This window comes from Nissabacter sp. SGAir0207, assembly GCF_005491205.1.
GTDB lineage: Bacteria > Pseudomonadota > Gammaproteobacteria > Enterobacterales > Enterobacteriaceae > Chimaeribacter.
Window position 1 is genome coordinate 230687 of the sequence record NZ_CP028035.1, and the last position, 110390, is coordinate 341076.

The 110390-nt window shown below is 58.0% G+C and carries 124 protein-coding genes, 2 tRNA genes and 3 rRNA genes (2 of these 129 running past the window's edge); 79 read left to right on the top strand and 50 right to left on the bottom strand.

Annotated features, from left to right (window positions below; all coding sequences use genetic code 11):
* From C1N62_RS00960 to greB, 15 genes are all read right to left on the bottom strand, one after another.
* Positions 1-179, bottom strand: the beginning of a protein-coding gene (locus C1N62_RS00960) for an ABC transporter ATP-binding protein (RefSeq protein ID WP_137761883.1). The gene continues 913 nt to the left of window position 1, outside the view; only the first 179 of its 1092 coding nucleotides appear in the window; it begins with the start codon at positions 177-179; the stop codon falls past the left edge of the window.
* Between the two features lie 2 nt (positions 180-181).
* Entirely contained in the window at positions 182-886 is a 705-nt protein-coding gene (gene pgmB, locus C1N62_RS00965; protein WP_137761884.1) for a beta-phosphoglucomutase, read from the bottom strand.
* Between the two features lie 9 nt (positions 887-895).
* Positions 896-3145 (bottom strand): glycoside hydrolase family 65 protein, encoded by a 2250-nt coding sequence (locus C1N62_RS00970; RefSeq protein ID WP_137761885.1) that lies wholly within the window; start codon positions 3143-3145, stop codon positions 896-898.
* Positions 3142-4197, bottom strand: coding sequence for a Gfo/Idh/MocA family protein (locus C1N62_RS00975; protein ID WP_206057772.1), 1056 nt, complete (start codon positions 4195-4197; stop codon positions 3142-3144). The genes C1N62_RS00970 and C1N62_RS00975 overlap by 4 nt, the downstream gene beginning before the upstream one ends.
* A gap of 20 nt (positions 4198-4217) precedes the next feature.
* Complete coding sequence (locus C1N62_RS00980) at positions 4218-5009, bottom strand: sugar phosphate isomerase/epimerase (RefSeq protein WP_137761887.1); 792 nt, start codon at positions 5007-5009, stop codon at positions 4218-4220.
* 27 nt (positions 5010-5036) lie between these two features.
* Complete coding sequence (locus C1N62_RS00985) at positions 5037-6089, bottom strand: zinc-binding alcohol dehydrogenase (RefSeq protein ID WP_137761888.1); 1053 nt, start codon at positions 6087-6089, stop codon at positions 5037-5039.
* A 28-nt stretch (positions 6090-6117) separates the two neighbouring features.
* On the bottom strand, positions 6118-6963 hold the full coding sequence (locus C1N62_RS00990) for a carbohydrate ABC transporter permease (protein WP_137761889.1): 846 nt from the start codon (positions 6961-6963) through the stop codon (positions 6118-6120).
* Positions 6950-7768, bottom strand: coding sequence for a carbohydrate ABC transporter permease (locus tag C1N62_RS00995; RefSeq protein WP_240775795.1), 819 nt, complete (start codon positions 7766-7768; stop codon positions 6950-6952). The genes C1N62_RS00990 and C1N62_RS00995 overlap by 14 nt, the downstream gene beginning before the upstream one ends.
* Positions 7769-7884: 116 nt before the next feature.
* A complete protein-coding gene (locus C1N62_RS01000) occupies positions 7885-9177 on the bottom strand; it encodes an ABC transporter substrate-binding protein (protein WP_137764865.1) in 1293 nt (430 codons plus the stop codon).
* A gap of 24 nt (positions 9178-9201) precedes the next feature.
* Positions 9202-10881: an alpha-amylase family glycosyl hydrolase gene (locus C1N62_RS01005; RefSeq protein WP_137761891.1), complete on the bottom strand. Its 1680-nt coding sequence runs from the start codon at positions 10879-10881 to the stop codon at positions 9202-9204.
* A 209-nt stretch (positions 10882-11090) separates the two neighbouring features.
* Positions 11091-11330, bottom strand: a complete 240-nt coding sequence (locus C1N62_RS01010) for a FeoC-like transcriptional regulator (RefSeq protein WP_137761892.1) — start codon at positions 11328-11330, stop codon at positions 11091-11093.
* Positions 11317-13602 carry a Fe(2+) transporter permease subunit FeoB gene (feoB, locus tag C1N62_RS01015; protein ID WP_137761893.1) on the bottom strand — a complete coding sequence of 762 codons (2286 nt, stop codon included), beginning with the start codon at positions 13600-13602 and terminating at the stop codon, positions 11317-11319. Before feoB ends, C1N62_RS01010 begins: the two co-directional genes overlap by 14 nt.
* A gap of 29 nt (positions 13603-13631) precedes the next feature.
* A complete protein-coding gene (gene feoA, locus C1N62_RS01020) occupies positions 13632-13856 on the bottom strand; it encodes a ferrous iron transporter A (RefSeq protein ID WP_137761894.1) in 225 nt (74 codons plus the stop codon).
* A gap of 237 nt (positions 13857-14093) precedes the next feature.
* Entirely contained in the window at positions 14094-16418 is a 2325-nt protein-coding gene (locus C1N62_RS01025) for a Tex family protein (protein WP_137764866.1), read from the bottom strand.
* Positions 16419-16540: 122 nt separating this feature from the next.
* On the bottom strand, positions 16541-17053 hold the full coding sequence (gene greB, locus C1N62_RS01030) for a transcription elongation factor GreB (RefSeq protein ID WP_240775796.1): 513 nt from the start codon (positions 17051-17053) through the stop codon (positions 16541-16543).
* 404 nt (positions 17054-17457) lie between these two features.
* Here greB and ompR point away from each other — a divergent pair, with 404 nt between their 5' ends.
* The gene (ompR, locus tag C1N62_RS01035; protein WP_009635740.1) at positions 17458-18177 is read left to right on the top strand and encodes a two-component system response regulator OmpR; all 720 of its coding nucleotides are present in this window, start codon (positions 17458-17460) and stop codon (positions 18175-18177) included.
* The gene (gene envZ, locus C1N62_RS01040) at positions 18174-19577 is read left to right on the top strand and encodes a two-component system sensor histidine kinase EnvZ (protein WP_137761896.1); all 1404 of its coding nucleotides are present in this window, start codon (positions 18174-18176) and stop codon (positions 19575-19577) included. The genes ompR and envZ overlap by 4 nt, the downstream gene beginning before the upstream one ends.
* A gap of 66 nt (positions 19578-19643) precedes the next feature.
* Here envZ and C1N62_RS01045 read toward each other — a convergent pair whose 3' ends face one another.
* From C1N62_RS01045 to C1N62_RS01075, 7 genes are all read right to left on the bottom strand, one after another.
* Positions 19644-20120 (bottom strand): type II toxin-antitoxin system VapC family toxin, encoded by a 477-nt coding sequence (locus tag C1N62_RS01045; protein WP_137764867.1) that lies wholly within the window; start codon positions 20118-20120, stop codon positions 19644-19646.
* On the bottom strand, positions 20120-20362 hold the full coding sequence (locus C1N62_RS01050) for a plasmid stabilization protein (RefSeq protein ID WP_137761897.1): 243 nt from the start codon (positions 20360-20362) through the stop codon (positions 20120-20122). The genes C1N62_RS01045 and C1N62_RS01050 overlap by 1 nt, the downstream gene beginning before the upstream one ends.
* A 99-nt stretch (positions 20363-20461) precedes the next feature.
* A complete protein-coding gene (pckA, locus tag C1N62_RS01055) occupies positions 20462-22081 on the bottom strand; it encodes a phosphoenolpyruvate carboxykinase (ATP) (RefSeq protein WP_137761898.1) in 1620 nt (539 codons plus the stop codon).
* A 204-nt stretch (positions 22082-22285) separates the two neighbouring features.
* Entirely contained in the window at positions 22286-23188 is a 903-nt protein-coding gene (hslO, locus tag C1N62_RS01060) for an Hsp33 family molecular chaperone HslO (RefSeq protein ID WP_137761899.1), read from the bottom strand.
* 24 nt (positions 23189-23212) lie between these two features.
* Positions 23213-23620, bottom strand: coding sequence for a ribosome-associated heat shock protein Hsp15 (gene hslR / locus C1N62_RS01065; RefSeq protein ID WP_137761900.1), 408 nt, complete (start codon positions 23618-23620; stop codon positions 23213-23215).
* A 21-nt stretch (positions 23621-23641) separates the two neighbouring features.
* Complete coding sequence (yrfG, locus tag C1N62_RS01070; RefSeq protein WP_137761901.1) at positions 23642-24316, bottom strand: GMP/IMP nucleotidase; 675 nt, start codon at positions 24314-24316, stop codon at positions 23642-23644.
* Positions 24317-24446: 130 nt separating this feature from the next.
* Positions 24447-26591 (bottom strand): intracellular growth attenuator family protein, encoded by a 2145-nt coding sequence (locus tag C1N62_RS01075; RefSeq protein WP_137761902.1) that lies wholly within the window; start codon positions 26589-26591, stop codon positions 24447-24449.
* Positions 26592-27024: 433 nt separating this feature from the next.
* Here C1N62_RS01075 and nudE point away from each other — a divergent pair, with 433 nt between their 5' ends.
* Complete coding sequence (gene nudE, locus C1N62_RS01080; protein ID WP_137761903.1) at positions 27025-27579, top strand: ADP compounds hydrolase NudE; 555 nt, start codon at positions 27025-27027, stop codon at positions 27577-27579.
* A gap of 57 nt (positions 27580-27636) precedes the next feature.
* Here the strand turns inward: nudE and mrcA are convergent, their stop codons facing one another.
* Positions 27637-30195: a peptidoglycan glycosyltransferase/peptidoglycan DD-transpeptidase MrcA gene (gene mrcA, locus C1N62_RS01085; RefSeq protein WP_137761904.1), complete on the bottom strand. Its 2559-nt coding sequence runs from the start codon at positions 30193-30195 to the stop codon at positions 27637-27639.
* 119 nt (positions 30196-30314) lie between these two features.
* On the opposite strand from mrcA, the gene C1N62_RS23105 reads away from it, so the two are divergent.
* The 12 genes from C1N62_RS23105 to trpS all read left to right on the top strand — a co-directional run bounded on the left by C1N62_RS23105 (position 30315) and on the right by trpS (position 40306).
* Positions 30315-31130 (top strand): pilus assembly protein HofM, encoded by an 816-nt coding sequence (locus C1N62_RS23105; RefSeq protein WP_168195787.1) that lies wholly within the window; start codon positions 30315-30317, stop codon positions 31128-31130.
* The gene (locus C1N62_RS01095) at positions 31130-31783 is read left to right on the top strand and encodes a PilN domain-containing protein (RefSeq protein WP_240775797.1); all 654 of its coding nucleotides are present in this window, start codon (positions 31130-31132) and stop codon (positions 31781-31783) included. The genes C1N62_RS23105 and C1N62_RS01095 overlap by 1 nt, the downstream gene beginning before the upstream one ends.
* Entirely contained in the window at positions 31770-32177 is a 408-nt protein-coding gene (locus tag C1N62_RS01100) for a hypothetical protein (protein WP_137761907.1), read from the top strand. The genes C1N62_RS01095 and C1N62_RS01100 overlap by 14 nt, the downstream gene beginning before the upstream one ends.
* Positions 32178-32531 carry a HofP DNA utilization family protein gene (locus C1N62_RS01105; protein WP_137761908.1) on the top strand — a complete coding sequence of 118 codons (354 nt, stop codon included), beginning with the start codon at positions 32178-32180 and terminating at the stop codon, positions 32529-32531. It abuts the gene before it with no gap.
* Positions 32532-32635: 104 nt separating this feature from the next.
* Positions 32636-33850, top strand: a complete 1215-nt coding sequence (gene hofQ, locus C1N62_RS01110) for a DNA uptake porin HofQ (protein ID WP_137764868.1) — start codon at positions 32636-32638, stop codon at positions 33848-33850.
* A 364-nt stretch (positions 33851-34214) separates the two neighbouring features.
* A complete protein-coding gene (gene aroK, locus C1N62_RS01115; RefSeq protein WP_072927460.1) occupies positions 34215-34736 on the top strand; it encodes a shikimate kinase AroK in 522 nt (173 codons plus the stop codon).
* A 70-nt stretch (positions 34737-34806) separates the two neighbouring features.
* Positions 34807-35895, top strand: a complete 1089-nt coding sequence (gene aroB / locus C1N62_RS01120; protein ID WP_137761909.1) for a 3-dehydroquinate synthase — start codon at positions 34807-34809, stop codon at positions 35893-35895.
* Positions 35896-36011: 116 nt separating this feature from the next.
* Positions 36012-36956 carry an SPOR domain-containing protein gene (locus tag C1N62_RS01125; protein WP_137761910.1) on the top strand — a complete coding sequence of 315 codons (945 nt, stop codon included), beginning with the start codon at positions 36012-36014 and terminating at the stop codon, positions 36954-36956.
* An 81-nt stretch (positions 36957-37037) separates the two neighbouring features.
* The gene (dam, locus tag C1N62_RS01130; protein WP_137761911.1) at positions 37038-37862 is read left to right on the top strand and encodes an adenine-specific DNA-methyltransferase; all 825 of its coding nucleotides are present in this window, start codon (positions 37038-37040) and stop codon (positions 37860-37862) included.
* A 69-nt stretch (positions 37863-37931) separates the two neighbouring features.
* Entirely contained in the window at positions 37932-38609 is a 678-nt protein-coding gene (gene rpe, locus C1N62_RS01135; RefSeq protein ID WP_137761912.1) for a ribulose-phosphate 3-epimerase, read from the top strand.
* Complete coding sequence (locus C1N62_RS01140) at positions 38602-39300, top strand: phosphoglycolate phosphatase (protein ID WP_137761913.1); 699 nt, start codon at positions 38602-38604, stop codon at positions 39298-39300. Before rpe ends, C1N62_RS01140 begins: the two co-directional genes overlap by 8 nt.
* Position 39301: 1 nt before the next feature.
* Positions 39302-40306 carry a tryptophan--tRNA ligase gene (gene trpS / locus C1N62_RS01145; protein WP_137761914.1) on the top strand — a complete coding sequence of 335 codons (1005 nt, stop codon included), beginning with the start codon at positions 39302-39304 and terminating at the stop codon, positions 40304-40306.
* A 99-nt stretch (positions 40307-40405) separates the two neighbouring features.
* On the opposite strand, the gene tsgA is transcribed toward trpS, so the two are convergent.
* On the bottom strand, positions 40406-41599 hold the full coding sequence (tsgA, locus tag C1N62_RS01150) for an MFS transporter TsgA (protein WP_137761915.1): 1194 nt from the start codon (positions 41597-41599) through the stop codon (positions 40406-40408).
* Positions 41600-41950: 351 nt separating this feature from the next.
* On the opposite strand from tsgA, the gene ppiA reads away from it, so the two are divergent.
* The 5 genes from ppiA to C1N62_RS01175 all read left to right on the top strand — a co-directional run bounded on the left by ppiA (position 41951) and on the right by C1N62_RS01175 (position 45395).
* Positions 41951-42520, top strand: coding sequence for a peptidylprolyl isomerase A (gene ppiA, locus C1N62_RS01155; RefSeq protein ID WP_137761916.1), 570 nt, complete (start codon positions 41951-41953; stop codon positions 42518-42520).
* A gap of 154 nt (positions 42521-42674) precedes the next feature.
* Positions 42675-42845, top strand: a complete 171-nt coding sequence (locus C1N62_RS01160) for a YhfG family protein (RefSeq protein WP_370465581.1) — start codon at positions 42675-42677, stop codon at positions 42843-42845.
* The gene (locus C1N62_RS01165) at positions 42835-43437 is read left to right on the top strand and encodes a putative adenosine monophosphate-protein transferase Fic (RefSeq protein WP_137761917.1); all 603 of its coding nucleotides are present in this window, start codon (positions 42835-42837) and stop codon (positions 43435-43437) included. Before C1N62_RS01160 ends, C1N62_RS01165 begins: the two co-directional genes overlap by 11 nt.
* A gap of 32 nt (positions 43438-43469) precedes the next feature.
* Entirely contained in the window at positions 43470-44045 is a 576-nt protein-coding gene (locus C1N62_RS01170; protein WP_137761918.1) for an aminodeoxychorismate synthase component II, read from the top strand.
* 135 nt (positions 44046-44180) lie between these two features.
* On the top strand, positions 44181-45395 hold the full coding sequence (locus tag C1N62_RS01175) for an aspartate aminotransferase family protein (RefSeq protein WP_137761919.1): 1215 nt from the start codon (positions 44181-44183) through the stop codon (positions 45393-45395).
* 8 nt (positions 45396-45403) lie between these two features.
* Here the strand turns inward: C1N62_RS01175 and C1N62_RS01180 are convergent, their stop codons facing one another.
* Positions 45404-47521, bottom strand: a complete 2118-nt coding sequence (locus C1N62_RS01180; RefSeq protein ID WP_137761920.1) for a YccS/YhfK family putative transporter — start codon at positions 47519-47521, stop codon at positions 45404-45406.
* A 61-nt stretch (positions 47522-47582) separates the two neighbouring features.
* Positions 47583-48215 (bottom strand): cAMP-activated global transcriptional regulator CRP, encoded by a 633-nt coding sequence (gene crp, locus C1N62_RS01185; RefSeq protein WP_000242758.1) that lies wholly within the window; start codon positions 48213-48215, stop codon positions 47583-47585.
* 329 nt (positions 48216-48544) lie between these two features.
* Between crp and C1N62_RS01190 the strand changes: the two genes are divergently transcribed.
* Entirely contained in the window at positions 48545-48952 is a 408-nt protein-coding gene (locus tag C1N62_RS01190) for an OsmC family protein (protein WP_137761921.1), read from the top strand.
* 29 nt (positions 48953-48981) lie between these two features.
* Here C1N62_RS01190 and C1N62_RS01195 read toward each other — a convergent pair whose 3' ends face one another.
* From C1N62_RS01195 to C1N62_RS01210, 4 genes are all read right to left on the bottom strand, one after another.
* The gene (locus tag C1N62_RS01195) at positions 48982-49851 is read right to left on the bottom strand and encodes a phosphoribulokinase (RefSeq protein ID WP_137761922.1); all 870 of its coding nucleotides are present in this window, start codon (positions 49849-49851) and stop codon (positions 48982-48984) included.
* A 120-nt stretch (positions 49852-49971) separates the two neighbouring features.
* A complete protein-coding gene (locus C1N62_RS01200) occupies positions 49972-50211 on the bottom strand; it encodes a YheU family protein (protein ID WP_137761923.1) in 240 nt (79 codons plus the stop codon).
* Positions 50208-51188, bottom strand: a complete 981-nt coding sequence (locus C1N62_RS01205) for a hydrolase (protein ID WP_137761924.1) — start codon at positions 51186-51188, stop codon at positions 50208-50210. The genes C1N62_RS01200 and C1N62_RS01205 overlap by 4 nt, the downstream gene beginning before the upstream one ends.
* Positions 51189-51364: 176 nt before the next feature.
* Positions 51365-53269 (bottom strand): ABC transporter ATP-binding protein, encoded by a 1905-nt coding sequence (locus C1N62_RS01210; protein WP_137761925.1) that lies wholly within the window; start codon positions 53267-53269, stop codon positions 51365-51367.
* Positions 53270-53411: 142 nt separating this feature from the next.
* On the opposite strand from C1N62_RS01210, the gene kefG reads away from it, so the two are divergent.
* The 4 genes from kefG (at position 53412) to slyD (ending at position 56821) form a co-directional block, all read left to right on the top strand.
* A complete protein-coding gene (gene kefG, locus C1N62_RS01215; protein ID WP_168195878.1) occupies positions 53412-53963 on the top strand; it encodes a glutathione-regulated potassium-efflux system ancillary protein KefG in 552 nt (183 codons plus the stop codon).
* Complete coding sequence (gene kefB / locus C1N62_RS01220) at positions 53964-55775, top strand: glutathione-regulated potassium-efflux system protein KefB (RefSeq protein WP_137761926.1); 1812 nt, start codon at positions 53964-53966, stop codon at positions 55773-55775.
* A gap of 169 nt (positions 55776-55944) precedes the next feature.
* Complete coding sequence (locus tag C1N62_RS01225) at positions 55945-56148, top strand: YheV family putative zinc ribbon protein (RefSeq protein WP_137761927.1); 204 nt, start codon at positions 55945-55947, stop codon at positions 56146-56148.
* A gap of 94 nt (positions 56149-56242) precedes the next feature.
* On the top strand, positions 56243-56821 hold the full coding sequence (slyD, locus tag C1N62_RS01230) for a peptidylprolyl isomerase (protein WP_137761928.1): 579 nt from the start codon (positions 56243-56245) through the stop codon (positions 56819-56821).
* Positions 56822-56876: 55 nt separating this feature from the next.
* On the opposite strand, the gene C1N62_RS01235 is transcribed toward slyD, so the two are convergent.
* A complete protein-coding gene (locus tag C1N62_RS01235; protein ID WP_137761929.1) occupies positions 56877-57095 on the bottom strand; it encodes a protein SlyX in 219 nt (72 codons plus the stop codon).
* Positions 57096-57361: 266 nt separating this feature from the next.
* Between C1N62_RS01235 and fkpA the strand changes: the two genes are divergently transcribed.
* The 11 genes from fkpA (at position 57362) to bfr (ending at position 65741) form a co-directional block, all read left to right on the top strand.
* Entirely contained in the window at positions 57362-58204 is an 843-nt protein-coding gene (gene fkpA, locus C1N62_RS01240; RefSeq protein WP_137761930.1) for an FKBP-type peptidyl-prolyl cis-trans isomerase, read from the top strand.
* Positions 58205-58447: 243 nt separating this feature from the next.
* Positions 58448-59170, top strand: a complete 723-nt coding sequence (locus C1N62_RS01245; RefSeq protein ID WP_168195789.1) for a transcriptional regulator — start codon at positions 58448-58450, stop codon at positions 59168-59170.
* Complete coding sequence (gene tusD, locus C1N62_RS01250; protein WP_137761932.1) at positions 59170-59559, top strand: sulfurtransferase complex subunit TusD; 390 nt, start codon at positions 59170-59172, stop codon at positions 59557-59559. Before C1N62_RS01245 ends, tusD begins: the two co-directional genes overlap by 1 nt.
* A gap of 8 nt (positions 59560-59567) precedes the next feature.
* Positions 59568-59927, top strand: a complete 360-nt coding sequence (gene tusC, locus C1N62_RS01255) for a sulfurtransferase complex subunit TusC (protein WP_137764871.1) — start codon at positions 59568-59570, stop codon at positions 59925-59927.
* Between the two features lie 10 nt (positions 59928-59937).
* Positions 59938-60225 (top strand): sulfurtransferase complex subunit TusB, encoded by a 288-nt coding sequence (tusB, locus tag C1N62_RS01260; RefSeq protein WP_137761933.1) that lies wholly within the window; start codon positions 59938-59940, stop codon positions 60223-60225.
* Positions 60226-60356: 131 nt separating this feature from the next.
* Positions 60357-60731: a 30S ribosomal protein S12 gene (gene rpsL / locus C1N62_RS01265; RefSeq protein WP_004930426.1), complete on the top strand. Its 375-nt coding sequence runs from the start codon at positions 60357-60359 to the stop codon at positions 60729-60731.
* A 97-nt stretch (positions 60732-60828) separates the two neighbouring features.
* A complete protein-coding gene (gene rpsG, locus C1N62_RS01270; RefSeq protein WP_005969574.1) occupies positions 60829-61299 on the top strand; it encodes a 30S ribosomal protein S7 in 471 nt (156 codons plus the stop codon).
* Between the two features lie 96 nt (positions 61300-61395).
* Positions 61396-63510 (top strand): elongation factor G, encoded by a 2115-nt coding sequence (fusA, locus tag C1N62_RS01275; protein ID WP_137761934.1) that lies wholly within the window; start codon positions 61396-61398, stop codon positions 63508-63510.
* Positions 63511-63579: 69 nt separating this feature from the next.
* Positions 63580-64764, top strand: a complete 1185-nt coding sequence (gene tuf, locus C1N62_RS01280; RefSeq protein WP_137761935.1) for an elongation factor Tu — start codon at positions 63580-63582, stop codon at positions 64762-64764.
* Between the two features lie 232 nt (positions 64765-64996).
* Positions 64997-65191 (top strand): bacterioferritin-associated ferredoxin, encoded by a 195-nt coding sequence (gene bfd / locus C1N62_RS01285; protein ID WP_137761936.1) that lies wholly within the window; start codon positions 64997-64999, stop codon positions 65189-65191.
* Between the two features lie 70 nt (positions 65192-65261).
* Positions 65262-65741, top strand: coding sequence for a bacterioferritin (gene bfr, locus C1N62_RS01290; RefSeq protein WP_137761937.1), 480 nt, complete (start codon positions 65262-65264; stop codon positions 65739-65741).
* Between the two features lie 19 nt (positions 65742-65760).
* Here the strand turns inward: bfr and C1N62_RS01295 are convergent, their stop codons facing one another.
* The 12 genes from C1N62_RS01295 to gspC are packed head-to-tail and all read right to left on the bottom strand — an operon-like array spanning position 65761 to position 76692.
* Positions 65761-66558, bottom strand: a complete 798-nt coding sequence (locus C1N62_RS01295) for an A24 family peptidase (RefSeq protein WP_137761938.1) — start codon at positions 66556-66558, stop codon at positions 65761-65763.
* A gap of 13 nt (positions 66559-66571) precedes the next feature.
* Positions 66572-67030 carry a type II secretion system protein GspM gene (gene gspM / locus C1N62_RS01300; RefSeq protein WP_137761939.1) on the bottom strand — a complete coding sequence of 153 codons (459 nt, stop codon included), beginning with the start codon at positions 67028-67030 and terminating at the stop codon, positions 66572-66574.
* On the bottom strand, positions 67027-68184 hold the full coding sequence (gspL, locus tag C1N62_RS01305) for a type II secretion system protein GspL (protein ID WP_137761940.1): 1158 nt from the start codon (positions 68182-68184) through the stop codon (positions 67027-67029). The genes gspM and gspL overlap by 4 nt, the downstream gene beginning before the upstream one ends.
* Positions 68185-69171: a type II secretion system minor pseudopilin GspK gene (gene gspK / locus C1N62_RS01310; protein WP_137761941.1), complete on the bottom strand. Its 987-nt coding sequence runs from the start codon at positions 69169-69171 to the stop codon at positions 68185-68187.
* Entirely contained in the window at positions 69168-69830 is a 663-nt protein-coding gene (gspJ, locus tag C1N62_RS01315; RefSeq protein WP_137761942.1) for a type II secretion system minor pseudopilin GspJ, read from the bottom strand. Before gspJ ends, gspK begins: the two co-directional genes overlap by 4 nt.
* A 2-nt stretch (positions 69831-69832) precedes the next feature.
* Complete coding sequence (gene gspI / locus C1N62_RS01320; RefSeq protein ID WP_137761943.1) at positions 69833-70216, bottom strand: type II secretion system minor pseudopilin GspI; 384 nt, start codon at positions 70214-70216, stop codon at positions 69833-69835.
* On the bottom strand, positions 70213-70701 hold the full coding sequence (locus tag C1N62_RS01325) for a GspH/FimT family pseudopilin (protein WP_137764872.1): 489 nt from the start codon (positions 70699-70701) through the stop codon (positions 70213-70215). The genes gspI and C1N62_RS01325 overlap by 4 nt, the downstream gene beginning before the upstream one ends.
* An 11-nt stretch (positions 70702-70712) precedes the next feature.
* Positions 70713-71159 (bottom strand): type II secretion system major pseudopilin GspG, encoded by a 447-nt coding sequence (gene gspG / locus C1N62_RS01330; RefSeq protein WP_137761944.1) that lies wholly within the window; start codon positions 71157-71159, stop codon positions 70713-70715.
* A 14-nt stretch (positions 71160-71173) separates the two neighbouring features.
* The gene (gspF, locus tag C1N62_RS01335) at positions 71174-72382 is read right to left on the bottom strand and encodes a type II secretion system inner membrane protein GspF (RefSeq protein WP_137761945.1); all 1209 of its coding nucleotides are present in this window, start codon (positions 72380-72382) and stop codon (positions 71174-71176) included.
* Complete coding sequence (gspE, locus tag C1N62_RS01340; RefSeq protein ID WP_137761946.1) at positions 72382-73881, bottom strand: type II secretion system ATPase GspE; 1500 nt, start codon at positions 73879-73881, stop codon at positions 72382-72384. Before gspE ends, gspF begins: the two co-directional genes overlap by 1 nt.
* Positions 73882-73891: 10 nt before the next feature.
* Entirely contained in the window at positions 73892-75898 is a 2007-nt protein-coding gene (gene gspD / locus C1N62_RS01345; RefSeq protein ID WP_137761947.1) for a type II secretion system secretin GspD, read from the bottom strand.
* Positions 75899-75903: 5 nt separating this feature from the next.
* Complete coding sequence (gene gspC / locus C1N62_RS01350; protein WP_137761948.1) at positions 75904-76692, bottom strand: type II secretion system protein GspC; 789 nt, start codon at positions 76690-76692, stop codon at positions 75904-75906.
* A 219-nt stretch (positions 76693-76911) separates the two neighbouring features.
* On the opposite strand from gspC, the gene C1N62_RS01355 reads away from it, so the two are divergent.
* The 32 genes from C1N62_RS01355 (at position 76912) to C1N62_RS01510 (ending at position 93601) form a co-directional block, all read left to right on the top strand.
* Positions 76912-78411, top strand: coding sequence for an ExeA family protein (locus C1N62_RS01355; protein ID WP_168195791.1), 1500 nt, complete (start codon positions 76912-76914; stop codon positions 78409-78411).
* Positions 78411-78899, top strand: coding sequence for a hypothetical protein (locus C1N62_RS01360; protein WP_137761950.1), 489 nt, complete (start codon positions 78411-78413; stop codon positions 78897-78899). The genes C1N62_RS01355 and C1N62_RS01360 overlap by 1 nt, the downstream gene beginning before the upstream one ends.
* A 266-nt stretch (positions 78900-79165) precedes the next feature.
* Entirely contained in the window at positions 79166-79477 is a 312-nt protein-coding gene (gene rpsJ / locus C1N62_RS01365) for a 30S ribosomal protein S10 (protein ID WP_001181005.1), read from the top strand.
* Positions 79478-79509: 32 nt separating this feature from the next.
* The gene (gene rplC / locus C1N62_RS01370) at positions 79510-80139 is read left to right on the top strand and encodes a 50S ribosomal protein L3 (protein WP_137761951.1); all 630 of its coding nucleotides are present in this window, start codon (positions 79510-79512) and stop codon (positions 80137-80139) included.
* A gap of 11 nt (positions 80140-80150) precedes the next feature.
* On the top strand, positions 80151-80756 hold the full coding sequence (gene rplD, locus C1N62_RS01375) for a 50S ribosomal protein L4 (RefSeq protein ID WP_137761952.1): 606 nt from the start codon (positions 80151-80153) through the stop codon (positions 80754-80756).
* Entirely contained in the window at positions 80753-81055 is a 303-nt protein-coding gene (gene rplW / locus C1N62_RS01380) for a 50S ribosomal protein L23 (protein WP_137761953.1), read from the top strand. Before rplD ends, rplW begins: the two co-directional genes overlap by 4 nt.
* A gap of 18 nt (positions 81056-81073) precedes the next feature.
* Positions 81074-81898, top strand: coding sequence for a 50S ribosomal protein L2 (gene rplB / locus C1N62_RS01385; RefSeq protein WP_137761954.1), 825 nt, complete (start codon positions 81074-81076; stop codon positions 81896-81898).
* 14 nt (positions 81899-81912) lie between these two features.
* Positions 81913-82191 carry a 30S ribosomal protein S19 gene (gene rpsS, locus C1N62_RS01390; protein WP_002213430.1) on the top strand — a complete coding sequence of 93 codons (279 nt, stop codon included), beginning with the start codon at positions 81913-81915 and terminating at the stop codon, positions 82189-82191.
* Positions 82192-82205: 14 nt separating this feature from the next.
* On the top strand, positions 82206-82538 hold the full coding sequence (gene rplV / locus C1N62_RS01395; RefSeq protein ID WP_002223844.1) for a 50S ribosomal protein L22: 333 nt from the start codon (positions 82206-82208) through the stop codon (positions 82536-82538).
* Between the two features lie 17 nt (positions 82539-82555).
* Positions 82556-83257: a 30S ribosomal protein S3 gene (gene rpsC / locus C1N62_RS01400; protein WP_137761955.1), complete on the top strand. Its 702-nt coding sequence runs from the start codon at positions 82556-82558 to the stop codon at positions 83255-83257.
* A gap of 12 nt (positions 83258-83269) precedes the next feature.
* Positions 83270-83680: a 50S ribosomal protein L16 gene (rplP, locus tag C1N62_RS01405; RefSeq protein ID WP_002438716.1), complete on the top strand. Its 411-nt coding sequence runs from the start codon at positions 83270-83272 to the stop codon at positions 83678-83680.
* Positions 83680-83871: a 50S ribosomal protein L29 gene (rpmC, locus tag C1N62_RS01410; RefSeq protein ID WP_015962144.1), complete on the top strand. Its 192-nt coding sequence runs from the start codon at positions 83680-83682 to the stop codon at positions 83869-83871. Before rplP ends, rpmC begins: the two co-directional genes overlap by 1 nt.
* Entirely contained in the window at positions 83871-84125 is a 255-nt protein-coding gene (gene rpsQ / locus C1N62_RS01415) for a 30S ribosomal protein S17 (protein WP_137761956.1), read from the top strand. The genes rpmC and rpsQ overlap by 1 nt, the downstream gene beginning before the upstream one ends.
* A gap of 164 nt (positions 84126-84289) precedes the next feature.
* On the top strand, positions 84290-84661 hold the full coding sequence (rplN, locus tag C1N62_RS01420; protein WP_004388611.1) for a 50S ribosomal protein L14: 372 nt from the start codon (positions 84290-84292) through the stop codon (positions 84659-84661).
* 10 nt (positions 84662-84671) lie between these two features.
* On the top strand, positions 84672-84986 hold the full coding sequence (rplX, locus tag C1N62_RS01425) for a 50S ribosomal protein L24 (RefSeq protein WP_137761957.1): 315 nt from the start codon (positions 84672-84674) through the stop codon (positions 84984-84986).
* A gap of 14 nt (positions 84987-85000) precedes the next feature.
* A complete protein-coding gene (gene rplE, locus C1N62_RS01430; protein ID WP_137761958.1) occupies positions 85001-85540 on the top strand; it encodes a 50S ribosomal protein L5 in 540 nt (179 codons plus the stop codon).
* A 13-nt stretch (positions 85541-85553) separates the two neighbouring features.
* Positions 85554-85859: a 30S ribosomal protein S14 gene (gene rpsN, locus C1N62_RS01435; RefSeq protein WP_072933461.1), complete on the top strand. Its 306-nt coding sequence runs from the start codon at positions 85554-85556 to the stop codon at positions 85857-85859.
* A 33-nt stretch (positions 85860-85892) separates the two neighbouring features.
* Positions 85893-86285, top strand: a complete 393-nt coding sequence (gene rpsH, locus C1N62_RS01440; RefSeq protein ID WP_137761959.1) for a 30S ribosomal protein S8 — start codon at positions 85893-85895, stop codon at positions 86283-86285.
* A 14-nt stretch (positions 86286-86299) separates the two neighbouring features.
* On the top strand, positions 86300-86833 hold the full coding sequence (rplF, locus tag C1N62_RS01445; RefSeq protein ID WP_137761960.1) for a 50S ribosomal protein L6: 534 nt from the start codon (positions 86300-86302) through the stop codon (positions 86831-86833).
* A 9-nt stretch (positions 86834-86842) separates the two neighbouring features.
* Positions 86843-87196 (top strand): 50S ribosomal protein L18, encoded by a 354-nt coding sequence (rplR, locus tag C1N62_RS01450; RefSeq protein WP_072933456.1) that lies wholly within the window; start codon positions 86843-86845, stop codon positions 87194-87196.
* 14 nt (positions 87197-87210) lie between these two features.
* Entirely contained in the window at positions 87211-87711 is a 501-nt protein-coding gene (rpsE, locus tag C1N62_RS01455; RefSeq protein ID WP_072933453.1) for a 30S ribosomal protein S5, read from the top strand.
* Positions 87712-87716: 5 nt separating this feature from the next.
* Positions 87717-87896: a 50S ribosomal protein L30 gene (gene rpmD / locus C1N62_RS01460; RefSeq protein ID WP_101826675.1), complete on the top strand. Its 180-nt coding sequence runs from the start codon at positions 87717-87719 to the stop codon at positions 87894-87896.
* Between the two features lie 3 nt (positions 87897-87899).
* Entirely contained in the window at positions 87900-88334 is a 435-nt protein-coding gene (gene rplO, locus C1N62_RS01465) for a 50S ribosomal protein L15 (protein ID WP_137761961.1), read from the top strand.
* Between the two features lie 7 nt (positions 88335-88341).
* A complete protein-coding gene (secY, locus tag C1N62_RS01470) occupies positions 88342-89673 on the top strand; it encodes a preprotein translocase subunit SecY (protein WP_137761962.1) in 1332 nt (443 codons plus the stop codon).
* Between the two features lie 31 nt (positions 89674-89704).
* Entirely contained in the window at positions 89705-89821 is a 117-nt protein-coding gene (gene rpmJ / locus C1N62_RS01475; protein WP_012768118.1) for a 50S ribosomal protein L36, read from the top strand.
* A gap of 146 nt (positions 89822-89967) precedes the next feature.
* Positions 89968-90324 carry a 30S ribosomal protein S13 gene (gene rpsM, locus C1N62_RS01480; RefSeq protein ID WP_072933445.1) on the top strand — a complete coding sequence of 119 codons (357 nt, stop codon included), beginning with the start codon at positions 89968-89970 and terminating at the stop codon, positions 90322-90324.
* Between the two features lie 16 nt (positions 90325-90340).
* Entirely contained in the window at positions 90341-90730 is a 390-nt protein-coding gene (gene rpsK / locus C1N62_RS01485; protein ID WP_004929731.1) for a 30S ribosomal protein S11, read from the top strand.
* A gap of 30 nt (positions 90731-90760) precedes the next feature.
* Positions 90761-91381, top strand: coding sequence for a 30S ribosomal protein S4 (gene rpsD, locus C1N62_RS01490; RefSeq protein WP_137761963.1), 621 nt, complete (start codon positions 90761-90763; stop codon positions 91379-91381).
* A 25-nt stretch (positions 91382-91406) separates the two neighbouring features.
* The gene (rpoA, locus tag C1N62_RS01495) at positions 91407-92396 is read left to right on the top strand and encodes a DNA-directed RNA polymerase subunit alpha (protein WP_137761964.1); all 990 of its coding nucleotides are present in this window, start codon (positions 91407-91409) and stop codon (positions 92394-92396) included.
* A 40-nt stretch (positions 92397-92436) separates the two neighbouring features.
* Positions 92437-92823, top strand: a complete 387-nt coding sequence (gene rplQ / locus C1N62_RS01500; protein ID WP_072933440.1) for a 50S ribosomal protein L17 — start codon at positions 92437-92439, stop codon at positions 92821-92823.
* A gap of 131 nt (positions 92824-92954) precedes the next feature.
* On the top strand, positions 92955-93335 hold the full coding sequence (locus C1N62_RS01505) for a DUF1992 domain-containing protein (RefSeq protein ID WP_137761965.1): 381 nt from the start codon (positions 92955-92957) through the stop codon (positions 93333-93335).
* Positions 93336-93421: 86 nt separating this feature from the next.
* Positions 93422-93601 (top strand): alternative ribosome-rescue factor A, encoded by a 180-nt coding sequence (locus C1N62_RS01510; protein ID WP_137761966.1) that lies wholly within the window; start codon positions 93422-93424, stop codon positions 93599-93601.
* A 37-nt stretch (positions 93602-93638) separates the two neighbouring features.
* On the opposite strand, the gene mscL is transcribed toward C1N62_RS01510, so the two are convergent.
* From mscL to def, 5 genes are all read right to left on the bottom strand, one after another.
* Positions 93639-94049, bottom strand: a complete 411-nt coding sequence (mscL, locus tag C1N62_RS01515) for a large-conductance mechanosensitive channel protein MscL (protein WP_137761967.1) — start codon at positions 94047-94049, stop codon at positions 93639-93641.
* Between the two features lie 121 nt (positions 94050-94170).
* Complete coding sequence (gene trkA, locus C1N62_RS01520) at positions 94171-95547, bottom strand: Trk system potassium transporter TrkA (protein ID WP_137761968.1); 1377 nt, start codon at positions 95545-95547, stop codon at positions 94171-94173.
* 55 nt (positions 95548-95602) lie between these two features.
* On the bottom strand, positions 95603-96892 hold the full coding sequence (rsmB, locus tag C1N62_RS01525) for a 16S rRNA (cytosine(967)-C(5))-methyltransferase RsmB (RefSeq protein ID WP_137761969.1): 1290 nt from the start codon (positions 96890-96892) through the stop codon (positions 95603-95605).
* A gap of 70 nt (positions 96893-96962) precedes the next feature.
* On the bottom strand, positions 96963-97907 hold the full coding sequence (gene fmt / locus C1N62_RS01530; RefSeq protein ID WP_137761970.1) for a methionyl-tRNA formyltransferase: 945 nt from the start codon (positions 97905-97907) through the stop codon (positions 96963-96965).
* Positions 97908-97931: 24 nt separating this feature from the next.
* A complete protein-coding gene (def, locus tag C1N62_RS01535) occupies positions 97932-98444 on the bottom strand; it encodes a peptide deformylase (RefSeq protein WP_137761971.1) in 513 nt (170 codons plus the stop codon).
* A gap of 110 nt (positions 98445-98554) precedes the next feature.
* On the opposite strand from def, the gene dprA reads away from it, so the two are divergent.
* Genes dprA through C1N62_RS01565 form a run of 6 tightly spaced genes read left to right on the top strand, consistent with a single transcriptional unit; the run spans position 98555 to position 102389 of the window.
* Positions 98555-99724 carry a DNA-protecting protein DprA gene (gene dprA / locus C1N62_RS01540; protein ID WP_137761972.1) on the top strand — a complete coding sequence of 390 codons (1170 nt, stop codon included), beginning with the start codon at positions 98555-98557 and terminating at the stop codon, positions 99722-99724.
* Entirely contained in the window at positions 99696-100169 is a 474-nt protein-coding gene (smg, locus tag C1N62_RS01545) for a DUF494 family protein Smg (protein ID WP_137761973.1), read from the top strand. Before dprA ends, smg begins: the two co-directional genes overlap by 29 nt.
* A 19-nt stretch (positions 100170-100188) precedes the next feature.
* Positions 100189-100746 carry a type I DNA topoisomerase gene (locus C1N62_RS01550; RefSeq protein ID WP_137761974.1) on the top strand — a complete coding sequence of 186 codons (558 nt, stop codon included), beginning with the start codon at positions 100189-100191 and terminating at the stop codon, positions 100744-100746.
* Positions 100739-101305, top strand: coding sequence for an L-threonylcarbamoyladenylate synthase type 1 TsaC (gene tsaC / locus C1N62_RS01555; protein WP_137761975.1), 567 nt, complete (start codon positions 100739-100741; stop codon positions 101303-101305). The genes C1N62_RS01550 and tsaC overlap by 8 nt, the downstream gene beginning before the upstream one ends.
* Positions 101306-101316: 11 nt before the next feature.
* The gene (gene aroE, locus C1N62_RS01560) at positions 101317-102135 is read left to right on the top strand and encodes a shikimate dehydrogenase (RefSeq protein ID WP_137761976.1); all 819 of its coding nucleotides are present in this window, start codon (positions 101317-101319) and stop codon (positions 102133-102135) included.
* Complete coding sequence (locus C1N62_RS01565) at positions 102132-102389, top strand: DUF1488 domain-containing protein (protein WP_137761977.1); 258 nt, start codon at positions 102132-102134, stop codon at positions 102387-102389. The genes aroE and C1N62_RS01565 overlap by 4 nt, the downstream gene beginning before the upstream one ends.
* On the opposite strand, the gene C1N62_RS01570 is transcribed toward C1N62_RS01565, so the two are convergent.
* Positions 102347-102922, bottom strand: a complete 576-nt coding sequence (locus C1N62_RS01570; protein ID WP_137761978.1) for a gamma carbonic anhydrase family protein — start codon at positions 102920-102922, stop codon at positions 102347-102349. The two genes, C1N62_RS01565 and C1N62_RS01570, sit on opposite strands and share 43 nt — an antisense overlap.
* 501 nt (positions 102923-103423) lie before the next feature.
* Between C1N62_RS01570 and C1N62_RS01575 the strand changes: the two genes are divergently transcribed.
* From C1N62_RS01575 to rrf, 5 genes are all read left to right on the top strand, one after another.
* A 16S ribosomal RNA gene (locus C1N62_RS01575) occupies positions 103424-104965 on the top strand.
* Positions 104966-105034: 69 nt separating this feature from the next.
* Positions 105035-105111 (top strand) — tRNA-Ile (locus C1N62_RS01580).
* A 22-nt stretch (positions 105112-105133) separates the two neighbouring features.
* Positions 105134-105209 (top strand) — tRNA-Ala (locus tag C1N62_RS01585).
* Between the two features lie 201 nt (positions 105210-105410).
* Positions 105411-108320 (top strand): 23S ribosomal RNA (locus tag C1N62_RS01590).
* Between the two features lie 87 nt (positions 108321-108407).
* Positions 108408-108523: ribosomal RNA gene (gene rrf / locus C1N62_RS01595) — 5S ribosomal RNA — on the top strand.
* Together the 16S, 23S and 5S rRNA genes with 2 tRNA genes alongside form the textbook arrangement of a ribosomal RNA operon.
* A 243-nt stretch (positions 108524-108766) precedes the next feature.
* On the opposite strand, the gene actP is transcribed toward rrf, so the two are convergent.
* On the bottom strand, positions 108767-110390 hold the 3' portion of the coding sequence (gene actP / locus C1N62_RS01600; RefSeq protein ID WP_137761979.1) for a cation/acetate symporter ActP. Its footprint extends 29 nt past the window's final position; the window shows 1624 of its 1653 coding nt (coding positions 30-1653); its start codon lies off the right edge, out of view; the stop codon is at positions 108767-108769.

The following is a 110390-nucleotide window of genomic DNA, read 5'->3' on the forward strand; positions in this document are numbered from 1 at the left end:
TCGCCGTCGCTGATCTCCTCCAGCCCGGCGATCATCCGCAGCGTGGTGGACTTGCCGCAGCCAGAGGGGCCGACGAAGACGATGAACTCTTTATCCTCAATCTCCAGACAAAAATCTTTCACCACATGGACATTGTTCGGGTAGATCTTCTGGATATGTTTTAACGAAATATGGGCCATGTTCAGCTCCTGGTAATCAAGGTGTCAGGGCAGACCTGGGCCGCCTGCCAATGGGCCAGCAGATCCGGCCACGCCAGCTCGCCGGTGTGGTTCAGCCGGTAGTCGGCCTCTGTCAGCGTCGCGCCAATGCCGACGGAGTACATGCCGTTGGCATTGATGGCCGTAATGCCAGCCTGCGCATCCTCAATGCCGATGGACTGGCGGGGATCGACCCCCAGCCCCTGGCAAGCAGTGAGGAAAATTTCCGGGTGTGGCTTGGAGTGGCTCAGGGCGCGGGCGTCGGCGCAGAAGTCGAAGCGATCGCTCAACCCGAGCGAGGCCAGCACCTGCGGCGCATTCTCCGATACTGACGCCAGCCCGATGCGGCAGCCCGCGGCGCGTACCGCCGCCAGCAGCGGCAGGATGCCGGGCAGGATGTCTGCCGGTGTCAGGTTCGCCAGCAACTGGCGGTAGAGATCGTTCTTCTCGGTCATAAATTGCTGGCGCGCCTCCGGCGGCCAGACCTGCTCCTGCCCGCCATGACGCAGGATGCACGCGAGGGAGTCAGCACGGTTGACGCCCTTGAGTTGCTCATTGAAGGCGCGATCGATCTCAATGCCCAGCTTCTGCGCCAGCTGCTGCCACGCCTGAAAGTGGAACTCGGCGGTGTCCGTGATGACACCGTCCAGATCAAAAATCACCGCCTGAGGGTAAGGCTGGTCACACATGTTTTTTCCTTATTGTTCAAGCGGCAGCGTCAGCTCACGCGTGACGTGGTGCAGTACGCCCTGCACCCGGATGGCGACAGGCGCGTCGCCCGCCACGTCAATGTGCAGCGCCTGACGGCTGAGGTGGATATGCAGCCGCTGGCCGCGCCAGCAGAGCGGGAAGCGCAACCCGCGCCAGTGCGGCGGCAGGCGTGGCGCCAGCGCCAGCTCCCCCTCCTGATACTCCAACCCGGCGAAGCCCATGATTGCCCCCAGCCAGATGGCGCTGATGGCAGCGGCGTGGATGCCGTCGTCACAGCTATGCGGATCCGGGCCGAGGTCAATCTCCATCGCCTGCCGGTAGAGCGGCCAGGCGAGGTCAGCCCGGCCGGTGCGGCAGGCCACAATCGCGTGGATCGCCTTGCTCAGCGAGGAGTCATGGATGGTGCGCGGCAGGTAGTAGTCGAGGTTGGCGCGCTGCACCTCATGGCTGAACAGCGACGGCAGCAGGAAGAACAGCATGATCAGGTCGGCCTGCTTCAGCACCTGCATCTCGTTCACCTCGGCGCGCGAGTAGTCGAGCATGATGGCCTGGGTGCCCGCCACCGCTTGGTAGCGCGTCAGGTCGATGGTCGGCTTGGCCATGAAGCTGTCATCCTGCGCGATGACACCCTGCCCATCCGGCTGCGGCAGCAGGCAGCGTGCGAGGAAGTCCTGCGCCTGTGCGCGGAACGCCACATGCTCCGGGGTCTCGGGCAGGGCGCGCAGCGCCTGATCCACCGTGTAGTGCGCCAGATAGTTGGTGTAGGCGTTGTTGTTGACGTGCTCGGTGTACTCATCCGGCCCGATGACGTCATGCAGCTCCCACTGCCCGTTGACTTCGGTGGCGCGGCTGATCCAGAACTGGGCACACGCCTTCAGCAGCGCTTGTGCCTCATGCTGGCGGAACGCCTCGTCGCCGGTGGCGTGCAGATACCCCACGGTCGCGTAGGCGATGTCCGCCACCAGATGGTGCTCCGCCAGCGCGGAGGCCACCGGCTGGCGCTGGCCAGTGCGGATGTTGATCAGGCCGAACGGCGGCGTCTCCTCCTCACCGGTAAAGGCGCTCTCCCACGGGAACAGCGCGCCGCGATAACCGCACTGGGCAGCTTTCTGCTCCGCCTGCGGCAGCCGGTGGTAGCGGTAGCGCAGCAGTGAGCGCGCCGTCTCCGGCTGGGTCAGCAGGTGGTAGGGCAGGATGAAGATGTCGGTATCCCAGAAGACGTGGCCCTTGTAGCCCTCGCCGGTCAGCCCCTTGGCGGCGACGCTGCACCGCTCGTCGTGGCTGGGGGTCATGGCCGCCAGATGGTAAGCCGAGACATCCAGCGCCAGCTGGTCGAAGGCGTCGTCGCTCTCGACCTCAACCCGCGCCTGTCGCCACCACGCCTGCCACTGCGCCAGGCTGTCGGCGCGCAGCGCGTCGTAGCCCTTGGCCGCCTGTTCGGCCAACCGGGCCAGACAGTGTGGCTGCCAGTCAGTTGGCTCGGCGTCGCCCGGCAGGCAGACATCGACCCAACTGATCTTCTCCAGCGTTACCGGCACGCCCACGGGCAGGGTGGTGCGGAACTGCTGGGTCAACTGGCGGTTTTTGGCGGCGTAACTGATCACCGCGTCGGTGGAGAGCTGACAGAGGCTGGTGAGGATCGCTGTCATGTCCTGCTCCGGCGTGCGGTAGCAGCCCTGCAAATAGCGCTGATCTAGCACCCGCACACTCTCCTCCAGCAGATGCTGGCGGCCGCTGTTGGTCTGGGTCGCGTCAATGCCGGTGGCGAGCAGCAGGTCGGCCGGCTGATCCAGCGCGGTGAGGGTCAGGGTAGCGGCCACCAGTTGATGCGGTTGGCGCGCGACAAAACGGGCGCTTTGCAGCCGGAAACGGCCGCCCTCCGGTGACTGCCACACCAACTCGCGGCGGATTTCGCCCAGCTCGGTGTCGAACTCACGCTGGTAGGAGAGCAGGGTGCCGGCCAGCAGTGAGAAAGGGGTGCGGCCAATCTGGATTTTGCAGCCGGTGATGTCCGGCAGGTTGACCAACTCGGCGATCTCCTGCGGCGCGGCGCGGTGGTAAAAACCGGCCACATACATGCCGCGCACCTGCTCGGTATACGCCTCCTCATGCGCGCCACGAATGCCCAGATAGCCGTTGCCACAGGTCATCAGGCTGGCGTACTTGTTCAGGTGGTGCAGATCAAAACCCGGCTCACGCAAAAGGGCGTGCGGGGAGGGGAGTGGATGCTGTTTCATAGGGTTACGCTCTCGCCCCGCTCGGCCGCCTGATAGATGGCTGCCACCAGTTGCTGGATGGCGTAGCCCTGCCGGCCATCGGCCAGCCCCTCACCGCCCAGCCCAAGCGCGCGATCCACAAAGGCTTTCATGCTCTTGTGGTGCCGCAGGCTGTCCGCTTCCTGACGTTGGTAGAGCGTCAGCAATTTGCCGCCCTCGTCGGTGTAGATGTGGGCCGGGAACAGCGTCGCGCCAGCGTCTGCGCCGCAGAACTGCACGTTCATCACCGACTCTTCCGGGATGTTCAGCGCAAACGAGGTGTCCAGCCGCAGGATGCCGCCCTGCTCCAGCTCGAGGGTGGCGAACAGCGCGTCCTCCACGGTGTACTTCTCTGGCTGCCAACTGCCGAACAGGCCGTTGCTTTTGCGGTTGCCGATTTTGCAGAACTGGTGCGCGCTGACCCGCGTGACGCGCGGGAAGCCCAGCACGTACATGGCGGCGTCCAGCATATGGATGCCGATGTCGATCAGCGGCCCGCCACCCTGCTGCGCCTTGTCAATAAAGACGCCCCAGCCCGGCACGCCGCAGCGGCGCAGTGCGCGCGCATGGGTGACGTAGACCTCGCCCAGCATCCCCTCTGCCACCTTCTGCCGCAGCAGTCGGCAGTCGTCGGCGAAACGGTGGTGGAAATCATAGGCCAGCACCCGATCCACGCGCTCGGCGGCCTCGGCCATCGCCAGCGCCTCATGGGGCAGCATGGCAGGCGGCTTCTCGCACATCACATGGCAGCCATGTTGCAGCGCCTGCAACACCTGTTCGCAGTGGAAACGGTTGGGGGAGCAGATGCTGACCGCATCCGGCATCGCCAGACGGTACATCTCACCGGCATCGGTGTAGCTGTGTGGAATGTTATTGCGGGTGGCGAAGTCGGCGGCGCGCTGCGCGTCCGTATCCACGACAGCCACCAGCGTCACATCGCGGCGGGTGGCGTAGTAGGCGGCGTGCACCTTCTCCGCCACCTGACCCGCGCCAATAATCGCGACCCGCAAGGGTCGCGAAGAATGAGCACTCAACTGCATGTTTTTCCTGCCGATTAGCGCAAGGCGCGCAGATAGTCGAGGGAATCCTGATAGGCTTTGGCCGGATCGGCCGCCCGCACGCGGCACTCATAGACCACATAGCCGTCATAGCCATCGGCCTTGAGCTGGTTGAAGTGGCGGGCAAAGTCCAGCGAACCGCTGCCCGGCTGGTAGCGGTGGTTGTCCGCGATGTGCACATGGCCCAGCAGATCGCGGTGCTGGTGCAGCGCGGCGCTGATGTCATCCTCTTCGATGCTCATGTGGTAGAAGTCACCGATGATTTTGGTGTGCTGGAGCTGGTTCTCTTCGATATAGCCACGGGCGTCAGCCAGCAGGTTGATCATGTGATCCTGATAGCGGTTCAGCGGCTCCAGGAAAACCGTGGTGCCGGTTTCGGCAGCCACCTGATCCAACACTTTCAGCGAGCTGCTGACGGCCAGACGATCGCCAGCGGTGCTGCGCGGTGAGGTCATCGGCGGCAGGCGGTAGGTGAACATGCCCCAAGCGGCCGGCACGATGATGCCCTTGCCGCCCACGTCTGCCAGCGCGCGCAGGATGTCGCCAATCTGCTTCAGGCCGTTGAGACGGCGCTCTTCGATGAAGTCACCAATCCAGCCGTCGTAGCCGCCACAGGCGGTGATGACCGGCAGGCCAGTCTCGGCGATGGCCGCCTTGACCTCGGCGAGGTTATTCACCAGCAATTTGCCGTCAATCTCAAAGCCATCAAAGCCCATCGCCTTGACGAACTTGAACTTCTCCAGAATGTTTTCCGGGAAGAAAGCCTGATTCTGTGTACCGATTTTCATTGCAGAATGTCCTGTGAATTCCATTTATCAGAAGGTGACGCCCATTTTGATGCTCAGTTCCGGGTGCTGATCGACGAAGCGCATGTAGCTCTCGGCGCTCTCGCGGAAGGAGACAACCGGGTCAATCAGGTCACGGCAGTCGAGGTAGCCGTTCATCAGCAGCTGCCAGCAGCTGTCTTCAATGCGTTTGCGGTTCCAGCGCGGGTAGTCCGGGTTGGGTTCGCTGCACGCGCGGGAGAAGACAATGCGCGCGTTGTTGAAGTGCGCCTCGCGGCCCAGATTGAAGCCTTCCGGGAAGGGCTTGGCGAACGCCACGTAGGAGATGGTGCCGCCGTAGGCCAGGCCGCGCAGCGAGGCTTGCAGCGCCTGCGCATTGCCGCTGGTTTCGATGATCACGTCCGCGCCGCGCTTGTCGGTCAGGCGTTTGATCTCCAGTCCCAAATCGCAGGTGGTCGGGTCCAGGGCGACGTCTGCGCCATGTTTGCAGGCGATTTCGCCGCGGTGTGACAGCGGATCGACGCCAATCACCAGCGCCGCGCCCGCGCCTTTCGCCAACTGCACGGCGATCTGGCCGATGGCACCGAGGCCAATCACCACCACCACGTCACCGACGCGCACATTGCCGTCACGCACGCCGCTCATGGCGAACTGTGCCGGGTCATAGCAGACGGCGTTCTGCCAGGCCGCGCCTTCCGGCATGTGGCGCAGTTTGTAGTTGTCCACGCCATTGGCGATCACCGTCTCCTGCAACGGGCCGTAGGTGCAGACGCGATCGCCCACTTGGTACTGGGTGACCTGCGCGCCGCGCTCTTCCACCACGCCCACCACCATGTTGCCGAGGGTGAAGTTGCCGAACTCAATGCCGCGTGGCTCGTTTTCACCGCGTGGCATGAACATGTTCCACTCCGGCGAAAATGCCTCGTCGATAAACGGGCTGACGCCACGGAAATCGACCACTTCGGTGCCATGTTTTGGCGCGCCAAACTGCACACGGATACGGACTTCATGGGCCTGCAACGGGCGATCCTGATACTCCACCAGTTCCGCAACACGCGGGGCGACGGCGACTAACTTCTTCATGATTACTCCTCTTAAGGTTCTGGCAGCGTCAGCCTTTGACGCCACCCTCCGTTAAATTGCCTTTGATGAATTTTTCCGACAGGGCATACATCGCGACCACCGGCAGCGCCGTGACCAGCGAGGCGGCCATCATGCGGCCCCAGATGTAGTCCGGCGTGCTGAACAGCGCGTTCAGGCCGACCGGCAGGGTGAAGTGGCCGGCGTCGGACAGGAAGATTGAGGCGAACAGGTAGTCATTCCACGCCACCATGAAGCAGTAGACGAACACCGAAATGATCCCGGAGATCGCCAGCGGCACGGTGATGTAGAAGATGATTTGCAGGCGGTTGAGGACATCCATCATCGCGGCTTCCTCGATGTCCTTTGGAATGGTGTCGAAGTAGCTCTTCAGCATGAAAATGGCGGTCGGCAGGGTCTGCACCACCATGGTGATCACCAGCGCGGTGAGGGTGTCATACAGCCCCAGCGCCGAGATGATTTTGAACAGCGGCACCACCAGCAAAATGCCGGAGAACATATAGACGGTGTAGAAGCTGGTATTGATGGTGATACGGCCACGGAAGCGCAGGCGCGACAGGGCGTAAGCCCCCAGAATCCCCAGCAGCACCGCAATGCCGGAGGAGAGCAGCGACACGCTCAGGCTGTTTTTGAAGTAAGAGACGAACGGGAAGATCGTCGGGTTAAAGATGTCCGCATAGTGCTGCCAGGTCCAGGAGGTCGGCAACAGCGTTGGGTGCAGTGAGATCGCCTCCTTGGTGCTTTTGAACGAGGTCATCAGCATGATAAAGAAGGGGAACAGCACCACCGCCAGAAAGGCGACCAGCGCCAGATAGAAGCCAGTGCTGCGCAGCAGCCTGCGTTTATTTGTTGCCATTTGGAGTCACCCGTTTTCTCGCCAGGAGGATCACAATGAAGATGATGGCGAACAGCACCACCGAGAGCGCCGCCGCTTTACCCAGGTCATTCAGCGCAAAGGCGGTTTTGTAGAGGTACACGCCCAGGATGTTGACCTTGTTGGTCAGCAGGTAGACGTCGGCGAACATGTAGAACATCCAGATGGCGCGCAGGATCACGACCGTTGCCAGCACGGGCATGATGGCCGGCAGGGTGATCATGCGGAACTTCTGCCACAGGTTGGCACCGTCCATCTCTGCCGCCTCATACAGCGACTTGTCGATGGTCTGCAAGATGGCCAAAAACGAGATAAAGGCATAGGGGAAGTAGCGCCAGACAGCGAACAGCACCACCAGCGCAAAGCTGCTCTGCGGGTTGTCGAACCAGAGCGGCGCCCGATCAAACAGGTGCAGGATGTCGCCACCCACCCAGTTGACGATGCCGTAACCGCTGTTGAACATATATTTCCAGGCGAACACCAGCGAGATGGAGGGCGTCACGTAGGAGAGGATCACCAGCGAGCGCGCCGTCTTGCGGAAGCGGAACTCCCGGTTGAAGAACAGCGCCACGGCCAGCCCCAGCCCGGTGCTGCCCAGCACCACCAGCGCGGTGTACCAGAAGGTGACCCACAGTGAGTGGTAGAACTCCGGGTCACTCAGGATGCTCAGGTAGTTGTCGATACCGACAAAGCGATCCTCCAGCAGCGGGTTGAGCGGCAACTTCAGGAAGCTCAGTTGCAGGTTTGCTACCATCGGGTAGACCACCAGCAGGCCGAGCAAGATCATGCTCGGCGCCAGCAGATACCACGCGAAGGCCGTATCCGTTTTTAAACGTTTCCCCAGCCCTGCACGTTTTGCCGGCAGGGGAAGGGTTTGGGAAGCACTCTTCATTCGTTGTTCACTCAGCGTTTCTGAATCAGGCTGGTAATGCGCGCCTGCGTATCGGCCAGCGTGGCGGCCACATCCTTGTTACCGACGGTCACGGCGTTCACCATCTCGCTCAGCGCAGCGGAGCCAGAGATATCGCCCATGCGGGTGAAGTTCTTCTCACCGACCGAGCCAAACACCTGCACGTTGGCGTACTGGTGCACCAGCTCCAGAGAGAGCGGGCCGAAGGCTTTCACCACCGGGTTGTTCTGCCACTCACTGTTGTCAGTCACCAGCTTGGTCAGCGGCAGGGCGGCGCCCGGTGACATCAGCACCCAGCGGGTAGCGTTGTCGGACTGCTCCATAAAGCTGATGAATTTCTTCGCTGCATCACGCTGTGGCTCTTTCAGCCCGGCGGAGATGGTGAGGGCGGTGACGGTGCCGTAGACCGCCTGCGATTTTTCATTCGGCACGGCAAAGCCGATGTCCTGGGCATAGCCCTCGCTGTAGATCGCTGGCAGGATGTAGGTGGAGTAGACGGCCATCGGCACAGTGCCGTTCATAAAGGCGTCTTTCACCTCCATGATGTCGTTGGAGCCGGGCAGGGTGGTTTTTGCCAGCGTCTTGTAGAAGCTGAGCGCCTCGCTCATGGCCGGGGTATCGATGGTGATATTGCCCTCGGCATCAAACACGTTGGCCCCGTTGGAGAGGGCGAACTGCGAGAAGGCCTGTTCAGTCAGCACGCTCTCCGCCGTCGGCAGGCCGATGCCATACTTTTTCAACTCGGGCTTGGTAAAGGCGGTGCTGACGGTCAGCAGTTGCTGCCAGTTGGTCGGCTCGCTAAAGCCAGCGTCAGCCAACGCCTGTTTGCGATACCAGATGCCCTGGATCCAGCCGCTGATTGGCACACCGGTGGCGCTGGTGCCATCCTCGGTCTTCACGATGCGCAGTACGCCGGGGTAGAAGTTGTCCGGGCCGATGCCGCTGATCACCGCATTGACGGCCTCACGGTCAATCAACTGCTCCTTGTCCATGACCTTGGCGTAGTCATGGCTGGTCTCAATCACCGCCGGTAGGGCGCCGCTACGCGCCAGGGTGATGACCTTGGTGTTGTAGGCATCCTCTTCCACCGGCACTGGCTTGACGTCGATGTTGGGGTTCTGCTCCTCGAAACGGGCGATCAACTCGTTGATCACCGCCTGGCGCTCCTGCTCAACGGAGGAGTGCATAAATTCAATGGTCACTGAATCCGGTTTATCCTCTTTGCAACCGGTTAAAGCCAGCGAGCAGAGCAAGGCTGAAATAAGCAGACTGTTTTTATTATTCATCATGATTTCCTTTGCTGGGTGATATTACTTGAGCCAGTAATAACCGTAGGGCGGCACGGTGAAGTTTTGGCTGGAGGAGAATATTTCACCGCTAATAACATCGGTGAGGTTATTTTCCGGCAACGAAACCTTAACTGCCTTGTTACTGACGTTAAACAAACACAGCAGGTCGCCGTTATTTTCTTCACCACGACGGAAAGCCAATAACGCAGGGTGTAATTCCACCACCTGCATAGCGGCATCAGGGTGGAAGGCGGCTAATTTCTTGCGCAGCGCAATCAGGCGGCGCAGGCCAGAAAATATTTGGCTACGCAGCGGGTTGCCGCCGGAAATTTGTGGCTCAATCTCATCAAGCGCATATTTCTGGCGGTTGATAGCGCGGTTATGGCCAGTGCGCTCCACGCCCTCATTGTCATTGCGCGAGCCAAGCAGGCTCTGGATGTAAATGGCTGGCACGCCGGGGAAGGCGAGCAGGATGGCATGGGCCAGCATGAAGCGGCGTACCCGCAGCGCATCACTATCCTTCTGGTGGTTCAATGCATCCAGGTAAGTGACGTTGATCTCATAGGGGCTGGCGCTGCCATCCGGGTTGTTTTTGTAGGAGACGCGCGCGCCCTCCCGTTCCATCGCCTGAGCCAGCGCCAGGATCTGATCTTCTGGCAACAGGCCGCGCAACGGGTTGAGGCCGATGCCATCGTGGGAGGAGAGGAAGTTGAAGAAGGTGCAGTGCGGCGCCGGGATGTCGAGGGCCGCGGCCCAACGGCTCAACGTGGTGGCCTCACCGCAGTGGATGGCGTGAAGCACCAGCGGCGGCAGCGGGAACTGGTACACCATCTGCGCCTCATCCTGGCCATTGCCAAAGTAACTGATGTTGTCGCGGTGCGGCACGTTGGTTTCGGTAATCAGCACGGTGCCCGGTGCCACAACGTCAGCAATGGCGCGGAACAGCTTGACCAGCTGGTGCGTCTTCTCCAGGTGGATGCAGGAGGTGCCCGGCTCTTTCCACATGTAGCCCACCGCATCGAGGCGGACATACTCGGCCCCGCGCGCCAGGTAGCTGAGCAGCACGTTGACCATCCGTTTGAGCACGGCCGGATTGGCGAAGTTCAGGTCGATCTGGTCGGCGCTGAAGGTAGTCCAGATATGGCGCGTCTCGCCATTCGCCAGCGTGAAGGGCGTCAGCAGTGGGCTGGTGCGCGGCCGGGTCACCTGATGCAGGTCGGTCGCCGGATCCATCTCAATGAAGTGGTTGTCGAACTCCGGCTGCTGGGCAAGGTAGCCCTGGAACCAAGCGCTCTGGGCAGAGATATGGTTGCAGACGTAGTCGAACATCAGGCGGGTGCTCTGGTTCAGCTCGCCGATATGCTGCCAATCACCCGCTACCGGGTTCACCTGATGATAATCAATGACCGAGAACCCATCGTCCGAGGAGTAGGGGTAGAAGGGCAGCAGGTGAACCAGCGAGAAGGTGTTTTTCAACCAGCGGTTATAGAAATGGGTGAAGGTTTTCAGCATCGGCTGGCCGATTTCGCTGAACTGATCGGCATAGGTAATTAATACCACGTCCTGTTCATCCCAATGCGCTTTGCGCGCCTGACGAATCACCGCTTTGGCGGATAAGATCAGGTCGGTTAATTCAGCGGCGTCCTGCTGTGTCAGTGTGTCTTGATAAATAGCGTTAAGGAGAGAGTTTATATTTTCCATGTTGCACCTTTTTTATGGGAGCGCTCCCACGAAAAAGGCTACGCCGCGCTATAAACCAAGTCAACGGCCCTCCCTGACCGGGGATTAATCGAAAGCCGTTGCCGAGGATTTGTTGATTTATTTGTGAGGGACGTCAAATTTAATTGCGAAATTTGAGAAATTGAGGCTTCAATTAAATGAATAACTAATTGTATCTCTATTTATATTAATTATGTTTTGCTGGCAGAGTGAGCGCGATAATAGCGCGGCGCACAGCCAGCAGAGATATCACAGCGCTGGCAGCCGCCGGTACCACAGTCGGCTGCCAGCTGCTCAATTTTCCCCATCCTCTCCAGTTGTCCGAGCAGGGCGGCCAGTGTCGGCGGCGATAACCGGCTCAAGCGTAGCAGCTCGGCCTGTGACATCGTGCCATGCAGGCAGAGGGTGTGGTATAGCTCAATCAGCGTCATGGCTGGCACTCCGCAGGGCAGTTGGCTGGTAACGCGGCTGGTAGCGCAGGCGGCGCAGGCCAGCAAACAGCAGGGCGTTCACCAACAGCACCAACGCAATCCGCCAGAGGGAGGCAACCGGGTGCGCGCTGAAGGTCGCCATCTGGTAGAACAGCGTCGCCAGCGAGTAGGCAATATTCAGCCCCCAGCCCACGGCAAACGCCATCCAGCCGAGGCTACTCTCACGGGCGATCGCTCCCATCACCGAGACACACGGCAGGTAGAGCAGCACAAAGATCAGGTAGCTGTAAGCGGAAGCCAGGCTGCCAAATTTCTCGCCCATTGTGCTCATTGCCCCCACTTTCATCTCGCCATCGCCCATGCTGGCGCCAATCGGGTTGGCGAGAACCCCAAGGCTGAAGGTCTGGCGCACGCTCTGCCAGGTCTCCGCCAGTGCCTGTGCCAGCTCCTCTTGCAGGGAGAAGGCAGCCGGATCAAAGGGTGCCTCCTGCAACGTTTCGGCGGTGTAGAGCGTATTGAGTGTGCCGACCACCACCTCCTTCGCCAGCGCGCCGGTCACCAGTCCCACCGCTGCTTGCCAGTTGTCTGGCTGCACGCCCATCGGTGCCAGCAGCGGCGTCGCGACCTGGCTGACCGTCGCCAGCGCCGAGACGTTGAGGGAGTCCGCTGGCTGGCCGCGCAAAGTGAAGCTGTTCAGCGCGCCAATCAGCAGGCTGGCGAGCACAATCACCCGTCCCGCGCGCAGCACAAAGCCCTTCAGCCGCTGCCAGCTTTGGAGCAACAGGCTCTTCAGGTGCGGCACATGGTAGACCGGCAGCTCCATCACAAAGGGGGAGGCGTCGCCACGCATCAGGGTGTGGCGCAGCAGCAGCCCGGTCAGGATGGCGACGGCAATGCCCAGCAGGTAGAGGGAGAAGACCAGCAGCGCGCCATGTCGGCCAAAGAAGGCGGCGGAGAAGACGGCAAAGATCGCCAGCCGTGCGCCGCAGGAGATGAAGGGTGCCATCATGATGGTGATCAGCCGTTCGCGCGGCGTGTCCAGCGTGCGGGTGCCCATAATGGCAGGCACATTGCAGCCGAAGCCGACAATCAGCGGCACGAAGGATTTCCCCGGCAGGCCGAGCGACTGCATCAGCCGATCCATCACAAAGGCGGCGCGCGCCATGTAGCCGGAGTCCTCCAGAAAGGCCAGAAACAGGTACATCAGCCCAATCTGCGGCACCAGCGGCAGCACGGTATTGATGCCGCCGCCGATCCCCTGAGCCAGAAACAGCGTCAGCCACTCCGGCAGGCCGAGCGTCATGCCCAGCCACTGCACGCCGTGGATAAACAGCGCCACCGAGCCGAGGTCAAACAGCGGTTGCAGCGCGCCGCCCAGGTTAATCGCCAGCAGGAACATCAGGTACATCACCAGCAAAAAGAGCGGGATCCCCAGCAGGCGGTGGAGCAGCAGACGATCCAGCCGTTGCGTCAGGCTGTCGGGCGCGGCGTGCTGGCTGTTGCCCACCGCCTGGCACAGCTCGGCGATGCAGCGGTAGCGCGCATCGGCAATCAGCAGCGCCGGATCCTCCTCCAGTTGGTGGCAACTCTCCGGCAAGGCAGCCGCGGCGGTACCGGCGGCGGCCAGACAAAAAATGTCCCCCTCCAGCATCTGGAGCGCCAGCCAGTGACGCTGGCTAAGGGGCTGGCCGTGCGGCAACGCGGCCGCCAGCGCCACGGCCGCCGCCGACAGCGCGGGCGGGTAGTCCACCCGGAAGGGCGCACAGCGCATCGGCAACTGGTCGATTTGCTGTTTCAGCTCCGCCACACCACGCGCGCGGGTGGAGACCAGCGGCACCACCGGGCAGCCGAGCCGCGCCGCCAGCGCCGCCGGGTCAATCTCAATCCCTTGGTGTTGGGCAATATCCAGCATATTGAGCGCCACGATGCAGGGCACGCCCAACTCACGCAGTTGCAGGGTGAGGTAGAGATTGCGCTCCAGATTGGCGGCGTCCACCACGTTGATCAGCAGATCCAGCTCACCGCTCAGTACCGTGCGGCAGGCGATCTGCTCATCCAGTGATGCCTGTTCCGACAGCGTTGTCAGGGAGTAGGTGCCGGGCAGATCAACCAGCGTGACGGCATGGCGGGCCGTGAGGAACCGCCCCTCCTTGCGCTCTACGGTGACGCCAGCCCAGTTGCCGACCCGTTGGCGCGCGCCGGTAAGCTGGTTGAACAGGGTGGTTTTGCCGGCGTTCGGGTTGCCGAGCAGGCCGATGGTCAGGGTTTTCATGGCAGTGGTGTGCTATCCGGGTAGAGGGATCAGGCGCAGGCCTCAAGCAGCAGGCCAGCCAGATCGCGGCGGCGCAGCATCAGGTTGACGTGGCGAGTCTCAATCTGGATCGGGTCGCCCAATGGCGCGACGCGCACCACACTAAAGTGCGAACCGGGCAGGATGCCGAGCGCCAGCAGTTTCTGCCGGTAAGCGGGGGGGATCTGCGGGGCAAAACCCGTGACCCGGTAGTTGTGCTGTGGAAGTAGGGGCATAAGTACCTCAATTTTCCGCCGGGTGGCGCGGCGGCCAACGGGGGCGGGAGTAGGATAAACGAAAGTAAGAATTGTTCTCGCGTGCAATAAAACACCAGAACGGGGTGGCCGCTCCCTAATCCAGATCAAAAAACCGTCAGTTTTTAGGCAGGCAATCGCGCAGGGCTGGGAGGGGGATCGCAGGAAGGAGAGAGGGGCCTACGCCCGGCAGGGTGGCTGCCGGGCGTAGGTAGGCAATCAGCGTTTTTTGCCGAATGCCGCGGCCAGGGCGTCGCCCATGGCACTGTTGGCTGCGGGTTGGCTGGCACGGGGTTTGGCACCGCGCGCGGGCTGGCGCGCCGGTGCCCCGTTGGCGGCATTGCCACCGCCACGGCGGGCGGCAGTTTCACCCGGCTGCTCGTCCAGACGCATGGTCAGGGCGATGCGTTTGCGCGGCAAATCGACCTCCAGCACCTTCACCTTGACGATGTCGCCAGCCTTCACCACGCTATGCGGATCCTCGACGAACTTATTCGCCAGCGAGGAGATGTGCACCAGACCATCCTGATGGACGCCAATGTCCACGAACGCGCCAAAGTTGGTGACGTTGGTGACCGAGCCTTCCAGGATCATGCCCGGCGTCAGATCATTCATCGTCTCCACGCCCTCGGCGAAGGTGGCGGTTTTGAACTCCGGACGCGGATCGCGACCCGGCTTCTCCAGCTCCTTCAGGATGTCGCTGACGGTGGGCACGCCGAAACGGTCGTCGATGAAGTCCACCGCTTTCAGCGTGCGCAGCGTGGTCGGGTTGCCCATCAGCGCCTGCAACGACTGCTCGGTGGCGGCGAGAATGCGTTCAACCACCGGGTAGGTCTCCGGGTGAACGGTGGAGGCATCCAGCGGGTTGTCGCCGTGGTTGATGCGCAGGAAGCCAGCGCACTGCTCAAAGGCTTTCGGGCCGAGGCGGCTTACCTTCAGCAGTTGGGCGCGGTTGTTGAAGCGGCCATGCTCATCACGCCAGTTGACGATGTTCTGCGCCATCACCCGCGTCAAACCGGCGACGCGGGTCAGCAGCGGCACCGAGGCGGTGTTCAGGTCAACGCCAACGCCGTTCACGCAATCCTCTACCACCGCGTCCAGCTTTTTCGCCAGTTGGGTCTGGCTGACATCATGCTGGTACTGGCCAACGCCGATCGATTTCGGGTCGATTTTCACCAGCTCCGCCAGCGGGTCTTGCAAGCGGCGGGCGATGGAGACGGCGCCGCGCAGCGACACATCCAGATCCGGGAACTCCTGGGCCGCCAGCTCGGAGGCCGAGTAGACCGAGGCACCCGCCTCGCTGACGATCACCTTCTGCGCCGTCACTTCCGGGTACTGCTTTTGCAGGTCGAGGAAGAAGCGCTCGGTTTCACGCGAGGCCGTGCCGTTGCCGATGGCGACCAGATCCACCCGGTGCTTCACGCACAGCGCCGCGACCGCCGCGGCAGCACGCGCGGTCTGGCCGGTATGCGGGTAGACGGTGTCGGTTGCCACCAGTTTGCCGGTGGCATCGACGACCGCCACCTTGACGCCGGTGCGCAGGCCCGGATCGAGGCCCATGGTGGCGCGCGGGCCAGCCGGGGCGGCCATCAGCAGATCGTGCAGGTTGCGGGCGAAGACGTTGATCGCCTCCTCTTCCGCGCGCTCGCGCACGCTGCCCATCAGCTCGGTTTCGAGGTGCAGCAGCACTTTGATGCGCCAGGTCCAGTTGACCACCGCCCGCCGCCAGCCGTCGGCCGGGGCGTTGTTCAGGCGCAGGCCAAGGTGATCGATGATGATCTGCTCGGCATAGCTCTCACGCGGCGGCTCCTCGCTGTGCGGGTCGGCATTCAGTGAGAGTTGCAGCACCCCTTCATTGCGGCCACGGAACATCGCCAGCGCACGGTGGGAAGGCACCTGGGCAATCGGCTCATGGTGATCGAAGTAGTCGCGGAATTTCGCGCCCTCCTCCTGTTTGCCCTCCGCCACGCGGGAGACCAGATGGGCGTTCTTCCACAGGTAGTCACGCACCTTGCCGAGCAGGGCGGCGTCCTCCGCGAAGCGCTCCATCAGGATATAGCGCGCGCCGTCGAGCGCCGCTTTCACATCCGCCACGCCCTTGTCGGCATCGACGAAGGCGGCGGCGGCCTCTTCCGGCACCTGCTGCGCATCTTGCCACAGGCGCTCTGCCAGCGGGGCCAGCCCGGCCTCCAGCGCGATCTGTCCGCGCGTGCGGCGCTTGGGTTTGTACGGCAGGTAGAGATCTTCCAGTTCGGTTTTGCTCATCGTGCCGTTGATGGCGGCCGCCAGCTCGCCGGTGAGTTTGCCCTGCTCCTCAACAGACTTCAGGATGCTCTGGCGGCGATCTTCCAGCTCACGCAGATACCCCAGGCGGCTCTCCAGCTGGCGCAGTTGTGTATCGTCCAGACCGCCGGTCGCTTCCTTACGGTATCGTGCGACAAACGGCACGGTGTTTCCTTCATCCAACAGGCGGATAGCGGAGTCAACTTGCTCCGGTCTGGCCTGCAATTCAGTTGCAATAATGCGGCTCAGGGAATTATTCATCATGAGTATCTATCGTGTGGCGTTAGTCAATCAGGGCACTGTTATACGGAGTGCGCCGCCAAAATGCCAGCCGTGCGCGGCATTCTGCGGCGGGGTGGGGCGGTTTCGGAACATTTACCGTGTTAGCCGAGGTTACCGGGCGTGGCATCGCTCTCCGGCTCGTCGGGCAGGTAGTCGATGCGGTTGACGCACCACACTTTGACGCCGAGCGGGGTGGGGACATTCACCTCATCATCCACCTCCTTTTTGATCAGTGCGCGCGCCATCGGTGCGTCGATGGAGACGTAATCCTTACGGCCGTAGATCTCATCCGGGCCGACAATGCGAAAGCGTTTCACCTCGCCCTCCTCATTCTCCACTTCCACCCAGGCGCCGAAGAACACCCGGCCATCCTGCTGCGGCGAGTAGTCAATCACCCGCACCGCCTCCAGCCGCTTGCGCAGGAAGCGCACCCGCCGGTCAATTTCACGCAGCAGCTGCTTGTTGTACTTGTAGTCGGCGTTCTCGCTGCGGTCACCGAGGCTGGCGGCCCACGCGACCTTTTCGGTGATCTCTGGCCGACGCTCGCGCCACAGATAGTCCAGCTCACGCTTCAGCTTGTTGTACCCTTCGCGGGTAATCAGGTCGCTCTTCATCTGGGGAGTGCTCTCGTTTTGGCTCATCGGCTCTTTATAACGTCTGGCGGCGGCCATTGTCACGGCTTTCGCCGGCTGTCATGGCGGCCATAAACCCGTTAAAATCTGCTTGCATTACAGGGTATAAAGGCGGGAGCTTATCACTCGTCCCTTTGGGTTTGCGTGAAACGGCAGTGCGAGGGGGCAGGCAAAAGTGTTGATAAGTGAGGAAAACAATAATCTTTGTAACAATTTCGTCTAGAATATATACCATAAAACACTGTCTGAGCGGGCGTTGATTCTTAACAATACAACCGTATTGAAAACATAAGTTGGTCAGGCTGAAACCTGCCATTCACATGAAATGTTATCTGGGTTAATTGATGCCCGCCGGGTTCAGGCACACAGCCTTTGGGAGTTAAGACATGCAAGAGAATCATAAGATTCTGGTGGTGGATGATGACATGCGTTTACGCGCGCTGCTGGAACGTTACCTGACGGAGCAGGGCTTCCAGGTTCGCAGTGTGGCCAACGCCGAACAGATGGACCGCCTGCTGACGCGTGAATCCTTCCACCTGATGGTGCTGGATCTGATGCTGCCGGGTGAAGATGGCCTCTCCATCTGCCGCCGTCTGCGTAGCCAGAGCAACCCGATGCCGATCATCATGGTGACGGCCAAGGGCGAAGAGGTGGATCGGATCGTCGGCCTCGAGATTGGCGCGGATGACTACATCCCGAAACCCTTCAACCCGCGTGAGCTGCTGGCGCGTATCCGCGCGGTACTGCGCCGTCAGGCCAACGAGCTGCCGGGCGCGCCTTCTCAGGAAGAGGCAGTGATCTCCTTCGGCAAGTTCAAGCTGAACCTCGGCACGCGTGAGATGTTCCGTGAAGATGAGCCGATGCCGCTCACCAGCGGGGAGTTCGCGGTACTGAAGGCGCTGGTCAGCCACCCGCGTGAGCCGCTCTCCCGTGACAAGCTGATGAACCTGGCCCGTGGCCGCGAATACAGCGCCATGGAGCGCTCGATTGACGTCCAGATCTCCCGCCTGCGCCGCATGGTGGAAGAGGATCCGGCCCATCCGCGCTATATCCAGACCGTATGGGGTCTGGGCTACGTCTTCGTCCCGGACGGCAGTAAAGCATGAGGCGATTGCGCTTTTCACCGCGTAGCTCCTTTGCCCGAACCCTGCTATTAATCGTCACCCTGCTGTTCGTCAGCTTGGTGACGACCTATCTGGTCGTCCTGAATTTCGCCATCCTGCCCAGTTTGCAGCAGTTCAACAAGGTGCTGGCATACGAAGTGCGTATGCTGATGACCGACCGGCTGCAACTGGAGGACGGCACCTTGTTAGAGGTGCCGCCAGCATTCCGCCGCGAGATCTATCGTGAACTGGGCATTTCGCTCTACACCAACGCCGCCGCTCAGGAGAGCGGCCTGCGTTGGGCGCAGCACTACCAGTTCCTGAGCCAGCAGATGGCACAGCAGCTGGGTGGCCCGACAGACGTGCGCGTCGAGATGAACAAGAATACCCCGGTAGTCTGGCTCAAGACCTGGCTCTCGCCCGATATCTGGGTGCGAGTGCCGCTGACGGAGATCCATCAGGGGGACTTCTCGCCGCTGTTCCGCTATACGCTGGCGATTATGCTGCTGGCGATTGGCGGTGCCTGGCTGTTCATCCGTATGCAGAACCGGCCGCTGGTGGAGCTGGAGCACGCGGCGTTGCAGGTCGGCAAGGGAATCATTCCCCCGCCGCTGCGCGAGTATGGTGCCTCGGAGGTGCGCTCGGTGACGCGCGCCTTTAACCAGATGGCGGCTGGCGTGAAGCAGTTGGCGGATGACCGTACCCTGCTGATGGCCGGGGTCAGCCATGACTTGCGTACCCCGCTGACGCGCATCCGGCTGGCGACAGAGATGATGGGCGATGAGGATGGCTATCTGGCAGAGTCGATCAACAAGGACATTGAAGAGTGCAACGCCATTATTGAGCAGTTCATCGACTACCTGCGCACCGGGCAGGAGATGCAGACCGAGCTAAGCGACCTGAACACCATTCTCGGTGAGGTGATCGCCGCTGAAAGTGGCTATGAGCGTGTGATTGAGAGTGATCTGGCACCGGCGGAACTGCTGGTGGATGTGCATCCGCTCTCCATCAAGCGCGCCGCGGTCAATATGGTGATCAACGCCGCCCGCTACGGCAACGGCTGGATCAAGGTCAGCAGCGGCCATGAGTTGCAGCGCGCCTGGTTCCAGGTGGAGGATGACGGCCCCGGCATCCGGCCTGACCAACTCAAGCACCTGTTCCAGCCGTTCGTGCGTGGCGACAGCGCCCGCAGCACCAGCGGCACCGGGCTGGGGCTGGCGATTGTGCAGCGCATCATTGACGCCCATGCCGGTGTGCTGGACATCGGCAGCAGCGAGCGCGGCGGCCTGCGCATCCGCGCCTACCTGCCGCTGCCCACGCTCAAAGGCAAGGAGAGCGGCAACGGCAATGGCACCCCGCCAAAAGCCACTGACGGCATCCCGCCGCCAGCCTCCCGTTCCTGAACGCCCGGTTCCGCCCTGACGCGGAACCGGCGCGCTTCGCCTGCCTTGACGGGCGACTTACATCCGCTATTTCCGGCTCATCACAAAGTACTCGGCCGCCTCCTCATGGAAGCGCGGTTTCCCCTGTTCGCCCCACGGGTTGACGGTCACCAGCCCGCAGTGCGCAAAATCCAGCGGCTGGCGGGTGGCCAGTTGCGCCTGATGGTGCAGGCAGATGGCGGCGGTATAGAGCGTGGCCTGATCCAGGCTGACGCCCTGCCGCCGGTGATCCGCCTGAAGCGCGGCGGCGCGCAGGGCGCAGTGGGCATCAAAGGGCAGCAGCCGTTCGGCGAACTCCTCATTCAATAGCGCCAGCAGCGCCTCCTGCACCCGGCGCTGGCGTTGCGGGTCGGGCAGCGCCTGCACGGCGCTGAACAGCTCGGTGACCGTCACCGCCGTCAGCGCCAACTGGTTGGCGTCCTGCATATCCAGCCACTGCATCACCTGGCGGTGCGGTTCCGGCCGGATCAACTCCATGACAATGGCGGTATCCAGCACAATCATCACTCAATCTCCCACTGCCGGGGTAGCTGGTCACGCACAGGTGCGCGCAGGTCGCCTTCGCTCAGGGCGGCGAAACGCTGGTGGATGCGGCTCGCAAGGCCATAGTTTGGCGTGCCGCCCAGCATCGCCTGCCGCAGGATGGAGCGTACCTCCTCCTCCATCGAGTGGCCATTGCGGGCCGCCGCCAGACGCAGCAGCTCTTTTACTTCATCATCAAGGTTGCGGATTGTCAGAGTAGCCATAAGAGAGACTTATTTAATTGGGGATATCTGGATCACGGCTGGCAGCCGTGGCGGCTACCAGCGTGAAAATCAGGCGCGCGGGGCGCGCCTGGGGGGACGTCAGAGTGACGGGCCAGCGCTGACCAGCGCCGCACCTGCCGGGGTGTCCGTGTACTTGTCAAAGTTGTCGATGAACTGACGCGCCAGATCCTGCGCTTTTGCCTGCCACTGTGCCGCATCCGCATAGGTGTTGCGCGGGTCGAGCAGCTGCTCATCCACGCCCGGCACTGACACCGGCACCGCCAGGTTGAAGATCGGCAGCGTGAAGGTCTCCTGCTGGTCGATCTCGCCGCTGAGGATGGCGTTGATGATGGCGCGGGTGTGCTTCAGGGAGATGCGCTTGCCGGTGCCATTCCAGCCGGTGTTCACCAGGTAGGCCTGGGCACCCGCGGCCTGCATCCGTTTCACCAGCACTTCCGCGTACTGGGTCGGGTGCAGGCTCAGGAAGGCTGCGCCGAAACAGGCGGAGAAGGTAGGCGTCGGCTCGGTCACGCCGCGCTCAGTACCGGCCAGCTTGGCGGTGAAGCCAGAGAGGAAGTGGTACTGGGTCTGGTCGGCCGTCAGGCGCGATACCGGCGGCAGCACGCCGAAGGCATCCGCGGTCAGGAAGATCACCTTGGTGGCATGGCCCGCTTTCGAAACCGGCTTGACGATGTTGTCGATGTGGTAGATCGGGTAGGAGACGCGGGTGTTCTCGGTTTTGGAGGCATCATCGAAATCGATGGAGCCATCCTCGCGCACCACCACGTTCTCCAGCAGCGCGTCGCGGCGGATGGCGTGGTAGATCTCCGGCTCGGCCTCTTCAGAGAGCTTAATGGTTTTGGCGTAGCAGCCGCCCTCAAAGTTGAAGACGCCGTCATCATCCCAGCCGTGCTCGTCGTCGCCAATCAGCTGGCGTTTCGGATCGGTAGAGAGGGTGGTTTTGCCGGTGCCTGAAAGGCCAAAGAAGACCGCCACGTCGCCCTGTTCGCCAACGTTGGCGGAGCAGTGCATGGAGGCGATATTTTTCAGCGGCAACAGGTAGTTCATCACCGAGAACATGCCCTTCTTCATCTCGCCGCCGTACCAGCTCCCGCCAATCAGCTGGATATTTTCCGTCAGGTTGAAGGCAACAAAGTTCTCGGAGTTCAGCCCCTGCTCGCGCCAGTTCGGATTGGTGCAGCGGGCGCCGTTCATGACGATAAAGTCAGGCGTAAAATCAGTGAGTTCCTCATCCGTCGGACGTATGAACATGTTTTTAACGAAATGGGCCTGCCAGGCCACTTCGGTAATAAAACGCACCTTCAGACGGCTATCCGGGTTGGCGCCGCAGAAGGCGTCCACCACAAACAAACGTTTGCCTGACAGCTGCTCAGTGACGCAGGCTTTCAGGGCATCCCAGGTCTCCTGGCTCAGGGGTTTATTATCATTCTTGCCTTTGCCTTCGTCTGCCCACCAAACGGTGTCACGCGTGGTGTCATCACGCACGATGTACTTATCTTTCGGCGAGCGGCCGGTGAAGATACCGGTGTCAACGGAGATGGCACCCAGGCTGGTCTCGATGCCGCGCTCGTAGCCTTCCAGCCCTGGCGCCGTCTCTTCCTGATACAGGCGTGCGTAATCAGGGTTATAGACGATTTCGCTGACATTATGGATGCCGTAGGCGGCCAAGGTATCGGGGGATATACCGTGATCACGCATTTCACTACTCCTTAGTTGCTATACGTTACTAACACAGTGTGTAGGGTTAGGATCTGTATTAAACGCGATAGACTTCAAAAAAAATAATAGTTAACGCTTATTTTTAACAATTATGGGAGATGGCACACGTCATAAAATGCAACGTGCGCAATATCCCAAAGCGAACGCATAAAAAAAGGGCAGCCGGCTGGCTGCCCTGTGGGATCAATGGACGTGCGGGCCCGGCTCGCTGCCTGACGTGCGCAGGCCAGCGACGTCCACTTTGTCGAAGACATAGTGGTTGCCGCAGTAGTCGCAGTGCATGTCGATCTGGCCTTCCTCTTCCAGGATCTGCGTCAGCTCCTCATCGGGCAGCGAACGCAGCGCGTCGGCGCAGCGGGCGCGCGAGCAGGTGCAGCGGAACATGATATCTTGCGGCTCATACACCGTGACCTCCTCCTGATGGTAGAGGCGGTAGAGCACGTCGTGGGCCGGCAGCTCAAACAGCTCCTCGCCCTTGATGGTGGCGGTCAGCTGGGTCAGGTGATCGAAATCATCATTGGTGGCGTTCTGCGCGGGCAGTACCTGCAGCAGCATTCCGCCCGCCGCCGGCAGGCCGTCGCTTTCACCGGTGCGGATGAACAGGCGGGTCGGCAGCTGCTCGGACTGCATGAAGTAGCCCTCCAGACATTCGGCCAGGGTATCACCCTCCAGACCCACCACGCCCTGATAGCGCTCGCCCTCGGCTGGCGTGATGGTAATCACCATCACGCCGTTGCCAATCATCTGCTTCAGGCCGCTCTCCGGCGCAATCTCCGCGCCCTCCTGCACCCGTGCCACACCGCGCAGCTCCTGGCGGTTGTTGCCGTTGACCACGGCCATTTTCAGCGGGCCGTCGCCCTGGATCTGCACGGTGATGTCACCGTCAAACTTCAGGGTGGCGGTCAGCAGGCTGGTGGCCACCAGCAGCTCGCCGAGCAGGGTATTGACCGGTGCCGGATAGTCGTGGTTTTCCAGCACCTGACGGTAGGTCTCGCTCAGCGTGACCAGCTCACCGCGCACCGCGTAGTTCTGGAACAGGTAGCGATGCAGTTGGTCGTGCGTCGCCTTGGAATCTTGATTAGCCATAGTCGTCTCTCTGTGCGGCGAAGGTCACTCGCCTTCGCCAAATTTAAATTTAATCAGGGTGCGGCGCTCTTTCTTATCCGGACGCCGATCCGGATGCGGCATGGTCAGCGAGTGGGTCTTGCGCGCCAACGCCACTTTTTCCCGGTTTTCAATGCTGGCCTCGGTCTCTTGGTAGAGCAGTTGGGCCTCTGGCGCGCCCCGTCGCTGGGCGGTCACCGCCAGCACAATCACGGTACGCTCGTCATTTCCCTGACGCAGCTTGATCTCCGCGTCTACCTCAACCTGTTTGCTCGGCTTGGTGCGCTGTCCGTTGTAGTGGACTTTGCCGCCTTCAATCATTTCACGGGCCAGAGCACGGGTTTTATAGAAGCGTGCGGCCCACAGCCATTTATCCAAACGGACGGCATCGCCATCCTGCTGGGTGTCCTTCATCGCAACCTCCTGAACGGTCTGTCACCGACAGGCAAAGGCCGGTAACAACGTGCGGTAGTCATGCATTGAGGGATGGCGCAGAAAGCGCTTCATCGCCATGCTGGAGTCTGGGTTTTCCACCCCCAGACAGTAGCGGATGCCGTAGGTGCTGGCGGCATCCAGAATCGGCTCGTTGTCATCGACAAAGAGCGTGCGCGCCGGGTCAAAGCCGGTATGCTGCTGCACCGCCTGCCACAGGCGCTGATCCTCCTTGGGATACCCAAATGTATGGGTGGAGATCAATAAATCAAGGTGCGCATCCAATCCGGTGTGCGCCATTTTGACCGCCAGACTCACCGGGTGGGCGTTGGTCAGCAAAATCGTCTGTTTCCCCTGCTCGCGCAGCGCCTGCAGGAAGGGCAGGGTGTCCTCACGTACGCTGGCGCGGTGGCCGACGGCGTGGGTCATGGCCGCGATATCCAGATCGAGGGTGGTGCTCCAGTAGTCGAAGCAGTACCAGTTCAGCGTGTGCTGCACTGCCAAATATTGCGCCTCAATGTAGGCGTGCGCCTGCTCCAGCGGGATGCCACGCCGCTCGCTCAGCGCCTGCGGCACATGCTGCAACCAGAAGTAGCTGTCGAACTCCAGATCAAGCAGCGTGCCATCCATGTCCAGCAAAACGGTATCGATGCAGGTCCAGTCAAACTCCGGCGGCATAGGGTTGTCCTGTGTGGGTGAATCAAGGCGGGCGGCAGAGGCTGGAGGGGGCAGGGCGCCCCGGCATACGCGCCGGTAAAACGTTAGCCTAGCACAGACGCGGGCATCTCTGCCCGGCGTCTTCACTCAATCAGCCAAACGGGCGCAGCGGCATGGTGTCGAGCGTGGGGTTGAAGCAGTTGTCGTAGTAGTGCTGGATGTCACTGAGGCGGCGCTGGTGGCGACGCAGCCGCTTGGCCAGCAGCACGGCGTTGGTGACAAAGCTGACCGCCACCACCAGCAGCAGCAGGCTGGTGCCCATGTAGCGCCACAGCGTGATCATGTCTGGCTCGCTGTGCAGCGAAATATGCCGGGTGCCGTTGGCGTCAATGGTGAGGTTGGTGATGATCCCCTCGGCGCGGAACGGCGTGTGCAGCAGCTGCCCGGAGAGGCGTTGCAGCTCGCGCCACTGATCCTGCGGGCTGAGGTCATACAGCGCCAGCGCTGGCTGGGCGTAGCTGACCAGCTGGCGCCCCTCGTCGCTGGTGATCAGGAAGCCGCCCGGCGGCGGGCTGTTGAGCGCCTGCGCGGCGCGCTGCGTCTCCTGGAAGTAGAAGGAGGAGGCGGCGCTGTTCACCAGATTCTCCAGCGACTCGGCGCTGACCGGACGCAACAGCACATTGATCCCCTTCATGCTGCCCGACAGGGCGCGCTTCACCAGCGCGCCCCAGTTTTGGGCGTTGCCAAGGTTAACCAGCGCGTTCTTCAGCCGCACGCAATCCTCATCGTTGCTGCACAAATCCTGCGTTTTCAGCACGATATCGGCGAAATCATCCAGCAGGATCATGCCTGACTTCTCAATCGCCGTCGCCAGCTGCGGGTTGATATTCGGGTCAGGCGCGCCGCTCGGGTGCAGCTGGTCATTGACCGTTGCCAGCAGCGCCGATGCCTTCTCGATGGTCTCTGACTCCGGCAGCGGCAGCGGGGTGGCGTTGTTCCAGTAGATGCCAGCGCAATCAAACGGCATGAAGGCCGGCCGCGTGTTGGTCGAGGCCTTCGGCGGGATGTAGCACATGCCACTGCCCTGAATGCGTAGGGTGTCGCCGATGCGCAGCGGCGTCTCTTCCAGCGCATGGACGCTGTTGACCTGGGTGCTGCTCGCGCCTTGGATCCAGGCGAGGCTCAGCTTCAGCGGCAGGCTCAGGGAGATGTAGCTGGTCAGCATCAGCAGCACCAGCAGCGAGCCGCACATCAGCACCAGACTTCTGGCCCAGTGTTGCAGCGGGAAGTTCTTGATCTCCTCATGCAGCGACAGGTAACGCCCCTGACGCACCACCTGGCGGTTGAGGTAGATGTCCACATCCGTCACCTGATTGAGGTCGCGTGACACATAGGGCTGCCAGTGCGCCGGATAGATCAGGTCGATGATGCCAAGGGAGATGTTGTTGAGGTTGCCCTGATGGGATTCACCAAACAGCCCCCAGCGCTTGGGCGTGCCGCGTAGGCAGTGGATCTCCTGCAACTCCCGCTCCGGGATGCGGCGCAACAGCCGCCAGCCAGCCCAGCCACTGAGCACCAGCGCCAGCAGGATCAGCCACGGCAGGAACACCATCGGGCTGGTCAGGCTGAAAAACAGCAGCACCATCGCGCCGGAGAGCGCCAGCGCCTCACGGACACCGTTGGACTGGTAGAGCGCATGTTCCTCCAGCGTCTCGCGGCGGATGGTGAGCAGCTCGATATGCTCGCTCTCCTCCTTACGGATCGAGGCATTCTGCGCCGGGGCGGTCACCATCGGCGTGGTGGCTGGGCGGCGGTCATAGGTATGGTTGACCAGCGTATGGCCATTGAGGGAGATCACCAGCGGAATGGTCTGGGTCTTGATGATCTCCACCTGGTTATCCTGCGTGATGTACGGCTCCCAGAACGGCGGCAGGTGCACCTCCTCCGTATCGAGGTAGTAGCGCCACTTGTTCGGCTCGTCGCTTGCCACGCCATAGCGGGTGATGGCTTTGGTCAGCGAGTAGACGATGTCGCTCTTTGGCGTCAGGGTCAGCTTGTCACGCAGGGAGAAGATATTGTTGCTGGCGGAGAGCGAGGTCAGGCTCAGGCGATCGCTCTGGCTCAGATAGCGCTCCACGGCCTGGCGTTCATCGGGTGTCAGTTTGCGTTGATTAGGCTTCATGAAGGGTAAAGAGGCTGCGAAGGGGGTCTGGCGACGAGAGATGCTTCTCAAAAAACCCCCGATTATGATCAGCATGGCAAACAGTACAGCCAATATTAGGACTATTGTGCTCATCCATTCACCATCAGGGCGGCGCTGACCGTTGCCAACGCTTTTAGAAACAGTAAATTAAGTGTATGTCGTGACATGCGAGCCGCTTAACGTACCACCAGAGAGAATCGCGCAAAGGCATAACCAAGAGCTACAGGGCGCATGGGTGATATGGCAAATATAGACCTGACTGGATGATAACAACCCAGTCCAGGGGCCAGTATCGGTATAATCCTATTTTGCCCGTTCACTGCCGTAAGCGTAACCACTTTGCAGAAAAAGATCTTGCAAACCAACAAAGTCTCCCCTTTTTACCTGATAAATGTCATGAAAAAAAGGGCATCCCGCACGGAAAAAAGCCTGTGGCATTCCGCTGGCCTCTGTTAATAATAAAGTAAACCAAACAGGGGATGGCGATGGCCAATGCCTGACGCAGGCTTCTATTCTTGGGGATGACATGGAAAAACCTCTGCAAAAACCAAAAATCCTGAAAGTCGAAACCGTGGCGCGTTCACGGCTCTTCAATGTGGAGTCGGTGGATCTGGCATTCAGCAATGGCCAGCAGCGGGTCTATGAGCGGATGCGTCCCTCCGAGCGTGAGGCCGTGATGATTGTGCCGGTGATCGGCGATGACCTGTTGCTGATCCGCGAATATGCGGTGGGCATTGAGGATTATGAACTGGGATTCCCCAAAGGGCTGATTGATCCGGGCGAGGGGGTGCTGGAAGCGGCCAACCGCGAGCTGATGGAGGAGATTGGCTACGGCGCGCACCGCTTTGATGTGCTGAGCAAGCTGACGATGGCGCCCTCCTACTTCTCCAGCAAGATGAACATCGTGGTCGCGCGGGATCTGTTCCCCAAAAAGCTGGAGGGGGATGAGCCGGAGCCGTTGGTGCAGGTGCGCTGGCCGGTGGCGCGCATGATGGAGCTGCTGCAACAGCCGGACTTCCGCGAGGCGCGCAACGTCAGCGCACTGTTCCTGGCGCAGCAGTTTTTCCAACAGGCGCTCTGAACGACGCCATAAAAAAAGCCGGTCAATGACCGGCTTTTTTATTGCCTGCACGCCCTGTCAGAACAGTTCGTGCGTCTGGCCGTTGTCCGTCAGCGTGGTGCCGACATCATGCACGGCATGTTCCGTTGGCTGGGTGCCGTCGATGAAGTACTCCGGGCGGCTGCCCGCACCGCCATCCGCCAGCTTGCCGGTGCGTTTGTCGATGGTGACGCTGACAATGCCCGGCGGCGGCGCAAGCGGCTGCTCAGGCATCCCTTCCAGTGCCGTCTTCATATACTCATCCCACGCCGGCTGGGCGCTCTTCGCGCCGCCTTCGGCCCCGGCAATCTGGTCCGGGATCGCGCCAGAGGCGGAGCTGCGGCCCAGATCGCGGCGATGGTCATCGAAACCAATCCACACCGAGGTGACGGTCTCTGGGCCATAGCCGGAGAACCACGCATCTTTCGAGCTGTTGGTGGTGCCGGTTTTGCCGCCGATGTCATGGCGCTGCAAATCGCGGCCTGCCCGCCAACCGGTGCCCATCCAGCCCGGCTCGCCGAAGATGTTGCTGTTCAGCGCGTCATGGATCAGGAATGCCAGCGGCGTGCTGATCACATGCGGGGCGGACTGCTGGCCCGCATCTGGCGCGCTCTGGCCGGGGCTAACCTGCTCCAGCTGCGGCATCGGCACGGTGGCGTTCGCGTTCGGCGACTGCGACACCGCCACGTTCTCCACGTTGTCATCCGACAGCACCGCCGAGCGCTGCGTATCGCCGTAGATCACCGGCAGGTTGCAGGTCGGGCAGGCCACTTTCGGCTTGACCTCAAACACGGTGTTGCCGCCCATGTCCTCGATCTTGCTGATGAAGTAAGGGTCGACCAGGAAACCGCCGTTGGCGATCACCGCGTAGCCGCGCACCAGTTGCAGCGGGGTGAAGGAGGCGGAACCGAGCGCCAGCGACTCCGAGTGCACGATGTTCTGCGCCGGGAAGCCAAAGCGTTGCAGGTACTCGGCCGCGTAGTCCACGCCCATCGCGCGCATCGCACGCACCATCACCACGTTCTTCGACTGCCCCAACCCCTGACGCAGGCGGATCGGGCCGTCATAGACCGGCGGGGAGTTCTTCGGCCGCCAATCGGTGCCAGCGCCCGCATCCCAGCGTGAGATTGGCAGGTCATTGAGGATGGTCGCCAGGGTCAGGCCCTTGTCCATCGCCGCGGTATAGAGGAACGGCTTGATGTTCGAGCCGACCTGGCGCAGCGCCTGCGTGGCACGGTTGAACTTGCTCTGATTGAAGTCAAAGCCGCCCACCAGCGCCTTGACCGCGCCGTCCGCCGGGTTGAGGGAGACCAGCGCGGAGTTGACGTCCGGCACCTGTGCCAGCCACCACGCCTCATCCACCTTGCGTACCCAGATCTGCTGGCCAGCTTGCAGCACATCGGTCGCGCGTTTCGGCGTCGGCCCCTGCACATTGTCGGACTTGAAGGCGCGCGCCCAGCGGATGCCGGCCATCGGCAGCGTGATGCTGTCGCCGTTCGCCATCAGCGCCGTGGCCTGATCCGCCTGCGCCGCCGTCACCACCGCCGGGAACAGCGGGCCGTATACCGGCAGGCTCTTCAGCGAATCGAGGATGCGCTTCTGCTCCCAGGCTGGCTCGCCGGTGCGCCACAGCACATTGGCCGGGCCGCGGTAGCCGTGGCGCATGTCATAGGCCAGCACGTTGTTACGCACCGCCTCCTGCGCCGCCAGCTGGTTCTTCTTGGTAATGGTGGTGTAGACCTTGTAGCCATCGTTGTAGGCGTTCTCGCCATAGCGATGCACCATCTCCTGACGCACCATCTCCGTCAGGTAGGGGGCGGAGAAAGCAATGGTTGGCGCATGGTAATCCGCCTCCAGCGTCTCGCCGCGCGCCTGCTGGTACTGTTGCTGGGTGATGTAGTTCTCATCCAGCATCCGCGCCAGCACCACGTTGCGGCGCGCCAACGCCCGGTCATGGGAGTAGAGCGGGTTGAAGGTGGAGGGCGCTTTCGGCAGGCCAGCGATCACCGCCATCTCACCGAGCGTCAGTTGGCTGACCTCTTTGCCGAAATAGACGTGCGCCGCCGCCCCCACGCCATAGGCACGGTAACCGAGGTAGATCTTGTTGAGGTACAGCTCCAGGATCTCATCCTTGGTCAGCAGTTGCTCAATGCGGATCGCCAGGAACGCTTCCTTAATCTTACGCATCAGGGTGCGTTCTGGACTCAGGAAGAAGTTACGCGCCAGCTGCTGGGTAATGGTACTCGCCCCCTGCGACGCATGGCCGGAGACCAGCGCCACCGAGGCGGCACGAATGATGCCAACCGGATCGACGCCGTGGTGCTCATAGAAACGGCTGTCTTCCGTGGCAATAAAGGCATGCACCATCTCCGGCGGGATCTGGCTAAGGGTCAGCGGGATACGGCGCTTCTCACCATACTGGGCGATCAGATCACCCTCCGCGCTGTAGACCTGCATCGGGGTCTGGAGGCGCACATCTTTCAGGGTCGCCACATCCGGCAACTGCGGCTCAATGTACTTGTACAAGCCGTAGATCGAGGCGGCTCCCAGCACAATGCAACACATTGCAAGGATTAAAAAATACTTTACGAACTTCACCTTAGATTTCCCACTTAATGTCGTTTGGGCAGTTTATAAACAATCGCGGCGTAGTATAAAGGCAACCCCAGATGATGGATACGTTCTTTTGTTAAAGGGGATTAAGGAGAGGGATCGCAATGGCCGGGGAGAGATGGCAAATCGGATTGGATATCCAGCCGCATGGCTGGTACGCGCTGGCCGTGGTGCCGCGCCGCCGTGGCTGGCAAGTAAAGGGGTGTTGGCAGCAGGCATTGCCGGGGGAGGACGCACCCGGCGGGCTACCGGCCACGGCACCACTGGTGGCGAGTTTGCGCCGCTGGCGGCAGGCGTTGCCGCGGCGCTATTCGCTGCGTCTGGCACTGCCAGCAGAACGGGTGCTGCAACGCATCCTGCCTGCGCCAGATGCCCAGTTGCGGGCGCCATATCGTGAAACCTTTCTGCTTAATCAAGCGGCGAAACAGTTCCCACTGGCACGCGAGGCACTGGCGCTGGACTACCGCAGCCCCTCCTCCCAGCCGCAGCAGGTGGTGGTGACCGCCGCGCCACAGGTTGACGTAGCGGCCTGGCTGGAGGTGATGGCCGCGTCCGGTCTGGCGGTGGAGGTGCTGGAGATCGCGCCCTGTGCGCTACAGGCCAGCGCCCGGCTGGCGGGTCTGTCCGCCGGGCACGTATTGGTTCACCGGTTTTGGCATGGCTGGCTATGGGTCGCACCGTGCAGCCAGCCCTGCCAGTTTGGCGTTGCGGCAACGGATACCCGATTGGAAACGCTGCTGCCCGCGGCACTGCATGGCGCACCGGTGGCCCTCTCCAGCGTGCTCGGCGAGGCGCCGCCGGGTGTGCAGGCGTGGTCACCCTTGGCGACGTTGCCGGAGGCCACACTGCCTACCGGCACGCCCGCGGCGGCCTTTGTGCTCGCCGTCGGGTTGGCAGTGCGCCCGGAGGATCGCCCTTGATGCAGGTGAACCTGTTGCCGTGGCGGCAACGGCAGCGGCAGGTGGCCCTGCGCCGGATGGCCGCAGCGGGCATGGCAGCGGCGCTGGCGTGCCTGATCGCCATGTTGGTCGCGTGGCAGGCGCTGCACCAGCAGACGCGGCACGCCCTTGAGCGGCAAGAGGCCGCCGCCAGCCAACTGCGCCAGCTCACCGCCCATTACACGGCACGGCAGGCGCTGGTCACGGCATTCCGGCAACAGGCGGAGAGTGCTCGTCGGGCCGCGTTGCAGCGGCAGGCTGGGCGTCGCTATGTGCGATTGCTACAGGAGCTGGAGACAATGCTGCCGCCGGACGTCTGGCTGGTTGTCTGGCAGGAGCAGGGCGATGCCCTTCGCTGGCAGGGGCGCAGCCGACACTATGAACCGGTGATGCAGTTTGTTGCGGCCCTGCGCCAGAGCCATGAAGTCCATGAGGTTCGCGTATTGGCGGTGCATCAGCAGCCGGATGGGCTGCTCCACTTTGATCTACAGGCCACCTGGAGGCCGGAAAATGTCCCTTTCTCTTCCCACCCTGATGGCGTGGCACGCCCTGTCGCCCCGGCGGCAGGCGCTCATCCTCTTCCTGCTAGTAATGCTATTAACGAGCATCGCGGGCCGGGCCGTGCTGTGGCCTGAGTGGCGGCAGCAACAGGCGGCGCGGCAGGCGCTGGCTGAGAGCCAACAGGCGATGGCTCGCCAGCAGGCTGGGCTGGCGGCATTGCCAGCGGAAACGCTGTTGAACAGCGCCACCCTGCTGCTGGCAGCCATCGCGGAACCGGCGCAGCCCGCCAGCGATCCGGCGGCATGGCTGGCCGGGCCATTGCGGCAGTCAGGCAGCACGCTGCTGCACTGGGAGCCTGACGGCATGGCCGGGCGCTGGAATCTGGCGCTACGTGCCCGCTATGACGGCCTGAAACAGATGCTTGAGGCGCTGGCGGCGTGGCCGCCAGCCGAGGTCGGGGCGCTGACGCTGGAAGCGACGGCCAGCGGGCTGGAGGCGCGACTGCTGATCGCCATTAAGGAGGCATGAATGGCATGGCAAACATGGGCGGCCGGGCTGGGTGCGCTGGCGCTGATCTGCACCCCGGCGCTGGCCGGGCGCGACCCCTTTGCACCACCGGCGGAGCCAGCCTGCGCCGACAGCGCGCACTGGCACCCTGGCGGCATCCTGGGTGATCCGGCACGCCGCGATGGCTGGCTGCGAGACGCCAACGGCCGTTGGCTACGGGCCACGCCGGGCCAGCCGCTCGGGCAGGGTTGGCGCACCGAGGCGGTCACTGAAGACCATATCCGGCTGGCGGCGGAGGGCGAGGCGTGCAAGGGCCGCCCGCCGGTGCTGCTGTGGCTGGTTCCTGTTAAGGCTAATAATGATAAGGAGATCTGATGCAACGAAGAGCGAATGCGGCAGGGCGGCCATGTCTGGCGCGCCAACTGGCTGGCTGGCGAAGGGCAGGGTGCAGCGCGCTGTGTGGCCTGCTGCTGGCAAGTATGTCGGTAGAGGCGGGTGCATCTTCGGCACCGCTGGATCTGACGTTCCATGACGCGCCTATCAGCGTGGTGTTGCAGGCGCTGGCGGATCACCAGCAGCTCAATCTGGTGCTGGCACCCGGCGTCACCGGGGCGCTGTCACTGCGCCTGAAAGGGGTGCCTTGGGAGAAGGCGCTGGCGCTGGTGCTCAAGATGGGCAAGCTCAGCCAGACGCGTGACGGCAACGTGCTGATGATCTTCCCACAGAGTGAGCTGGCGGAGAGTCAGCAACAGCAGCGCGAGGCGCAGCAACGCCAGGAGGAGAGCGCGCCGCTTGGCGCACTCAACGTGATGCTGGAGAACGCCGAGGCATCGGAGGTGGCCGCCAGCCTGAATGCCCAGCGCGCCACCCTGCTGTCGCCGCGCGGCAGCATCGTGACGGACGCGCGCACCAATTCGCTGCTGATCCATGACAGCGAGGCACGGCTGGCGGCGTTATCCGACTGGATCAAGGCGCTCGACCACCCGTTGCAGCAGGTGCAACTGACCGCGCATATTGTCACCATCAGCGATGAGAGCCTACGCGAGCTGGGCGTCACCTGGGGGTTGGGGGCTGCCGAAGGGGCGGCCACCCACTTCCGCCTGAACAACTTTTCGGTTGGCCTACCGGTGGCAGAGGGCACGGCTGCCGCCGGTTTCACTCTGGCGCGCATCGACGGGCGGCTGCTTGACCTGGAGTTGAGCGCCCTGCAACAGGAGAATCAGGTGGAGATCATCGCCAGCCCGCGTTTGCTCACCGCCCACCAGCAGACCGCCAGCATCAAGCAGGGCACTGAGATCCCCTATCAGGTCTCCAGTGGGGCGAGTGGTTCCACCTCCATTGAGTTCAAGGAGGCGGTGCTGGGCATGGAGGTAACACCCAAGATCCAGCGCAGCGGCAAGATCACGCTCAACCTGATCCTGACCCAGAATATGCCGGGCCGTACCCTCAAGCAGGCGGAGGGGGAGGCGCTGGCGATAGACAAGCAGGAGATCAAGACCCAGGTGACCGTAGCGAACGGCGAGACCGTGGTGCTGGGGGGTATTTTTCAGCAACATCATGAAAAGACGAGGGATAGCGTGCCGGGGCTGGGCGATATCCCGTGGGTGGGCGCGCTCTTTGCCCACGACCACAAAAAGCAGCGCCGCCATCAGCTGGTGATTTTTGTCACCCCCACGCTGATGGGTTCCACCTGAATGTTGGAGGGGTCGGGGAGGGGGATGCGGCCTGTTGCGCATTTCGGGGGCAATCACCCGCAGGTTGTGCAACTTTTTGTGTCGGTAAAGAGATCTGCGTTTGACGCTGCCATCGATTTAGCATACAAGGGTTACCGAATTGCGCACCGAGATTCTTACCCAACGCGAAATGCCGATAAAAACGTACGGTTTCCCTCCTGCGGCACAGTAGCGATTTATTCGGTTGCCAAACTACCAAGAGTGTTGAGATAATTTTTCGTCTGATCTCGCACTATCGCTCATGAGGTTTCAGTTTAGGTCCCGCCGCTGATTTGATTGGCGGGGCGGGTTAACATTAACGAATGTCTTAGTAATACCGAAAAACATGGCAGAGAAACGCAATATCTTTCTGGTTGGGCCTATGGGTGCCGGCAAAAGCACTATTGGCCGTCAGTTAGCTCAGCAACTCAATATGGAGTTTTTCGACTCCGATCAAGAAATTGAGCGACGTACCGGGGCCGATGTAGGCTGGGTATTCGACGTGGAAGGCGAAGAAGGTTTCCGCGATCGCGAAGAAAAAATCATTAATGAGTTAACGGAAAAACAGGGCATTGTGCTGGCGACAGGCGGGGGTTCGGTGAAATCACGTGAAACCCGTAACCGTTTGTCCGCGCGCGGCGTTGTGGTCTATCTCGAAACCACCATTGAAAAGCAGCTTGCCCGCACCCAGCGTGATAAAAAGCGCCCGCTGCTGCAAGTGGATGCACCCCCGCGTGAAGTGCTTGAAGCCCTGGCTAAAGAGCGCAACCCGCTGTATGAAGAGATTGCTGACGTTACCATCCGCACTGATGATCAGAGCGCCAAAGTAGTGGCCAACCAGATCATCAACATGCTGGAAAGCAATTAATTCGCTTCCTCTTCCGTCCGAGGGTAAAGGTTAACCGCAGGTACAGGTCAAAAAGGTCACTGAGCGCGACATGGAGAAGATTACCGTAACGTTAGGGGATCGCAGTTATCCCATCACGATTGCCGCCGGATTGTTCAACGATCCGGCTTCTTTTATCCCGCTGAAAGCCGGTGAGCAGGCCATGCTGGTGACCAACCAGACGCTGGCGCCGATCTATTTGGATCGCGTTCGCGGCGTGCTGGAACAGGCGGGCGTACGGGTTGACCAGGTGATCCTGCCGGATGGCGAGCAGTACAAGTCACTGGCTGTCATGGAGCAGGTCTTCTCCGCGCTGCTTGAAAAGCCGCACGGGCGCGACACCACGCTGATTGCCCTCGGTGGCGGCGTGATTGGCGACCTGACCGGTTTTGCCGCCGCCTGCTACCAGCGCGGTGTGCGCTTTATCCAGGTGCCGACCACGCTGTTGGCGCAGGTTGACTCCTCGGTCGGCGGCAAAACCGCCGTGAACCATCCCCTCGGCAAAAACATGATCGGCGCGTTCTACCAACCGGTTTCGGTGGTGGTCGATCTGGACTGCCTGCACACCCTGCCGCCGCGCGAGCTGTCGTCCGGTCTGGCGGAGGTGATTAAATATGGCGTGATCCTCGACGCCGACTTCTTTGCGTGGCTGGAGCAAAATATCGATGCGCTGATGGCGCTGGATATGACAGCGCTGGCCTACTGCATCCGCCGTTGCTGCGAACTGAAGGCCGAAGTGGTGGCCGCCGATGAACGTGAAAGCGGGCAGCGCGCGTTGCTGAATTTGGGCCATACTTACGGCCATGCTATTGAAGCAGAAATGGGTTATGGCAATTGGCTGCATGGCGAGGCCGTGGCCGCGGGCATGATGATGGCCGCCCACACCGCACGCCGCCTCGGTCAGTTCAGCGAGACGGATGTGGCCCGCCTGCGGGCGCTGCTGCTGCGCGCTAACCTGCCGGTCACCGGCCCGCGTGAGATGCACGCCGACGCCTATCTGCCGCACATGATGCGTGACAAGAAAGTGCTGGCCGGCGAGTTGCGTCTGGTGCTGCCGACGGCCATTGGCCAGTCGGAAGTGCGCGGCGGCGTGGCGCATGACGTGGTGCTGGCATCGATTAACGACTGCCTGCCGGCCTGAGCGCCATGACCCTTACCGGTATGCCCGCCATTCTGGCGGGTTTCATGATAACGCACACAGGTTAATCAGCCGGCCCGCCAGCGGCCAGGCTTTTACCTCTGAGTTGGAGGATGACGATGGATGAGTTTAACACCGAAGACGACCTGAAACCGGATACCAGCGACCGCCGCTCCACCCGCCGGCGCTCTGCCTCCCGCTCACAAGCCCCCCGTTTTGCCATCTCGCGCCAGCACTTGATGATTGCCATTGGCATTCTGGTGCTGGTGTTGCTGATCCTCGGCATCGGCTCCGCCCTGAAGGCCCCGACGCCGCAGGAGTCCAGCCAGCAGGCCGGCAACGCAAAAGAGATTACCTTGGGTGGCAACCCTACGGAGAATGGCAGTGCGTCGTCTGCCGCCGCCAACGCCCCGGCCAGCGGCCAGCCGCAGGACATTAGCGTGCCGCCCATTGCCTCGACCCCGACACAGGCCGAACCGGTGCAGGCCCCGGCTGACCAGCAGCGCGTCGATCTGCCGGGCAACATGACCGATGCCCTCTCCCAGCAGCAGGATCAGGTGAATGCCGCCTCCGGTGGGATGGTGCAGGGTGGTTCTACCCTGCCGACAGATCCAGCGACGCTGGCACCTTCCGCCGTCGCCCCAGCACCGCAAGTGGCCCCGGCCAAGCCGGCCGCCACCCATAGCCGCCCGCAGAGCCATGCCGCCGCGCCGCAGAGCGCGCCAGCGAAAAGCGCCCCGGCGCGTAGCAGCAGCGCCGCTTCCGGTGGCATTGTCGCCAGCGGTGGCGCGATCCAGGGCGCGCCTGCCAGCCACTACACCTTGCAGCTGAGCAGCGCCTCCCGTTCGGATACGCTGAATGCCTTCGCACGCCAGCAGAAGCTGACCCACTACCAGGTCTACCAGACCACCCGTGACGGCAAACCGTGGTATGTCCTGATCAGCGGCAACTATGCCTCCTCGGCGGAAGCCAAGCAGGCCATCGCCCGTCTGCCAGCGGACGTGCAAGCCAAGAAACCGTGGGTCAAGCCTGTACGCCAGGTACAGCAGGACCTGAAGAAATAAACCTTAGTTGTGCGCTGATGTGCTGTCTGAAACTAGAGTACAATCCGCGGCTCTGAATTGTATAAGTAGCTAACCGACGGCATGAAGAAGAACCGCGCGTTTTTAAAATGGGCTGGTGGCAAGTATCCCCTGATTGAGGAGATCAAACGCCACCTGCCCGCAGGCGACTGCCTGATTGAACCCTTTGTCGGCGCAGGCTCTGTGTTCCTCAATACAGATTATGACGCCTATATCCTGGCGGATATCAACAGTGACCTGATCAACCTGTACAACATCGTCAAGACACGTACCGACGACTTCGTGCGGGATGCCCGCGAGCTCTTCAGCGACGAGTTCAACAATGCCGACGCGTTCTACCGGTTGCGCACGCAGTTCAACCTCAGCCGTGACCCCTATGAGCGGGCGCAGCTGTTCCTCTACCTGAACCGCCATTGCTACAACGGCCTGTGCCGTTATAACCTGAGTGGCGAGTTCAACGTGCCGTTTGGGCGCTACAAGCGGCCCTACTTCCCGCAGGACGAGCTGGAGTTCTTTGCCCGCAAGGCCAATGAGCGCAACGCCACGTTCGTCTGTGAAAGCTACACGCAGACCCTGACCAATGCCCAACCGGGGGCCGTGGTCTATTGCGATCCGCCCTATGCGCCGCTCTCCGCCACCTCCAACTTTACGGCCTACCACACCAATGGGTTTGATATGGCAGACCAGCAGGAGCTGGCGCGGCTGGCGAACCACCTGGCCGATGAGCGGCAGATCCCGGTGCTGATCTCCAACCATGATACGGCACTAACGCGTGACTGGTATCAACAGGCGGCGGAGATGCACGTGGTGCAGGTGCGGCGCACCATCAGCAGCAATGGATTCGGGCGTAGCAAAGTGGATGAGCTTTTGGCACTGTATAAACGCTAAGGGGAGCGCGGTTCCGCCGGGTGTGTCGCGATCCCAATGACGATTAACCCCTACCGTTTGGAGATGCGGATGAAACAGTTTTTGATTGCGCCGTCGATTTTGTCGGCAGACTTTGCCCGACTGGGTGAGGATACGGCGAAGGTGCTGGCTGCCGGCGCTGACGTGGTGCACTTTGACGTGATGGACAACCACTACGTCCCTAACCTGACCATCGGCCCGGCAGTCTGCCAGGCACTGCGCAACTATGGCATTACCGCCCCGATTGACGTTCACCTGATGGTGAAGCCGGTAGACCGTCTGGTGCCGGATTTCGCTGCCGCTGGTGCCAGCTACATCTCCTTCCACCCAGAAGCCTCCGAGCATATCGACCGCACCCTGCAACTGATCAAGGATCATGGTTGCAAGGCTGGTCTGGTGTTCAACCCGGCCACCCCGCTGAGCTACCTGGATTATGTGATGGACAAGCTGGACGTGATCCTGCTGATGTCTGTTAACCCCGGTTTCGGCGGCCAGTCCTTCATCCACCATACGCTGGACAAGCTGCGCCAAGTGCGCCGCCGCATTGATGAGAGCGGTTTTGACATCCGGCTGGAAGTGGACGGCGGCGTGAAGGTGGAGAACATCGGCGAGATCGCCGCCGCGGGCGCGGACATGTTTGTCGCTGGCTCCGCCATCTTCAACGCGCCGGATTACCGTGAAGTGATTGAGCAGATGCGTGGTGAACTGGCGAAGGTGGCCCATGGCTGATTTCAGCGGCTTGCGCGCGCTGGCGTTCGATCTGGATGGCACGCTGATCCACAGCGCGCCGGGGCTGGCGCAGGCGATTGACCATGCGCTGGCGGAGGCCGGGCTGCCGGCCGCCGGCGAGGCTCGCGTCAGCACCTGGATCGGCAATGGCGCGGATGTGCTGGTGGAGCGCGCGCTCCACTGGGCGACGCAGGGTGAGGGCGGCCACGAGCTGGCCGCGCTGCGCGCCCGTTTTGACCACTTTTACGCCCAGACTGCCGAGTCGGGCAGCCAGCTCTTTCCGGGCGTGCGTGACACCCTGGCGCAGCTGGCGCGTAGCGGCCTGCCGCTTGGCATCATCACCAACAAGCCCACGCCCTTTGTCGCGCCGCTGTTGCAGGCACTGGGCATCGCGGAGTACTTCTCGCTGGTTATCGGTGGCGATGACGTAGTGGCGAAGAAGCCGCACCCGGCCCCGCTCTATCTGATGCTGGGCAAGCTGGGGGTACGGGCGTCGGAGATGGCGTTTGTTGGCGACTCGCGCAATGATATTCAGGCGGCCAAGGCGGCCGGCTGCCCGGCGATTGCGCTGAGCTATGGCTATAACTACGGTGAGCCGATTGCGCTGAGCCAGCCTGACTGCGTCATCGACCATTTTGCCGATTTGTTGCCCACTCTTGGGCTGTCATCATTCAAGAATCAGGAAGCATAACATGAGTAAGCCCATCGTATTCAGCGGCGCGCAGCCGTCCGGTGAACTGACCATTGGTAACTACATGGGTGCGCTGCGTCAGTGGGTAACCATGCAGGATGAGTATGAGTGCATCTACTGCATCGTTGACCTGCACGCCATCACGGTGCGCCAGGACGCCAACGCGCTGCGCAAGGCCACGCTGGATACGCTGGCGCTCTACCTGGCCTGCGGCATCGACCCGGAAAAGAGCACCATCTTTGTCCAGTCCCATGTGCCGGAGCACACGCAGCTGAGCTGGGTACTGAACTGCTACAGCTACTTTGGCGAGCTGAGCCGCATGACCCAGTTCAAGGACAAGTCAACGCGCTATGCCGAGAACATCAACGCTGGCCTGTTTGACTACCCGGTGCTGATGGCGGCGGATATCCTGCTCTACCAGACCAATCAGGTGCCGGTGGGGGAAGACCAAAAGCAGCATCTGGAGCTGAGCCGTGACGTGGCGGCGCGCTTCAACGCGCTGTATGGCGATATCTTCAAGGTGCCGGAGCCGTTCATTCCGAAATCTGGCGCGCGCGTGATGTCGTTGCAGGAGCCGACCAAGAAGATGTCCAAGTCCGATGACAACCGCAACAACGTCATCGGCCTGCTGGAAGACCCGAAAGCCGTGGCGAAGAAGATCAAGCGTGCGATGACCGACTCCGATGAGCCGCCAGTGGTGCGTTATGACGTCGCCAACAAGGCGGGCGTCTCCAACCTGCTGGACATTCTCTCTGGCGTGACCGGCAAGCCGGTGGCTGAGCTGGAGAAGGAGTTCGAGGGGCTGATGTATGGCCACCTGAAGGGCGCGGTGGCGGATGCCGTCTCCGGGATGCTGACCGACCTGCAGGCGCGCTACCACCACTTCCGCGATAACGAGGCGCTGCTGCAACAGATCATGCGTGATGGCGCAGCCAAGGCGCGTGCCCGTGCGCAGGAGACGCTGACGCGCGTCTATGACGCCATCGGCTTTGTCGCCCAGCCGTAACTGGACCATCTGCTAAAAACCGCCGCTTCCGGCGGTTTTTTTATGCCCGCAAAATAGAAAAGGGCGCCCTGAGGCGCCCTTGCTGGGGAAGCGATGGCCTTAGTGGCTGGCTTCCGCCGTGTGGCCGTGCTGGCGGTGCTTGGTCACGAAACCAAGCAGCAGGCACATCACGAAGACCACCAGATAGAGGCTGTTGGCGGTCGCCAGTGCCGCGTGCTCGCCGCTTTTGGCAACGATCGGGCCGGTCACCACGAAGGTCAGCATGGTGCCGACGGTGCCGCAGGTCAGGATGAAGTTCACCAGTTTCGGCGACGACACCTTGGTCTGTTGGGAGCCGAGGGTGATCAGCGTGGTGTAGATGGCACTGGAGACAAAGCCCAGACCCAGAATGGTGTAGTGCAGCATCGAGGCGTCAGAGGTGCTGATGAACAGGTACATCAGCAGGGTCGAGGCACCCGCCAGCACGGTGACGATGCGTTGCAGATCAAAGAAGCGCAGCACCACGCTGAAGACCCACATGCCCACCATGTACGCCGTCCAGAAGTTGCTCACCAGACTACCGGCTTGGGTGATGTCCATGTTGAACTGCTTGGCGGCGTAGGTCGGTACCCACTGGATAAAGCCAAGCTGGCCAAGGATGTAGCACAGGGCGGCGATGGAGAGGAACAGCACGCCAATGCCCCACTTCTCTTTCTTCACGGATTGCACGGACTTCGGCGCGTCGTTGCCCAGTTTCGGGAACTCCGACACCAGCGTCAGGATGAAGATGGCGATATAGAGCACACCGATGCAGGCGTAGACCCAGTACCAAGCAATGCTGCGTGCCAGCAGGGCGGCGGCGATGATCGGGAACAGGGTGCCAGCCATACTGAAGAAGGAGTCGGTGAACAGCAGGCGCGAACCGCGCTGGCGACCCTCATACAGGTGGGTGATCAGGAAGGTACCGATCGACATGGTGATGCCGCTGACCACGCCAAGGATAAACATGCAGCCAGAGAAGACCGCCAGGCTATGGCTGTTCATCAGGCCGACAATCGCCACCAGCATCAGCACAAAGCCGAAGATCAGCTGGCGCTTCAGGGCGATGATCTCCATCAGCCAGGCGTTGAGGAAAATGGACACCAGGATACCGGCGTTTAAGAAGGTGAAGGTGTTACTCATGCTGGAAACCGGCAGGTTGAAGTACTGCGCGATATTTCCCATCACCATCCCGGTGACAATTACCAATGCGCCGGTAAGCGCGTAGGAGAAGAAACTAATCCATGTGAGCCTGATTCGATTGCTGTTAGTCATAGACGTGCCTGGTTGTCAGTTAAACGTAAAAATGTGGGGGGAACTGGCAATCCGCCTGAGAGATCAGGCGTGAAGCGCAGAATCGTAACACAGGGCAGCGAATTATTTGTGATGCATATCTTACTTCTTGTGTAATAGCTGCAATAAATGGCAAAGCTTTGCCAAATGTCGCCAATTTTGTGCAGGCAAACGATAACCCTGCATCGGTTCCCAGCCGGTCGTGTCAGGCGGCGACACGCTGGCCGTCACCTTTTGTTAAAGTAAATAAAGGTAAAGCGCTGGCGCCCCTTTGGGGGCCTCTTTAGAATCAACGCGTTTGTGTTGTTTGTACCCGGAAAAAGGAACCCGTTCATGTTCAAACGTACTTTAGTGGCTTTTGCCACGCTGTTTTCCCTGACGGCGCTTGCCCCATTGGCGCAGGCCGCAGGCGAGACACACGTCATGCTTACCACGTCAGCGGGAAATATTGAGCTGGAGCTGGACAGCCAGAAAGCCCCGGTTTCCGTGAAGAATTTCGTCGATTACGTCCAGAGTGGTTACTATAACAACACCCTTTTTCATCGCGTGATCCCAGGTTTTATGGTTCAGGGCGGCGGCTTCACCGCTGACATGCAGCAGAAGATCACCAACGCCCCGATCAAGAATGAGGCGGACAACGGCCTGCGCAACCTGCGCGGCACCATCGCCATGGCGCGTACCGCCGATAAAGACAGCGCCACCAGCCAATTCTTTATCAACGTGGCGGACAACGCCTTCCTGGATCATGGCCAGCGCGATTTTGGCTACGCCGTATTTGGCAAGGTGGTCAAGGGGATGGACGTGGTAGACAAGATCTCCCAGGTGAAGACCGAAAACGTCGGCCCTTACCAGAATGTGCCTTCCAAACCAATCACCCTGCTTTCCGCCAAAATCCTGCCTTAACCCGCAGCGGGGCCAGCCGTGGCTGGCCCCGTTTCGCCCCGACCTTTTATCCGTCGCCCTGCGTCCCGAATGCCAATGTCTATACTTAGCCGCAGGCAGGCGAAACAGTGCCTGCCCTTACCGGACGCATTAACCGGCCAAAAGGAGGTCTACCGTGGCGAAAAAGATGACGCTCAGGCAAAAAGAGAAGCTGTTTGATCAGCGGAAAAATGCCAATTTTCAGGCAAGCACGGCCCTTGATGGCCACCAGATTAAGGCGGTCACGCTGCCCGCCGACGAGGCACTGGCGCGTCTGGAGGAAGTGAGGGCCAACTATGAACGATAAATTTGGCGATGGCGCCGATCCCTATCTCTATGCCAACTCCCAGGTACTGAAAAACAAGCTGGGCATCCGCAAGGCCGCCACCCTGCTGGAGGCGGAACTGGCGCTGACGCCACTGCGCGCCGCGACCATCCCGCTCGGGCCGCGCGAGTGCGGGCTACCGCACCTCTGCGCCATCCACCAGACGCTGTTCCAGGATCTCTATGAGTGGGCTGGCGAGTTGCGCGAAATGGATATCTATAAGCAGGATACCCGCTTCTGTCACTTCGCCTACATTGAGAAAGAGGGCAACGCGCTGATGCAGGCGCTGGAGGATGAGGAGTACCTGGCTGACCTGCCACGTGACAAACTGGTGGAGCGGCTGGCGTACTACTACTGCGAGTTGAACGTGCTGCACCCGTTCCGCGAGGGCAATGGCCGGGCGCAACGCATCTTCTTTGAACAATTAGTGATTCACGCCGGCTATGTCATTGACTGGTCGCGCGCGGATCATGAGGGCTGGGTAGCGGCCAATGAGAAGGCGGCGTTTGGCGATCTCAGCGATTTGACCGCCATTTTCAATAAAGTCGTGAGCGAACCCGGCGAAAATGAGTAGAATTGCCCGGTGATGTTCTGCCGGATCTGCCCATGCTGCTGTTGATCGATAACTACGACTCCTTCACCTATAACCTGTACCAATATTTCTGCCAGCTCGGCGCTGAGGTACAGGTTATCCGCAACGACCACATTGACCTGGATGGCATCGCCCGGCTGGCACCGGCGCAGTTGGTGATCTCGCCCGGCCCCTGCACGCCGGATGAGGCGGGCATTTCGCTGGCCGCCATCCGCCACTTTGCCGGTAAGCTGCCGATTCTGGGCGTCTGCCTTGGGCATCAGGCGATGGCCCAGAGCTTCGGCGCGCGCATTGTCCGCGCCCGGCAGGTGATGCATGGCAAGACCTCGCCCATCCGCCATGATGGCGAAGGGGTGTTCCAGTCGCTCAACCAGCCGTTGACCGTTACCCGCTACCACTCGCTGGTGATTGATCCACCGAGCCTGCCCGACTGCTTCCGCGTCACCGCCTGGACGGAGCGCGACGGCGCGCAGGATGAGATCATGGGCATCCGCCACCGCACGCTGCCGCTGGAGGGGGTGCAGTTCCACCCAGAGAGCATCCTGAGCGAACAGGGTTTGCAGCTGCTGGGCAACTTCCTCGCCCGCTGACGGCAACAATTTGCCGCCGCAGGCGATTTCCGGTTGCCTGTAAGTGATTTATTATGCATATTTCCTGATTATAATTTCATGGGCTGTGGCGGCATCGGGTCGTGGCGGCTGGTCTGATGGCAGAGGGAGAGCGGTATGACAGATAAATCAGCAGTGGGTCGTGACACGTTTGATCAGGTGATTTTGCCTGTTTATGCACCGGCACAGTTCATTCCGGTGAAGGGCAAGGGCAGCCGGGTCTGGGATCAGCAGGGCAAGGAGTATGTGGACTTCGCTGGCGGCATCGCGGTGACCGCGCTTGGCCACTGCCACCCGGCGCTGGTGGCGGCGCTGCACCAGCAGGGCGAAACGCTCTGGCACGTCAGCAACGTCTTCACCAATGAGCCGGCGCTGCGTCTGGCGCAGAAGCTGATTGACGCCACCTTCGCCGAGCGTGTCTTTTTCGCCAACTCCGGGGCAGAGGCTAACGAGGCCGCCTTCAAGCTGGCGCGCTACTACGCCTCCCACCGCCATAGCCCTTACAAGAGCAAAATCATCGCGTTCCACAATGCCTTCCACGGCCGCACGCTGTTTACCGTGTCGGTGGGCGGCCAGCCCAAGTACTCCGACGGCTTCGGCCCGAAACCGGCGGACATCGTCCATGTGCCTTACAACGATCTTGATGCGGTGAAAGCGGTCATTGACGACCACACTTGCGCCATCGTGGTGGAGCCGATTCAGGGCGAGGGCGGCGTGACACCCGCAGACGCTGCGTTCCTGCAAGGGTTGCGCGCGCTCTGTGACCAGCATCAGGCACTGCTGGTGTTTGATGAGGTGCAGAGTGGCATGGGCCGGAGCGGCCAGCTCTTCAGCTACATGCACTACGGCGTGACGCCGGACATCCTGACCACCGCCAAGGCGCTGGGGGGCGGTTTCCCGGTCAGCGCGATGCTGACCACCGAGGAGATCGCCTCGGCAATGACGGTCGGCACCCACGGCACCACCTACGGCGGCAACCCGCTGGCCTGCGCGGTGGCTGAGGCGGCATTGGATACCATCAACACCCCGCAGGTGTTGGCGGGCATTGAGGAGCGTCGCCAGCACTTCCTGAAGGCGCTGGAGGCGATCAACCAGAAGTATGCGATCTTCAAAGAGGTGCGCGGCATGGGGCTGTTGCTGGGCGCAGAGCTAAGCGAGCCGTACCAGAACAAGGCCCGCGATATACTGACGGCCGCGGCGGAGCAGGGGCTGATGATGCTCAACGCCGGGCCGAATGTGCTGCGTTTTGCGCCGTCGCTGGTGATCGAGTTTGATGACATCCATGAGGGCATGGCGCGGCTGGAGAAGGCCATCGCCACGCTGGCGGGTTAAATTCCCCTCTACTCTGAAGCCGCCTCCGGGCGGCTTTTTTGATCGCGCCTCACGCGGCGCGCCAGCCAGATGCCGTGGTGCGGGCGCTGTCGCCAGGCCAGGCTGGAGATGGTGTTCATCGCGCTGAGATGGGAGAGGATGCGGCGCAACGGGCGCTCCATCTCGGTCACTGGCATCTCCGGCGCGCTGTCCGGCGCACGGAACATCGGCCCTGACGAGGGGCTGCCGTCGGCCGGGCCGTCATACATCAGCCGCTGCTGGCAGCTCTGGAGCGCAATCTCACAGGTTTCCAAATACTCCTGCGCCAGCGCCGGGGTCAGCATGTAGTGATCGCGCGCCAGAATGGTCATCGCGTTCAGGTGCTCAACAATCGACTGGCTGTGCATCACCCAGAGCCGCATGTCAGTCAGGTAGTGGGAGTTGAAGCCCGGCTCCTGCATCGCCTGATTGAGGGCGGTGTAGAGGGTGTTGTGCGCCTGATTGGCCATGATGCGGGTATAGGCCAGCTTTGCCGGGTCTGGATCGGCGCTGAGCAGCAGGCGGATCGCCTCCTGATAGGCTTCCAGCGCCTGCCAGGCATTGTCGCGCAGCTTGCCACTCTGCCACTGCGGCCAGAGCCAGATGGTGCTGCCGAAGGCCAGCGCGCAGCCAATCAGCGTGTCTACCAGCCGTGGGATCAGGAAGTTGGCGCCATTTTGCGTCACCAGTTGCAGCGTATAGACCGCCGTGATGGTCAGCCCCACCATGCCCAGCCCGTAGTTATTGCGCAGCACCAGATAGGCGGCCAGCATGATTAACACCATCAGGCCCAGCATTGCGGCCTGCGGCAGTTGCAGGTGCAGTACACCGGCGGCCAGCACCAGCCCGGCTAACGTGCCGATGGCCCGGTGCTGGATGCGCACGCGGGTGGCGTTGTAGCCGTTCTGGATCACCAGCAGCGCGGTGAGCAGCACCCAATAGGGTTTCGGCAGGTCAAAGAACAGGCCAATCGAGCTGCCGAGCGCCAGCATCACGCCGACACGTGCGGCGTTGCGCAGTGACATCGAGCGCCAGGAGAGGTAGCGCTTCAGCGCTGGCCAGAAGGGCAGGCGGTTGCGGCTCTCCATCAGGTTGCGGCGATAGAGCGGCCGCTGGGTGTGCAGCAGGCGCGCGATGCGGCTGAAGTGGTAGTAGCAGAACTGGCCGACCGGATTATCAGGGTAGCGGTTGGCAATCTTCTCCAGCGCCGCCAGTTCGCCGCCCATCTCAAAGCGGGCGGAGCGGCGGTGGTAGAGCAGGTCATCGGCAATCATCCGCAGCCGCTTGGCGATCACCTCCGCATTGCGGCGGATAATTGCCTCTGCCTGGCTCTGCGCCACCAGTTTCTGCACCTCCTCTGGCTGGTGCAGGCTGACGGTAATGTGCTCCTGGAGATCGAGCGCTACCTGAAAGGCGCGGAACAGCCGCCGATAGTGCGGGTGGCGTTCGCCGGAGAGCATATGCAGTTGCTGGTAGACCTGCACAATCAAGTCCATCACCTTCTGCTGGCGTTTGAGCAGCGGGGGGAGGGCAGTGTCTGGATCCAGATGCTGGGTCAGCAGGCTGTACTTGGCCTCAACGTAGTCACCCAGTTCGCGGTAGAGCAGGCTGAGCGATTCACGCATCGGCTGCTCTTTCCACAGCCGGAACCAGCCCCAGGTAAACAGCCCATACCAGAGCGTGCCGAGCAGGAATAGCCCCGGCGCCTGCCAGAGCGGCGTGGTGCCAGCCATGCTGAGGGTAAAGATGGCCGCCACCAGCGTGCCGTTGAGCAGCCGGCCATGCAGCGGGCTGAGCTCGCCTGTCACGCCGAGCAGCAGCGCCAGCGCCAGCAAAATCAGCGGCAGCGGCCAGTGGGCGTAGAGCAAGAGCAGTTGCAGTATCAGGCTGCATCCGGCGAACAGCGTGCCGCCAATGGCCAGACGTTTTACATAGCGCCGATGGGGCGTGTCGAGACCGGCGATGTTGCAGCAGGCGGGCACCAGTGAGAAGAGCAAGCCGACCTGGAGCTGGCCGAACAGCAGCGCGATGGCCGCAGGCAGGCAGAGCACCAGCGTTTGCCGCAGGGCGTAGTTGACTTCAGGATGGTAAATAAGGCGGCGCCACATGTTCAATCAGGGAAGAACGGCGCAGTGCGGGGGGCCGCAGCTGCGCCGTGTTGATCCGGGATTAACGGGTGCCGTAGACGACAATCGTTTTGCCGTGGGCGGAGATCAGGTTCTGATCTTCCAGCATTTTCAGGATGCGGCCGACGGTTTCGCGGGAGCAACCCACGATTTGGCCAATCTCCTGGCGGGTAATCTTGATCTGCATACCATCGGGGTGGGTCATGGCATCAGGCTGTTTCGCCAGATTGAGCAGGGTCTGGGCGATACGGCCAGTCACATCCAGGAAGGCGAGGTTGCCCACCTTTTCGGAGGTAACTTGCAGGCGGCGCGCCATCTGGGAGGAGAGGCGCATCAGGATGTCCGGGTTGACCTGGATCAGCTGACGGAATTTCTTGTAGGAGATCTCCGCCACTTCACAAGCCGTTTTGGCGCGTACCCACGCGCTGCGCTCCTGGCCCTCTTCGAACAGGCCAAGCTCGCCGATGAAATCCCCTTGGTTGAGGTAGGAGAGGATCATCTCTTTGCCCTCTTCATCCTTGATCAGCACGGCGACCGAACCTTTCACGATGTAGTAGAGCGTTTCAGCCTTTTCACCCTGGTGAATCAGCGTACTTTTGGAAGGGTATTTATGAATATGGCAGTGAGACAGGAACCATTCGAGAGTAGGGTCTGTTTGCGGTTTGCCGAGAACCATTTGCTTTTATCCTCTGTTGTAATCGCTGCCCAAAATCACAGGGCTCAGAGTTCCCTGTACGGCGTTTTGAAAATACGCCTCTTTCAAGAGTATTAACTGTCTGATAATGCTGCAAGGCGGAGGCTGAAAAGTCGCCAAACGGCGGCCTCGTCGTTCCATTGAAAACCTGACCTTGCTCCATACAGAACATTTTGTTTCGGGTTTGTTTTATCACAGCCTGAACCGAGTGTCTTCTGTTGTCTCGCTTCAGCATGATGAAGATCGGCCCGATTGCCTGTTTGGCTGCGAGGGGTTAGGCTATTTTCAGAAAATAATCGGAGGGTGAGGCTATGCAGGCACGGGTAAAGTGGGTGGAAGGGCTGACGTTTCTGGGGGAGTCCGCGTCGGGTCACCAGATCTTGATGGATGGCAATGCCGGTGACAAGGCACCCAGCCCGATGGAGATGGTGCTGATGTCCGTGGGCGGCTGTAGCGCGATTGATGTGGTCTCCATCCTACAGAAGGCGCGGCAGGATGTGCGCGACTGTGAGGTGCGCCTGACCTCAGAGCGCCGCGACGAGGTGCCGCGCACCTTTACGCACATCAACCTGCACTTTGTGGTGAGCGGCAAGGGGCTGACGGAGAAGAGCGTGGAGCGCGCCGTCAACCTCTCGGCAGAGAAGTACTGCTCGGTGTCGCTGATGCTGGGCAAGGCCGCGTCAGTGACCCATAGCTTTGAGATTGTCAGCGTCGAGTGACGCCCAGGGGGGCGGCCCGCCGCCCCCGTTTACTTGATGATTTTCCCCTCCAGCAGCCGCTGCACCAGCGGTGCCATGATCAACTCCATCGCCAGCCCCATTTTGCCGCCCGGCACCACTAATGTATTGATATGGGAAATAAATGAGCCTTGCAGCATAGCTAGCAGATAGGGGAAATCGATCGCCCCCAGCCCGCGGAAATGGATCACCACCAGACTCTCATCCAGCGAGGGGATCGCCTTGGCGGCAAACGGGTTGGAGGTGTCCACCGTCGGCACGCGCTGGAAGTTGATATGGGTGCGGGAGAACTGCGGCGTGATGTAGTTGATGTAATCCTCCATCGACCGTACCACCGAGTCCATCACCGCCTCGCGCGAGTGGCCGCGCTCATTGGTGTCGCGGATCAGCTTCTGGATCCACTCCAGATTGACGATCGGCACCACGCCGACCAGCAGATCCACATGCCGCGCCACGTCGTGGTGCTCAGTCACTACCCCGCCATGCAGCCCCTCGTAGAACAGCACGTCGGTCTCCTCCGGCAGCGGGTGCCAGGGGGTGAAGGTGCCCGGCACCTGATTGTAGGGCACCGCCTCGTCATAGGTGTGCAGGTACTTGCGCGCCTGCCCGTTGCCCTCACGCCCATACTGGATGAAGGTCTGCTCCAGCAGGCCGAAGTCATTGGCCTCCGGGCCAAAGTAGCTGACGTGCCGGCCCAGGTCGCGCGCCTTGCGGATCGCCATGTCCATCTCTGGCCGGGTGTAGCGGTGGAAGCTGTCGCCCTCCACCTCGGCGGCGCGGATGTTCAGTTGCTGGAAGATTTTGCGGAACGCCAGGCTGGTGGTGGTGGTGCCGGCTCCGCTGGAGCCAGTGACGGCGATGACCGGGTGTTGGGCTGACATAGTTTCAAGACTCCGTGAGAGGTGATGCCTGCATACCGTGCAATCAGCATAATTAATTATAGAGTTACCATAATTATGCGAATGCGCCTAGGGGGCAGGCCCTCGGTCACTCAGCCTTGGTCACTCGGCCTGCTCGCCCCGATCGCCACGGAACTGGTTGCGCGGCATGATATTGACCGACTCATGCAGCTCCGACCATACCAGCACCACTTCACCACTTTTTAACTGGCGGCGTACATCTTCGACCTTCTGCTCCAGCGTCCGTTCATGTTCGCCGTAATCAGTGCCCTCGCGCAGGACAAACGCCTCAATCAGGTTGCTCAGGGTGTCGCTGTCGAGTTCTTTCCAGGGAATAATCATGCTTCAGGCTCCAGATAGGGGGACAGCCAGGCCGGGATACGGTGCTCCAGCCACATTTGCGGCCGCTTCAGGGTGCCGCTGACAAAACCGACATGGCCGCCATGCTCCGTCAACTGGTACTGGACGTTGGCAGGGAGCTGGCCGGCATCGGGGATCACCGCGTCGGTCATAAAGGGATCATCCTTGGCATGGATGATCAGCAAGGGGGTGGTGATGCGCGGCAGCAGCGGCATCGCGCTGCAACGGCGATAGTAGTCGAGCGCGTCGTCAAAACCGTGGGCGCGCGCGGTGATGGCGTCATCAAAGTCGCGTAGCCGCTTCAGGCCCTTTAGCTGCTGGAGGTTGACCGGCAGGGTATTCGGGTAGGCCTGAAGCTTGCGGGCGGCGTTGCGCTTGAGCTGCTCAAGCAAATAGCGTTGGTAAACGCGCGAGAAGCCCTGCTCCAGCCGCTGTGAGCAAGGCTCCAGCATCAGCGGTGCCGAAACCACCACCGCTGCGGCCAGCCGTGCGCGCTCGCCCTCCTCGCCCAGATAGCAGGCCAGCATATTGCCGCCGAGCGAGACGCCCACCGCCGCCGTCGGCGCCGGGCCGTGCTGCTCCTCCAGCCAGCGCAGGAAGAAGCGCGCATCCTCGGTTTCGCCGGAGTGGTAGATGCGTTGCAGGCGATTGGCCTCGCCGCTGCAGCCCCGGAAGTGCATCACCACGCCCAGCCAGCCGCGCTGCTGCCAGGCGTGGAGCAGGCCGTGGGCATAGGGGCTGTAGAAACTCCCCTCCAGCCCGTGGAACAGCACCACGCGCGGCTTGCCGACCGCCTGCTCGGGCGGCTCGCTCCAGGCCAGATCGACGAAATCGCCGTCCGGCAGTTCCAGCCGCTGCCAGTGCGGCTGGAGGAGCGCCTGCCGCCGGTAGAGGCGGGGCAGTAGCGTTTGCAGGTGCGGGTTACGCGCCCCGCGCATGGCCTGAAAAGTATCGTGCATGGCGGACATCGTTTTCTTCATGGGTCAGGATGGACAGTGGGGGTTATCACGCCGTCAGCGGCTGGGTGAAGATTATCATATCGCACAACGCCGGGGCGGGAAGTGCCCCGGCCAAAGGAACCGGATTTATTTCTCGCCATGCGCAACCGGGCGGGCCGGGGAGGCCCACCCGCACATCACTCGGCGCTGAACTGCTCAAGCTGCTCCTGGATCTCCAGCCACGCCATCTCGGCCTCTTCCAGCCCGGCCTTGGCCTGCGCCTGTTTTTGCAGGCAGGCGGTCAGGTCAGTCTTGCGGGCCGGATCGTAGAGCGCGGTGTCACCGAGCGTGGTTTCCGCTTCCGCCAACTGCGCGCTGTAGCTCTCCATCTGCTTCTCCAGTTGCTGCAACTTCTTGCGCAGTGGCTGAGTCTGGCTACGCAGTTCCGCCTCGCGCCGCTTCTGGTCTTTACGTGCCTGCGCGCTGTTGCTGCCCAACTCTTTGGCAGGTGCGTCCTGCTGGCTCTCCTGCTTTTGCAGGTCGCTCAGCCACTGCTGGTAATCCTCCAGATCGCCCTCGAAAGGCTCGACCTTGCCGTCGTGCACCAGATAGAGATCGTCCGTGGTGGAGCGCAACAGGTGACGGTCGTGCGAGACCACCACCAGCGCGCCCTCGAAGTCGATCAGCGCTTCGGTCAGCGCCTGACGCATGTCGAGATCCAGGTGGTTGGTCGGCTCATCGAGCAGCAGCAGGTTGGGGCGCTGCCAGACAATCAGTGCCAGCACCAGCCGCGCCTTTTCGCCGCCGGAGAAACGGGCGGTCTGCTCGGTCACTTTGTCGCCCTGGAAGCCAAAGCCGCCCAGATAGTCGCGCAGCTGTTGCTCCAGCTCGCGCGGCGCCAGCCGGCTCAGGTGCTGGAGCGGCGACTCGTCGGCGCGCAAAAACTCCAGCTGGTGCTGGGCGAAGTACCCCAGCTTGACGCCCTTCGCCAGACCAATCTCGCCCTGCTGCGGCGCGAGGGTGCCAGCCAGCAGCTTGATCAGCGTCGATTTGCCAGCGCCGTTGCGCCCCAGCAGGCCAATGCGCGAGCCGGGCACCAGATTCAGCTTGATGGCGTCGAGGATGGTGCGATCGCCATAGCCAGCGCTCACCTTCTCCATGCGCAGCAGCGGATCGGGCAGCGCCTCTGGCGCGCGGAAGCTGAAGTGGAACGGGTTATCGACGTGCGCCGGGGCGATCAGCTCCATCCGCTCGAGCATCTTGATGCGGCTCTGCGCCTGCTTGGCCTTGCTGGCCTTGGCACGGAAGCGATCGATATAGCTTTGCAGGTGGGCCACTTTCTCCTGTTGGCTCTGGTAGAGCGACTGCTGTTGCGCCAGTTTGGTGGCGCGCTGGCGCTCGAAGGAGGAGTAGTTGCCGGTGTACTCGTTCAGCGACTGCTGCTCAATGTGCAGGATTTTGTCGACGATCGGGTCGAGGAAGTCGCGATCGTGCGAGATCAGGATCAGCGTGCCGGGATAACCCTTCAACCACTTCTCCAGCCAGATCACCGCGTCCAGATCGAGGTGGTTAGTCGGCTCATCGAGCAGCAGCAGATCGGAGCGGCAGATCAGCGCCTGCGCCAGGTTAAGGCGCATCCGCCAGCCACCGGAGAAATCTTTCACCGGCTGCTGGAGCTGGCTCTGCGAGAAGCCAAGGCCGTGCAGCAAGCTGGAGGCGCGCGCCTGAATGGTCCAGGCCTGAATGGCGTCCAGCTTGCCGTGCACCAGCGCGATGGCGTTGCCGTCGTTGCGCGCGTCAGCGGCACGCAGATCGGTCTCCAACTGGCGGAACTCGCGGTCGCCGTCAATGACATACTCCAGCGCCGGCACATCCAGCGCTGGCGTCTCCTGGTTGACCCAGGCCAGCGCCCAGTTGCCGGGGAAATTGACGCTGCCAGCATCGGCGCTCATTTCACTTTTCAGCAACGAAAGCAGGGTAGATTTACCGCAGCCGTTCTTGCCCACCAGCCCAACTTTCTGGCCTGGGTTCACCGTCGCGGAGGTGTTATCCAGCAGGACTTGCGTACCGCGTCGTATTTGTAGCGAGGAGAAAACAATCATAAAGCGCCGTATGTTCAGAATATGTTAAATTGACGACAACTAAGATGGCCAAAACGTTAAGTCACCAGACGCCTGGCGTCCTTGAATCTTGCGGAGCATGGTAACGGAAAATCCGCACCCTGACGACGCTTTGGAGGGAATGATGTCGCCGCCGCCCAAGGTTTTGCTGTTGTATGCCCACCCTGAAGCCCAGGACTCGGTGGCCAACCGGAGGCTGCTCGCCTCTGCGGCCGGGTTGGAGCATGTCACCGTGCACGATCTCTACGCACACTATCCAGATTTCTTCATTGATATCCAATACGAGCAGCAGTTGCTGCGCGAGCATAGCGTCATTGTGTTTCAGCACCCTTTCTATACCTACAGCTGCCCGGCGCTGTTGAAGGAGTGGATGGATCGCGTGCTGGCGCGCGGTTTCGCCAGCGGCATCGGCGGCAACGCGCTGGCCGGCAAGTATTGGCGCACGGTGCTCACTACCGGCGAGCCGGAGGGCGCCTACGGCAAGCAGGGCTACAACCGCTACCCGATGGCGGAGATCCTGCGGCCGTTTGAGCTGACCGCCGCCATGTGCCGGATGCACTGGATGTCGCCAATGGTGATCTACTGGGCGCGCCGCCAGTCAACCGAGGTGATGGCCAGCCATGCCGACGCCTATCGCGACTGGTTGCGGACGCCGTTGCCACAGGGAGGAGGATGAATGGAAGCATCGAACATTTTAGGGGCGGCGCTGGTGTTCCTGTGCGCCGCCGTGGTGGCGGTGCCGATCGCCCAACGGCTGGGCCTCGGCGCGGTGCTCGGCTACCTGATCGCTGGCATCGCCATCGGCCCATGGGGCTTTGGCGTGATCCGCGACGTGCAGGAGATTTTGCACTTCTCCGAGCTGGGGGTAGTGTTCCTGATGTTCCTGATTGGGTTGGAGCTGAATCCGGCCAAGCTGTGGCAGTTGCGGCGCTCAATTTTTGGCGTCGGCGCCGGGCAGGTGGGGCTGACGGCGGCGGTGCTGTTCGCGCTGCTCTATCTGTCGGACTTCGCCTGGCAAGCGGCGGTGGTCGGCGGTATCGGTCTGGCGATGTCCTCGACGGCGATGGCGCTGCAACTGATGAAAGACAAAGGGATGAAGCGCAACGAGGGCGGCCAGCTCGGCTTCTCGGTGCTGCTGTTCCAGGATATGGCGGTGATCCCGGCGCTGGCGCTGATCCCGCTGCTGGCGGGCGTCGGCGGCGAGGCAGAGACGGACTGGGCCAAGATCGGCATGAAGATCGTGGCGTTCGGCGGCATGTTGATTGGCGGGCGCTATCTGCTGCGGCCGCTGCTGCGCTTTATCGTGGCGGCCGGGGTGCGGGAGATCTTCACCGCCGCCGCGCTGCTGACCGTGCTGGGCGCGGCGCTGTTTATGGACGCGCTCGGCTTCTCGATGGCGCTCGGCACCTTTATTGCTGGCGTGCTGCTGGCGGAGAGCGAATACCAGCATGAGCTGGAGATCGCCGTCGAGCCATTCAAGGGGCTGCTGCTCGGGCTGTTCTTTATTTCGGTCGGCATGGCGCTCAACCTCGGCGTGCTCTACACCAACCTGCTGATGGTGCTGGCGGGCGTGGCGACGCTGGTCTTTGTTAAGAGTGCCATTTTGTATGGGCTGGCGCGGCTGTTTGGCCTGCGCCGCTCGGTGCGCTTGCAGTTTGCTGGCGTGCTGAGTCAGGGCGGCGAGTTCGCCTTTGTGATCTTCTCTGCCGCCGCGGCGCAGCGGGTCATTACCCCTGACCAGCTGTCGCTGCTGCTGGTGGTGGTCACCATGTCGATGGTAACCACGCCGCTGCTAATGCAAGGCATCGACCGCCTGTTGGCGCGGCGCTACAACACCCCGGAGGAGGGGCATGAGGAGCACCACGTCGAGGATGACGAGCCACAGGTGATCGTGGTGGGCTTCGGCCGTTTCGGCCAGGTAATTGGTCGTTTGCTGATGGCCAACAAGGCGCGCATCACCGTGCTGGAGCGCGATATCAGCGTTGTCAGCCTGATGCGCAGCTACGGTTACCACGTCTACTATGGCGACGCGACGGAGTTGGAGCTGCTGCGTGCCGCCGGCGCGGAGCGGGCGCGTACCATCGTCATCACCTGCAATGAGCCGGAGGATACGATGGCGGTGGTGCGGCTCTGCCAGCAACACTTCCCCCATCTGGAGATTTTGGCGCGCGCGCGCGGCAGGGTGGAGGCGCATGAGCTGTTGCAGGCGGGCGTCGCCCACTTTTCCCGTGAGACCTTCTCCAGCGCACTGGAGCTGGGGCGCAAGGCGCTGACCACCCTCGGCATGCATCCGCATCAGGCCTACCGGGCGCAGCACCACTTCCGCCGGCTCGATATGCGGATGCTGCGCGAGCTGATGCCGCAACGGCAGGGCGACGTGGCGCAAAGTTCCCGCATCCGCGAGGCACGGCGTGAGCTGGAGGAGATCTTCGAGCGGGAGATGCACAACGAAAGCCGTCGGCTGGATGGCTGGGATGAGCATGAGTAGCCACACTGCGATTGAGGTGAGCGCCCATCCGTTCTAGACTGATAGAAAGCGCGAAGCGTCAGGCGTGAGCCTGGCGCTTTATTCATTGGAAAGATCCCTTTCCGGCCGTGGTTCATCCGGGTAGTGAAAACAGAGCGGATGGTGCGGTACTCATTCTGGAGTCAACAGCATGTCAGCAACACGTAAGCGTTTCATTGCCGGGGCCGTCTGCCCGCAGTGCAAGGCGCTGGATAGCCTGATGTTATGGCGCGAGGACCAGGTGGAAGTGGTGGAGTGCGTGAAGTGCGGCCACCACCAACGCCAGACGGAAGAGCAGGTCCAGCAGCATGTCCGCCCGCAGGAGCAGGTGATCGGCATTTTCCACCCGGAGTGACGCGGCGCGTTGCGTTTTTTTATGCTGATGCGTACAGAGCCGCAGATTTCCGCTACAATCTGCGCCAATTTGCTTTCCAACGGTAGGAGATATCATGAAAGTAGCAAAAGACTTGGTGGTCAGCCTGGCTTACCAGGTACGTACAGAAGACGGTGTATTGGTTGATGAGTCTCCGGTGAGTGCGCCGCTGGACTATCTGCATGGTCATGGCTCCCTGATCGCAGGTCTGGAAAAGGCGCTGGAAGGCCACGACGTGGGCGACCGCTTTGACGTGCACGTTGGCGCGAACGAAGCTTACGGCACCTATGACGAAAACCTGGTGCAGCGCGTACCGAAAGACGTCTTCATGGGCGTGGACGAACTGCAAGTTGGTATGCGCTTCATCGCGGATACCGATCAGGGCCAGGTACCGGTAGAGATCACCGAAGTGGAAGACGACCACGTGACCGTGGACGGCAACCATATGTTGGCGGGCCAGAACCTGAACTTCAACGTGGAAGTGGTTGCCATCCGTGAAGCCACCGCTGACGAACTGGCCCACGGCCACGTTCACGGCGAGCACGGCCACCATCACCATGAGCATGGCGACAGCTGCTGCGGCGGCCACGACCATGACCACGACCATGACCACGGTAAAGGTGGTTGCGGCACCGGCGGCTGCGGCTGCCACTAAGCCCAACCCTCGTGGTAAAAAGGCGGCCTTGGGCCGCCTTTTTTGCGCCCGTCGATCAGTAGTGCGGCGGTGGCGTCTCTTCAGATGGGTGGGCGACGGCGGAGGGCTGGGCAGCGCGCAGCTTATCGGTCAGCAGACGCAGGTGCTCACGCAGCTTGCTCAGTGCCATCTGGTGCTCAGTGACAATCAGGTTAAGCTCCTCAATCGTCACTTCCTGAAAGGCCAGGCGGCTCTCCAGCATCTCCAGCCGCTGTTCGAACGCGTTCTGTTCCATATTGCTATCCTCTGTAACTCGCCAATCCGGCGGAAGGCGAAAGGGCCGGATTCTACCGCCATCGGCGGCACATTGCTTGGTTTGCACGGTTGCCGGCGGGAAGAATAGTCAGCTGGCAACGAAACTTCCTGACGCAAATAAGGTCGGAATATAACGCATTTGCTGAGTATAGAGATTGTTTTGCCGTCGCGCAGACAGTTATAGTAGCAAAAGAATTTTGGTAATCGTTGCTTGGGGCCAGACTCCCTAAGCCATTGGAGAAATGGATGAAATCACTTTTTAAAGTAACGCTGTTGGCTACAACGATGGCAATGGCACTGAGCGCCACCCAGGTGATGGCTGCGGAAGCGGCAAAAGCAACGGATACCGCGGCCCCGGCTGCGGCCGCCGCACCGGCCGTCAACAGCGCCTTCAAAAATGAAGACCAACAGTCCGCTTATGCGCTGGGTGCCTCCCTCGGCCGTTACATGGACAACTCCCTGAAAGAGCAAGAGAAGCTGGGCATCGCGCTGGACAAAGCGCAGCTGATCGCCGGTGTGCAGGACGCCTTTGCTGACAAGAGCAAGCTCTCTGACCAGGAGATCGAGCAGACCCTGCAGGCATTCGAGGCCCGCGTGAAGGCTTCCGCTCAGGCGAAAATGGAGAAAGACGCGCAGGAGAATGCCACCAAGGGGCAGACTTACCGCGATAAGTTCGCCAAAGAGAAGGGCGTGAAGAAAACTGAATCCGGCCTGCTCTACCAAGTAGAGAAACCGGGTGCCGGTGATGCGCCGAAAGACAGCGACACCGTGGTGGTGAACTACAAGGGCACCCTGACCGATGGCACCGAGTTCGATAACTCCTACACCCGTGGCGAGCCGCTCTCCTTCCGTCTGGACGGTGTGATCCCAGGCTGGACCGAAGGCCTGAAGCACATCAAGAAAGGCGGCAAGATCAAGCTGGTCATCCCACCGGAGCTGGCTTACGGCAAAACGGGCGTTCCGGGCATCCCGGCAAACTCCACGCTGGTGTTTGACGTTGAGCTGCTGGACGTGAAAGCCGCGCCAAAAAATGACGCTGGCGCAGACAAGGCAGAAGACGCTGCCGCCGCAGGCGCGAAAGGCCAGTAAGCCTTCCCGCTGCTCCATAGAACCGTCGCCTGCTGGCGGCGGTTTTTTTATGCCTTTTTTCCACCGCCCGCCATTGGGTGCCGGGATAACTTGACGCCTTCCGCTCCCCGTCATAACGTCTTTAGCAATTCCAGGCTCGTTACGCCGGCAGATTTGCTAGACTGACGACCTAAAGATAGTGAGTGATGAGCCTGCTGGCCCCACGTCGGCCCGGCTCTCTCTACGCAGAGGATGGTATCTTCGATGTCTAATTCGCTCTTACCTGGCGAAATCAGCGACCTTGATTTGCTGGAACAACGGCCCTTCACCGCCACGGACCACGAGATCCTGAAATCCTATGAGGCAGTGGTGGATGGCTTGGCAATGCTGATTGGCGGGCATTGCGAGATCGTCCTGCACTCGCTTGAGGATCTCAAGTGCTCGGCGGTGCGCATTGCCAACGGCGAGCATACCGGCCGTAAGATCGGCTCGCCGATTACCGATCTGGCGCTGCGGATGCTGCACGATATGGCTGGCGCTGACAGCAGCGTCTCCAAAGCCTACTTTACGCGGGCGAAGAGCGGCGTGCTGATGAAATCCGTCACCATCGCCATTCGCAACCATGAGCAGCGGGTGATTGGCCTGCTCTGTATCAACATGAACCTCGACGTGCCGTTTTCGCAGATTATCCAGACCTTTATCCCGCCCGAGGCGCATGAGATTAGCTCCTCCGTGAACTTTGCCTCTTCGGTGGATGATCTGGTGGCGCAGACGCTGGAGTTCACCATTGAGGAGGTCAATGCGGATCGCAATGTTTCCAACAACGCCAAAAACCGGCAGGTGGTGCTGAACCTGTATGAGAAGGGGATCTTCGACATCAAGGACGCCATCAACCAGGTGGCGGATCGGCTGAATATCTCCAAGCATACGGTCTATCTCTACATCCGCCAGTTCAAAAGCGGCGACCTGTTGGGAAGTGACCGTTGATGCTGCGTTATGCCCTTTTGGTCACCGGGCCAGCCTACGGCACCCAGCAGGCCAGTGCCGCCTACCAGTTCGCCCGCGCGCTCCTGGCGGCGGGCCACCATCTGGAGAGCATCTTCTTCTATCGTGAAGGGGTGTTGAACGCCAACCAGTTGACCGCACCGGCCAGTGATGAGTTCGATCTGGTGCGCGCCTGGCAACGGCTGGCCGTTGAGCATCAGGTGGCGTTGAATGTCTGTGTGGCAGCGGCGCTGCGCCGGGGCGTGACGGATGAGAACGAGGCGCGGCAGTTGTCGCTCGGCCATGCCAATTTGCAGAGCGGCTTTACCCTGAGCGGTCTGGGCGCGCTGGCAGAGGCCTCCCTGCGCTGCGACCGGATGGTACAATTTTGATGGATGAGATGAAACGCGTCGCCTTTATTTTTACCCAAGGGCCGCACGGCAATGCCGCCGGACGTGAGGGGCTGGATGCGCTGCTGGCGGCCTCGGCCCTGAGTGAGCAGATCGGCGTCTTTTTCATCGCCGATGGCGTACTGCAACTGCTGCCCAATCAGGCGCCGGAGAAGATCCTGGCGCGCAACTACATCGCCACCTTTGGCGTGCTGCCGCTGTATGACGTGGAGCACTGCTACCTGTGTGAAGCCTCACTGCAGGCGCGCGGCATCGCGCCTGACCTGCCGTGGGTGCTGGAGGCCGAGGTTCTGCCGCCGGATGCGCTGCGCGAGCGGCTGGCCAGTTACGATGTTGTGATGACTTTTTAACGGATGCCCCATGCTGTTGACTCTCTCCCACTCCCCGTTCCACACTGATGTGCCAGCGCTGCTGCGGCTGGCAGGCGAGGGCGATGACCTGCTGCTGATGCAAGATGGCGTGCTGGCCGGGTTAACGGGCAGTGCTGCCCTTGATTTGCTGCTGGCCGCCCCAATCTCCCTCTTTGCGCTGAAAGAGGATGTGGAAGCCCGCGGGCTGACTGGTCAAATTTCAGACAAAATCGCGCTCGTCGACTATACTATTTTCGTCACACTGACCGTTAAACACGTTCAGCAAATCGCAGGGTGATTGCGGGTGGCACTGTATATTTCTTGACACCTTTCTTAGTCAGCAATAAAATTCTGCGTCCTCGTACTTTGCCTTCTGGCATACGAGGCGATTTATTACGTGTTTACGAAGCAAACCCAGGAGCTTTTTTAATGGCAACGATTAACCAGCTGGTACGCAAACCACGCTCTGTGAAGGCTGCGAAAAGCAACGTTCCGGCGCTGGAAGCCTGCCCGCAAAAACGTGGTGTATGTACCCGCGTATATACCACCACCCCGAAAAAACCGAACTCCGCACTGCGTAAAGTGTGCCGTGTTCGTCTGACTAACGGTTTTGAAGTCACCTCCTACATCGGCGGTGAAGGTCACAACCTGCAGGAGCACTCCGTGATCCTGATCCGTGGCGGTCGTGTTAAAGACTTGCCAGGTGTGCGTTACCACACCGTTCGCGGTGCGCTCGACTGCTCCGGTGTTAAAGACCGTAAGCAAGCTCGTTCTAAGTACGGCGTTAAGAAGCCAAAGGCTTAATGGTTCTCCGTTAAGTAAGGCCAAACATTTTTAACTTTAATGTCAAAATAAACTCGTAGAGTTTTGGACAATCCTGAATTAACAACGGAGCTATTCCATGCCACGTCGTCGCGTCATTGGTCAACGTAAAATTTTGCCGGATCCTAAGTTCGGATCTGAGCTGCTGGCCAAATTTGTAAACATCCTGATGGTAGATGGTAAGAAATCTACTGCTGAAGCAATCGTCTATACCGCGCTGGAGACCCTGGCTCAGCGTTCTGGTAAAGGCCACCTGGAAGCTTTCGAAGTAGCTCTGGACAACGTGCGCCCGACTGTAGAAGTTAAGTCTCGCCGCGTTGGTGGTTCTACTTATCAGGTACCAGTTGAAGTCCGTCCGGTTCGTCGTAATGCCCTGGCAATGCGTTGGATCGTTGAAGCTGCTCGTAAACGCGGTGATAAATCCATGGCTCTCCGCCTGGCGAACGAACTCTCTGACGCAGCAGAAAACAAAGGTACTGCTGTGAAGAAACGTGAAGACGTTCACCGTATGGCAGAAGCCAACAAGGCGTTCGCCCACTACCGCTGGTAATCACCACGCAGTAGTTATGCTAACCAAGCGGGCGCTTCAAGAAGCCAACCCGCTTGGGTTAACTAAACTTGAACGTCCTAGTGATAGAGGAATCAAATGGCTCGTACAACACCCATTGCACGCTATCGTAACATCGGTATCAGTGCTCACATCGACGCCGGTAAAACCACGACTACCGAACGTATTCTGTTCTACACCGGTGTAAACCATAAGATCGGTGAAGTTCATGACGGCGCCGCTACCATGGACTGGATGGCTCAGGAGCAGGAGCGTGGTATTACCATCACTTCTGCGGCAACGACCGCTTTCTGGTCTGGTATGGCGAAGCAATTTGATGCTCACCGTATCAACATCATCGACACCCCGGGACACGTTGACTTCACCATCGAAGTAGAACGTTCCATGCGTGTTCTTGATGGCGCGGTAATGGTTTACTGTGCGGTCGGTGGTGTTCAGCCGCAGTCTGAAACCGTATGGCGTCAGGCTAACAAATATAAAGTTCCGCGCATCGCGTTCGTTAACAAAATGGACCGCATGGGCGCTAACTTCCTGAAAGTTGTTGGTCAGATCAAATCCCGTCTGGGCGCGAACCCGGTTCCGCTGCAGCTGGCGATTGGTGCTGAAGAGCACTTCACCGGTGTTGTTGACCTGGTGAAAATGAAAGCCATCAACTGGAACGATGAAGACCAGGGTGTGACCTTCGAATACGAAGACATCCCGGCCGACATGCAGGACCTGGCTGACGAATGGCACCAGAACCTGATCGAATCCGCAGCTGAAGCATCTGAAGAGCTGATGGAAAAATACCTGGGCGGCGAAGAGCTGACCGAGGAAGAGATCAAGGCTGCTCTGCGTCAGCGCGTGCTGAACAACGAAATCATCCTGGTTACCTGTGGTTCTGCATTCAAGAACAAAGGTGTTCAGGCGATGCTGGACGCGGTAGTTGACTACCTGCCGGCTCCGACCGACGTTCCTGCCATCAACGGCATGCTGGACGACGGCAAGGACACCCCGGCTGAGCGTCACGCTAGCGATGATGAGCCTTTCTCTGCACTGGCGTTCAAAATTGCTACCGACCCGTTCGTGGGTAACTTGACCTTCTTCCGTGTGTACTCCGGTGTGGTTAACTCTGGTGATACCGTACTGAACTCCGTGAAATCTGCACGTGAGCGTTTCGGTCGTATCGTTCAGATGCACGCTAACAAACGTGAAGAGATCAAAGAAGTTCGTGCGGGCGACATCGCCGCTGCTATCGGTCTGAAAGACGTAACTACTGGTGACACCCTGTGTGACCCAGAGTCGCCGATCATTCTGGAGCGTATGGAATTCCCTGAGCCGGTAATCTCCATCGCAGTAGAACCGAAAACCAAAGCTGACCAAGAAAAAATGGGTCTGGCTCTGGGCCGTCTGGCGAAAGAAGACCCGTCCTTCCGCGTATGGACTGACGAAGAATCTAACCAGACCATTATCGCCGGTATGGGTGAGCTGCACCTCGACATCATCGTTGACCGCATGAAGCGTGAATTCAACGTTGAAGCGAACGTCGGTAAACCTCAGGTTGCTTACCGCGAAGCGATTCGCAGCAAAGTTACCGATATCGAAGGTAAACACGCCAAGCAGTCTGGTGGTCGCGGTCAGTACGGTCATGTTGTTATCGACATGTACCCGCTGGAGCCGGGTTCCAACCCGAAAGGCTACGAGTTTGTCAACGATATCAAAGGTGGTGTAATTCCTGGCGAATACATCCCTGCCGTTGATAAAGGCATCCAGGAACAGCTGAAAGCAGGCCCGCTGGCTGGCTACCCGGTTGTTGATATGGGTATCCGTCTGCACTTCGGTTCTTACCATGACGTTGACTCCTCTGAGCTGGCGTTTAAACTGGCTGCGTCTATCGCCTTTAAAGATGGCTTTAAGAAAGCAAAACCAGTTCTGCTTGAGCCAATCATGAAGGTTGAGGTAGAAACGCCGGAAGAGAACACTGGTGACGTGATTGGTGACTTGAGCCGTCGTCGCGGTATGCTGCGCGGTCAAGAATCCGAAGTTACTGGCGTTAAGATCCACGCTGAAGTACCGCTGTCTGAAATGTTCGGATATGCAACTCAGCTGCGTTCTCTGACCAAAGGTCGCGCATCATACACCATGGAATTCCTGAAGTATGATGATGCACCGAACAACGTCGCTCAGGCCGTTATCGAAGCCCGTGGTAAATAAGCCTTCGGGTTTAACACAATGATCCCGTGCTCTCCCCCGAGGGAGAGCACAAGATTAAGGAATATAGCCGTGTCTAAAGAAAAATTTGAACGTAAAAAACCGCACGTTAACGTTGGTACTATCGGCCACGTTGACCACGGTAAAACTACCCTGACTGCTGCAATCACCAACGTACTGGCTAAGAAATTCGGTGGCCAGGCTCGTGCTTTCGACCAGATCGATAACGCGCCGGAAGAAAAAGCACGTGGTATCACCATCAACACCTCTCACGTTGAGTACGATACCCCGAGCCGTCACTACGCACACGTTGACTGCCCAGGGCACGCCGACTACGTGAAAAACATGATCACCGGTGCTGCTCAGATGGACGGCGCGATCCTGGTTGTTGCTGCGACTGACGGCCCGATGCCGCAGACCCGTGAGCACATCCTGCTGGGTCGTCAGGTAGGCGTTCCTTTCATCATCGTGTTCCTGAACAAATGTGACATGGTTGATGACGAAGAGCTGCTGGAACTGGTTGAGATGGAAGTGCGTGAGCTGCTGTCTCAGTACGACTTCCCGGGCGACGACACTCCGGTGATCCGTGGTTCTGCTCTGAAAGCGCTGGAAGGCGAAGCAGAGTGGGAAGACAAGATTGTAGAACTGGCCGAAGCACTGGACAGCTACATCCCGGAACCAGAGCGTGCGATTGACAAGCCGTTCCTGCTGCCGATCGAAGACGTGTTCTCCATCTCCGGCCGTGGTACTGTTGTGACCGGTCGTGTAGAGCGCGGCATCATCAAAGTGGGTGAAGAAGTTGAAATCGTTGGTATCAAAGACACCGCGAAATCCACTTGTACCGGCGTTGAAATGTTCCGCAAACTGCTGGACGAAGGCCGTGCAGGCGAGAACGTAGGTGTTCTGCTGCGTGGTATCAAACGTGAAGAGATCGAACGTGGTCAGGTACTGGCTAAGCCGGGCACCATCAAGCCGCACACCAAGTTCGAATCTGAAGTGTACATCCTGTCCAAAGAAGAAGGCGGTCGTCACACTCCGTTCTTCAAAGGCTACCGTCCGCAGTTCTACTTCCGTACTACTGACGTGACTGGTACCATCGAACTGCCGGAAGGTGTTGAGATGGTAATGCCGGGCGACAACATCCAGATGGTTGTTACCCTGATCCACCCGATCGCGATGGACGACGGTCTGCGTTTCGCAATCCGTGAAGGCGGCCGTACTGTTGGTGCGGGCGTTGTTGCTAAAGTTATCGCTTAATCGCTGATAATTTCTGCAAGAAAAAGGGTGCTTCGGCACCCTTTTTTTATGGCTGTTCTCCTACCTGCCACCTTGAGTTGATATCACTTTTCCTCGCATTTCCCTCTCCCTCTCCGCCAAAAACCTCACTAAATACAATGATAAGTTTATGAGCTATACGGCAAAAACGAATTTGCAATAATAACGATTCGCATTTACGATATGATCAAAGAGTGTTCATTGAGTGGTTTTTATGTACGTATGTTTGTGTAATGCGGTCAGCGATAAGACGATTCGCCAGGCGGTTCGTCGATACCAGCCCCGCACATTCCAACAACTTAAGACCCTGGTTCCGGTCGGTACCCAGTGCGGCAAGTGTGTTCGCGTAGCCAGGCAAATTATGGAGGACGAGCTGCAATCGATCCCAGAATTTGAAAATATCGCCTAAATAAGCGCCAGTGCGTTGACTTACTCTATCCCGGATCTACGCTTTAGATACTGGAATGGAGGAGTTCACTATGAAAGGCGATGCGAAGATCATTACCCACCTTAATAAACTTCTTGGCAATGAATTAGTTGCGATTAACCAATATTTCCTGCATGCCCGCATGTTCAAAAACTGGGGCCTGATGCGCCTCAATGATGTGGAATACCACGAATCCATTGATGAGATGAAACATGCCGATCGCTATATTGAGCGCATCCTGTTTTTGGAAGGGTTGCCCAATTTGCAGGATCTCGGTCGCCTGAACATTGGTGAAGATGTCGAAGAGATGCTGCGATCTGATCTTGCACTGGAACTGGATGGCGCCCGTGATCTACGTGCAGCGATTGCCCATGCGGACTCCATCCATGATTACGTCAGTCGCGATATGATGATTGAGATCCTGACGGATGAGGAGCATCACATCGACTGGCTGGAGACCGAGTTGGAGTTGATTGGCCGTGTCGGCATCCAAAACTACATCCAATCCCAAATCCGCGAAGAAGCCCAGTAACCTTTCAGCGAAACGCCAGTCAGGCGCTGCCTGCCTGGCAGATATAGATAATCATGCCTGCCAGCGCCAGACAGGGGCCAAACGGTAACATGCCGGTCTTACCCTGTAGTAGACGGCGCGCCAGCGCCGCGGCTATCCCGACCAGTGCCGCCAGCAGACAGAGCATAGGCAGTACCTGCCAGCCCAGCCATGCTCCCAGCGCTGCCAGCAGTTTGAAATCGCCATAGCCCATCCCTTCTCTGCCTGTCGTCAGTTTGAAGCCCCAATAGAGCAGCCATAGCGCCAGATAACCCGCCACCGCGCCATAGAGTGCATCTTGTAAAGGCAGGGTGCCGCCCACCGAATGGGCAAGCAAGCCCAGCCACAGCAATGGCAGGGTCAGGGTATCTGGCAGCAAGTAAGTGCTGATATCGATCAGGCTTAACGCCAGCAGAAACCAGATGACCGCCAGTGCGCAGAGCAGGTCGAAAGGCGTATGGAACAGGTAAGATGCGCCTAAAAACAGCAAGCCACAGAGCAATTCGACGCAAGGGTAGCGCGCAGGGATACGGATGCCACAGGCGTGGCAGTGTCCGCGCAGCAAAATCCAACTCAACACGGGAATATTGTGCCAGGCACGCAGTGGTGCCTTACAGGTGGGGCAGTGGGAGCCAGGGAACGCCAGATTAAGCGCCGGGTTTTGTTCCGGTTGGGTAATCATCAGCGGCAGGCGATAGATCACCGCATTCATAAAACTCCCCAGCAGCAGCCCCAGCAGGGCCACGCCACCGTGGAGATACCAGCCCGGCAGGGCAGAGAGAAGTGCTGTGCTCATCATACTGTGAATGCCTTTACCGTAGCGTTAGCTGGCGCACGTTGACCTGTTGGTTCGCACGGTCGCCCGCCTCAAGATTAATTTTCACAACCTCAACGTGCTGCTCTGTGGCCAACTGCCCAAGCCAGCGCAACAGGGTGGGGAAGCTGACAGGGTTCAGGGTCACAGTGAGTCCCTCTGCCGTGGCGTTCTGTTGTGTCACGATAATGCCGCTACGGGCCGCCGATTGGGTGACGATGCCGCTCAACGCCTCTTTACTGGGCTTGGGGCCAAGTGGTGGGGTCAAAGCTTCAGCCTGTGCCAGCATCCAGTCGAGGTTGCTCTGTTGGCTGGCAATGTGTTTTTCCAGCGTGGCGATTTTGCTGTTCATCGGCATAAAGAAGCCAAACCAGAGCAGGGCGGCCGCCAGCAGTGCGCCCAAGGCCATTATGATCCGCTGCTCGTGCGGCGGTTTGTTCATCAGCCACTGTTTCATGAAGATCTCCTGCTGCTTAACGTGACGCTCTGCCCTTGGGCATTTGATTTACTGAAATGAAATTCGCTGTCGGTGGCCGCCATAAAAGCGTCCAGCGCGCGGTTATCCTGAACCTCAAGTTGGAGGGTAAAAGCACCGGACGTTTGGTCGTAATCCAGCCCGATAAAGGTGATGCCGGTCTTTTTGGCGGCATTGAGCCGCGTCAGCGCGGGCAGGAACGGGGGCGTACGCTTCTTCATATTTTGCTCGAAATAGAAACGCAAATTCCGCGTCTGGGGACTCTCTGGGAACCAGTGGCGATAAACCGTCTCTATTTGAGTAGTGACTTGGTTTTCCAGACGTGTCAGCTGCCATAGGGTGACTGCCGGCAGCAGCATGGCCAATCCAACGGCTGCCGCCAGCAGGCTGACTGTAATGCGCGGCAATACCCGGCCCCAGGTTTTGGTGGGCTTACGTGGGGTAAATTTGCCCTGCAACAGTGTAGGGAGAACGTCAGGCAGGGCTTGCAGCATTAATAAAAAGGGGTGAGCTGACGGCGCACGGTGCAACGCGGGATAGTCGGGCGGATTATCGCTATGGCAGGTCACGCACTCCGGCTGACTCATGGCGAGGAAACGCGCGCACCAGCGGTCGTCCACCACACAGGCCGCATACGCAGACTGGCGGATCAGCCACTCATCCCCGAAACGGCAGGCACTCCAGCCTGCTTCAGCCAACGGCAGCAACAGCGCATCCGCGGTGGCGCACACCACGCCAAGACCTGCCGAGTTCAGGCTCTCCAAGGTCTGGCGGAGCACCCTTTCATCCATGCCCATCACCTGCAACTGCGTCTCTTGTCGGCACAGCGTTGCCCAGTGGAGGGTGTCCGGGTCGCTGGCAATGCTCTCCTCAGTCAGGTGGGCAATCAGCGCATCCAATGCTCTGGGCGTTTTGGCCGGGAGCGTGAGGCTGCGGAAAACCACCATACTGGCGGGAAACAGCAGGCACACCCGCTGCGCGGCGGGGTGCGTCGACAGTTCACCGAGCGCCTCACTGCTTGCCAGTTGATGAATATCCTCTGGCGTGCGGGCGTGGGAATCAAACCAGTAGACTGGTTCGTCAGGGGAGCGGCCGACCCGAATGAACAGGTGGTCAGTGCTGGGAGAGTTAGGCATTTAATCAATTATCCGGTAACGACGTTGGTACACGCTCAGGCCGCCTGTTTCACTGTTGTAGTAAATCAGGCTGCTCATGCTATTGGTCTGCATTTCGAACTGTCCCTGGGTGTGCAGAATGAAGTAATCACTGCGCACGGCCAGCAAGGGCTTCAGCGCATCGCCAGCGATCTCCAGGGTGTAATTGGCTTGCTGGGCCGCCTCAAAAAAAGCCTCCACTGCTGGCCAGCCGTTATGGGGGCGGGCGGCAATCAATTTGCGCGCCGCCTCCTGATCCAGACTGCCCAGAAACAGGGCGGAGAGCAGGGGGGCGTGCCGCTCAGTCAGCGTATTGATATCGATAAGCTGGCCCTCCTCCGGTAAGACGCAGAGTTGGTCACGGATCGATTGCAGGGCCGTCTGCGGCAGATTGGGCAGCGAGGCCAGCTCATTAAGCGAAAACATCAACTGATTGGCGGCGGCACGCGAGGGCGTGAGCGCCTTATAGCGCGCATCCTCCGCGCCCGCCGGACGACTGATGTCGTCATCATCCAGATAGTCGCTCAAGGTATCGATAAACTGATCGGTCTGGTCAGAACTCACGCCGGCCTGCTGCAACAGCGCACGCAGGACTTGGGTATTGTAAGGCTCAGGCTGGCCTGGCTCAGGCGGGACATTTCCCCGCAAACTGTTGAGATTAAAGCAGCTCTGCGCGTCCACAAGTTGGTAGCGCAGGCGATAGCCTGACGGGGTTTCAAGCGCCGCCTGTTGCAACACCGGCTGTGCAAGGGCGGTAACCTTGGGGGTATCGGCGAGCGCTTGCTGCAACTGTGACAGAACCAGCGTTTCCGCCGATCGCGCCAGCCACTGCAACTGCGTTTGCTGGAGCACCATGCTCTGCTGCTGTAGATTGGCGCGAAAGTGCAAGGTCATGTTGGCAGCCAGCGATGCCATGATCGCGAGGATCATTAGCACCACTAGCAATGCGACACCACGTTGCCTCTTCATCGGGTCGGCTCCTGCGCAGAGGATTTGGCCGGGGAGGCCGCGCCGCCACCGGTGGCAGGTTGGGTCTCATTGGGCGCTTTCTTGCGCTTCTGCAAGGTATCCGGCAGCAGGAACAGCCGGCGAACCTCTCCCACACCTTTTACCTCGGCCACGATCTCCACGGCCTTCGGCCATGCGGTGGTGGAGGGCCATTCCGGCTGCCAACTCTGGTCGAAGAAGCGCCAGGAGAGGGACGTAACGTTATCCAGCATGATGCGGGGCGCCGAGAACTCGCCCTCTGGCCGGGCCGGTAGCGGAAGTGTGCTGCGGGTCAGGCTCTCGCCAGTTAACTGCCAACGCACCGCCACCAGATCGCTGGCCGCCAGAGGTTGGGTCGCGCGGGTCACGTCCAGCGTGGTAAAGCCCAGCTCAGTGGATGAGAGGTCCAGCAGCGGTTGGTCTGGCTGGTTGCGGCGTGGAAGGATCTGCGTCAGATCCCGTTCCATCACGGTAAAGGTGCGCTGGAGTTGATTGAGCGTCTCGCTGTGCTCCTCTACCGTCTCCTGGCTTTGCAGGGAGACGCCGAGAATCTGGTAGGTCAGCAGGCTCAGCATGGCAAAAATCGCCATGGCGAGCATGACCTCGATCAGCGTGAATCCTTGTTGAGTGGCGCGTAACATGGTTATTTCTTCTCAGGCGGCAGTGAAAAGCCATCAAGGGTCAACAGTGGCGCAGATGTATTGGCATCGGCCCGCACCTCCAGCGAGGTCAGAAGCCGTTGCGCCTCATCCTGCGACACGTTTTGCCGCAGGAACCATGTCTGCCCAGCCATGCTGATCTCTTGCTCTGCCTTGGTGTTCTCTGTGCTCTGTGGCATGAGCCGCTGCTCTGCCAACGCATTGTCTGCCACCCAGTTCGCAATCAGCGTGTCGCGAAAATGGCCAGTAAAACTGACCTGAGCGGTCAGGCTGTTTAGCAGTGCCAGCGCAGCGATGGAGAAGATGGCAAGCGCCAGGATCACCTCCAGGATGGTCATGCCCTGTTGGGAGCGGGCTGGCATACTCATGGTTGTGCCGCCTGTGTCAGGGTCAGAGGAAGCGTGCCGCCCGCGCTGAGGGTGCAGCAGGGTGCATCCGGCGAGGAGAAGCGCAGCTCAAACGGCGTAATGCTGCCATCCGGTGTGAACAGAATTTGGGATGCCTCGGTGGACGATGTCAGCAACGCCACCTCTTCATCCGCGGCGAATTCCCCCTGCATTGGCATACGTTCTGACTCCACCGGCACCCATGCCGGTAGGGTGGCATCCGGCACCAGTGGCAGCGCACTCTCCAGAATGGTGAATCGATAGCCAGACGGCGTCAGGGCCAGCCGCAGCGGCCGGCCGGCCAGCGTCGCGCGTGAGGAGGCATACTCCATCAGCGTTTTCATCTGCTCCGCCCGCGCATAGAGCGGGTGATGATCCGGCAGGGTCATCGTCACCACGAGTGCGGTGCCAGCAAAAATCGCCAGCACCAGCATAATCTCCAGCAGCGAGAACCCTTTTGACGTCATCTGGGACAAGGTTATTTATCCTTCACTGCCCAGTTGGCAATGTCATCACCGGTATTCGGCTCACCATCCGGGCCAGCGGAGAAGAGATCGACCGCCCCATGGTCGCCAGGGCTGAGCAACATGTAGTCGTTGCCCCACGGATCAGCTGGCAGGCGTTTGATATAGCCATCCTGACGGTAATTGGCCGGCACCGGGCTGATCTCCGGCTTGCTGACCAATGCCTCCAGTCCCTGCTCGGTAGTGGGGTAGCGGTGGTTGTCGAGCTTGTACATATCCAGGGCATTTTCCAGCGCCACAATGTCACTGACCGCCTTTTGCTGGTCGGCCCGCTCCTTATTGCCCATCAGGTTCGGCACCACCAGCGCCGCCAGGATGCCTAGAATGACGATCACAACCATCAGCTCCATCAAGGTAAAGCCGCGTTGTGTTGAAGAGGTAGAACGAATCGCTTTTGACATGGTATGGGTTCCGTTTAACTGACCAAATTATTGAGTTGAAGAATGGGTTGTAGAATTGCCATCACGATGAACAGGACAATGCTGGCCATGCTGACAATCAATGCCGGTTCAAACAGGGAGAGCGCCATTGTCAGGCGCTGCTGCATCAGCTGATCCTGATTGTCAGCCGCGCGCGCCATCAGCTCGCCCAAGCGGCCGCTCTGCTCCCCGGAGGCGATCATATAAAGCATCATTGGCGGGAAGAGCTGGGTCTGCTCCAGCGCCTTGAAGAGGGCGTTGCCCTGACGCACACTCTCCGCCGCTTGGGTCAGCAGCAGATTGATGCGCAGGTTGGTTACCCCGGCGGCCGCAATGTTCATTGCCTCCAGCAGCGGGACACCACTGGTTTGCAGGATGCTGAGCGTGCGCGCATAACGGGCGCTGTTGATCGCCCGAATCAGCGGCCCAATCACCGCCGGGCGCAATAGCTGGTGATGGAAGCGCATACGGTGCCGCGGGTTGCGCAGCATCAGCTTGCCGCCAACAATCCCCAGCAGCAGCACCACGCTGGCAGGTAGCCAGGCCGCCTGCAAAGCGCTGGAGACCGAAATCAAGATGCGCGTGGTCACAGGCAGTGCCTGCTTCATATGCACAAACTGCTCGATGATCTGCGGCACCACGGCGACCAGCAGAATGGTGATCACCAGAATTGCCACCAGCGTCAGCATCAGCGGATAGATCATCGCTTGGGTGAATTTGCTTTTGAGCTGTTGGCGGATCTCGTTGTAGTCCGCCATCTTCTCCAGCACTGGGCCTAGCTGACCGGTGCGCTCGCCCGCCGTGACCAGCGTGCAGAACATGGGATCGAAGAGGCGCGGATAGTCGCCGAGCGCATCAGCCAGCGTATGCCCCTCCACCACTTTGCTGCGCACCGTTTTCAGGACGGTCGCCAGCGCCGGATGGTCGGTCTGCCGCGCAATAACCTCCAGCGCCGACTCCAGCGGCAGTGAGGCGTTAATCAGGGTCGCCAGCTGGCGGGAGAAGAGCGACAGCGTTGCGGTAGGCACCCGTGCTCCCCGGCGGCGGCCAGTGGTTGGCAACAGGCCACTCGCCGTCACAATCTCCAGCGGGGTGAGGTTTTGCTCTCGCAGCAGGCGACGTACGTCGCGTGGCGATTCCGCTTCCAGCCGGCCGCGCACGGTTTTGCCAGCAGGCGTGACAGCCCGGTATGCGAAGCGGCCCATTATATTGCCTCCCCGGCCGCGCCATCCTGCTCGGTGGTCACCCGCAGAACCTCTTCAACCGTGGTGTCGCCAGTTATTGCCTTCAGCAGGCCATTTTCCCGCAGGCTGCGGCTGCTTCCACGGACGATCTTCTCAATGCCCAGTTCGTCCTGATTCTGGTAGATCGCCTGTCGCAGCGCGTTATCTACGGTCAGGCACTCATGGATGGCCGCCCGGCCGCGGTAGCCGGTAAAGCGGCAGGACGGGCAACCCACGGCTTGATAGATATGGGTGGGTGGCGCGGGCAGGAAAGCAAACAGCGGCGCTTGCGCAGCAGGCAAGGGGACTTGCTGGGCACAGGTCGGGCAGAGCCGCCGCACCAGCCGCTGGGCCACCACTCCCAGCAGGGAGGAGGCGAGCAAGAAGGGTTCCAGCCCCATGTCCCGCAGTCGGGTAATGGCACCTACCGCACTGTTGGTGTGCAGGGTCGACATCACCAGGTGGCCGGTCAATGAGGCTTGCACCGCAATCTGGGCAGTTTCGTTATCACGGATTTCCCCCACCATCACGACATCCGGGTCCTGGCGCAGGATGGCACGCAGGCCGAGGGCGAAGGTCATCTCCACGCGTGGGTTGACCTGCGTCTGGCCAATGCCCTCCAGCTCATACTCAATCGGGTCTTCCACCGTGAGAATGTTGCGCTCATGGTTGTTCAGCGCTGCCAGCAGGGCGTAGAGCGTGGTGCTCTTCCCAGAACCGGTCGGGCCGGTCACCAGCAAAATGCCGTGCGGCTTGGCGATCAGCGAGGTCAGGGTATGCTGGTCAGCCGGCGACAGCCCGAGCTGGTCGACACTCAGACAGAGGTTGTTTTTGTCCAGCAGGCGCATCACCACCCGCTCGCCATACTGGGCCGGAATGGTGGAGACGCGAATATCAATGGCTCGGTGCCCGAGGGTCAGGGAGATGCGGCCATCCTGCGGCAACCGTTTTTCTGCGATATCCAGCCGCGCCATCACCTTGATGCGCGATACGATAAAGGGCGCCAGTTTGCGCGCCGGTTGCAGAATCTGGCGCAACACGCCATCGACACGAAAACGGATGCTGAGGCTGCGCTCAAAGGTTTCGATATGGATATCGGACGCCCCCTCTTTCACCGCTTCTGCCAGCACGGCATTGATTAACCGGATAATCGGCGAGTGCTCATCGCTGGCCAGCAGATCCTCGTTATCCGGCAGATCCTCGGACAGAGACAGCAGGTCGATGCCGCTGCTCAGGTCACTCATGATCTGCTGGGACGCGCCGCTCTGATTCCCATAGGCGGCCGAGAGCCGCTCATCGAACTCTGCCTCACTGAGCTGCACCACTTCGCTGATCCGCCCGGCCACGCGCTGCGCTTCCAGCAGGGCCTCCGCGCTGACCGTCATCCGGCAGTAGAACTGCTCCCCAATGCGTGCCACGCCATGCTGCTTCGCGTAGAGATAAGGCAGGGGCAGGGCTGTCGCGTCGTCTGGATATTCCATCTCCGCCTCCTTATCCGTGGAACGGATTACGTGGGCCGCCAGCGGCCGGCTCTGCAACCTTGACCGGCGCAGCGGGCGCGACCGGCACGGCCGAGGGCTGGATCTTGGCGGGATAGTCCGGCAGCACCGTACGCTGGCCCGCGCGGATCGGCAGGTCATTGCTCTCCTCTTCCTGACGCGCTTGCTGAATTTTGCGGAAGTTTGAGTACTTCTGGTTAGAGAGCGAGGTGTAGATGTCATCATCCCGGATGATGGTTGGCCGGATGAAGACCATCAGATTGCGTTTGCTACTCTCCGTGTTGGTGTAACGGAAAAGGTTGCCCACCCACGGGATGTCGCCGAGCAGCGGCACTTTCGATTTCGACTCTTTCGTACTGTCATCCAGCAGGCCACCCAGCACCACGGTTTCACCCGTGCGCACCAGCACCGCGTTATGGATGGTGCGGGTGTTGAAGGTTGGGCCAAGTGAGGAGTTGGTGGAGGTATCCACGCTGGAGACCTCTTGCTCAATCTCCATCAGGACAGAGTCCCCCTCGTTAACCTGCGGCGTCACCTTCAGCTTGGTGCCGACAGTTTTGTAGACCACGCTGTTGAAGACGTTGTCACCGGAGGTGGTCTGCGAACCTGAGAGGGAAGGGACTTCCTGGCCGACATTGAAGGAGGCCTCTTTATTGTCGAGGGTCACAATGCTTGGGGTAGCCAGAATGTCATTCTTATTGCTGGTGGCCAGTGCCGTCAGCAGCACATTCCAGTCACCTTTGAAGAACCCAGCCGCCAGGCCGTTGAATGAGCTCATGGTGTCAGAGAGCGGATTGTCACTACTGATCACGCCATCACGTTGGTACTGGCGCGCGCCGGCCGCCACCTTAGAGATCGGGGCACCGGTGCCAGTAAATTGGGTACCGCCAACCTTATTATTGCTCCACTGGATACCGAGGTTCAGCCCGTTACCATCCTGCACCTCAACAATGATTGCCTCCACCAGCACCTGTGCCCGGCGAATGTCCAGCTTCGCGATCACCTGCTCCAGCGACTGCATCACGTCTGGCTGGGCGGTGATCACGATCGAGTTGGTTTGCTCATCGGCGGTGATGCTCATCGGCTTGCTGGCTGCCGGGGCGGCTTCAGCAGCTTTGCCCTCTTTTAGCTCTTTGCTGATGCCAGTCAGCACCGGCACGATTTTGTCTGCCTTGGCATAGCGCAGGTAGAACACCTTGGTATTGCCCTGATTGACATCATTCTGGTCGAGTTGGTTGATGAGCTTGACCGCGTGGCGGCGAACGCCTTCCGGCCCACTGACCACCAATGTATTGGTGCGCTCATCGGCCACTACCTTGGCCTGAAGAATATTGGCCGACTGCCCCTTGGACTCTTCGCGCACCAGATCGTTGACCAGCTTTGCCATCTCAGAGGCGGAGCCATAGCGCAGCTTGACGGTTTCCCGCTGCTGATAACCCATCATGTCCACCCGCTCCACCAGATCGATCAGGCGGTTGACCACCGAGGCACGCCCGGTCAGCAGCAGGGCATTGGCGGGTTCGTAATGCACCACATTGCCGACGCCGGTACTGTCGTTCAACTGGCGCAGCAGGGGAGCCAGTTCGCGCACCGGCACATTGTTTAACGAGATCACCCGAGTGATGATCTCATCCCCACGGCCTGGCTTGCCCTTATCCGCCAACGGGATACCCGCGGCTTTAGCATTCGCCGTGCGCACCACTTTCAGCAGGCCATTATCCATTGGCACTACCGCATAGCCGTAAATATCCAGCACACTTAAGAAGAATTGGTAGTACTGATCTTCATTCAGAATGTCATAACTTTTGACGGAAATATTTCCCTGAACGGCAGGATCGATAAGTATCGTTTTATTCAGGTTCTTACTAACGGTATTGATAAATTCTTTAATATCCGTCTCTTTGAAATTGGCCGTAAAATCTGCCGCCTGCAAAAAGGCAGGAATAAACAGCAGCGGCAAGCAAATGCCATTGACGAGGCGAGTGAATGTAAAAGCCATGGTGTTTACTTATCCGATGAGGATTCAATACTATCCAGGTTAATAAAGATGTGTTGAGGTGTTTGCTCTCTCAATACTGTAAATTTTGCCTCCCGCAAGGCTCCCAGCGCTGAAACTGCCGCTTTGGCACCGACCTCATCCTGAAGGGACTGGTCATTTATTTTGATAATGACATCATCCTTAAGTAATCCAATTTTTCTATATACCAGACTATTTCCTTTGGGATTAACGTGATACCCCAACAGTTTGCCTTTACTATAAACAGGGCTCAGGGCCAGATAGGCAGCCAGAGGCTGACCTGATGCGGCCAACTGGCCATCGCCCGTGGCTGACCCCTCTGTGTCCAGATAGAGCGTAGCCAGGCGCCCACCCTCTTGCAGGATAACCTGATTGGCGCTGATCTCCTTGATGAGCCACGACCCGGTGCCTGCAATCGTCTCACCGATGCGATAGCTCTCCTCGCTTTGCGGCCCGGCAATAATGGCCAGCGCCCGCGATGGATCGCTACTGGCCATCAGGCCCTTCAGCGTCAGCGCTGGCATGGCTGTGGCAGCCACAGCACGAGCCGATGAGGGGCCGGTTAAAGATTCGGCGGCAAACAGGCCATCGGGGAGCGAGCCCAATGAGAACTGATTCAGTTCAATTTTATTATTGGCCGTATCGGGTGTTATTTTAGTGATAATTAACATTGTTAAATGGATACATAAAATTAAGAGGAGTGACGCAACTATCATTAACAATGTATTTAACAGCGCACCCCTGGAAAAAAGGGAGCGCACCAAATTATTATGCATATAACGCTAATCTTCTAATGATGATGTTTGTGATGGCTAATAATTAGGCTATGATAGCTCCCAATGTTGCTCTATGCAATTCAACTCCGGCCTTATGGCATGAATAACCTGTTATAAAGCGTGAAACATGATTTTCTGATAAATAAATTGCCTTTAATTTATTTGTCGTGGTTATGCTTTTGCGCAGGATTGTGAAAAATGTATTGTCAATATTTTAATATGTCGATAAATCCTTTCAGCAGCAAAGGGTTCTATTATAACGCGCGCCTTTCGGCCGCCGTCACGTACCTGCAGCACCAGATCACGCTGGGGGGCTGCATCCTTATTGATGGCAAGCCCGGTACCGGGAAATCAGCCCTGGCCGCGCAGCTGGTCAGCCAGAGTGGCAGAAAGCCGCTGGCCCTGACCGCCGCTGTCGATGGGCAGGCGGGGGGAATCGGTAGATGGTTGCTCACGGCGTTGGGCATTGATGACAATCCGGCACTCAACCCGGCACAACGGGTGTTGAAGGTGATGAAACACTTCAACGCTACCGCGTCCCGTGGAACGCATTGGCTGGTGACGATTGATCAGGCGGAAGCGCTGTCGGTTGAGAGTTACCATTTTCTCTCTGCACTCCAGAGTGGGCTCTCTTCGCCCCATGTCACCTTCTTGCTGATTGGTCAGGCGCGCAAAATGGCCGCCATCGCGCCACGTGCCTTATTGCGTCGGCTGATCCACACGCGTTATCGACTCCAGCCAATGAGTGCAGCGGAGAGCCGGGCATTCATCGTTGAGCAATTGGCCGCCGCGGGGGTAGAGCAGCCGCTGTTCAGTGAACCCGTCCTTCGGATGGCCCATCAGGCTGCTGGCGGTAAGCCCGCCCTATTAAAAGCCATCGCCCATGCGGCCCTGACGGTGGCCTATGCCGAACGAAGCGAGACAGTGACCCGTCGCCAGATGGGCATCGCGTTGCACGCGTTGGGTCTGTCTGCCGGTAGCCGACGGGGATTGGCAATGTGGTTGCTGCTCTCTGCGCTGATCGCTGGCACGCTGGGCTGGACCTATTACGCCCCCCTCCAACCGTGGTTGCCGTTGTCCAGCTGGCTAACGCCACCGCCGCCGAAAGTTCCTGCCCCGGCGCCCCGCATTGAGGATCAACAGAGTGGCCCACAGGAGGGAATGAGCCAGCTGTTCCATGTCTGGGGCTACCGTGTGGAGCCAGCAGAGGCGTACTGCGAGCAGGCCGAGCGCGCGCAGCTCATCTGCCAGAAAAGCCAGGAGACGCTGGATGCAATGGTGGCGAATGGAATGCCGTGGATGGGCAGCCTGAAGGTAAATGACCGGCTGATCTATGTCACGGTGGTGAAAGTAACGGGTAGCGACGTGGATGTCCTGATTCACGATCAGACCTGGACGCTGAAACGTGATTGGTTCAGCCAGGTCTGGCAGGGCGATGCCGTCCAGCTATGGCCACTGACCCCTGAGGGTAAAAGTCAGGTGGGGCGTACCAGCTCTGCCCAGGATATCGCCTGGCTTGATAAGGCCCTTAGCGACATCCTTCAGCTCCCGCCTGCCCGTCGACCAGTATGGGGAAGCGCGCTGATAAACCGCATCAAACAGTTCCAGCAACGCGAAAACCTAAAGGCGGATGGCGTGGTTGGCTTAGGCACATTATTGGCGATCGCCAAAGCGCAGGGCACACAGCCCTCATTAGTGACAGAGGATAAGGGGGAGTAATGCAAAATATTCATCTGGCGGCCTACCAGAGCCAGCTGGCAGGGCAGGGCGTCAAAGTCAAAAGAACGGCGAGCCACTGGCGGGCACTGGCCTGGCGTATGGCACTGTGGGGGCTTTACCTGCTGCTGATTGCCTTGGCTGGCGGCTATCACCATATGATGTGGGATGCCTGGCAGCAGCGTCTCCATCCAGTCGTAATAAAAGAGACGCCCTTGCCATATCAGCAATCGACGTTGCACTACATCTATAAGGATAGGGTATTGCCTGAAGAGGACGTACCGGCTGATAAAGAGCCGCTTCCTTACCGTGATTCAAGCGACAGCGATGAGATAGGGGAGGGCGCGGACGACGACGAGCTTCTGGAAGATCCGGGCCCAGCACCCGTGTCGCTCAAGGAGCAGCTGGAAAAAGCGTTGCAAGAACAACAGCAAGAAGAGCGCCAGCAAAAAGCCATTAGCGCGGTTGACCCATTCGCACCAGCCGAGTGACACCTTTCCCCGCCGGGATGCGCAAAATAAAAGCAATTTTTGCACGATGGAGGTTGCTTCCCGGCGGCGTTTCCGTATAATGCGCGGGCTTACCTAATCTTGGTAGGTCTGATTCGTTGCGGATCAGTAACCATGTCATCATGCATGACTGGTTAACAATACTCCCGATATGGGGGTTATATGCTGAACGATTACACTCCCCCATCAATCGAAATGGGTGTGAGGAGTAATTATTTACGTTTATAAATAATTGGAGCTCTGGTCTCATGCAGAACCAAAGAATCCGTATCCGCCTGAAAGCGTTTGATCATCGTCTGATCGATCAATCAACCGCGGAAATCGTCGAGACTGCTAAGCGCACTGGTGCGCAAGTCCGTGGTCCGATCCCGCTGCCGACCCGCAAAGAGCGCTTCACCGTTCTGATCTCCCCGCACGTCAACAAAGATGCGCGTGATCAGTACGAAATCCGCACTCACAAGCGTCTGGTTGACATCGTTGAGCCAACCGAGAAAACCGTTGATGCTCTGATGCGTCTGGATCTGGCTGCCGGTGTAGACGTGCAGATCAGCCTGGGTTAATCAGGTCATTGAGCGATTGAGAGGTTGAAACAATGATTGGTTTAGTCGGTAAAAAAGTGGGTATGACCCGCATCTTCACAGAAGAAGGCGTTTCTATCCCTGTAACCGTTATCGAAATTGAAGCAAACCGCGTTACCCAGGTTAAAGATCTGGACAACGACGGCTACCGCGCTATCCAGGTTACCACTGGTGCTAAAAAAGCAAACCGTGTAACCAAACCGGAAGCGGGTCACTTCGCTAAAGCTGGCGTTGAAGCTGGCCGCCTGCTGCGTGAATTCCGTCTGTCAGAAGGCGAAGAGTTCACTGTTGGTCAGAGCATTAGCGTTGAAATTTTCGCTGACGTCAAAAAAGTAGACGTTACCGGTACTTCTAAAGGTAAAGGTTTTGCTGGCACTGTTAAGCGCTGGAACTTCCGTACCCAAGACGCTACCCACGGTAACTCCTTGTCTCACCGCGTTCCGGGTTCTATCGGTCAGAACCAGACTCCGGGCAAAGTGTTCAAAGGCAAGAAAATGGCAGGCCAGCTGGGTAATGAGCGCGTAACCGTTCAGAGCCTGGACGTAGTACGTGTTGACGCTGAGCGCAACCTGCTGCTGGTTAAGGGTGCTGTTCCGGGAGCTACCGGTAGCAACCTGATCGTTAAACCAGCTGTTAAAGCGTGAGGAGCCAGGTAATGGAATTAGTATTGAAAGACGCGCAGAGCGCGCTGACTGTTTCCGAAACCACCTTCGGTCGTGATTTTAACGAAGCGCTGGTTCACCAGGTTGTTGTTGCTTACGCAGCAGGCGCCCGCCAGGGTACTCGCGCGCAGAAAACTCGCGCTGAAGTAACCGGTTCTGGCAAAAAACCGTGGCGTCAGAAAGGCACCGGCCGTGCGCGTTCTGGTTCTGTAAAGAGCCCGATCTGGCGTTCTGGTGGCGTGACCTTCGCTGCGAAACCGCAGGACCACAGTCAAAAAGTAAACAAAAAGATGTACCGCGGCGCGCTGAAAAGCATCCTGTCCGAGCTGGTACGTCAAGATCGTCTGATCGTTGTCGAGAAGTTCTCTGTTGAAGCACCGAAAACCAAGCTGCTGGCACAGAAACTGAAAGACATGGCGCTGGAAGACGTGCTGATCATCACCGGTGAACTGGACGAGAACCTGTTCCTGGCTGCCCGTAACCTGTACAAGGTTGACGTGCGTGATGTTGCTGGCATCGACCCAGTTAGCCTGATCGCCTTCGACAAAGTGGTTATGACTGCTGATGCTGTGAAGCAAGTTGAGGAGATGCTGGCATGATCCGTGAAGAACGTCTGCTGAAAGTACTGCGCGCGCCGCACGTTTCTGAAAAAGCGTCTACTGCGATGGAAAAAACCAACACCATCGTTCTCAAAGTTGCTAAAGACGCGACCAAAGCAGAAATCAAAGCTGCCGTGCAGAAACTGTTTGAAGTCGAAGTTAATGATGTTCGCACCCTGATCGTTAAAGGGAAAGTGAAGCGTCATGGACAGCGTATCGGTCGTCGTAGCGACTGGAAAAAAGCTTACGTCACCCTGAAAGAAGGCCAGAATCTGGACTTCATCGGCGGCGCAGAGTAAGTCGGAGGAGTAAGAACAATGGCAATTGTTAAATGTAAACCTACATCTCCGGGTCGTCGCCACGTTGTTAAAGTGGTTAACCCTGAGCTGCACAAGGGTAAACCTTATGCCCCGCTGCTGGAAAAACTGAGCAAAAGCGGTGGTCGTAACAACAATGGCCGTATCACCACCCGTCATATCGGTGGTGGCCACAAGCAACACTATCGTCTGGTTGACTTCAAACGCAACAAAGACGGTATCGCTGCAGTGGTTGAGCGTCTGGAGTACGATCCGAACCGTTCCGCGAACATCGCGCTGGTTCTGTACAAAGACGGCGAACGCCGTTACATCCTGGCGCCGAAAGGCCTGAAAGTGGGTGATCAGATTCAATCTGGCGTTGATGCGGCAATCAAAGCGGGTAACACCCTGCCGATGCGCAACATCCCGGTTGGTTCAACGGTTCACAACGTAGAGATGAAACCGGGCAAAGGCGGCCAGCTGGCTCGCTCTGCAGGTGCCTACGTTCAGATCGTTGCACGTGATGGTTCCTACGTTACCCTGCGTCTGCGCTCCGGCGAAATGCGCAAAGTTCTGGCTGACTGCCGCGCTACTCTGGGCGAAGTCGGTAACGCAGAACACATGCTGCGCGTCCTGGGTAAAGCAGGTGCTGCACGTTGGCGTGGTGTTCGTCCTACCGTTCGCGGTACTGCGATGAACCCAGTCGATCACCCGCACGGTGGTGGTGAAGGTCGTAACTTTGGTAAGCACCCGGTAACTCCGTGGGGCGTTCAGACCAAAGGTAAGAAGACCCGTAGCAACAAGCGTACTGATAAATTCATCGTACGTCGCCGTAGTAAAAAATAATTAGAGGATAAGCCATGCCACGTTCTCTCAAGAAAGGTCCATTTATTGACCTGCACTTGCTGAAGAAGGTAGAGAAAGCGGTGGAAAGCGGAGACAAGAAGCCAATTCGCACTTGGTCCCGTCGTTCAACGGTCTTTCCAAACATGATCGGTTTGACCATCGCTGTCCATAATGGTCGTCAGCACGTACCGGTATTTGTTTCCGACGAAATGGTCGGTCACAAGCTGGGTGAATTTGCGCCGACCCGTACTTATCGCGGCCACGCGGCCGATAAAAAGGCCAAGAAGCGCTAAGGTAGGAGGAAGAGATGGAAACTATCGCTAAACATCGCCACGCTCGTTCTTCTGCTCAGAAGGTTCGCCTTGTTGCTGACCTGATTCGCGGTAAGAAAGTGTCGCAAGCTCTGGAAACACTGACCTACACCAACAAGAAAGCTGCTGGTCTGGTTAAGAAAGTGCTGGAGTCTGCCATTGCTAACGCAGAACACAACGATGGCGCTGACATCGATGATCTGAAAGTTACGAAAATCTTCGTAGACGAAGGCCCGAGCATGAAGCGCATTATGCCGCGTGCAAAAGGTCGTGCAGATCGTATCCTGAAGCGCACCAGCCACATCACTGTGGTTGTGTCCGATCGCTGAGACTCTGGAGACTAGCAATGGGTCAGAAAGTACATCCTAATGGGATCCGACTGGGTATTGTCAAACCTTGGAACTCTACCTGGTACGCGAATACCAAAGAATTCGCTGACAACCTGGACAGCGACTTTAAAGTTCGTCAATACCTGACGAAAGAACTGTCGAAAGCCTCCGTCTCTCGCATCGTGATCGAGCGTCCGGCTAAGAGCATCCGTGTGACCATTCACACCGCTCGACCGGGCATCGTAATCGGTAAGAAAGGCGAAGACGTCGAAAAACTGCGCAAGGTCGTAGCGGACATCGCTGGCGTGCCGGCGCAGATCAACATCGCCGAAGTTCGTAAACCAGAACTGGACGCAAAATTGGTTGCTGACAGCATCACTTCTCAGCTGGAACGTCGCGTTATGTTCCGTCGTGCTATGAAGCGTGCTGTACAGAACGCAATGCGTCTGGGCGCTAAAGGTATCAAAGTTGAAGTAAGCGGCCGTCTGGGCGGCGCTGAAATCGCGCGTACCGAATGGTACCGTGAAGGTCGTGTTCCGTTGCACACCCTGCGTGCGGACATCGACTACAACACCTCCGAAGCGCACACCACTTATGGTGTTATCGGCGTAAAAGTGTGGATCTTCAAAGGTGAGATCCTGGGTGGTATGGCTGCCGTTGAACAACCGGAAAAACCGGCTGCTCAACCTAAAAAGCAGCAGCGTAAAGGCCGCAAGTAAGGAGAGTCGCTGATGTTACAACCAAAGCGTACAAAATTCCGTAAGGTGCACAAAGGCCGCAACCGTGGCCTGGCGCAAGGTACGGATGTGAGCTTCGGCACTTTCGGTCTGAAAGCTGTTGGCCGTGGTCGCCTGACTGCTCGTCAAATTGAAGCAGCACGTCGTGCGATGACCCGTGCAGTTAAGCGTCAAGGTAAGATCTGGATCCGTGTATTCCCGGACAAACCGATCACCGAGAAGCCGCTGGAAGTTCGTATGGGTAAAGGTAAGGGTAACGTAGAGTATTGGGTAGCCCTGATCCAACCTGGTAAGGTTCTGTACGAAATGGACGGCGTGCCGGAAGAGCTGGCCCGTGAAGCGTTCAAGCTGGCAGCAGCTAAACTGCCTATCAAAACCACCTTTGTAACTAAGACGGTGATGTAATGAAAGCACAAGAGCTGCGCGAAAAGAGCGTTGAAGAGCTGAACACTGAGCTGCTCAACCTGCTGCGTGAGCAATTCAATCTGCGCATGCAGGCAGCAAGTGGCCAGCTGCAACAGACTCACCTGTTGAAGCAAGTGCGCCGTGATGTCGCACGTGTGAAGACTTTACTGACTGAGAAGGCGGGCGCGTAATGAGTGACAATATCCGTACTCTGCAAGGTCGTGTTGTCAGTGACAAGATGGAAAAATCCATCGTTGTTGCGATTGAGCGTTTTGTGAAACACCCGATCTACGGTAAATTCATCAAACGTACGACCAAGCTGCACGTTCACGACGAGAACAACGAATGCGGTATCGGTGACGTGGTAGAAATCCGCGAATGCCGTCCGCTGTCTAAGACTAAATCTTGGACGCTGGTTCGCGTTGTAGAGAAAGCGATTCTGTAATAGAGTAGCGCTCTCAAATACGATAAACGGCTCAGGAAATGAGCCGTTTATTTTTTCTACCCATTATTTGGAAGCAGTGTTATAATGCTGCGCCCTCATTTTGGGGCTTTTAAATGACCTATCATGGGTCCTAAAGTAGTAGTTGACATTAGCGGAGCACTAACATGATCCAAGAACAGACTATGCTGAACGTGGCCGACAACTCCGGTGCACGTCGCGTAATGTGTATCAAGGTTCTAGGTGGCTCGCACCGTCGCTACGCAGGCGTCGGCGATATCATCAAGATCACCATCAAGGAAGCAATTCCTCGTGGCAAGGTGAAGAAAGGCGATGTGCTGAAGGCGGTAGTGGTGCGCACCAAGAAGGGTGTACGTCGCCCGGACGGTTCTGTCGTTCGCTTCGATGGCAATGCTTGTGTTCTGTTGAACAACAACAGCGAGCAGCCAATCGGTACGCGTATTTTTGGGCCGGTAACTCGTGAACTGCGTTCTGAAAAGTTCATGAAAATCATCTCTCTGGCACCAGAAGTACTCTAAGGAGCGAATCATGGCAGCGAAAATCCGTCGCGATGACGAAGTTATCGTGCTGACCGGCAAAGATAAAGGTAAGCGCGGTAAAGTTAAAAGTGTCCTGTCTGCTGGTAAGGTCATTGTAGAAGGTATCAACCTGGTTAAGAAACATCAGAAGCCGGTTCCGGCCCTGAACCAACCAGGTGGCATCGTTGAAAAAGAAGCCGCTATTCAGGTTTCCAACGTTGCACTTTACAATGCGGCCACCGGCAAGGCTGACCGTGTAGGCTTTAGATTCGAAGACGGCAAAAAAGTCCGTTTCTTCAAGTCTAACAGCGAAACTATTAAGTAATTTGGAGTAGTACGATGGCGAAACTGCATGATTACTACAAAGACGAGGTAGTCAAGCAACTGATGTCTCAGTTTGGCTACAATTCTGTCATGCAAGTCCCTCGGGTCGAGAAGATCACCCTGAACATGGGTGTTGGTGAAGCGATCGCTGACAAGAAACTGCTGGATAACGCAGCAGCTGACCTGGCAGCAATCTCCGGCCAAAAGCCGCTGATCACCAAAGCACGCAAATCTGTTGCAGGCTTCAAAATCCGTCAGGGCTATCCGATCGGCTGTAAAGTAACTCTGCGTGGCGAACGCATGTGGGAGTTCTTTGAGCGTCTGATTTCCATTGCTGTACCGCGTATCCGTGACTTCCGTGGCTTGTCCGCTAAGTCCTTCGACGGCCGTGGTAACTACAGCATGGGCGTGCGTGAACAGATCATCTTCCCGGAAATCGACTATGACAAAGTCGATCGCGTTCGTGGTTTGGATATTACCATTACCACCACTGCGAAATCCGATGATGAAGGCCGCGCACTGCTGGCTGCCTTTAACTTCCCGTTCCGCAAGTAAGGTAGGGTTACTAATGGCTAAGCAATCCATGAAAGCACGCGAAGTCAAGCGCGTGAAATTAGCAGACAAATTCTTTGCTAAACGCACAGAACTGAAAGCTATCATCTCTGATGTGAACGCTTCCGACGAAGATCGTTGGGACGCCGTTCTCAAGCTGCAGACTCTGCCGCGTGATTCCAGCCCGTCACGTCAGCGTAACCGCTGCCGTCAAACTGGTCGTCCGCACGCTTTCCTGCGGAAGTTCGGGTTGAGCCGTATTAAGGTCCGTGAAGCCGCTATGCGCGGTGAAATCCCGGGCCTGAAAAAGGCTAGCTGGTAATTGTCACCAATTGAATCACGGGAGTAAAGACAGATGAGCATGCAAGATCCGATCGCGGATATGCTGACCCGTATCCGTAACGGTCAGGCCGCGAACAAAGTTGCGGTCACCATGCCTTCCTCCAAGCTGAAAGTGGCGATTGCCAACGTGCTGAAGGAAGAAGGTTTTATTGAAGATTTCAAAATCGAAGGCGACGCCAAGCCTGTTCTGGAACTGGTACTGAAGTACTTCCAGGGCAAGGCAGTGGTAGAAAGCATTCAGCGTATCAGCCGCCCAGGTCTGCGCATCTATAAGAAAAAAGATGAGCTGCCGAAAGTTATGGCCGGTTTGGGTATTGCTGTCATTTCTACCTCTAAAGGTGTTATGACCGATCGTGCAGCTCGCCAGGCTGGTCTTGGTGGCGAGATTATCTGCTACGTAGCTTAATTCGGGAGGAAAGAATGTCTCGTGTTGCAAAAGCACCCGTCGTCATTCCTGCCGGCGTAGAGGTAAAACTCAACGGTCAGGTTATTTCGATTAAGGGTAAAAACGGCGAGCTGACTCGTACTATCCACAGCTCCGTTGAAGTTAAACAGGAAGAAAACGCACTGACTTTCGCTCCGCGTCAGGGTGCTGTTGACGGTTGGGCCCAAGCGGGTACCACTCGTGCTCTGTTGAACGCAATGGTAGTTGGTGTTACCGAAGGCTTCACCAAGAAGCTTCAGCTGGTAGGTGTTGGTTATCGTGCAGCCGTAAAAGGCAACGTGGTGAATTTAGCCCTGGGCTTCTCTCACCCGGTCGAGCACGAACTGCCAGCAGGCATCACTGCTGAGTGTCCGACTCAAACTGAAATCGTGCTGAAAGGCGCTGATAAGCAGGTGATCGGTCAGGTTGCAGCAGACCTGCGTGCCTATCGCCGTCCTGAGCCTTACAAAGGCAAAGGTGTCCGTTACGCCGACGAAGTCGTGCGTACCAAAGAGGCTAAGAAGAAGTAAGGTAACACTATGGATAAGAAATCTGCTCGTATCCGTCGTGCGACCCGCGCACGCCGCAAGCTCAAAGAATTGGGCGCGACTCGCCTGGTGGTACATCGTACCCCGCGTCATATTTACGCACAGGTCATCGCTCCGAACGGTTCTGAAGTATTGGTAGCCGCTTCTACTGTAGAAAAAGCTATCACTGAGCAACTGAAGTATACCGGTAACAAAGATGCTGCTGCAGCTGTAGGTAAAGCTATTGCTGAGCGCGCTCTGGAAAAAGGCATCAAAGATGTATCCTTTGACCGTTCCGGTTTCCAATATCATGGTCGAGTCCAGGCACTGGCAGATGCTGCCCGTGAAGCTGGCCTTCAGTTCTAAGGTAGAGGTGTAAGATGTCTCACATCGAAAAACAAGCTGGCGAACTGCAGGAAAAGCTGATCGCGGTAAACCGCGTATCTAAAACCGTAAAAGGTGGCCGTATTTTCAGCTTTACCGCACTGACTGTAGTTGGTGATGGTAACGGTCGCGTTGGTTTTGGCTACGGCAAAGCACGCGAAGTTCCGGCAGCGATCCAGAAAGCGATGGAAAAAGCCCGTCGCAACATGATGAATGTCGCGCTGAACAGCGGCACCCTGCAGCACCCTGTTAAAGGTGCGCATACGGGTTCCCGTGTGTTCATGCAGCCGGCTTCCGAAGGTACCGGTATTATTGCCGGTGGTGCAATGCGCGCCGTCCTGGAAGTCGCAGGGGTACACAACGTATTGGCTAAAGCCTATGGTTCCACCAACCCGATCAACGTGGTTCGTGCAACTATCGACGCTCTGGCGAATATGAAGTCCCCAGAAATGGTCGCTGCCAAGCGTGGTAAATCCGTTGAAGAAATTCTGGGGTAATAACCATGGCAAAGACTATTAAAGTAACTCAAGTTCGCAGCTCTATTGGCCGTTTGCCGAAACACAAGGCAACTCTGGTTGGTCTTGGTCTGCGTCGCATTGGTCACACCGTAGAGCGCGAGGATACTCCTGCTGTACGCGGTATGATCAACCTGGTTTCCTACATGGTTAAAGTTGAGGAGTAACAGATGCGTTTGAATACTCTGTCTCCGGCTGAAGGTGCCAAGCAAGCGCCGAAGCGTGTAGGTCGTGGTATTGGTTCTGGCCTGGGTAAAACCGGCGGCCGTGGTCACAAAGGTCAGAACTCTCGTTCTGGCGGTGGCGTACGTCGTGGTTTCGAAGGTGGTCAGATGCCTCTGTACCGTCGTCTGCCGAAATTCGGCTTCACTTCTCGCAAAGCTATGATCACGGCAGAAGTTCGTCTGTCTGAACTGGCTCAAGTAGAAGGCGATGTTATCGACCTGAACACGCTGAAAGCCGCTAACGTAGTTGGTACTCAGATTGAATTCGCTAAAGTTATGCTGTCTGGCGAAATCAATCGTGCAGTAACTGTACGTGGTCTGCGTGTCACCAAAGGCGCTCGTGCTGCTATCGAAGCTGCTGGCGGTAAAATTGAGGAATAAGTAGCAGATGGCTAAGCAACCAGGATTAGATTTTCAAAGTGCTAAAGGTGGACTTGGCGAACTGAAGCGCAGACTTTTGTTTGTTATCGGGGCGCTCATAGTTTTCCGTATCGGCTCTTTCATTCCGATTCCTGGTATCGATGCCACTGTGCTTGCGAAATTGCTCGAGCAGCAGCGTGGCACCATCATTGAAATGTTCAACATGTTCTCTGGTGGTGCCCTTAGCCGTGCCTCTATCTTTGCCTTGGGTATCATGCCGTATATTTCGGCATCGATTATCATCCAACTGCTGACGGTGGTTCATCCAGCGTTAGCAGAGATAAAGAAAGAAGGGGAGGCTGGCCGTCGTAAGATAAGTCAGTACACCCGTTATGGCACGCTGGTATTGGCTATATTCCAGTCCATCGGTATTGCTACCGGACTGCCGAATATGCCTGGTATGCAAGGTCTGGTAATCAATCCAGGCTTTGCGTTCTATTTTACCGCTGTAGTGAGCCTGGTTACCGGAACGATGTTCCTCATGTGGCTTGGCGAACAGATTACTGAACGCGGTATCGGCAACGGTATCTCAATCATAATCTTTGCTGGTATTGTGGCTGGTCTCCCACCGGCGATTGCACATACCATTGAGCAAGCTCGACAAGGCGACCTGCACTTCCTTCTGTTGCTGTTGGTTGCAGTTTTAGTGTTTGCGGTGACTTTCTTCGTGGTGTTTGTCGAGCGTGGTCAACGTCGTATCGTTGTCAACTACGCTAAGCGCCAACAAGGCCGTCGCGTTTATGCAGCACAGAGTACGCACTTACCGCTGAAAGTGAATATGGCAGGGGTTATCCCGGCAATCTTCGCATCAAGCATCATCCTGTTCCCGGCCACGATTGCATCATGGTTTGGGGGCGGAACCGGTTGGAACTGGCTGACGACAATTTCGCTGTATTTGCAGCCTGGACAACCGCTTTATGTGTTACTCTATGCGACTGCGATCATCTTCTTCTGTTTCTTCTACACGGCGTTGGTCTTCAACCCGCGTGAAACAGCAGATAACCTGAAGAAGTCCGGTGCATTCGTGCCAGGAATTCGTCCGGGAGAGCAAACGGCGAAATACATCGATAAAGTGATGACTCGTTTGACCTTAATTGGCGCCCTGTACATTACTTTTATCTGCCTTATCCCGGAGTTCATGCGTGACGCAATGAAAGTACCTTTCTACTTTGGCGGTACTTCACTGTTAATTGTTGTTGTTGTCATCATGGACTTTATGGCTCAAGTGCAAACTCTGATGATGTCTAGTCAGTACGAGTCTGCATTGAAGAAAGCAAACCTGAAAGGCTATAACCGCTAACAGGTGAGTTGAGAAGTTACGGAGAGTAAAAATGAAAGTTCGTGCTTCCGTCAAGAAATTATGTCGTAACTGCAAAATCGTTAAGCGTAACGGTATCGTTCGTGTGATTTGCAGCGCCGAGCCGAAGCATAAACAGCGTCAAGGCTGATTATCTCGCATATTTTTCTTGCAAAGTTGGGTTGAGCTGGCTAGATTAGCCAGCCAATCTTTTGTATGTCGCTGCAACACTATTTGAGTATCCTGAAAACGGGCTTTTCAGAATGGTGTTGCCGTATAAAAATGTAGGAGTGCATAGTGGCCCGTATAGCAGGCATTAACATTCCTGATCAAAAACATACCGTAATCGCATTAACTTCGATCTATGGTATCGGTAAGACCCGCTCACAGGCTATCTGTGCAGCTGCGGGTATTGCTGAAAATGTTAAGATCAGTGAGCTGTCTGAAGAGCAAATCGATAAGCTGCGTGACGAAGTTGCCAAGTTTGTTGTCGAAGGTGATCTGCGTCGTGAAGTTACCCTGAGCATCAAGCGTCTGATGGACCTTGGTACTTATCGTGGTTTGCGTCATCGTCGTGGTCTGCCGGTTCGCGGTCAGCGTACTAAGACCAACGCACGTACCCGTAAGGGTCCGCGCAAACCGATCAAGAAATAATCGGGGTGATTGAATAATGGCAAAGGCACCTGTTCGTACACGTAAGCGTGTAAGAAAACAAGTCTCTGACGGCGTGGCTCATATCCATGCTTCTTTCAACAACACCATTGTTACCATTACTGATCGTCAGGGTAATGCTTTGGGTTGGGCAACAGCTGGTGGTTCCGGTTTCCGTGGTTCTCGTAAGTCCACTCCGTTCGCAGCTCAGGTTGCGGCAGAGCGCTGCGCTGATGCAGTGAAAGAATACGGTATTAAGAACCTGGAAGTTATGGTTAAAGGACCTGGTCCGGGCCGTGAGTCTACTATCCGCGCTCTGAACGCGGCTGGTTTCCGCATCACTAATATTACTGATGTGACTCCGATCCCTCATAACGGTTGTCGTCCGCCGAAAAAGCGTCGCGTATAACGCTGCTTTTAGGATTGTTGGAGAAAGAAAATGGCAAGATATTTGGGTCCTAAGCTCAAGCTGAGCCGTCGTGAGGGCACAGACCTGTTCCTTAAGTCTGGCGTTCGCGCGATCGATTCCAAGTGTAAGATTGAACAAGCTCCTGGTCAGCATGGTGCGCGTAAACCGCGTCTGTCTGACTACGGTGTGCAGTTGCGTGAAAAGCAGAAAGTTCGCCGTATGTATGGCGTGCTGGAGCGTCAGTTCCGTAACTATTATAAAGAAGCAGCACGTCTGAAAGGCAACACCGGTGAAAACCTGTTGCAACTGCTGGAAGGTCGTCTGGACAACGTTGTTTACCGTATGGGCTTTGGTGCTACCCGCGCTGAAGCACGCCAGCTGGTAAGCCATAAAGCCATCATGGTCAATGGTCGCGTTGTTAACATCGCTTCTTATCAGGTATCTCCGAATGACGTAGTCAGCATCCGTGAGAAAGCTAAAAAGCAATCTCGCGTTAAGGCCGCTTTGGAGCTGGCTGAGCAGCGTGAAAAGCCAACTTGGCTGGAAGTTGATGCTGCTAAGATGGAAGGTGTGTTCAAGCGTATTCCTGAACGTACCGATCTGTCTGCGGACATTAACGAACACCTGATCGTCGAGCTTTACTCCAAGTAAAGCTTAGTACCAAAGAGAGGACACAATGCAGGGTTCTGTGACAGAGTTTCTAAAACCGCGCCTGGTAGATATCGAGCAAGTCAGTTCGACGCACGCCAAGGTGACCCTTGAGCCGTTAGAGCGTGGCTTTGGCCATACTCTTGGCAACGCACTGCGCCGTATTCTGCTTTCATCCATGCCGGGTTGCGCGGTGACCGAGGTTGAGATTGATGGTGTACTACATGAGTACAGCACCAAAGAAGGCGTACAGGAAGATATCCTGGAGATCCTGCTCAACCTGAAAGGGCTGGCGGTGAGAGTTCAAGGCAAAGATGAAGTTATTCTTACCCTGAATAAATCTGGCATTGGCCCTGTGACTGCAGCCGACATCACCCATGATGGTGATGTCGAAATCGTCAAGCCGCAACATATTATCTGTCATCTGACCGATGAGAACGCTGCTATCAGCATGCGTATCAAGGTTCAGCGTGGCCGTGGATATGTGCCGGCGTCTGCCCGAATTCATTCGGAAGAAGATGAGCGCCCGATCGGTCGTCTGCTCGTTGACGCCTGCTACAGCCCTGTAGAGCGTATCGCCTACAATGTTGAAGCAGCGCGTGTTGAGCAACGTACTGACCTGGATAAGCTGGTCATCGAGATGGAAACCAACGGTACGATCGATCCTGAAGAGGCGATCCGTCGTGCGGCGACCATTTTGGCTGAACAACTGGAAGCTTTCGTTGACTTACGTGATGTACGTCAGCCGGAAGTGAAAGAAGAGAAGCCTGAGTTCGATCCGATCCTGCTGCGCCCTGTTGACGATCTGGAATTGACTGTCCGCTCTGCTAACTGCCTCAAGGCAGAAGCTATCCACTACATCGGTGATCTGGTACAGCGTACCGAGGTTGAGTTGCTGAAAACGCCAAACCTGGGTAAAAAATCTCTTACTGAGATTAAAGACGTGCTGGCCTCCCGTGGTCTGTCTCTGGGCATGCGCCTGGAAAACTGGCCGCCGGCAAGCATTGCTGACGAGTAACCGGATCACAGGTTAAGGTTTTACTGAGAAGGATAAGGTCATGCGCCATCGTAAGAGTGGTCGTCAACTGAACCGTAACAGCAGCCACCGCCAGGCTATGTTCCGTAACATGGCCGGCTCTCTGGTTCGTCATGAGATCATCAAGACGACCCTGCCGAAAGCGAAAGAGCTGCGTCGCGTTGTTGAGCCGCTGATTACTCTTGCCAAGACCGACAGCGTTGCTAACCGTCGTCTGGCATTCGCCCGTACTCGTGATAACGAGATCGTGGCAAAACTGTTTAACGAACTGGGCCCGCGTTTCGCGAGCCGCGCAGGTGGTTACACTCGTATTCTGAAGTGTGGCTTCCGTGCAGGCGACAATGCGCCGATGGCATACATCGAGCTCGTTGATCGTGCAGAATCGAAAGCAGAAGCTGTTGCAGAGTAATCTGTGAGAGCGTAAAAAGACCGGGCCTGGCCCGGTTTTTTTATATCTGAAATTTGCGTATCCTCTTTTTACATTCCTTCCTGCTATTCTTCACTTACCAATACCCTTCCCCTCTGTTGAGGAATACCATCATGCTCTTTATCGATGAAATGGTTGAACGTCATATCCGGGAAGCTCAAGCCAAGGGTGAATTTGACTGCCTGCCCGGTGCCGGTAAACCCCTAGAGCTGGACGATACCAGTGCCGTGCCTGCGGAGCTGCGAGTGGCTTATCGAATACTCAAAAATTCAGGCTATTTACCACCGGAACTCGAAGCACGCAAAGAGGCGCTGGAGTTGGATACGTTGCTGCATGAGATCCATAAAGAGGATCCTCAGTACGATGTCATTAGCCAGAAATTACGGGTGCTGGAGTTGCGCTTACAGCAAGCAGGGATCAACACTGATTTTTTAAAAGGTGAGTATCAACAGCGGATTAGTGAGAAACTGAGCGCACATTCTGCAAAAAAATAGCCGTTAGCGAATATGGTATTTTGATAGCGATCGTCTATGATTATCTCGTTTTCACCCACACTTCTTTCATTTCAAATGAGGTTACGATGAGCCGTCATCAACACAATAAAGGCACAATTCAGGACAATGCGCTGCACGCGCTGCTTCATGACACTCTGTTCAGACAGCGAGTAGAAAAGAACAAAAAAGGGAAGGGTAGCTATCAGCGTAAGGGCAAGCACGCTAAGGGCGGAAACACGGAGGTCAGTGGTAAGCGTTTTCGCTGAACTTTTACCACTGACCTTTGTTCAAAGCTTGATTCGACTACTTGGTATTCTGCTGTTTAAGTAAATCGCGAATTTCAACCAACAGTTTCTCTTCTGCACTCTGCTTCGGTGCTGCCGCAGGTTTCTCTTCCTCTTTACGACGCAGGCGGTTCATCAATTTGATGGCAATGAAAATCGCCAGCGCGATGATGATGAAGTCAAAAATGTTTTGGATAAAGACGCCATACTTCATGACTACTGCAGGTACAGTGCCCTGAGCTTCCCTCAAGACGAGCTCAAACTGCTTAAAATCTACGCCCCCAATTAACAGGCCCAGCGGCGGCATGATAATGTCAGCAACCAGCGATGACACAATTTTGCCAAATGCGGCACCAATGATCACACCGACGGCCAAATCCACCACATTGCCACGCATGGCAAACTCACGAAACTCTTTAAAGAAACTCATACATCACTCCTTGCCAAAATAACTCAAGTGACTACAAGTAAAGCGCATTCACGGCTATCTTGCTACCAAAGTTGACTATTTTGGTCGGGTTTGCTGGTTTCTAGAGCACTCGCTTAGGCGATCACAGGAAGAACGGGCTTGGCTGGAACAGACGTTCGACATCGGGAACAAATTTCTTGTCGGTAATAAACATGATGACGTGATCACCTTGCTCTATACGCGACTGACGGTTGGCAATGATCACCTCGTCACCACGAACGATCGCCCCGATGGTCGTGCCAGGTGGCAGCTTGATCTCTTCCACGCGGCGGCCCACTACCTTGGAGGTGCTCTCATCGCCATGGGCAATGGCTTCAATCGCCTCAGCTACTCCACGGCGCAGCGAGGAGACACTCACGATATCCGCTTTGCGTACATGCCCCAGTAGGGCAGAGATGGTGGCCTGTTGGGGGGAGATGGCGACATCAATTACGCTACCTTGGACTAAATCAACATAGGCGCGGCGCTGAATCAGCACCATGGCCTTTTTGGCACCCATCCTCTTCGCCAGCATTGCGGACATAATGTTGGCTTCATCATCGTTGGTGATGGCGATAAAGACATCCACCTGCTCCACATGCTCTTCAGCCAGCAGCTCCTGATCAGAAGCGTCGCCATAAAATACGATGGTGTCCTGTAACAGCTCAGCCAGTTCTGCCGCCCGGTGCTGATCGCGCTCAATCAGTTTGACGCTGTAATTCTTCTCCAATCGACGCGCCAGACCGGCCCCGACGTTACCACCGCCCACAATCATGATGCGCTTGTAAGGTTTTTCCAGCCGCTGTAGCTCACTCATCACAGCGCGGATGTGCTGGGATGCGGCAACGAAAAAGACCTCATCGCCAGCTTCAATAATTGTCGAGCCTTGTGGGCGGATCGGGTGATCCTGACGGAAAATTGCCGCCACGCGAGTGTCGATGTGCGGCATATGCTCACGCATGGTAGAGAGGGCATTACCGACCAGCGGGCCGCCATAATAGGCTTTGACCGCGGCGATGCTCACTTTCCCTTCCGCAAAATTCACAACCTGAAGCGCGCCCGGATACTCGATCAATTTATAGATGTAATCGATCACCAGTTGCTCAGGCGAGATCAAGTGATCGATCGGCACCGCGTCGGCGTTGAACAGCTTTTCCGATTCCCGGATGTAATCTGCTGAACGGATACGGGCGATCCGATTCGGCGTGTTAAACAGGGAGTAGGCGATCTGACATGCCACCATGTTGGTTTCATCAGAGTTTGTGACAGCCACCAACATGTCCGCGTCACCAGCACCCGCTTCCCGCAACACACGTGGATGGGAGCCATGTCCCTGAACGACACGAAGGTCGAATTTATCCTGGAGCTGACGCAGATGGGCAGCATTGGTATCGACAACAGTAATGTCGTTGTTTTCACCGACCAGGTTCTCCGCCAGGGTTCCACCCACCTGACCAGCCCCAAGAATAATGATCTTCATCGCGGTTTCTTATCCACTCAATAAATTTATCTGGTGCACGCTGCCAGGCCGGCTATCAGGCCTTGGTCAGTTTAGCGTAGAAGAAGCCATCACCTGCTGTAGGCCCCGGCAGATTCTGCTTGCCCGGATGCGAGCTGTCGCCGGTTTCTACCAAGGTGGCATCTACATGACGGGAGAGGAAGTCTGCTATCTGTTCGCTATTCTCTTCCGGCAGGATAGAGCAGGTCGCATACAGCAAGACACCGCCCGACTTCAGGTAGGGCCAAATCGCCTCCAGAATGGCTTTCTGCACGGCCACCAATTCAGCAATATCGCTATTGCGACGCAACCACTTGATGTCGGGATGGCGACGGATTACGCCGGTGGCTGAACAAGGGGCATCTAACAGGATACGATCAAAGCTCAGGCCAGCAGCCCACTGTTCAGGCTGGGTGCCATCACCGCGTTTGACTTCCGCATTCAGTCGCAGGCGCTGCAGGTTTTCCAACACCCGCTTTAACCGCTGCTCATCAATGTCCACCGCCAATACCTGTGCTTCTGGTGCCGCCTCCAGAATATGTGTGGTCTTGCCACCGGGCGCTGCACAAAGATCCAGAATACGCTCGCCATTTTGCGGTGCCAAAAGCGGGACGCAACCTTGGGCGGAAGCATCCTGCACTGTTACCCAGCCGTCAGCGAAACCTGGCAGGTCTGTCACCGGGCATGGAGCCACCAGTCGCAGGGCATCCGGATAGGCATCGTCAATCTCGGCAGCGATGCCCGCCTCTGCTAACAGCTCAAGATAACGGTCGCGACTATGATGCAGACGGTTAACCCGCAGCCACATGGGAGGGCGCTGGTTATTGGCATCGGCAACGGCCTGCCATTCGGTCGGGTAGGCTTTACGAATGCGCTCTAACAACCAAGAGGGATGCAAGAAGCGCGATTCCTGTTGGCCTGCCTGTTCAAGCAACGCATCTTGTTGGCGTTGAAACTGCCGTAAAACGCCGTTGATCAGCCCCTTCAATTGGGGGCGCTTGAGTGCCACTGCGCCTTCCACGGTTTCTGCCAGTACCGCGTGCGCCGGGATACGGGTGTAGATCAACTGATACAGGCCAACCATGATGAGGTAGTGCAGCGGGCGCTGTTTGCCGGTCATTGGGCGAGCCATCAACTGTTTGATGCACCACTCGAGCTGTGGCAGAACCCGCAGTGTGCCAAAGCAGAGCTCCTGCAACAGGGCTTTATCTTTGTCAGCAATATTCTTCTGGAGAGCAGGAAGGGCAGTAGAGAGCGACTGTCCCTGATCCAATACCTGACCAATGGCTTTTGCAGCGATGCTGCGTAAATTATATGCGTTTTTCATAGCTACAAAGCTGACAATGCCAGCATCAGTAAGGAAAGAGGCCCGGCGGAAGCCGGGCGCATAGGGTGGGTTAGCTGAGTTGTTTACCCACGCTGAACCATTCACGGCGGGAATTTAGCAGGTCTTGGGCAGACATTGCTTTTTTACCGGCCGGCTGGAGCTGAGTAAGGCTCAATACCCCATCGGCAGTGGCAACCTGGATGCCTTGCTTATCTGCTGCCACGATGGTGCCCGGTGCCGCGCTCTGGCTTGGTAAGACTGTTGCCTGCCAGACTTTGACCGGCTGGTCATCGACCATAAAGTAGCTGACCGGCCACGGGTTAAAGGCGCGGATGCAACGCTCCAGCTGGGCAGCAGAGAGCTGCCAGTCAAGCCGCGCCTCTTCCTTGCTCAGTTTTTCCGCATAGGTCGCGAGCGCATCATCCTGCTGCTCAGGCTCTGCCAGCCCAGCTGCCAGGTCAGACAGGGTATTCAGCATGGCGCGCGGGCCCAGTTCCGCCAGCTTGTTATACAGTGTGGCACTGGTGTCATCGGCTTGAATGTCACAGGCCAGCTTGGTCAGCATGGCTCCGGTATCCAACCCTACATCCATCTGCATGATAGTGACGCCCGTCTGGCTGTCACCAGCCCAGAGAGAGCGTTGAATCGGTGCCGCACCGCGCCAGCGCGGCAGCAGCGAACCATGCACATTGATGCAGCCAAGCTTCGGCATCTCCAGCACCGCCTGTGGCAAGATCAGGCCATAGGCCACGACAACCATAATGTCGGCGTTCAGCGCCTGCACCAGCGCCTGGCTTTCAGCCGGACGCAGGGACTTGGGCTGGAAGACCGGGATCTGGTTCTCTTCAGCCAGCACTTTAACAGGGCTAGGGGTAAGTTTGTTGCCTCGGCCGGCCGGACGATCCGGCTGAGTAAAGACACCTACAACATCATGGTGAGATGTTAAAAGCGCGTCGAGATGACGCGCTGCAAAATCCGGTGTACCGGCAAAAATGATCCGTAATGCGTCAGACACAATCAATTCCTGCTGTCTTCAGACTTAGTTGGCGCGCGCGTTCAGCTTGGCAAGTTTCTCAACTTTCTGGCGGATACGCTGACGTTTCAGCGGCGAGAGGTAATCCACAAACAATTTGCCCAGCAAGTGATCCATCTCATGCTGGATACAAATCGCCAGCAGGTCGTCAGCTTCAAGCTCAAACGCTTTGCCGTCACGATCCAGAGCACGGATTTTCACTTTTTCGGCACGCGGCACAAACGCCCGCTGCTCAGGGATGGACAAGCAGCCCTCTTCAATCCCGGTTTCGCCACTTTTCTCCAGCATCTCTGGGTTGATCAACACCAGACGCTGGTCACGGTTTTCAGAAACGTCGATCACGATGATCTGCTGGTGGATATCCACTTGTGTCGCAGCCAGGCCAATCCCTTCCTCTGCGTACATGGTTTCGAACATATCATCCACGATACGCTGGATTTCGGCATTCACTTCTTTTACTGGCTGCGCGACTTTGCGCAGTCGCTCATCGGGGTAATGCAATACGTGTAATACGGACATAAATATTTCGATCTGTGTGCGAGTGATGGATGACAATTACTCTTTATTCTAGACATTTCCCTGCCTGATTGACAGCATCGAGACAGAAATGTGCCCAGTCAGGAGGCGGTATGACTCAGGAAGAGATATGGTTGCGATTGGCCACCTTGAAAGGGGTGCGTAGCCGAAAAAAGGTTGGGCTGGTGCACAGCCTGCTGGCCGCCTCACGCATTACACTCGGCCTATTACAGCAGTGCGGCCTCTCTGCTGAACAGGCTCATGCTTTCCTTCATCCACCGGCGCACAACCTTTCTGCGGCCTTGGCATGGCTGGAACATACAGGCAATCAGTTGGTGGCCCTTGGGCAGCCGGAATACCCAGCGCTGTTGGCGCATATCGCCGATCCGCCGCCCGTGCTTTTTGTTACCGGCGTGCTGCAAAGCCTGCATTCGCCCCAGGTGGCGATAGTCGGTAGCCGACAGTGCAGCGAGTATGGGGAGCGTTGGGCAAGCTATTTTGCCCGCGGTCTGGTGCAGCAGGGCTATACCATCACCAGCGGGCTGGCGCTGGGGATTGATGGCATCGCCCATCGCGCGGCCCTTCAGGCTGAAGGGAAAACCCTCGCTGTCATGGGTTGCGGGCTGGCGCATATCCACCCCAGATGCCATCAGCGGCTGAGCGCCCAGATTGTGGAGCAGGGAGGCGCGCTGGTCTCTGAATTTCTGCCCACCGTGGCTCCTTTGCCTGCCCACTTCCCCCGGCGTAACCGCATTATCAGCGGGCTAAGCCGAGGGGTGCTGGTGGTGGAAGCGTCGCAGCGTAGTGGATCGCTGATCACTGCCCGTTGTGCGCTTGAGCAGGGACGGGAGATCTTCGCCCTGCCGGGGCCACTGGGAAGTGATGCCAGCAGCGGAACACATTGGCTCATTCAGCAAGGCGCGAACCTGGTGACCGAACCGCAGGAGATTGTGGAGCTGTTGAGCAGTAGCTTGCACTGGCTGGTTGAGGATAATCCTGAAATGGCGGCGCCAACGCCCGTGTTTGTTACAGGATCTCAGCAAGAATTGAATATTTGTGCACAAGATAGCGATGCGGAATTGCCATTTGCTGATGTGTTGGCTAACGTAGGATATGAGGTGACACCTGTTGACGTCGTCGCCGAACGTGCCGGCCAACCTGTGCCAGAGGTAGTGGTAAAATTACTCGATCTGGAGTTAGCAGGATGGATCGCAGCTGTATCCGGCGGCTATGTCCGAATTAGGAGGGCAGGCCATGTTCGACGTACTAATGTACTTATTTGAAACCTATATACATAACGAAGCGGAGATGCACGTCGACCAGGATAAGCTGACGGATGATCTTGCCCGTGCCGGTTTTCATCGGGAAGATATCTATAGCGCTCTGGGGTGGCTTGAGAAACTTGCAGACTTGCAAGAGGGTGAAGCTGCGCCCTTCATGGTGGATGCGGATCCTTTTGCTTTACGCATCTATACCGATGAAGAGGCAACTCGCCTTGATGCCAGCTGCCGGGGATTCCTGCTGTTCCTGGAGCAGATACAAGTGCTGAACCTTGAAACCCGGGAGATGGTCATCGATCGTGTGATGGCGTTGGAAACTGACGAGTTCGATTTGGAAGATCTGAAATGGGTCATCCTTATGGTACTGTTCAATATTCCCGGTTATGAAAGTGCTTATCAGCAAATGGAAGAGTTGCTGTTTGAAGTGAACGAGGGTTATCTGCATTAAGCGATAACAGTAAATAACGATGTCTAAAGCCGCGATTTTTGCCGCCAGGCAAAATGAACCTTGTCCGGAGTGTGGGGCCGAATTGGTTATCCGAAGTGGACGCCACGGCCCTTTTCTTGGCTGCTCCCGCTATCCCGAATGTGAATATATCCGTCCTCTCAAGGCGCAGGCTGACGGCCATGTCGTCAAGGTGCTGGAGGGACAGCTCTGTCCGCAATGTCACGCCACGTTGGTCTTACGGCAGGGGCGCTATGGCATGTTTATCGGATGCAGTGATTATCCGCAATGTACCCATATTGAAGCGCTCGATAAACCGGATAATACCGCACTGGTCTGCCCGCAGTGCAAACAGGGGACCTTGTTACAGCGCACATCCCGCTACGGCAAGGTTTTTTACGCCTGTGATCGCTATCCAGCTTGTCAGTTTGCGCTGAACCATAAACCTGTGGCGGGCGAGTGTGCCGAGTGCCACTATCCGCTATTAATAGAAAAGCGCACGGCAGCCGGCACCAAATGTTTCTGTGCCAGCAAGCTTTGCGGTAAACCGGTCACTACAGAAGTTGAAGACGATGCCTGATGTAACCCCCATTTCTGAACACATCCTCCACGCACTGCACAGCCAGCAGGTCATTGCCTACCCCACTGAGGCAGTATTTGGCCTGGGTTGCGATCCTGACAGTGAAGAGGCTGTTAATGCCCTATTGGCGCTAAAGCAGCGACCAAAAGAGAAAGGGTTGATCCTGATCGCCGCGGATTATTCGCAGCTAGCACCCTATTTGGATGAAGCGCAGCTGAATGAGCAGCAAAAAGAGGCCATTTTTGCGAGCTGGCCAGGCCCTGTGACGTGGGTAATTCCTGCGCGTGCCGGCACTCCAGACTGGCTGACCGGGCGGTTCTCCTCGCTGGCCGTACGTGTGACCAATCATCCGCTGGTGGTTGAGCTGTGTCAGCAGTTCGGCAAACCGTTGGTCTCTACCAGTGCAAATTTAACTGGCCTGCCGCCATGCCGGACAGCCGCCGAGGTCAGCGCCCAGTTCGGCGCAGACTTCCCAATTGTAGTAGGGGAAGTCGGCGGACGTAAAAATCCAACGGAAATCCGTGATGCCCTGACGGGTGATTACGTGCGACTGGCATAACGGAGATATCGATGGAGACCTATGCAGTTTTCGGTAATCCGATTGGCCATAGTAAATCGCCGCGTATCCATAGCCTGTTTGCCCAGCAAACAGGCATTCCTCATCCGTATGGTACGGTGCTGGCACCATTAGATGACTTTGTGTCGACGCTGGAAGCATTTTTTGCTGCGGGCGGTCAGGGCGCGAATGTCACCGTCCCCTTTAAAGAGCAAGCTTTTGCCCGCGCCGATCACCTGAGTGAAAGGGCGGCCCTGAGTGGGGCAGTCAATACGCTTAAGAAGAGGGACGATGGCTCCTTGCTGGGGGATAATACCGACGGCATCGGCCTGCTCAGCGATCTGGAACGGCTTGGCATGATTCAGCCGGAAGATAGCATTCTGCTACTGGGCGCGGGCGGCGCAGCGCGAGGCGTGATTTTGCCTCTGCTTTCCTATGGGTGTGAGATCATCATTGCCAACCGTACCCAAGCCAAAGCGGAACAGCTGGCGTCACTGTTTAGCCATATGGGAAACATCAGGGCTGAGGCCTTTGAAAATGTCACGCGTACAGCAGTCAATCTGATCATCAATGCCACCGCGACTGGCATTCAGGGAGAAATTCCTCCTATACCCTCTGCCGTGTTGACACCTGACATCCGTCTTTATGACATGTTCTATCAGCAGGGGCTGACCCCTTTCCTGGCATGGGGTAAAACTCATGGAGCCAAACAGTTGGCTGATGGTTTGGGAATGCTGGTGGGACAGGCTGCTCACGCATTCGCATTGTGGCATGGCGTGATGCCAGAGATTGAGCCGGTGCTGGCTCAGCTGAAGAAAGAGATGGCCGCGTGAATCAGGCGATTCACTTTCCTGACGATGAGCGCTGGGATGATGTAAAACAGTGCGTGGTCTTCCGCGCGCTGGTGGGTGGGGTGCTGCTGCACTGCGCCCTCCCTTTCGAGAGTATGCGGCAACGTTTTGGTGCCAATACCCCTGAACAGTGTCTGGCACTGTTCAGGCAGCATCGCTGGGATCTGGAGGAAGAAGCAGAGGTGCTGATTGCTCAGGATAGGGAAGGGGAGGGCGGATGGTTTACCCTCTCCTGATTCAGGTATTCATCCTTCCATTTCACATAATTGTTCGCTGAGTAGAGTAAACCCGCGATCTCTTCCGGCGTTAAGGGGCGAATTTGCTTGGCTGGGCTGCCGAGGTAAAGGTAGCCACTCACCAGTCGTTTCCCTGGCGCCACCAAACTGCCCGCACCTATCATGACGTCATCTTCTATTACTGCGCCATCCAGTACGATAGATCCCATACCTACCAGTACCCGATTGCCGATGGTGCAGCCGTGCAGCATCGCTTTATGACCGACCGTCACATCCTCACCGATTAATAACGGAAAACCTGCGGGGTTATAACTCGACTTATGTGTGACATGCAGCACACTGCCGTCCTGCACATTAGTGCGTGCGCCAATACGGACATGATGGACATCACCACGAATGGCAACCAAGGGCCAGATGCTCACGTCATCAGCCAGCATCACATCACCAATCACGACACTGGCGGGGTCAACCATTACACGCTGGCCAAGTTGAGGGGTGTGATCGTGGTATGGGCGCAGAGAGCCGGATTTCATCTTTATAGAATCCTTATGTGTGACTTCATTATATGAATAGCGGAATACGGTCTAAATTATAACCTGCCAAATGCGCGGATCGTTGATATATTGGTCGCGATCGAATGTGATCTAACCGGTAAGCTTGAAAAGTGTGCGATCGAATCAAAATGATCGAAAAAGGGGTTGTGCAATAAAACGAGATCCCTATAATGCGCCTCCATCGACACGGCGCAAGTGATTCACTTCACAGAGCGACCGGAGCGAAAGAGAAAAAACTTCTGAAAAAAGAAGTTGACTCTGAAAGAGGGAAGCGTAATATACGCCACCTCGAGTTAGCAAGCGAAAGCGCGTAACTCACTGCTCTTTAACAATTTATCAGACAATCTGTGTGGGCACTCACAAGACAATATCAAGCATCTTCGGATGCACAAAATATTAAGTCTTGAAGAGTGACTAACTGAAGTAAAATTCAAACAGTAACCTTTGAGCATCGCTACCTTGTGTAGCACATCAAGCTTTTAATTGAAGAGTTTGATCATGGCTCAGATTGAACGCTGGCGGCAGGCCTAACACATGCAAGTCGAGCGGCAGCGGAAAGTAGCTTGCTACTTTGCCGGCGAGCGGCGGACGGGTGAGTAATGTCTGGGGATCTGCCTGATGGAGGGGGATAACTACTGGAAACGGTAGCTAATACCGCATAACGTCGCAAGACCAAAGCGGGGGACCTTCGGGCCTCGCGCCATCAGATGAACCCAGATGGGATTAGCTAGTAGGTGGGGTAATGGCTCACCTAGGCGACGATCCCTAGCTGGTCTGAGAGGATGACCAGCCACACTGGAACTGAGACACGGTCCAGACTCCTACGGGAGGCAGCAGTGGGGAATATTGCACAATGGGGGAAACCCTGATGCAGCCATGCCGCGTGTATGAAGAAGGCCTTCGGGTTGTAAAGTACTTTCAGCGAGGAGGAAGGCGGTAAGGTTAATAACCTTACCGATTGACGTTACTCGCAGAAGAAGCACCGGCTAACTCCGTGCCAGCAGCCGCGGTAATACGGAGGGTGCAAGCGTTAATCGGAATTACTGGGCGTAAAGCGCACGCAGGCGGTTTGTTAAGTCAGATGTGAAATCCCCGAGCTTAACTTGGGAACTGCATTTGAAACTGGCAAGCTAGAGTCTCGTAGAGGGGGGTAGAATTCCAGGTGTAGCGGTGAAATGCGTAGAGATCTGGAGGAATACCGGTGGCGAAGGCGGCCCCCTGGACGAAGACTGACGCTCAGGTGCGAAAGCGTGGGGAGCAAACAGGATTAGATACCCTGGTAGTCCACGCTGTAAACGATGTCGATTTGGAGGTTGTGCCCTTGAGGCGTGGCTTCCGGAGCTAACGCGTTAAATCGACCGCCTGGGGAGTACGGCCGCAAGGTTAAAACTCAAATGAATTGACGGGGGCCCGCACAAGCGGTGGAGCATGTGGTTTAATTCGATGCAACGCGAAGAACCTTACCTACTCTTGACATCCAGAGAACTTGGCAGAGATGCCTTGGTGCCTTCGGGAACTCTGAGACAGGTGCTGCATGGCTGTCGTCAGCTCGTGTTGTGAAATGTTGGGTTAAGTCCCGCAACGAGCGCAACCCTTATCCTTTGTTGCCAGCGATTCGGTCGGGAACTCAAAGGAGACTGCCGGTGATAAACCGGAGGAAGGTGGGGATGACGTCAAGTCATCATGGCCCTTACGAGTAGGGCTACACACGTGCTACAATGGCGCATACAAAGAGAAGCGAACTCGCGAGAGCAAGCGGACCTCATAAAGTGCGTCGTAGTCCGGATTGGAGTCTGCAACTCGACTCCATGAAGTCGGAATCGCTAGTAATCGTGGATCAGAATGCCACGGTGAATACGTTCCCGGGCCTTGTACACACCGCCCGTCACACCATGGGAGTGGGTTGCAAAAGAAGTAGGTAGCTTAACCTTCGGGAGGGCGCTTACCACTTTGTGATTCATGACTGGGGTGAAGTCGTAACAAGGTAACCGTAGGGGAACCTGCGGTTGGATCACCTCCTTACCTAGAGATATTTGACTGTGCAGTGCTCACACAGATTGTCTGATGAAATTCGAGCAGAAATACCTTTATAGGCTTGTAGCTCAGGTGGTTAGAGCGCACCCCTGATAAGGGTGAGGTCGGTGGTTCAAGTCCACTCAGGCCTACCACAAAGGTATCTTAAGACTGCACGGGGCTATAGCTCAGCTGGGAGAGCGCCTGCCTTGCACGCAGGAGGTCAGCGGTTCGATCCCGCTTAGCTCCACCATCTCGTACGGTCTGCATAAATAATAGTTCTGAGTATACTGGCGACAGTATGCTGTGAAGTATTTGCTCTTTAACAATCTGGAACAAGCTGAAAATTGAAACCTTACAGCCCTGTCTCTCTCCGTAGAAGTCTTGAGAGATGGCGCATGTAAGAGAGTCTCTCAAATAATCACACCCTGATGGAAACATCTTCGGGTTGTGAGGTTAAGCGACTAAGCGTACACGGTGGATGCCTAGGCAGTCAGAGGCGATGAAGGGCGTGCTAATCTGCGATAAGCGTCGGTAAGCTGATATGAAGCGTTATACCCGACGATACCCGAATGGGGAAACCCAGTGTGATACGTCACACTATCTCTGCATGAATACATAGTGCAGTGAGGCGAACCGGGGGAACTGAAACATCTAAGTACCCCGAGGAAAAGAAATCAACCGAGATTCCCCAGTAGCGGCGAGCGAACGGGGAACAGCCCAGAACCTGAATCAGTTTGTGTGTTAGTGGAAGCGTCTGGAAAGTCGCACAGCAAAGGGTGATAGTCCCGTACACAAAAATACACAAGTTGTGAGTTCGATGAGTAGGGCGGGACACGTGACATCCTGTCTGAATATGGGGGGACCATCCTCCAAGGCTAAATACTCCTGACTGACCGATAGTGAACCAGTACCGTGAGGGAAAGGCGAAAAGAACCCCGGCGAGGGGAGTGAAATAGAACCTGAAACCGTGTACGTACAAGCAGTGGGAGCCTTGATTTATCAGGGTGACTGCGTACCTTTTGTATAATGGGTCAGCGACTTATATTTTGTAGCAAGGTTAACCGTATAGGGGAGCCGTAGGGAAACCGAGTCTTAACTGGGCGTCTAGTTGCAAGGTATAGACCCGAAACCCGGTGATCTAGCCATGGGCAGGTTGAAGGTTGGGTAACACTAACTGGAGGACCGAACCGACTAATGTTGAAAAATTAGCGGATGACTTGTGGCTGGGGGTGAAAGGCCAATCAAACCGGGAGATAGCTGGTTCTCCCCGAAAGCTATTTAGGTAGCGCCTCGTGAATTTATCTTCGGGGGTAGAGCACTGTTTCGGCTAGGGGGCCACCCCGGCTTACCAACCCGATGCAAACTGCGAATACCGAAGAATATTATCACGGGAGACACACGGCGGGTGCTAACGTCCGTCGTGAAGAGGGAAACAACCCAGACCGCCAGCTAAGGTCCCAAAGTCATGGTTAAGTGGGAAACGATGTGGGAAGGCACAGACAGCCAGGATGTTGGCTTAGAAGCAGCCATCATTTAAAGAAAGCGTAATAGCTCACTGGTCGAGTCGGCCTGCGCGGAAGATGTAACGGGGCTAAACCATGCACCGAAGCTGCGGCAGCGACGCTTAGGCGTTGTTGGGTAGGGGAGCGTTCTGTAAGCCTGCGAAGGTGGACTGTGAGGTCTGCTGGAGGTATCAGAAGTGCGAATGCTGACATAAGTAACGATAAAGCGGGTGAAAAGCCCGCTCGCCGGAAGACCAAGGGTTCCTGTCCAACGTTAATCGGGGCAGGGTGAGTCGACCCCTAAGGCGAGGCTGAAAAGCGTAGTCGATGGGAAACAGGTTAATATTCCTGTACTTGGTGTTACTGCGAAGGGGGGACGGAGAAGGCTAGGCTGGCCAGGCGACGGTTGTCCTGGTTTAAGCGTGTAGGGGGAGAAGGCAGGTAAATCCGCTTTCTTGTTAACCCTGAGGCGCAATGACGAGCCACTACGGTGGTGAAGTAGCTGATGCCCTGCTTCCAGGAAAAGCCTCTAAGCTCCAGGTAACACGAAATCGTACCCCAAACCGACACAGGTGGTCAGGTAGAGAATACTCAGGCGCTTGAGAGAACTCGGGTGAAGGAACTAGGCAAAATGGTGCCGTAACTTCGGGAGAAGGCACGCTGGCATGTAGGTGAAGGGACTTGCTCCCGGAGCTGAAGCCAGTCGCAGATACCAGCTGGCTGCAACTGTTTAATAAAAACACAGCACTGTGCAAACACGAAAGTGGACGTATACGGTGTGACGCCTGCCCGGTGCCGGAAGGTTAATTGATGGGGTTAGCGGCAACGCGAAGCTCTTGATCGAAGCCCCGGTAAACGGCGGCCGTAACTATAACGGTCCTAAGGTAGCGAAATTCCTTGTCGGGTAAGTTCCGACCTGCACGAATGGCGTAATGATGGCCAGGCTGTCTCCACCCGAGACTCAGTGAAATTGAACTCGCTGTGAAGATGCAGTGTACCCGCGGCAAGACGGAAAGACCCCGTGAACCTTTACTATAGCTTGACACTGAACATTGAGCCTTGATGTGTAGGATAGGTGGGAGGCTTTGAAGTGTGGACGCCAGTCTGCATGGAGCCAACCTTGAAATACCACCCTTTAATGTTTGATGTTCTAACTCGGCCCCGTTATCCGGGGTGAGGACAGTGTCTGGTGGGTAGTTTGACTGGGGCGGTCTCCTCCTAAAGAGTAACGGAGGAGCACGAAGGTTAGCTAATCACGGTCGGACATCGTGAGGTTAGTGCAAAGGCATAAGCTAGCTTGACTGCGAGAGTGACGGCTCGAGCAGGTGCGAAAGCAGGTCTTAGTGATCCGGTGGTTCTGAATGGAAGGGCCATCGCTCAACGGATAAAAGGTACTCCGGGGATAACAGGCTGATACCGCCCAAGAGTTCATATCGACGGCGGTGTTTGGCACCTCGATGTCGGCTCATCACATCCTGGGGCTGAAGTAGGTCCCAAGGGTACGGCTGTTCGCCGTTTAAAGTGGTACGCGAGCTGGGTTTAGAACGTCGTGAGACAGTTCGGTCCCTATCTGCCGTGGGCGTTGGAAGATTGAGAGGGGTTGCTCCTAGTACGAGAGGACCGGAGTGAACGCACCACTGGTGTTCGGGTTGTCATGCCAATGGCACTGCCCGGTAGCTAAGTGCGGAAAAGATAAGCGCTGAAAGCATCTAAGCGCGAAACTTGCCTCAAGATGAGTCTTCCCTGGGACCTTGAGTCCCCTGAAGGGACGTTTAAGACGAAGACGTTGATAGGCCGGATGTGTAAGTGCAGCGATGCATTGAGCTAACCGGTACTAATGACCCGTGAGGCTTAACCTTACAACACCGAAGGTGTTTTCAGAGACGCGATATTCAGCTTGGTTCAGATATCTGATGGCCCGATGGGCGGTCAGAGCACAGAATTTGCCTGGCGGCACGAGCGCGGTGGTCCCACCTGACCCCATGCCGAACTCAGAAGTGAAACGCCGTAGCGCCGATGGTAGTGTGGGGTCTCCCCATGCGAGAGTAGGGAACTGCCAGGCATCCATTCACAAAACAGCCTCATGCGATAAGCATGGGGCTTTTTTGTTTGCCTGAAAAACGGGAAAATAGTTCCTGTGGCATAAATTTTCGTTGAGTAGGCAATAAGCTTGTACTCTATGCAGTCTTGTCTGCCCAATAGAAAAGCCCCATGCGACAGCGTGGGGCTTTTTTGTTTACATCATAACCGTTAATGCCATGAAAAAGGCCATCCAACGGGATGGCCTTTTGGGCTTGATGAGCTATCAATGTTCCACGCTTTGCGAGATCCCTACGCCGGTTTGCGAACGGACAAACTGGGAGAAGAAGCGCGCCCGCTCTTGTTCACCTTGCACCGAATGATCGGTGATCGAGAATAGCCAGGTGCCGACAAAGGCAACGATCATGGAAAACAGCGCAGGGTACTCATAAGGGTAAATTGGCGCGGCATGGCCGAGGATCTGTACCCAAATTGTCGGGCCAAGGATCATCAGTAAGACGGCCGTCAACAGCCCCAACCAGCCGCCAATCATGGCACCGCGAGTGGTCAGTTTTGCCCAGTACATCGACAGAATAATAATCGGGAAATTGCAGCTGGCTGCGATAGAGAAGGCCAGCCCGACCATGAAAGCGATGTTCTGCTTCTCAAACAAAATCCCCAGTCCTATCGCCACGATCCCCAGGATCAGCACCGTGATCTTGGAAACGCGCAGCTCATCCTGCTCGGTCGCCTTACCATTCTTCACCACGCTGGCGTACAGGTCATGGGAGACCGCAGAGGCACCGGCCAGTGTCAGACCCGCGACCACAGCCAGAATAGTAGCGAAGGCGACGGCAGAGATAAAACCAAGGAAGAAGTTACCGCCGACCGCATTGGCCAGATGTACCGCCGCCATATTGGTGCCGCCCAGCAGGGCACCGGTGGCGTCTTTGAAGATCGGGTTGCCGCCCACCAGGAAGATTGCGCCAAACCCGATAATAAAGGTCAGGATATAGAAGTAGCCGATGAAGCCGGTGGCGTAGAACACGCTTTTCCGGGCCTCTTTGGCATCATTCACGGTGAAGAAGCGCATCAGGATGTGTGGCAAACCGGCGGTACCAAACATCAGTGCCAGGCCAAGGGAGAGGGCGGAAATCGGGTCAGAAACCAATCCACCGGGACTCATAATCGCCAGCCCTTTGGGATGGGTGCTGATTGCCTCTGTGAAGAGCCGGTTGAAATCAAAGCCCACGGATTTCATCACCATCAGCGCCATAAAGCTGGCACCAGCCAATAGCAGCACGGCTTTGATAATCTGCACCCAAGTGGTCGCCAACATGCCGCCGAACAGCACATACAGCACCATCAAAATCCCAACCAAAATCACCGCAATATGGTAGTTAAGGCCAAACAGCAGCTGAATCAACTTGCCGGCGCCTACCATCTGGGCAATCAGGTAGAGCGCGACCACCACCAGTGAGCCACATGCTGACAGCAGCCGGATCGGCTTCTGTTGCAGGCGGTAAGAGGCGACATCGGCGAAGGTGTAGCGCCCAAGGTTACGCAGACGCTCAGCAATCAAAAACAGGATGATTGGCCAACCGATCAAGAAACCGATGGAGTAGATCAGGCCATCGTAGCCAGAGGTATAGACCAGCGCCGAGATACCGAGGAACGAAGCCGCAGACATAAAGTCGCCGGCAATCGCCAACCCATTTTGGAAACCAGTGATGCGCCCGCCCGCCGTGTAGTAATCCTGGCGTGAGCGGGTGCGTTTGGCGGCCCAATAGGTGATGTAGAGGGTCGCCCCAACAAACAGCACAAACAGGATGATGGCCTGGATGTTCAGCGGTTGCCGCTGGACATCACCGGCTACCCGCGCCAGCGCGGCTGAAGGTAGTGCCAGCAGC

Bases quoted from the DNA above. Each gene is read 5' to 3' on its own strand.
- pgmB (WP_137761884.1), bottom strand. From the start codon at position 886: ATGTGTGACCAGCCTTACCCTCAGGCGGTGATTTTTGATCTGGACGGT.
- C1N62_RS00970 (WP_137761885.1), bottom strand. From the start codon at position 3,145: ATGAAACAGCATCCACTCCCCTCCCCGCACGCCCTTTTGCGTGAGCCG.
- C1N62_RS00980 (WP_137761887.1), bottom strand. From the start codon at position 5,009: ATGAAAATCGGTACACAGAATCAGGCTTTCTTCCCGGAAAACATTCTG.
- C1N62_RS00985 (WP_137761888.1), bottom strand. From the start codon at position 6,089: ATGAAGAAGTTAGTCGCCGTCGCCCCGCGTGTTGCGGAACTGGTGGAG.
- C1N62_RS00990 (WP_137761889.1), bottom strand. From the start codon at position 6,963: ATGGCAACAAATAAACGCAGGCTGCTGCGCAGCACTGGCTTCTATCTG.
- C1N62_RS00995 (WP_240775795.1), bottom strand. From the start codon at position 7,768: ATGATCTTGCTCGGCCTGCTGGTGGTCTACCCGATGGTAGCAAACCTG.
- C1N62_RS01000 (WP_137764865.1), bottom strand. From the start codon at position 9,177: ATGAATAATAAAAACAGTCTGCTTATTTCAGCCTTGCTCTGCTCGCTG.
- C1N62_RS01005 (WP_137761891.1), bottom strand. From the start codon at position 10,881: ATGGAAAATATAAACTCTCTCCTTAACGCTATTTATCAAGACACACTG.
- C1N62_RS01010 (WP_137761892.1), bottom strand. From the start codon at position 11,330: ATGACGCTGATTGAGCTATACCACACCCTCTGCCTGCATGGCACGATG.
- feoB (WP_137761893.1), bottom strand. From the start codon at position 13,602: ATGAAAACCCTGACCATCGGCCTGCTCGGCAACCCGAACGCCGGCAAA.
- feoA (WP_137761894.1), bottom strand. From the start codon at position 13,856: ATGCCCCTACTTCCACAGCACAACTACCGGGTCACGGGTTTTGCCCCG.
- C1N62_RS01025 (WP_137764866.1), bottom strand. From the start codon at position 16,418: ATGAATAATTCCCTGAGCCGCATTATTGCAACTGAATTGCAGGCCAGA.
- greB (WP_240775796.1), bottom strand. From the start codon at position 17,053: ATGAAGAGCGACCTGATTACCCGCGAAGGGTACAACAAGCTGAAGCGT.
- ompR (WP_009635740.1), top strand. From the start codon at position 17,458: ATGCAAGAGAATCATAAGATTCTGGTGGTGGATGATGACATGCGTTTA.
- envZ (WP_137761896.1), top strand. From the start codon at position 18,174: ATGAGGCGATTGCGCTTTTCACCGCGTAGCTCCTTTGCCCGAACCCTG.
- C1N62_RS01045 (WP_137764867.1), bottom strand. From the start codon at position 20,120: ATGATTGTGCTGGATACCGCCATTGTCATGGAGTTGATCCGGCCGGAA.
- C1N62_RS01050 (WP_137761897.1), bottom strand. From the start codon at position 20,362: ATGGCTACTCTGACAATCCGCAACCTTGATGATGAAGTAAAAGAGCTG.
- pckA (WP_137761898.1), bottom strand. From the start codon at position 22,081: ATGCGTGATCACGGTATATCCCCCGATACCTTGGCCGCCTACGGCATC.
- hslO (WP_137761899.1), bottom strand. From the start codon at position 23,188: ATGGCTAATCAAGATTCCAAGGCGACGCACGACCAACTGCATCGCTAC.
- hslR (WP_137761900.1), bottom strand. From the start codon at position 23,620: ATGAAGGACACCCAGCAGGATGGCGATGCCGTCCGTTTGGATAAATGG.
- yrfG (WP_137761901.1), bottom strand. From the start codon at position 24,316: ATGCCGCCGGAGTTTGACTGGACCTGCATCGATACCGTTTTGCTGGAC.
- C1N62_RS01075 (WP_137761902.1), bottom strand. From the start codon at position 26,591: ATGAGCACAATAGTCCTAATATTGGCTGTACTGTTTGCCATGCTGATC.
- nudE (WP_137761903.1), top strand. From the start codon at position 27,025: ATGGAAAAACCTCTGCAAAAACCAAAAATCCTGAAAGTCGAAACCGTG.
- C1N62_RS23105 (WP_168195787.1), top strand. From the start codon at position 30,315: ATGGCCGGGGAGAGATGGCAAATCGGATTGGATATCCAGCCGCATGGC.
- C1N62_RS01095 (WP_240775797.1), top strand. From the start codon at position 31,130: ATGCAGGTGAACCTGTTGCCGTGGCGGCAACGGCAGCGGCAGGTGGCC.
- C1N62_RS01105 (WP_137761908.1), top strand. From the start codon at position 32,178: ATGGCATGGCAAACATGGGCGGCCGGGCTGGGTGCGCTGGCGCTGATC.
- hofQ (WP_137764868.1), top strand. From the start codon at position 32,636: ATGTCGGTAGAGGCGGGTGCATCTTCGGCACCGCTGGATCTGACGTTC.
- aroK (WP_072927460.1), top strand. From the start codon at position 34,215: ATGGCAGAGAAACGCAATATCTTTCTGGTTGGGCCTATGGGTGCCGGC.
- aroB (WP_137761909.1), top strand. From the start codon at position 34,807: ATGGAGAAGATTACCGTAACGTTAGGGGATCGCAGTTATCCCATCACG.
- C1N62_RS01125 (WP_137761910.1), top strand. From the start codon at position 36,012: ATGGATGAGTTTAACACCGAAGACGACCTGAAACCGGATACCAGCGAC.
- dam (WP_137761911.1), top strand. From the start codon at position 37,038: ATGAAGAAGAACCGCGCGTTTTTAAAATGGGCTGGTGGCAAGTATCCC.
- rpe (WP_137761912.1), top strand. From the start codon at position 37,932: ATGAAACAGTTTTTGATTGCGCCGTCGATTTTGTCGGCAGACTTTGCC.
- C1N62_RS01140 (WP_137761913.1), top strand. From the start codon at position 38,602: ATGGCTGATTTCAGCGGCTTGCGCGCGCTGGCGTTCGATCTGGATGGC.
- trpS (WP_137761914.1), top strand. From the start codon at position 39,302: ATGAGTAAGCCCATCGTATTCAGCGGCGCGCAGCCGTCCGGTGAACTG.
- tsgA (WP_137761915.1), bottom strand. From the start codon at position 41,599: ATGACTAACAGCAATCGAATCAGGCTCACATGGATTAGTTTCTTCTCC.
- ppiA (WP_137761916.1), top strand. From the start codon at position 41,951: ATGTTCAAACGTACTTTAGTGGCTTTTGCCACGCTGTTTTCCCTGACG.
- C1N62_RS01165 (WP_137761917.1), top strand. From the start codon at position 42,835: ATGAACGATAAATTTGGCGATGGCGCCGATCCCTATCTCTATGCCAAC.
- C1N62_RS01170 (WP_137761918.1), top strand. From the start codon at position 43,470: ATGCTGCTGTTGATCGATAACTACGACTCCTTCACCTATAACCTGTAC.
- C1N62_RS01175 (WP_137761919.1), top strand. From the start codon at position 44,181: ATGACAGATAAATCAGCAGTGGGTCGTGACACGTTTGATCAGGTGATT.
- C1N62_RS01180 (WP_137761920.1), bottom strand. From the start codon at position 47,521: ATGTGGCGCCGCCTTATTTACCATCCTGAAGTCAACTACGCCCTGCGG.
- crp (WP_000242758.1), bottom strand. From the start codon at position 48,215: ATGGTTCTCGGCAAACCGCAAACAGACCCTACTCTCGAATGGTTCCTG.
- C1N62_RS01190 (WP_137761921.1), top strand. From the start codon at position 48,545: ATGCAGGCACGGGTAAAGTGGGTGGAAGGGCTGACGTTTCTGGGGGAG.
- C1N62_RS01195 (WP_137761922.1), bottom strand. From the start codon at position 49,851: ATGTCAGCCCAACACCCGGTCATCGCCGTCACTGGCTCCAGCGGAGCC.
- C1N62_RS01200 (WP_137761923.1), bottom strand. From the start codon at position 50,211: ATGATTATTCCCTGGAAAGAACTCGACAGCGACACCCTGAGCAACCTG.
- C1N62_RS01205 (WP_137761924.1), bottom strand. From the start codon at position 51,188: ATGCACGATACTTTTCAGGCCATGCGCGGGGCGCGTAACCCGCACCTG.
- C1N62_RS01210 (WP_137761925.1), bottom strand. From the start codon at position 53,269: ATGATTGTTTTCTCCTCGCTACAAATACGACGCGGTACGCAAGTCCTG.
- kefG (WP_168195878.1), top strand. From the start codon at position 53,412: ATGTCGCCGCCGCCCAAGGTTTTGCTGTTGTATGCCCACCCTGAAGCC.
- kefB (WP_137761926.1), top strand. From the start codon at position 53,964: ATGGAAGCATCGAACATTTTAGGGGCGGCGCTGGTGTTCCTGTGCGCC.
- C1N62_RS01225 (WP_137761927.1), top strand. From the start codon at position 55,945: ATGTCAGCAACACGTAAGCGTTTCATTGCCGGGGCCGTCTGCCCGCAG.
- slyD (WP_137761928.1), top strand. From the start codon at position 56,243: ATGAAAGTAGCAAAAGACTTGGTGGTCAGCCTGGCTTACCAGGTACGT.
- C1N62_RS01235 (WP_137761929.1), bottom strand. From the start codon at position 57,095: ATGGAACAGAACGCGTTCGAACAGCGGCTGGAGATGCTGGAGAGCCGC.
- fkpA (WP_137761930.1), top strand. From the start codon at position 57,362: ATGAAATCACTTTTTAAAGTAACGCTGTTGGCTACAACGATGGCAATG.
- C1N62_RS01245 (WP_168195789.1), top strand. From the start codon at position 58,448: ATGTCTAATTCGCTCTTACCTGGCGAAATCAGCGACCTTGATTTGCTG.
- tusD (WP_137761932.1), top strand. From the start codon at position 59,170: ATGCTGCGTTATGCCCTTTTGGTCACCGGGCCAGCCTACGGCACCCAG.
- tusC (WP_137764871.1), top strand. From the start codon at position 59,568: ATGAAACGCGTCGCCTTTATTTTTACCCAAGGGCCGCACGGCAATGCC.
- tusB (WP_137761933.1), top strand. From the start codon at position 59,938: ATGCTGTTGACTCTCTCCCACTCCCCGTTCCACACTGATGTGCCAGCG.
- rpsL (WP_004930426.1), top strand. From the start codon at position 60,357: ATGGCAACGATTAACCAGCTGGTACGCAAACCACGCTCTGTGAAGGCT.
- rpsG (WP_005969574.1), top strand. From the start codon at position 60,829: ATGCCACGTCGTCGCGTCATTGGTCAACGTAAAATTTTGCCGGATCCT.
- fusA (WP_137761934.1), top strand. From the start codon at position 61,396: ATGGCTCGTACAACACCCATTGCACGCTATCGTAACATCGGTATCAGT.
- bfd (WP_137761936.1), top strand. From the start codon at position 64,997: ATGTACGTATGTTTGTGTAATGCGGTCAGCGATAAGACGATTCGCCAG.
- bfr (WP_137761937.1), top strand. From the start codon at position 65,262: ATGAAAGGCGATGCGAAGATCATTACCCACCTTAATAAACTTCTTGGC.
- C1N62_RS01295 (WP_137761938.1), bottom strand. From the start codon at position 66,558: ATGATGAGCACAGCACTTCTCTCTGCCCTGCCGGGCTGGTATCTCCAC.
- gspM (WP_137761939.1), bottom strand. From the start codon at position 67,030: ATGAAACAGTGGCTGATGAACAAACCGCCGCACGAGCAGCGGATCATA.
- gspL (WP_137761940.1), bottom strand. From the start codon at position 68,184: ATGCCTAACTCTCCCAGCACTGACCACCTGTTCATTCGGGTCGGCCGC.
- gspK (WP_137761941.1), bottom strand. From the start codon at position 69,171: ATGAAGAGGCAACGTGGTGTCGCATTGCTAGTGGTGCTAATGATCCTC.
- gspJ (WP_137761942.1), bottom strand. From the start codon at position 69,830: ATGTTACGCGCCACTCAACAAGGATTCACGCTGATCGAGGTCATGCTC.
- gspI (WP_137761943.1), bottom strand. From the start codon at position 70,216: ATGAGTATGCCAGCCCGCTCCCAACAGGGCATGACCATCCTGGAGGTG.
- C1N62_RS01325 (WP_137764872.1), bottom strand. From the start codon at position 70,701: ATGACGTCAAAAGGGTTCTCGCTGCTGGAGATTATGCTGGTGCTGGCG.
- gspG (WP_137761944.1), bottom strand. From the start codon at position 71,159: ATGTCAAAAGCGATTCGTTCTACCTCTTCAACACAACGCGGCTTTACC.
- gspF (WP_137761945.1), bottom strand. From the start codon at position 72,382: ATGGGCCGCTTCGCATACCGGGCTGTCACGCCTGCTGGCAAAACCGTG.
- gspE (WP_137761946.1), bottom strand. From the start codon at position 73,881: ATGGAATATCCAGACGACGCGACAGCCCTGCCCCTGCCTTATCTCTAC.
- gspD (WP_137761947.1), bottom strand. From the start codon at position 75,898: ATGGCTTTTACATTCACTCGCCTCGTCAATGGCATTTGCTTGCCGCTG.
- gspC (WP_137761948.1), bottom strand. From the start codon at position 76,692: ATGCATAATAATTTGGTGCGCTCCCTTTTTTCCAGGGGTGCGCTGTTA.
- C1N62_RS01355 (WP_168195791.1), top strand. From the start codon at position 76,912: ATGTCGATAAATCCTTTCAGCAGCAAAGGGTTCTATTATAACGCGCGC.
- C1N62_RS01360 (WP_137761950.1), top strand. From the start codon at position 78,411: ATGCAAAATATTCATCTGGCGGCCTACCAGAGCCAGCTGGCAGGGCAG.
- rpsJ (WP_001181005.1), top strand. From the start codon at position 79,166: ATGCAGAACCAAAGAATCCGTATCCGCCTGAAAGCGTTTGATCATCGT.
- rplC (WP_137761951.1), top strand. From the start codon at position 79,510: ATGATTGGTTTAGTCGGTAAAAAAGTGGGTATGACCCGCATCTTCACA.
- rplD (WP_137761952.1), top strand. From the start codon at position 80,151: ATGGAATTAGTATTGAAAGACGCGCAGAGCGCGCTGACTGTTTCCGAA.
- rplW (WP_137761953.1), top strand. From the start codon at position 80,753: ATGATCCGTGAAGAACGTCTGCTGAAAGTACTGCGCGCGCCGCACGTT.
- rplB (WP_137761954.1), top strand. From the start codon at position 81,074: ATGGCAATTGTTAAATGTAAACCTACATCTCCGGGTCGTCGCCACGTT.
- rpsS (WP_002213430.1), top strand. From the start codon at position 81,913: ATGCCACGTTCTCTCAAGAAAGGTCCATTTATTGACCTGCACTTGCTG.
- rplV (WP_002223844.1), top strand. From the start codon at position 82,206: ATGGAAACTATCGCTAAACATCGCCACGCTCGTTCTTCTGCTCAGAAG.
- rpsC (WP_137761955.1), top strand. From the start codon at position 82,556: ATGGGTCAGAAAGTACATCCTAATGGGATCCGACTGGGTATTGTCAAA.
- rplP (WP_002438716.1), top strand. From the start codon at position 83,270: ATGTTACAACCAAAGCGTACAAAATTCCGTAAGGTGCACAAAGGCCGC.
- rpmC (WP_015962144.1), top strand. From the start codon at position 83,680: ATGAAAGCACAAGAGCTGCGCGAAAAGAGCGTTGAAGAGCTGAACACT.
- rpsQ (WP_137761956.1), top strand. From the start codon at position 83,871: ATGAGTGACAATATCCGTACTCTGCAAGGTCGTGTTGTCAGTGACAAG.
- rplN (WP_004388611.1), top strand. From the start codon at position 84,290: ATGATCCAAGAACAGACTATGCTGAACGTGGCCGACAACTCCGGTGCA.
- rplX (WP_137761957.1), top strand. From the start codon at position 84,672: ATGGCAGCGAAAATCCGTCGCGATGACGAAGTTATCGTGCTGACCGGC.
- rplE (WP_137761958.1), top strand. From the start codon at position 85,001: ATGGCGAAACTGCATGATTACTACAAAGACGAGGTAGTCAAGCAACTG.
- rpsN (WP_072933461.1), top strand. From the start codon at position 85,554: ATGGCTAAGCAATCCATGAAAGCACGCGAAGTCAAGCGCGTGAAATTA.
- rpsH (WP_137761959.1), top strand. From the start codon at position 85,893: ATGAGCATGCAAGATCCGATCGCGGATATGCTGACCCGTATCCGTAAC.
- rplF (WP_137761960.1), top strand. From the start codon at position 86,300: ATGTCTCGTGTTGCAAAAGCACCCGTCGTCATTCCTGCCGGCGTAGAG.
- rplR (WP_072933456.1), top strand. From the start codon at position 86,843: ATGGATAAGAAATCTGCTCGTATCCGTCGTGCGACCCGCGCACGCCGC.
- rpsE (WP_072933453.1), top strand. From the start codon at position 87,211: ATGTCTCACATCGAAAAACAAGCTGGCGAACTGCAGGAAAAGCTGATC.
- rpmD (WP_101826675.1), top strand. From the start codon at position 87,717: ATGGCAAAGACTATTAAAGTAACTCAAGTTCGCAGCTCTATTGGCCGT.
- rplO (WP_137761961.1), top strand. From the start codon at position 87,900: ATGCGTTTGAATACTCTGTCTCCGGCTGAAGGTGCCAAGCAAGCGCCG.
- secY (WP_137761962.1), top strand. From the start codon at position 88,342: ATGGCTAAGCAACCAGGATTAGATTTTCAAAGTGCTAAAGGTGGACTT.
- rpmJ (WP_012768118.1), top strand. From the start codon at position 89,705: ATGAAAGTTCGTGCTTCCGTCAAGAAATTATGTCGTAACTGCAAAATC.
- rpsK (WP_004929731.1), top strand. From the start codon at position 90,341: ATGGCAAAGGCACCTGTTCGTACACGTAAGCGTGTAAGAAAACAAGTC.
- rpsD (WP_137761963.1), top strand. From the start codon at position 90,761: ATGGCAAGATATTTGGGTCCTAAGCTCAAGCTGAGCCGTCGTGAGGGC.
- rpoA (WP_137761964.1), top strand. From the start codon at position 91,407: ATGCAGGGTTCTGTGACAGAGTTTCTAAAACCGCGCCTGGTAGATATC.
- rplQ (WP_072933440.1), top strand. From the start codon at position 92,437: ATGCGCCATCGTAAGAGTGGTCGTCAACTGAACCGTAACAGCAGCCAC.
- C1N62_RS01505 (WP_137761965.1), top strand. From the start codon at position 92,955: ATGCTCTTTATCGATGAAATGGTTGAACGTCATATCCGGGAAGCTCAA.
- C1N62_RS01510 (WP_137761966.1), top strand. From the start codon at position 93,422: ATGAGCCGTCATCAACACAATAAAGGCACAATTCAGGACAATGCGCTG.
- mscL (WP_137761967.1), bottom strand. From the start codon at position 94,049: ATGAGTTTCTTTAAAGAGTTTCGTGAGTTTGCCATGCGTGGCAATGTG.
- trkA (WP_137761968.1), bottom strand. From the start codon at position 95,547: ATGAAGATCATTATTCTTGGGGCTGGTCAGGTGGGTGGAACCCTGGCG.
- rsmB (WP_137761969.1), bottom strand. From the start codon at position 96,892: ATGAAAAACGCATATAATTTACGCAGCATCGCTGCAAAAGCCATTGGT.
- def (WP_137761971.1), bottom strand. From the start codon at position 98,444: ATGTCCGTATTACACGTATTGCATTACCCCGATGAGCGACTGCGCAAA.
- dprA (WP_137761972.1), top strand. From the start codon at position 98,555: ATGACTCAGGAAGAGATATGGTTGCGATTGGCCACCTTGAAAGGGGTG.
- smg (WP_137761973.1), top strand. From the start codon at position 99,696: ATGTTCGACGTACTAATGTACTTATTTGAAACCTATATACATAACGAA.
- C1N62_RS01550 (WP_137761974.1), top strand. From the start codon at position 100,189: ATGTCTAAAGCCGCGATTTTTGCCGCCAGGCAAAATGAACCTTGTCCG.
- tsaC (WP_137761975.1), top strand. From the start codon at position 100,739: ATGCCTGATGTAACCCCCATTTCTGAACACATCCTCCACGCACTGCAC.
- aroE (WP_137761976.1), top strand. From the start codon at position 101,317: ATGGAGACCTATGCAGTTTTCGGTAATCCGATTGGCCATAGTAAATCG.
- C1N62_RS01570 (WP_137761978.1), bottom strand. From the start codon at position 102,922: ATGAAATCCGGCTCTCTGCGCCCATACCACGATCACACCCCTCAACTT.